Source organism: Microbacterium hanjuni (assembly GCF_043556395.1).
In the GTDB taxonomy this organism is placed as follows: domain Bacteria; phylum Actinomycetota; class Actinomycetes; order Actinomycetales; family Microbacteriaceae; genus Microbacterium.
Window position 1 is genome coordinate 668913 of record NZ_JBIGIK010000001.1, and the last position, 109394, is coordinate 778306.

Annotated in this window: 116 protein-coding genes, 4 tRNA genes and 1 other RNA gene (2 of these 121 cut by a window edge); 35 read left to right on the plus strand and 86 right to left on the minus strand. The window is 69.6% G+C overall.

Annotation, left to right across the window (positions count from 1 at the left end):
- The 7 genes from ACFXP5_RS03420 to ACFXP5_RS03450 all read right to left on the minus strand — a co-directional run.
- A protein-coding gene (locus ACFXP5_RS03420) for a YifB family Mg chelatase-like AAA ATPase (protein ID WP_394543508.1) crosses the window boundary here: on the minus strand, positions 1-1470 show its 5' portion. The gene continues 60 nt to the left of window position 1, outside the view; only the first 1470 of its 1530 coding nucleotides appear in the window; the start codon lies at positions 1468-1470; its stop codon lies off the left edge, out of view.
- Positions 1467-1829: a YraN family protein gene (locus tag ACFXP5_RS03425; protein ID WP_394543509.1), complete on the minus strand. Its 363-nt coding sequence runs from the start codon at positions 1827-1829 to the stop codon at positions 1467-1469. The genes ACFXP5_RS03420 and ACFXP5_RS03425 overlap by 4 nt, the downstream gene beginning before the upstream one ends.
- A 101-nt stretch (positions 1830-1930) precedes the next feature.
- Positions 1931-2254: a DUF2469 family protein gene (locus tag ACFXP5_RS03430; RefSeq protein WP_394526952.1), complete on the minus strand. Its 324-nt coding sequence runs from the start codon at positions 2252-2254 to the stop codon at positions 1931-1933.
- 65 nt (positions 2255-2319) lie between these two features.
- The gene (locus tag ACFXP5_RS03435; RefSeq protein ID WP_394543510.1) at positions 2320-2979 is read right to left on the minus strand and encodes a ribonuclease HII; all 660 of its coding nucleotides are present in this window, start codon (positions 2977-2979) and stop codon (positions 2320-2322) included.
- Positions 2976-3734 carry a signal peptidase I gene (gene lepB, locus ACFXP5_RS03440; protein WP_394543511.1) on the minus strand — a complete coding sequence of 253 codons (759 nt, stop codon included), beginning with the start codon at positions 3732-3734 and terminating at the stop codon, positions 2976-2978. The genes ACFXP5_RS03435 and lepB overlap by 4 nt, the downstream gene beginning before the upstream one ends.
- A 150-nt stretch (positions 3735-3884) precedes the next feature.
- Entirely contained in the window at positions 3885-4235 is a 351-nt protein-coding gene (rplS, locus tag ACFXP5_RS03445) for a 50S ribosomal protein L19 (protein WP_394526957.1), read from the minus strand.
- Positions 4236-4389: 154 nt separating this feature from the next.
- Positions 4390-4881, minus strand: a complete 492-nt coding sequence (locus ACFXP5_RS03450; protein ID WP_394543513.1) for an MFS transporter permease — start codon at positions 4879-4881, stop codon at positions 4390-4392.
- A 106-nt stretch (positions 4882-4987) separates the two neighbouring features.
- On the opposite strand from ACFXP5_RS03450, the gene map reads away from it, so the two are divergent.
- Positions 4988-5770: a type I methionyl aminopeptidase gene (map, locus tag ACFXP5_RS03455; RefSeq protein ID WP_394526961.1), complete on the plus strand. Its 783-nt coding sequence runs from the start codon at positions 4988-4990 to the stop codon at positions 5768-5770.
- A gap of 20 nt (positions 5771-5790) precedes the next feature.
- Here the strand turns inward: map and trmD are convergent, their stop codons facing one another.
- Genes trmD through rpsP form a run of 4 tightly spaced genes read right to left on the minus strand, consistent with a single transcriptional unit; the run spans position 5791 to position 7809 of the window.
- Positions 5791-6498 carry a tRNA (guanosine(37)-N1)-methyltransferase TrmD gene (gene trmD, locus ACFXP5_RS03460; RefSeq protein ID WP_394543514.1) on the minus strand — a complete coding sequence of 236 codons (708 nt, stop codon included), beginning with the start codon at positions 6496-6498 and terminating at the stop codon, positions 5791-5793.
- 1 nt (position 6499) lies between these two features.
- Positions 6500-7162 carry a ribosome maturation factor RimM gene (gene rimM / locus ACFXP5_RS03465; RefSeq protein ID WP_394526966.1) on the minus strand — a complete coding sequence of 221 codons (663 nt, stop codon included), beginning with the start codon at positions 7160-7162 and terminating at the stop codon, positions 6500-6502.
- Complete coding sequence (locus ACFXP5_RS03470; protein ID WP_394526968.1) at positions 7155-7385, minus strand: RNA-binding protein; 231 nt, start codon at positions 7383-7385, stop codon at positions 7155-7157. The genes rimM and ACFXP5_RS03470 overlap by 8 nt, the downstream gene beginning before the upstream one ends.
- Before the next feature lie 4 nt (positions 7386-7389).
- Complete coding sequence (gene rpsP / locus ACFXP5_RS03475; protein ID WP_394526970.1) at positions 7390-7809, minus strand: 30S ribosomal protein S16; 420 nt, start codon at positions 7807-7809, stop codon at positions 7390-7392.
- A 193-nt stretch (positions 7810-8002) separates the two neighbouring features.
- Between rpsP and ACFXP5_RS03480 the strand changes: the two genes are divergently transcribed.
- Both ACFXP5_RS03480 and ACFXP5_RS03485 read left to right on the plus strand, forming a co-directional pair.
- The gene (locus ACFXP5_RS03480) at positions 8003-9163 is read left to right on the plus strand and encodes a glutamate--cysteine ligase (protein ID WP_394543515.1); all 1161 of its coding nucleotides are present in this window, start codon (positions 8003-8005) and stop codon (positions 9161-9163) included.
- Between the two features lie 199 nt (positions 9164-9362).
- Positions 9363-10211, plus strand: coding sequence for an endonuclease domain-containing protein (locus ACFXP5_RS03485; protein ID WP_394543517.1), 849 nt, complete (start codon positions 9363-9365; stop codon positions 10209-10211).
- 100 nt (positions 10212-10311) lie between these two features.
- Here the strand turns inward: ACFXP5_RS03485 and ffh are convergent, their stop codons facing one another.
- Positions 10312-11874, minus strand: a complete 1563-nt coding sequence (gene ffh / locus ACFXP5_RS03490; RefSeq protein WP_394526973.1) for a signal recognition particle protein — start codon at positions 11872-11874, stop codon at positions 10312-10314.
- 33 nt (positions 11875-11907) lie between these two features.
- Complete coding sequence (locus ACFXP5_RS03495; RefSeq protein WP_394543519.1) at positions 11908-12507, minus strand: TetR/AcrR family transcriptional regulator; 600 nt, start codon at positions 12505-12507, stop codon at positions 11908-11910.
- A gap of 84 nt (positions 12508-12591) precedes the next feature.
- On the opposite strand from ACFXP5_RS03495, the gene lipB reads away from it, so the two are divergent.
- Together lipB and lipA are read left to right on the plus strand one after the other, a co-directional pair.
- Positions 12592-13230, plus strand: coding sequence for a lipoyl(octanoyl) transferase LipB (lipB, locus tag ACFXP5_RS03500; RefSeq protein ID WP_394543520.1), 639 nt, complete (start codon positions 12592-12594; stop codon positions 13228-13230).
- Entirely contained in the window at positions 13227-14228 is a 1002-nt protein-coding gene (gene lipA / locus ACFXP5_RS03505) for a lipoyl synthase (protein ID WP_394543521.1), read from the plus strand. Before lipB ends, lipA begins: the two co-directional genes overlap by 4 nt.
- A 65-nt stretch (positions 14229-14293) precedes the next feature.
- Here the strand turns inward: lipA and ACFXP5_RS03510 are convergent, their stop codons facing one another.
- The 4 genes from ACFXP5_RS03510 to smc form a co-directional block, all read right to left on the minus strand.
- On the minus strand, positions 14294-14794 hold the full coding sequence (locus tag ACFXP5_RS03510) for a DUF2004 domain-containing protein (protein WP_394526978.1): 501 nt from the start codon (positions 14792-14794) through the stop codon (positions 14294-14296).
- A gap of 54 nt (positions 14795-14848) precedes the next feature.
- Positions 14849-15721, minus strand: coding sequence for a signal recognition particle-docking protein FtsY (gene ftsY / locus ACFXP5_RS03515; RefSeq protein ID WP_394543522.1), 873 nt, complete (start codon positions 15719-15721; stop codon positions 14849-14851).
- Positions 15722-15762: 41 nt separating this feature from the next.
- On the minus strand, positions 15763-16440 hold the full coding sequence (locus ACFXP5_RS03520) for a hypothetical protein (RefSeq protein WP_394526981.1): 678 nt from the start codon (positions 16438-16440) through the stop codon (positions 15763-15765).
- A 74-nt stretch (positions 16441-16514) separates the two neighbouring features.
- The gene (gene smc, locus ACFXP5_RS03525; RefSeq protein ID WP_394543523.1) at positions 16515-20033 is read right to left on the minus strand and encodes a chromosome segregation protein SMC; all 3519 of its coding nucleotides are present in this window, start codon (positions 20031-20033) and stop codon (positions 16515-16517) included.
- Between the two features lie 437 nt (positions 20034-20470).
- Here smc and ACFXP5_RS03530 point away from each other — a divergent pair, with 437 nt between their 5' ends.
- Together ACFXP5_RS03530 and ACFXP5_RS03535 are read left to right on the plus strand one after the other, a co-directional pair.
- Entirely contained in the window at positions 20471-20737 is a 267-nt protein-coding gene (locus ACFXP5_RS03530; protein WP_394543524.1) for a hypothetical protein, read from the plus strand.
- 70 nt (positions 20738-20807) lie between these two features.
- Complete coding sequence (locus ACFXP5_RS03535) at positions 20808-21893, plus strand: GNAT family N-acetyltransferase (RefSeq protein ID WP_394543525.1); 1086 nt, start codon at positions 20808-20810, stop codon at positions 21891-21893.
- Here the strand turns inward: ACFXP5_RS03535 and mutM are convergent, their stop codons facing one another.
- The 6 genes from mutM to ACFXP5_RS03565 form a co-directional block, all read right to left on the minus strand.
- Complete coding sequence (gene mutM, locus ACFXP5_RS03540) at positions 21894-22799, minus strand: bifunctional DNA-formamidopyrimidine glycosylase/DNA-(apurinic or apyrimidinic site) lyase (protein WP_394543526.1); 906 nt, start codon at positions 22797-22799, stop codon at positions 21894-21896.
- Entirely contained in the window at positions 22792-23484 is a 693-nt protein-coding gene (rnc, locus tag ACFXP5_RS03545; RefSeq protein WP_394526989.1) for a ribonuclease III, read from the minus strand. Before rnc ends, mutM begins: the two co-directional genes overlap by 8 nt.
- Before the next feature lie 17 nt (positions 23485-23501).
- Positions 23502-23711 (minus strand): 50S ribosomal protein L32, encoded by a 210-nt coding sequence (gene rpmF / locus ACFXP5_RS03550; protein ID WP_055965500.1) that lies wholly within the window; start codon positions 23709-23711, stop codon positions 23502-23504.
- A gap of 2 nt (positions 23712-23713) precedes the next feature.
- Positions 23714-24214: a YceD family protein gene (locus tag ACFXP5_RS03555; RefSeq protein WP_394526990.1), complete on the minus strand. Its 501-nt coding sequence runs from the start codon at positions 24212-24214 to the stop codon at positions 23714-23716.
- Between the two features lie 101 nt (positions 24215-24315).
- Positions 24316-24813: a pantetheine-phosphate adenylyltransferase gene (gene coaD / locus ACFXP5_RS03560; protein WP_394526992.1), complete on the minus strand. Its 498-nt coding sequence runs from the start codon at positions 24811-24813 to the stop codon at positions 24316-24318.
- 27 nt (positions 24814-24840) lie between these two features.
- Positions 24841-27009: an ATP-dependent DNA helicase RecG gene (locus ACFXP5_RS03565; RefSeq protein WP_394526993.1), complete on the minus strand. Its 2169-nt coding sequence runs from the start codon at positions 27007-27009 to the stop codon at positions 24841-24843.
- 49 nt (positions 27010-27058) lie between these two features.
- On the opposite strand from ACFXP5_RS03565, the gene rsmD reads away from it, so the two are divergent.
- On the plus strand, positions 27059-27643 hold the full coding sequence (gene rsmD / locus ACFXP5_RS03570) for a 16S rRNA (guanine(966)-N(2))-methyltransferase RsmD (RefSeq protein WP_394543527.1): 585 nt from the start codon (positions 27059-27061) through the stop codon (positions 27641-27643).
- Here the strand turns inward: rsmD and thiL are convergent.
- Positions 27613-28605, minus strand: coding sequence for a thiamine-phosphate kinase (thiL, locus tag ACFXP5_RS03575; RefSeq protein WP_394543528.1), 993 nt, complete (start codon positions 28603-28605; stop codon positions 27613-27615). The genes rsmD and thiL overlap by 31 nt on opposite strands.
- A 56-nt stretch (positions 28606-28661) precedes the next feature.
- On the opposite strand from thiL, the gene ACFXP5_RS03580 reads away from it, so the two are divergent.
- Positions 28662-29150 carry a DUF3515 family protein gene (locus tag ACFXP5_RS03580; protein ID WP_394526999.1) on the plus strand — a complete coding sequence of 163 codons (489 nt, stop codon included), beginning with the start codon at positions 28662-28664 and terminating at the stop codon, positions 29148-29150.
- A gap of 16 nt (positions 29151-29166) precedes the next feature.
- On the opposite strand, the gene ACFXP5_RS03585 is transcribed toward ACFXP5_RS03580, so the two are convergent.
- The 7 genes from ACFXP5_RS03585 to leuC form a co-directional block, all read right to left on the minus strand.
- Positions 29167-29838, minus strand: coding sequence for a hypothetical protein (locus ACFXP5_RS03585; protein WP_394543529.1), 672 nt, complete (start codon positions 29836-29838; stop codon positions 29167-29169).
- A 106-nt stretch (positions 29839-29944) separates the two neighbouring features.
- Positions 29945-31033 carry a D-alanine--D-alanine ligase family protein gene (locus tag ACFXP5_RS03590; RefSeq protein ID WP_394543530.1) on the minus strand — a complete coding sequence of 363 codons (1089 nt, stop codon included), beginning with the start codon at positions 31031-31033 and terminating at the stop codon, positions 29945-29947.
- Positions 30933-32069, minus strand: coding sequence for an NAD(P)H-dependent glycerol-3-phosphate dehydrogenase (locus tag ACFXP5_RS03595; RefSeq protein WP_394527005.1), 1137 nt, complete (start codon positions 32067-32069; stop codon positions 30933-30935). The genes ACFXP5_RS03590 and ACFXP5_RS03595 overlap by 101 nt, the downstream gene beginning before the upstream one ends.
- On the minus strand, positions 32059-32820 hold the full coding sequence (locus ACFXP5_RS03600; protein ID WP_394543532.1) for a lysophospholipid acyltransferase family protein: 762 nt from the start codon (positions 32818-32820) through the stop codon (positions 32059-32061). Before ACFXP5_RS03600 ends, ACFXP5_RS03595 begins: the two co-directional genes overlap by 11 nt.
- A gap of 2 nt (positions 32821-32822) precedes the next feature.
- Positions 32823-34148: a UDP-N-acetylglucosamine 1-carboxyvinyltransferase gene (gene murA, locus ACFXP5_RS03605; protein ID WP_394527568.1), complete on the minus strand. Its 1326-nt coding sequence runs from the start codon at positions 34146-34148 to the stop codon at positions 32823-32825.
- Positions 34149-34251: 103 nt separating this feature from the next.
- Positions 34252-34872, minus strand: coding sequence for a 3-isopropylmalate dehydratase small subunit (gene leuD, locus ACFXP5_RS03610; protein ID WP_394527009.1), 621 nt, complete (start codon positions 34870-34872; stop codon positions 34252-34254).
- A gap of 2 nt (positions 34873-34874) precedes the next feature.
- Entirely contained in the window at positions 34875-36359 is a 1485-nt protein-coding gene (leuC, locus tag ACFXP5_RS03615) for a 3-isopropylmalate dehydratase large subunit (RefSeq protein ID WP_394543533.1), read from the minus strand.
- A gap of 349 nt (positions 36360-36708) precedes the next feature.
- Here leuC and ACFXP5_RS03620 point away from each other — a divergent pair, with 349 nt between their 5' ends.
- The 3 genes from ACFXP5_RS03620 to ACFXP5_RS03630 all read left to right on the plus strand — a co-directional run bounded on the left by ACFXP5_RS03620 (position 36709) and on the right by ACFXP5_RS03630 (position 39764).
- Positions 36709-36981 carry a GlsB/YeaQ/YmgE family stress response membrane protein gene (locus tag ACFXP5_RS03620; protein ID WP_394543534.1) on the plus strand — a complete coding sequence of 91 codons (273 nt, stop codon included), beginning with the start codon at positions 36709-36711 and terminating at the stop codon, positions 36979-36981.
- Positions 36982-37119: 138 nt separating this feature from the next.
- Entirely contained in the window at positions 37120-38454 is a 1335-nt protein-coding gene (locus ACFXP5_RS03625; RefSeq protein ID WP_394543535.1) for an O-acetylhomoserine aminocarboxypropyltransferase/cysteine synthase family protein, read from the plus strand.
- Complete coding sequence (locus ACFXP5_RS03630) at positions 38451-39764, plus strand: LLM class flavin-dependent oxidoreductase (protein ID WP_394543536.1); 1314 nt, start codon at positions 38451-38453, stop codon at positions 39762-39764. Before ACFXP5_RS03625 ends, ACFXP5_RS03630 begins: the two co-directional genes overlap by 4 nt.
- Before the next feature lie 25 nt (positions 39765-39789).
- Here the strand turns inward: ACFXP5_RS03630 and ACFXP5_RS03635 are convergent, their stop codons facing one another.
- Positions 39790-40872: a TerC/Alx family metal homeostasis membrane protein gene (locus ACFXP5_RS03635; protein ID WP_394543538.1), complete on the minus strand. Its 1083-nt coding sequence runs from the start codon at positions 40870-40872 to the stop codon at positions 39790-39792.
- A 93-nt stretch (positions 40873-40965) separates the two neighbouring features.
- On the opposite strand from ACFXP5_RS03635, the gene ACFXP5_RS03640 reads away from it, so the two are divergent.
- The 4 genes from ACFXP5_RS03640 to ACFXP5_RS03655 all read left to right on the plus strand — a co-directional run bounded on the left by ACFXP5_RS03640 (position 40966) and on the right by ACFXP5_RS03655 (position 43556).
- Positions 40966-41457 (plus strand): SRPBCC family protein, encoded by a 492-nt coding sequence (locus ACFXP5_RS03640; protein ID WP_394543539.1) that lies wholly within the window; start codon positions 40966-40968, stop codon positions 41455-41457.
- 97 nt (positions 41458-41554) lie between these two features.
- Positions 41555-42109 (plus strand): RNA polymerase sigma factor, encoded by a 555-nt coding sequence (locus ACFXP5_RS03645; RefSeq protein ID WP_394543540.1) that lies wholly within the window; start codon positions 41555-41557, stop codon positions 42107-42109.
- Positions 42106-43242, plus strand: a complete 1137-nt coding sequence (locus ACFXP5_RS03650) for a DUF4349 domain-containing protein (protein WP_394543541.1) — start codon at positions 42106-42108, stop codon at positions 43240-43242. Before ACFXP5_RS03645 ends, ACFXP5_RS03650 begins: the two co-directional genes overlap by 4 nt.
- Positions 43243-43316: 74 nt before the next feature.
- Positions 43317-43556 carry a hypothetical protein gene (locus tag ACFXP5_RS03655; RefSeq protein ID WP_394527024.1) on the plus strand — a complete coding sequence of 80 codons (240 nt, stop codon included), beginning with the start codon at positions 43317-43319 and terminating at the stop codon, positions 43554-43556.
- Between the two features lie 5 nt (positions 43557-43561).
- Here ACFXP5_RS03655 and ACFXP5_RS03660 read toward each other — a convergent pair whose 3' ends face one another.
- Positions 43562-43957, minus strand: coding sequence for a glucose-6-phosphate dehydrogenase (locus tag ACFXP5_RS03660; RefSeq protein ID WP_394527025.1), 396 nt, complete (start codon positions 43955-43957; stop codon positions 43562-43564).
- A gap of 171 nt (positions 43958-44128) precedes the next feature.
- Between ACFXP5_RS03660 and ACFXP5_RS03665 the strand changes: the two genes are divergently transcribed.
- A complete protein-coding gene (locus ACFXP5_RS03665; RefSeq protein ID WP_394527027.1) occupies positions 44129-44359 on the plus strand; it encodes a hypothetical protein in 231 nt (76 codons plus the stop codon).
- Positions 44360-44411: 52 nt separating this feature from the next.
- Here ACFXP5_RS03665 and ACFXP5_RS03670 read toward each other — a convergent pair.
- A tRNA-Glu gene (locus ACFXP5_RS03670) sits at positions 44412-44487 on the minus strand.
- A gap of 107 nt (positions 44488-44594) precedes the next feature.
- Here ACFXP5_RS03670 and ACFXP5_RS03675 point away from each other — a divergent pair.
- Positions 44595-45233: an MBL fold metallo-hydrolase gene (locus ACFXP5_RS03675; RefSeq protein WP_394543542.1), complete on the plus strand. Its 639-nt coding sequence runs from the start codon at positions 44595-44597 to the stop codon at positions 45231-45233.
- Positions 45234-45304: 71 nt separating this feature from the next.
- Here ACFXP5_RS03675 and ACFXP5_RS03680 read toward each other — a convergent pair whose 3' ends face one another.
- From ACFXP5_RS03680 to ACFXP5_RS03740, 13 genes are all read right to left on the minus strand, one after another.
- The gene (locus ACFXP5_RS03680) at positions 45305-45574 is read right to left on the minus strand and encodes an HPr family phosphocarrier protein (RefSeq protein WP_394527029.1); all 270 of its coding nucleotides are present in this window, start codon (positions 45572-45574) and stop codon (positions 45305-45307) included.
- A gap of 29 nt (positions 45575-45603) precedes the next feature.
- On the minus strand, positions 45604-47643 hold the full coding sequence (locus tag ACFXP5_RS03685) for a PTS fructose transporter subunit IIABC (RefSeq protein ID WP_394543544.1): 2040 nt from the start codon (positions 47641-47643) through the stop codon (positions 45604-45606).
- A gap of 27 nt (positions 47644-47670) precedes the next feature.
- Complete coding sequence (locus tag ACFXP5_RS03690; protein ID WP_394544174.1) at positions 47671-48627, minus strand: 1-phosphofructokinase family hexose kinase; 957 nt, start codon at positions 48625-48627, stop codon at positions 47671-47673.
- The gene (locus ACFXP5_RS03695) at positions 48624-49406 is read right to left on the minus strand and encodes a DeoR/GlpR family DNA-binding transcription regulator (protein WP_394527032.1); all 783 of its coding nucleotides are present in this window, start codon (positions 49404-49406) and stop codon (positions 48624-48626) included. The genes ACFXP5_RS03690 and ACFXP5_RS03695 overlap by 4 nt, the downstream gene beginning before the upstream one ends.
- A gap of 79 nt (positions 49407-49485) precedes the next feature.
- The gene (locus ACFXP5_RS03700; RefSeq protein WP_394543545.1) at positions 49486-50253 is read right to left on the minus strand and encodes a hypothetical protein; all 768 of its coding nucleotides are present in this window, start codon (positions 50251-50253) and stop codon (positions 49486-49488) included.
- A 54-nt stretch (positions 50254-50307) separates the two neighbouring features.
- Positions 50308-51387 carry a fatty acid desaturase family protein gene (locus tag ACFXP5_RS03705; RefSeq protein ID WP_394543546.1) on the minus strand — a complete coding sequence of 360 codons (1080 nt, stop codon included), beginning with the start codon at positions 51385-51387 and terminating at the stop codon, positions 50308-50310.
- A 117-nt stretch (positions 51388-51504) separates the two neighbouring features.
- Positions 51505-51576 (minus strand) — tRNA-Gln (locus ACFXP5_RS03710).
- Between the two features lie 70 nt (positions 51577-51646).
- Positions 51647-53164, minus strand: a complete 1518-nt coding sequence (gene gltX / locus ACFXP5_RS03715) for a glutamate--tRNA ligase (RefSeq protein WP_394543547.1) — start codon at positions 53162-53164, stop codon at positions 51647-51649.
- Between the two features lie 11 nt (positions 53165-53175).
- On the minus strand, positions 53176-54426 hold the full coding sequence (locus ACFXP5_RS03720; protein WP_394543548.1) for an MFS transporter: 1251 nt from the start codon (positions 54424-54426) through the stop codon (positions 53176-53178).
- Positions 54419-55183 carry a fumarylacetoacetate hydrolase family protein gene (locus tag ACFXP5_RS03725; RefSeq protein WP_394543549.1) on the minus strand — a complete coding sequence of 255 codons (765 nt, stop codon included), beginning with the start codon at positions 55181-55183 and terminating at the stop codon, positions 54419-54421. The genes ACFXP5_RS03720 and ACFXP5_RS03725 overlap by 8 nt, the downstream gene beginning before the upstream one ends.
- Positions 55184-55230: 47 nt before the next feature.
- The gene (locus ACFXP5_RS03730; protein ID WP_394543550.1) at positions 55231-56337 is read right to left on the minus strand and encodes a branched-chain amino acid aminotransferase; all 1107 of its coding nucleotides are present in this window, start codon (positions 56335-56337) and stop codon (positions 55231-55233) included.
- A gap of 62 nt (positions 56338-56399) precedes the next feature.
- Positions 56400-57452, minus strand: a complete 1053-nt coding sequence (locus ACFXP5_RS03735; protein ID WP_394543551.1) for a 3-isopropylmalate dehydrogenase — start codon at positions 57450-57452, stop codon at positions 56400-56402.
- Between the two features lie 28 nt (positions 57453-57480).
- A complete protein-coding gene (locus tag ACFXP5_RS03740; RefSeq protein WP_394543553.1) occupies positions 57481-59028 on the minus strand; it encodes an MFS transporter in 1548 nt (515 codons plus the stop codon).
- An 82-nt stretch (positions 59029-59110) separates the two neighbouring features.
- Here ACFXP5_RS03740 and ACFXP5_RS03745 point away from each other — a divergent pair, with 82 nt between their 5' ends.
- On the plus strand, positions 59111-59665 hold the full coding sequence (locus ACFXP5_RS03745; protein WP_394527045.1) for a TetR/AcrR family transcriptional regulator: 555 nt from the start codon (positions 59111-59113) through the stop codon (positions 59663-59665).
- Between the two features lie 52 nt (positions 59666-59717).
- Here the strand turns inward: ACFXP5_RS03745 and serA are convergent, their stop codons facing one another.
- From serA to ACFXP5_RS03795, 10 genes are all read right to left on the minus strand, one after another.
- Entirely contained in the window at positions 59718-61322 is a 1605-nt protein-coding gene (serA, locus tag ACFXP5_RS03750) for a phosphoglycerate dehydrogenase (RefSeq protein ID WP_394527047.1), read from the minus strand.
- Positions 61323-61480: 158 nt separating this feature from the next.
- A complete protein-coding gene (locus ACFXP5_RS03755; RefSeq protein WP_394527049.1) occupies positions 61481-61825 on the minus strand; it encodes a bacitracin resistance protein in 345 nt (114 codons plus the stop codon).
- Positions 61822-62316 carry a DNA polymerase III subunit gamma/tau gene (locus ACFXP5_RS03760; protein WP_394543554.1) on the minus strand — a complete coding sequence of 165 codons (495 nt, stop codon included), beginning with the start codon at positions 62314-62316 and terminating at the stop codon, positions 61822-61824. Before ACFXP5_RS03760 ends, ACFXP5_RS03755 begins: the two co-directional genes overlap by 4 nt.
- Positions 62317-62348: 32 nt before the next feature.
- Positions 62349-62966, minus strand: coding sequence for a cyclodeaminase/cyclohydrolase family protein (locus tag ACFXP5_RS03765; protein ID WP_394543555.1), 618 nt, complete (start codon positions 62964-62966; stop codon positions 62349-62351).
- Positions 62967-63072: 106 nt separating this feature from the next.
- The gene (gene ilvC, locus ACFXP5_RS03770) at positions 63073-64098 is read right to left on the minus strand and encodes a ketol-acid reductoisomerase (protein ID WP_394527052.1); all 1026 of its coding nucleotides are present in this window, start codon (positions 64096-64098) and stop codon (positions 63073-63075) included.
- A gap of 72 nt (positions 64099-64170) precedes the next feature.
- A complete protein-coding gene (gene ilvN, locus ACFXP5_RS03775) occupies positions 64171-64680 on the minus strand; it encodes an acetolactate synthase small subunit (RefSeq protein WP_394527053.1) in 510 nt (169 codons plus the stop codon).
- Positions 64681-64687: 7 nt separating this feature from the next.
- Complete coding sequence (locus tag ACFXP5_RS03780; RefSeq protein ID WP_394527055.1) at positions 64688-66490, minus strand: acetolactate synthase large subunit; 1803 nt, start codon at positions 66488-66490, stop codon at positions 64688-64690.
- Between the two features lie 39 nt (positions 66491-66529).
- On the minus strand, positions 66530-68251 hold the full coding sequence (gene ilvD, locus ACFXP5_RS03785; protein ID WP_394527057.1) for a dihydroxy-acid dehydratase: 1722 nt from the start codon (positions 68249-68251) through the stop codon (positions 66530-66532).
- Between the two features lie 9 nt (positions 68252-68260).
- Positions 68261-69043, minus strand: coding sequence for a trehalose-phosphatase (otsB, locus tag ACFXP5_RS03790; RefSeq protein ID WP_394543556.1), 783 nt, complete (start codon positions 69041-69043; stop codon positions 68261-68263).
- Positions 69040-70458: an alpha,alpha-trehalose-phosphate synthase (UDP-forming) gene (locus tag ACFXP5_RS03795; RefSeq protein WP_394543557.1), complete on the minus strand. Its 1419-nt coding sequence runs from the start codon at positions 70456-70458 to the stop codon at positions 69040-69042. The genes otsB and ACFXP5_RS03795 overlap by 4 nt, the downstream gene beginning before the upstream one ends.
- Before the next feature lie 113 nt (positions 70459-70571).
- Here ACFXP5_RS03795 and ACFXP5_RS03800 point away from each other — a divergent pair, with 113 nt between their 5' ends.
- Positions 70572-70829, plus strand: a complete 258-nt coding sequence (locus tag ACFXP5_RS03800) for a hypothetical protein (RefSeq protein ID WP_394527062.1) — start codon at positions 70572-70574, stop codon at positions 70827-70829.
- 16 nt (positions 70830-70845) lie between these two features.
- Here the strand turns inward: ACFXP5_RS03800 and ACFXP5_RS03805 are convergent, their stop codons facing one another.
- Positions 70846-71970: an FAD binding domain-containing protein gene (locus ACFXP5_RS03805; RefSeq protein ID WP_394543559.1), complete on the minus strand. Its 1125-nt coding sequence runs from the start codon at positions 71968-71970 to the stop codon at positions 70846-70848.
- A gap of 172 nt (positions 71971-72142) precedes the next feature.
- On the opposite strand from ACFXP5_RS03805, the gene ACFXP5_RS03810 reads away from it, so the two are divergent.
- From ACFXP5_RS03810 to ACFXP5_RS03835, 6 genes are all read left to right on the plus strand, one after another.
- Entirely contained in the window at positions 72143-72946 is an 804-nt protein-coding gene (locus ACFXP5_RS03810) for an aquaporin (protein WP_394543560.1), read from the plus strand.
- A gap of 52 nt (positions 72947-72998) precedes the next feature.
- Positions 72999-73442 carry a MarR family winged helix-turn-helix transcriptional regulator gene (locus ACFXP5_RS03815; RefSeq protein WP_394543561.1) on the plus strand — a complete coding sequence of 148 codons (444 nt, stop codon included), beginning with the start codon at positions 72999-73001 and terminating at the stop codon, positions 73440-73442.
- On the plus strand, positions 73439-74665 hold the full coding sequence (locus tag ACFXP5_RS03820; RefSeq protein ID WP_394543562.1) for an MFS transporter: 1227 nt from the start codon (positions 73439-73441) through the stop codon (positions 74663-74665). The genes ACFXP5_RS03815 and ACFXP5_RS03820 overlap by 4 nt, the downstream gene beginning before the upstream one ends.
- A 103-nt stretch (positions 74666-74768) precedes the next feature.
- Positions 74769-75269: a Fur family transcriptional regulator gene (locus tag ACFXP5_RS03825; RefSeq protein WP_394543563.1), complete on the plus strand. Its 501-nt coding sequence runs from the start codon at positions 74769-74771 to the stop codon at positions 75267-75269.
- A complete protein-coding gene (locus tag ACFXP5_RS03830; protein ID WP_394543565.1) occupies positions 75266-76930 on the plus strand; it encodes a catalase in 1665 nt (554 codons plus the stop codon). Before ACFXP5_RS03825 ends, ACFXP5_RS03830 begins: the two co-directional genes overlap by 4 nt.
- A 112-nt stretch (positions 76931-77042) precedes the next feature.
- A complete protein-coding gene (locus ACFXP5_RS03835) occupies positions 77043-78674 on the plus strand; it encodes a Na+/H+ antiporter (protein WP_394543566.1) in 1632 nt (543 codons plus the stop codon).
- Positions 78675-78686: 12 nt separating this feature from the next.
- On the opposite strand, the gene ACFXP5_RS03840 is transcribed toward ACFXP5_RS03835, so the two are convergent.
- Both ACFXP5_RS03840 and ACFXP5_RS03845 read right to left on the minus strand, forming a co-directional pair.
- Positions 78687-79124, minus strand: a complete 438-nt coding sequence (locus ACFXP5_RS03840) for a hypothetical protein (protein ID WP_394543567.1) — start codon at positions 79122-79124, stop codon at positions 78687-78689.
- Positions 79125-79378: 254 nt separating this feature from the next.
- Positions 79379-79451: transfer RNA gene (locus ACFXP5_RS03845), tRNA-Lys, on the minus strand.
- A gap of 100 nt (positions 79452-79551) precedes the next feature.
- On the opposite strand from ACFXP5_RS03845, the gene ACFXP5_RS03850 reads away from it, so the two are divergent.
- Both ACFXP5_RS03850 and ACFXP5_RS03855 read left to right on the plus strand, forming a co-directional pair.
- The gene (locus ACFXP5_RS03850; protein WP_394543568.1) at positions 79552-80382 is read left to right on the plus strand and encodes an inositol monophosphatase family protein; all 831 of its coding nucleotides are present in this window, start codon (positions 79552-79554) and stop codon (positions 80380-80382) included.
- A complete protein-coding gene (locus tag ACFXP5_RS03855; RefSeq protein WP_394527079.1) occupies positions 80379-80951 on the plus strand; it encodes a hypothetical protein in 573 nt (190 codons plus the stop codon). The genes ACFXP5_RS03850 and ACFXP5_RS03855 overlap by 4 nt, the downstream gene beginning before the upstream one ends.
- Before the next feature lie 28 nt (positions 80952-80979).
- On the opposite strand, the gene ACFXP5_RS03860 is transcribed toward ACFXP5_RS03855, so the two are convergent.
- The 3 genes from ACFXP5_RS03860 to ssrA all read right to left on the minus strand — a co-directional run bounded on the left by ACFXP5_RS03860 (position 80980) and on the right by ssrA (position 82735).
- Complete coding sequence (locus ACFXP5_RS03860; RefSeq protein ID WP_394527080.1) at positions 80980-81255, minus strand: hypothetical protein; 276 nt, start codon at positions 81253-81255, stop codon at positions 80980-80982.
- Positions 81256-81294: 39 nt separating this feature from the next.
- Positions 81295-82272: a zinc-binding dehydrogenase gene (locus tag ACFXP5_RS03865; protein WP_394543569.1), complete on the minus strand. Its 978-nt coding sequence runs from the start codon at positions 82270-82272 to the stop codon at positions 81295-81297.
- A 94-nt stretch (positions 82273-82366) separates the two neighbouring features.
- Positions 82367-82735, minus strand: a transfer-messenger RNA (tmRNA) gene (gene ssrA / locus ACFXP5_RS03870).
- A 147-nt stretch (positions 82736-82882) separates the two neighbouring features.
- Between ssrA and ACFXP5_RS03875 the strand changes: the two genes are divergently transcribed.
- Positions 82883-83701: a siderophore-interacting protein gene (locus tag ACFXP5_RS03875; RefSeq protein ID WP_394543571.1), complete on the plus strand. Its 819-nt coding sequence runs from the start codon at positions 82883-82885 to the stop codon at positions 83699-83701.
- Positions 83702-83875: 174 nt separating this feature from the next.
- Positions 83876-84529, plus strand: a complete 654-nt coding sequence (locus ACFXP5_RS03880) for an SIMPL domain-containing protein (protein WP_394543572.1) — start codon at positions 83876-83878, stop codon at positions 84527-84529.
- Between the two features lie 21 nt (positions 84530-84550).
- On the opposite strand, the gene smpB is transcribed toward ACFXP5_RS03880, so the two are convergent.
- From smpB to prfB, 4 genes are all read right to left on the minus strand, one after another.
- Complete coding sequence (gene smpB / locus ACFXP5_RS03885) at positions 84551-85027, minus strand: SsrA-binding protein SmpB (protein WP_394527086.1); 477 nt, start codon at positions 85025-85027, stop codon at positions 84551-84553.
- A gap of 72 nt (positions 85028-85099) precedes the next feature.
- Positions 85100-86014 (minus strand): permease-like cell division protein FtsX, encoded by a 915-nt coding sequence (gene ftsX, locus ACFXP5_RS03890; protein WP_394543573.1) that lies wholly within the window; start codon positions 86012-86014, stop codon positions 85100-85102.
- A complete protein-coding gene (gene ftsE / locus ACFXP5_RS03895) occupies positions 86011-86985 on the minus strand; it encodes a cell division ATP-binding protein FtsE (RefSeq protein ID WP_394543574.1) in 975 nt (324 codons plus the stop codon). Before ftsE ends, ftsX begins: the two co-directional genes overlap by 4 nt.
- Positions 86986-87248: 263 nt before the next feature.
- Positions 87249-88358, minus strand: a complete 1110-nt coding sequence (gene prfB / locus ACFXP5_RS03900; RefSeq protein ID WP_394527091.1) for a peptide chain release factor 2 — start codon at positions 88356-88358, stop codon at positions 87249-87251.
- 70 nt (positions 88359-88428) lie between these two features.
- Here prfB and ACFXP5_RS03905 point away from each other — a divergent pair, with 70 nt between their 5' ends.
- Complete coding sequence (locus tag ACFXP5_RS03905; protein ID WP_394543575.1) at positions 88429-89697, plus strand: MFS transporter; 1269 nt, start codon at positions 88429-88431, stop codon at positions 89695-89697.
- Here the strand turns inward: ACFXP5_RS03905 and ACFXP5_RS03910 are convergent.
- The 15 genes from ACFXP5_RS03910 to ACFXP5_RS03980 form a co-directional block, all read right to left on the minus strand.
- On the minus strand, positions 89694-90626 hold the full coding sequence (locus tag ACFXP5_RS03910; protein ID WP_394543576.1) for a CPBP family intramembrane glutamic endopeptidase: 933 nt from the start codon (positions 90624-90626) through the stop codon (positions 89694-89696). The genes ACFXP5_RS03905 and ACFXP5_RS03910 overlap by 4 nt on opposite strands.
- 9 nt (positions 90627-90635) lie before the next feature.
- Entirely contained in the window at positions 90636-91289 is a 654-nt protein-coding gene (locus ACFXP5_RS03915) for a hypothetical protein (protein WP_394543577.1), read from the minus strand.
- A 255-nt stretch (positions 91290-91544) separates the two neighbouring features.
- Positions 91545-92204, minus strand: a complete 660-nt coding sequence (locus ACFXP5_RS03920) for a response regulator (RefSeq protein ID WP_394543578.1) — start codon at positions 92202-92204, stop codon at positions 91545-91547.
- Positions 92201-93436 carry a sensor histidine kinase gene (locus tag ACFXP5_RS03925; RefSeq protein ID WP_394543579.1) on the minus strand — a complete coding sequence of 412 codons (1236 nt, stop codon included), beginning with the start codon at positions 93434-93436 and terminating at the stop codon, positions 92201-92203. Before ACFXP5_RS03925 ends, ACFXP5_RS03920 begins: the two co-directional genes overlap by 4 nt.
- Before the next feature lie 68 nt (positions 93437-93504).
- A complete protein-coding gene (locus ACFXP5_RS03930; protein WP_394543580.1) occupies positions 93505-94704 on the minus strand; it encodes a serine hydrolase domain-containing protein in 1200 nt (399 codons plus the stop codon).
- Between the two features lie 25 nt (positions 94705-94729).
- Positions 94730-95551: an ABC transporter permease family protein gene (locus ACFXP5_RS03935; RefSeq protein WP_394527104.1), complete on the minus strand. Its 822-nt coding sequence runs from the start codon at positions 95549-95551 to the stop codon at positions 94730-94732.
- Positions 95551-96282, minus strand: coding sequence for an ABC transporter ATP-binding protein (locus ACFXP5_RS03940; protein ID WP_394527106.1), 732 nt, complete (start codon positions 96280-96282; stop codon positions 95551-95553). Before ACFXP5_RS03940 ends, ACFXP5_RS03935 begins: the two co-directional genes overlap by 1 nt.
- 204 nt (positions 96283-96486) lie before the next feature.
- Entirely contained in the window at positions 96487-97347 is an 861-nt protein-coding gene (locus ACFXP5_RS03945; RefSeq protein WP_394543581.1) for an aldo/keto reductase, read from the minus strand.
- A gap of 120 nt (positions 97348-97467) precedes the next feature.
- On the minus strand, positions 97468-97875 hold the full coding sequence (locus ACFXP5_RS03950; RefSeq protein WP_394543582.1) for a pilus assembly protein TadG-related protein: 408 nt from the start codon (positions 97873-97875) through the stop codon (positions 97468-97470).
- 8 nt (positions 97876-97883) lie between these two features.
- Positions 97884-98357 carry a TadE family protein gene (locus ACFXP5_RS03955; protein WP_394543583.1) on the minus strand — a complete coding sequence of 158 codons (474 nt, stop codon included), beginning with the start codon at positions 98355-98357 and terminating at the stop codon, positions 97884-97886.
- A complete protein-coding gene (locus ACFXP5_RS03960) occupies positions 98332-98730 on the minus strand; it encodes a TadE/TadG family type IV pilus assembly protein (RefSeq protein ID WP_394543584.1) in 399 nt (132 codons plus the stop codon). Before ACFXP5_RS03960 ends, ACFXP5_RS03955 begins: the two co-directional genes overlap by 26 nt.
- Before the next feature lies 1 nt (position 98731).
- Complete coding sequence (locus ACFXP5_RS03965) at positions 98732-98923, minus strand: hypothetical protein (protein WP_394527114.1); 192 nt, start codon at positions 98921-98923, stop codon at positions 98732-98734.
- 22 nt (positions 98924-98945) lie between these two features.
- Entirely contained in the window at positions 98946-99863 is a 918-nt protein-coding gene (locus tag ACFXP5_RS03970) for a type II secretion system F family protein (protein WP_394543586.1), read from the minus strand.
- 8 nt (positions 99864-99871) lie between these two features.
- On the minus strand, positions 99872-100729 hold the full coding sequence (locus tag ACFXP5_RS03975) for a type II secretion system F family protein (protein WP_394543587.1): 858 nt from the start codon (positions 100727-100729) through the stop codon (positions 99872-99874).
- On the minus strand, positions 100726-101883 hold the full coding sequence (locus ACFXP5_RS03980; protein WP_394543588.1) for a TadA family conjugal transfer-associated ATPase: 1158 nt from the start codon (positions 101881-101883) through the stop codon (positions 100726-100728). Before ACFXP5_RS03980 ends, ACFXP5_RS03975 begins: the two co-directional genes overlap by 4 nt.
- A 149-nt stretch (positions 101884-102032) precedes the next feature.
- Here ACFXP5_RS03980 and ACFXP5_RS03985 point away from each other — a divergent pair.
- Positions 102033-102114: transfer RNA gene (locus tag ACFXP5_RS03985), tRNA-Leu, on the plus strand.
- Between the two features lie 65 nt (positions 102115-102179).
- Entirely contained in the window at positions 102180-102956 is a 777-nt protein-coding gene (locus ACFXP5_RS03990) for a DedA family protein (protein ID WP_394543589.1), read from the plus strand.
- Between the two features lie 6 nt (positions 102957-102962).
- On the opposite strand, the gene ku is transcribed toward ACFXP5_RS03990, so the two are convergent.
- A complete protein-coding gene (ku, locus tag ACFXP5_RS03995; protein ID WP_394543590.1) occupies positions 102963-103853 on the minus strand; it encodes a non-homologous end joining protein Ku in 891 nt (296 codons plus the stop codon).
- Positions 103854-104216: 363 nt separating this feature from the next.
- On the opposite strand from ku, the gene ACFXP5_RS04000 reads away from it, so the two are divergent.
- On the plus strand, positions 104217-106703 hold the full coding sequence (locus ACFXP5_RS04000; RefSeq protein ID WP_394543591.1) for an ATP-dependent DNA ligase: 2487 nt from the start codon (positions 104217-104219) through the stop codon (positions 106701-106703).
- 6 nt (positions 106704-106709) lie between these two features.
- Here ACFXP5_RS04000 and ACFXP5_RS04005 read toward each other — a convergent pair whose 3' ends face one another.
- The gene (locus tag ACFXP5_RS04005; protein WP_394543592.1) at positions 106710-107627 is read right to left on the minus strand and encodes a cation diffusion facilitator family transporter; all 918 of its coding nucleotides are present in this window, start codon (positions 107625-107627) and stop codon (positions 106710-106712) included.
- Positions 107628-107823: 196 nt separating this feature from the next.
- On the opposite strand from ACFXP5_RS04005, the gene ACFXP5_RS04010 reads away from it, so the two are divergent.
- The gene (locus tag ACFXP5_RS04010) at positions 107824-108918 is read left to right on the plus strand and encodes a tyrosine-type recombinase/integrase (RefSeq protein WP_394543593.1); all 1095 of its coding nucleotides are present in this window, start codon (positions 107824-107826) and stop codon (positions 108916-108918) included.
- Positions 108919-108962: 44 nt separating this feature from the next.
- Here ACFXP5_RS04010 and ACFXP5_RS04015 read toward each other — a convergent pair whose 3' ends face one another.
- Together ACFXP5_RS04015 and ACFXP5_RS04020 are read right to left on the minus strand one after the other, a co-directional pair.
- On the minus strand, positions 108963-109259 hold the full coding sequence (locus ACFXP5_RS04015) for a WXG100 family type VII secretion target (RefSeq protein WP_394543594.1): 297 nt from the start codon (positions 109257-109259) through the stop codon (positions 108963-108965).
- On the minus strand, positions 109244-109394 hold the 3' portion of the coding sequence (locus ACFXP5_RS04020) for a hypothetical protein (protein WP_394543595.1). The gene runs 329 nt beyond the window's last position; the window shows 151 of its 480 coding nt (coding positions 330-480); its start codon lies beyond the right edge, outside the window — the gene reads right to left on this strand; it ends in the stop codon at positions 109244-109246. The genes ACFXP5_RS04015 and ACFXP5_RS04020 overlap by 16 nt, the downstream gene beginning before the upstream one ends.

The window sequence follows — 109394 nt, forward strand, 5'->3', positions numbered from 1 at the left end:
GCCGCGCCCCGCCAGATCGGCGATCGACCAAGCAACGCGCAGAACGCGGTCATAGCTGCGGAGGGTCAGCATGCCGCGATGCAGCGCGGCATCGATCGGGCGGCGCACGACCGGCATCGGTGCTAGCGGCCCCTGTCGCAGCCACGTCCCCGGCACATCGGCGTTGCGGCGCCAGGGCGTGTCGCGGAGGCGCCGCTCCGCGCGCGCCCGGGCTTCGGCGACCCGCTCCCGGGCGACGGCCGTTGTCAGCGCGACGCCGTGCACGGGTTCGTGTTGGGCGACAGCGACGCGGCGCATGGCCAACTCGATGTCGATGCGGTCGAGCAGCGGTCCCGACAGACGGCCCAGGTAGCGCCGGATGGCCTGGGGCGGGCAGACGCAGGTGCCGCCGGGAACACCGTAGTTCCCGCACGGGCACGGATTCGTGGCGACGACCATCTGGAATCGGGCCGGGTAGGCCGCGGTCACCCCGGAGCGGTGGATGACGATCGTGCCCGATTCCAGCGGCTGCCGCAGGGCGTCGAGCGCGCTGCCGGCGAACTCGCCGGCCTCGTCGAGGAAGAGAACCCCTTCGCTGGCGCGGGCGATCGCGCCGGGGCGAACGATCCTGGACCCGCCGCCGACCAGCGCCGCGATGCTCGCGCTGTGGTGCGGAGCCTCGAACGGCGGTACGCGGGTGAGCCGCGTGATCGGCTCGCCCGCCAGCGAGCGCACCGAGGCGACGGCTAGCGCAGCCTCCTCGTCGAGCTCGGGAAGGATGCCGGGGAGGCGACGCGCGAGCATCGTCTTGCCCGCGCCCGGAGGCCCGCTCATCAACAGGTGGTGGCCCCCCGCGGCCGCGACCACCAGCGCGTCGACCGCCTCCCGCTGCCCGATGACCTCCGCCAGTTCGGGTGCCTCCTCATCGGGAGCGGCCGGCCGCCCGAGCTCGACCGGCTCGAGGGGAGGTGCGTCCACGTCGAGTCCGTGCCGGCGCACCACTTCGGCGAGACAGACCGCACCCAGCACTTCCACGCCCTCGACGAGGCGCGCTTCGTCTTCGTTGGCCCGGGGTACGACCACGCGACGGATCCCCGCCCGCGCGGCGGCGGCGACCGCGGGCAGCACCCCGGGAACCGGCCGGAGGCGACCGTCGAGCCCCAGCTCGCCGAGGTGCACAGTGGCTGCGACCCCGGCAGCATCCATCTCTCGATCGGTCGCGAGGGCGGCGACGGCGATCGCGAGGTCGAAACCAGCGCCGTGCTTCGGAAGACTGGCCGGCGACAGGTTGACCGTCAGCCGACGCCGTGGCAGGGCGAGACCGCGGTTGACACAGGCGTTCTGCACGCGCTGTGCAGCCTCGCCGAGAGATTTGTCCGGCAGGCCGATGATGTTGAACTGCGGCGTGCGCTCGGAGAGGTCGGCCTCCACCTCGACGATCGCGCCCTCGAGCCCGTTCAAGGCGACGGACAGGGTGCGCGCCACGCTCACAGCGCGTCTTCCACGTGCTCCAACGCCGCCGTGGCCGGTTCCGCTCCCACGATGGCGATCGCGTCGAGGCGCAACCGCTTTCCTCGCGCTTGCTCGGGGTGCACCGCGATCCACGCGGCGGCGAGTCGCCAGAGCCGCTGGGCCTTGCGCGCGTCGATGGCCTCCAGCGGGTGACCGAACGCGAGCGAGCGACGCGTCTTGACCTCGACGACGGCGAGCGTCGCCCCGCGCACCGCGACGATGTCGACCTCGCCCTGCGGGCACCGCCAGTTGCGGTCGATGATGCGGTAACCGCTCGCCTCGAGGTATGCGACCGCGCGGTCTTCCCCCGCGCGTCCCAGCTCGTCTTTCGCTGCCATGCCCCCATGCTCGGCGGCGCGGGGGCCCCGCTCGGCGTTCTCGCGAAGTCAGCGACGCGAGGTCAGCGAATCACCGCCTGGGGAGGAGAGGATGCGGTGCCTCAGGTGTCGAGCGACAACTCTTCCGGAAGCTGGAAGTCACGGCGCGTCAGCTCTTCGACGTTCACGTCCTTGAACGTGAGCACGCGCACCGACTTCACGAACCGGTCGGCGCGGTAGATGTCCCACACCCAGACGTCGGTCATCGTGATCTCGAAGTAGAAATCGTGCTCGGTGTCGCGGCGCACGACATTCACGTCGTTCGCCAGGTAGAACCGGCGCTCGGTCTCGATCACGTACTGGAACTGCAGGACGACGTCGCGATACTCCCGATACAGGGCGAGTTCGAGTTCGCGGTCGTAATCCTCGAAGACATCGTCATCCATGGTGCTTCCATCCTACGGCGCGCGTCCCCCGCCATCCCCCACCTCGCACGCGGGGCGGCTTCGGCTCAGAACAGGGTGGGTGCGTCGACGATCGACCACGACTGCCGGTGATGCGCGCTCAGGCCGTGCGCCGAGATGGCGTGACGGTGTTCGGGGCTCGCATACCCCTTGTTCCGCGCCCAGTGGTAGGCCGGGGCGTCGTCGTGCAGGCTCGTCATCAGTGCATCGCGGGCGACCTTGGCGATGACGGATGCTGCCGCCGCGCTCGCGCAATCACGGTCGGCCTTGATCACCGGACGCACCAGCAGCCCCTCACCGCCGGCCGGGGTGATGTAGTCGTAGTTGCCGTCCAGGATGACGATCGCGCTTTCGCAGTCGACGCCGTGCGCGCGAAGATCCGCCAGCGCCCGGACGGCGGCGAGGCCCAGCGCGCGCATGATTCCGACCTCGTCGATCTCCTCGGAGCTCGCCCATCCCACCGCGCAGTGCGAGACCCATGCGGCGGCCCGCGCCGCAACGTCGGCTCGTCGTAGCTCGGGCACGAGCTTCGAGTCGCGAAGGCCCACCGGTATCCGCTTGCGCGAGCGCTCGGCATCGATCACCGCAGCGCCCACCGCGACCGGACCCGCCAGCGCGCCGCGGCCCACCTCGTCGCACGAGATGACGAGCGGATGCTGTTTCAGCAGCCGCCTCTCGAGGGTCAGCCGCGGTTCGACGACGGTCATGGCGCGCTCGCCGGAGCGGGCACCCCCGCGAACACCTCGTGGTGGAAGTCGATCAGCCCGAAGCGGTCGAAGGGCCACGTGATGAGGAACGCTCGGCCGACGACGTTGCCGCCGGGGACGAAGCCCTTCCCCGGTTGCTCCTGGTTCCAGCGCGAGTCGCGGGAGTTGTCGCGGTTGTCGCCGAGCACCCAGAACGAGTCGGCCGGCACGACGACGTCGAAGGTACGCGAATCCGGTGCCGTCTTGCCGGGCGGCAGGTTCAGGTACGGCGTCTCGTCGATCGGCACGCCGTTCACGGTGATCTGGCCCAGCGCGTTGCAGCAGACGACATGATCGCCCGCGACACCGACGACGCGCTTGATGAGGTGTTCGTCGCTGTCGGGCGCCGACAGGCCGACGAGGGAGAGCACCCAATCGACGGCCTCGATGACCGGAGCGCGCGGCGGCTGCGGGTCGGGGGGAAGCCAACCCCCGGGATCACGGAAGACGATGACGTCGCCGCGGGAGTATCCCCCGAAATGCGGAGTGATCTCGTCGACCAGAATGCGGTCGTTCTCGAGGAGCGTCTGATTCATCGAGGCGGACGGGATGTAGAACGAGCGCACGAAGAACGTCTTGACGAGGAAGGAGACCAGCAGTGCGACGACGATGATGACGACGACGTCGCGCAGGAAGATGAGCCAGCCGCGGCGCCGGGGGGCCTGCGAGGAGACAGGGGGCCTGTCATCGGCGGACGCGGCCTGCTCACTGCTCATCGGGTTGCCTCACTCGGCTCGCCGCCGATCGGGAACCGCACATCCAAGGGTCGCATATGACAGCGCCGCGACGGTGCAGGCGGTCGGACCAATACGGCGGAAACGACGAACGCCCCGGGCCGGAGCCCAGGGCGTTCGAGGAGAGGCGTCTCAGCGCGCGTCGCGCTTCTCCTTGATCTTGGCCTTCTTGCCGCGGAGGTTGCGGAGGTAGTAGAGCTTCGCACGACGGACGTCACCGCGGGTGACGACCTCGATGTGGTCGATGACGGGGCTGTGCACGGGGAACGTGCGCTCCACGCCGACCTGGAAGCTGATCTTGCGGACGGTGAACGTCTCGCGGACTCCGTCACCGGAGCGGCCGAGCACGATGCCCTGGAACACCTGGACACGCGAGCGCGTGCCTTCGGTGATGTTCACGTGCACCTTGACGGTGTCACCAGGACCGAAAACGGGGATGTCGGTGCGGAGCGAGGCCGCGTCGACAGCGTCGAGGATCTGCATGATCTTCTCTTCCTGCAGCCGCCACAGGTCGACGGCATGATGTAAGGCTAAGGATGGAGTGTGCCCGAGCCGCTTGCGCGGCGTGCTCCCCTGTGGCAGAACCGGTCAGGGCACAAACATCTATTGTGCCACGGATGCACCCGCCCGACAAACCTCAGGCTCGGCCGTCGCGCTCCTCGAGCACGATGACGTCGGCGGGCGCCGCTGGTCGACGAGTCTCGCGTGTCGGGGGGATGTACCCGATGCCGTTCGGGGTGCGAAGCAGAACGCTCGACACCCGCGTCTCGCGCCAGAGCTGGGTGAGCGACAGCCAGAACAGGCCCAACCCGACGGCCGTGGCGGCGAGGAGGGCCGGGGCGAACCAGACCGGGTTGTAGAAACCGGTGGCGATGATCAGCACGTGCCAGACGGTGAAGCCGGCGACGTCCCACCACGACACCGCTCGCTCGACCCGCACCGTGCCGCGGGCGCGCACGAGGAGAGTGAGCGCGATCTCGCCGAGGAACACCGAGGGGATCGCGATGAACAGCACCCAGAGGAAGGCCCAGCCGCCCGCCTGGAAGACGCCCCAGCCGACGAGCAACCAGAGCGGCAAGACGACCGCGGCGGGGAACTGCCAGCGGAAGAAGAGCCTTCGCAACCACATGGCTCGATGCTACGCCGCACCCACTCGGCCGTCTCGGGTATCGCGGCGGCATGAAGCATCCTCTCGGTTTGGGATCCGCGAGAATGGAACGGTAGAGAGGATTTCCATGATCGAACTGCGCACCCCCGTCGAGATCGAGGCTATGAGGCCGGCCGGGCGGTTCGTCGCCGAGACCCTCGCGACCCTTCGCGACGAGACGAAGGTCGGCACGAATCTGCTCGCCATCGATCGCCGCGCCCACGACATGATCCGGCGGGTCGGAGCCACCTCGAGCTACATCGACTACCACCCCTCCTTCGGCGCGAGCCCCTTCGGGAAGGTGATCTGCACCTCCATCAACGACGCCGTGCTGCACGGTCTCCCCCACGATTACGCGCTGCGGGACGGCGATCTCGTCACCCTCGACTTCGCGGTCTCCGTCGACGGCTGGGTGGCCGACTCCGCCGTCTCCTTCATCGTGGGCACGCCGCGCGACGAGGACCTGGCGCTGATCGACACCACCCAGCGGGCCCTCGAAGCAGCCATCGGCGCAGCATCCGTCGGCCGCAAGATCGGCGACATCTCCGCCTCGATCGCCGCCGTCGCGCACGCCGACGGGTACTCCATCAATACGGACTTCGGCGGTCACGGTGTCGGCCGCGAGATGCATGGCGATCCGCACGTCCCCAACGACGGAAAGCCGGGCCGCGGCTATCCGCTGCGGGCCGGCCTCGTCGTCGCTCTCGAGCCGTGGTTCCTCGCTACGACCGACAAGCTGATCACCGACGCCGACGGCTGGACTCTCCGCAGCGCCGACGGCTCGCGCGGCGCGCACGCCGAGCACACGGTCGCGATCACTGATGACGGCCCGATCATCCTCACCGACCGCTCGTTCCTGGGCGTCGACTGACACACGGTTTCAACCGGACGCTATTCGCCCAGGAGATCGGGGCGTCGCGCCCGCGTGCGCTCGATCTGCTGCTCGCGACGCCACGCGGCGATCGCGCCGTGGTTGCCGCTCAGCAGCACCGGCGGCACGTCGCGGCCACGCCAGGCAGCGGGCTTCGTGTACGAGGGGTATTCGAGCAGGCCGTCCTCGTGCGATTCCTCGACGAGGCTGGCGGGGTTGCCGACGACGCCCGGCACGAGGCGCCCGATGGCCTCGATCATCGCCATCGCCGCGACCTCCCCGCCGTTCAGCACGTAGTCGCCGAGGCTGATCAGGCGCACCGAGCCGAGCTCGGCGGCGTAGTCGAAGACACGCTCGTCGATGCCCTCGTAGCGACCGCAGCCGAACACCAGGTGCGGGGCCTCCGCCAACTCCCCTGCGGTCGCTTGGGTGAAGACCTCGCCCGCCGGCGAGGGGAAGATGAAGATCGGATGCTGGCCGCCGCCCGGCGGCGCTTCAGCATCCGTCGCGATCGTCTGGAGCGCCTCGGCCCAGGGCTCGGGCTTCATCACCATGCCGGCGCCGCCCCCGTAGGGGGTGTCATCGACCGTGCGGTGGCGATCGTGCGTGGAATCGCGCAGATCGTGCACACGGATGTCGAGGATGCCGGCGCCGCGGGCCCTGCCCAGCAGCGAGACCTCGAGTGCTTCGAAGAACGCGGGGAAGATCGAGACGACGTCGATGCGCACGTCAGTGCTCCGCGTCGGCGTCCTCGGCCGTGTCATCCTCGGGAGCCGTCTCTGCGGACTCCTCGGACTCCGTCGGGTCGTCGGGCAGCGCCTCGAAGAGCCCGGGCGGAGGAGTCACCACGACGCGCCCTGCGGCCATGTCGACCTCGGGAACGATCGCTTTCACGAAGGGCACGAGCACTTCAGCGTCGGAGTCCCCCGACACGCGGATGACGAGCAGATCCTGCGAGGGGAGGTGGTCCACCCGGATGACGCGCCCGACCACGGTGTCGTCGCGGACGACGTCGAGGCCGACGAGCTGGTGGTCGTACCAGGCGTCATCCTCCGCGGGGGCGGTCTCAGCATCCTCATCGATCCACAGGATGGCGCGAACGAGCTCTTCCGCACCTTCACGATCATCGACGCCCTCGAAGAAGGCGACCGGGTGGGAGTTCATCCACTTGAATTCGCGGACGGTGAGGGGCTTGCCGTGCCACGGGGAGGACTCGGGAACCTGCAGAGTGAACGTCGAGCCCGGGGCGAAACGGCCGTCCGGGTCGTCGGTGTACAGCTCGAGTTTGAGGGCGCCCTTGAGACCGTGCGCCTTCACGAGGCGTCCCACCCGCAGCTGCGTGCGCGCGGGACGGGGGGAATGCGCGCGACCGTCGGCGGACACGTCAGTCATCCGCGACGTCGACACGCACGCGGCGACCGTCGGCGAGAGCGCCGATCACGGTGCGCAGCGCCTTTGCCGTGCGTCCGCCGCGCCCGATCACGCGTCCCCGATCCTCGGGGTGCACGTGAACCTCCAGCACGTCACCGCGAGGTGAGGTGCTGGAGTCGATGCGCACGGCGTCGGGGTGATCGACGATCCCCTTGACGACGTGCTCGAGCGCGGCGGCCAGCAAGGGATTACTCCGAGTCGGACGCCGGAGCGGCGTCGTCGGCGGAAGCCTCGGCAGCGGGAGCCTCGGCAGGCTTGTCGGCCTTCGGCTTGAGGACGGACTTCTTGGCGGCGTCCGCCTCGAAGACCGGCTTGGGCTCGCGCACCTTGAGCGTCGAGGTCGCATTGGCGTCACCCTTGAAGGTGCCCCAGTCGCCCGTGATCTTGAGGATGGCGAGCACCTGCGGCGAGGGCTGAGCGCCCACGCCGAGCCAGTACTGCGCGCGGTCGGAGTCGACCTCGATGAACGAGGGCTCCTCGGTGGGGTGGTACTGACCGATCTCTTCGATCACGCGACCGTCGCGCTTGGTGCGCGAGTCGGCCACGACGATGCGGTAGTAGGGCGCGCGGATCTTGCCGAGGCGCTTGAGTCGGATCTTGACAGCCACGATTCTCCTGAATGTGTGGAAAGCGAACGAACTGGTCGCCTGGAGCGTGGGGTGCACACCCGGCGGAAGCTCAAAGAGTGGACAGGATGCTGGATAGAGGGTCGAGCATCGGGTCCGACCCTCTATTCTGCCAGATGTCGGAGCGTCTCGTGAAACATCGGCCAGATCTGACCCTCATGGAAGACTGTGGGCCATGACGGTGCCGTTCGCCCCCTCCCCCCGTTCTTCGGTCGGGATCGAGTGGGAACTCATGCTGGCCGACCCCGAAACCGGCGATCTCGTGCCCCGCGCACCGGAGATCCTGTCGGCCCTGGAGGAGAGCACGGCGCTCGAGCGCTACACCGTCACGAGCGAGTTGCTGACGAACACGGTCGAGGTGACGAGCGGGATCGGTGACACGGTCGCTGCCGCGGTCGACGACATCGCCGACGCGATCGGCGCGGTGCGGACGCAGACCGATCCCCGGCGCGTCGAGCTGCTGAGTGCGGGCAGTCATCCCTTCGCCCAGTGGTACGACCAGGAGGTCACGGAGAAGACCCGCTACGAGGCGCTGATCGAGCGTACCCAGTGGTGGGGGCGCAACATGATGATCTGGGGTATCCACGTGCATGTCGGTGTGGAGGACGTGAACAAGGTCTTCCCGATCATCGGCGCTCTCACGGGCTACCTCCCCCACCTGCAGGCCTTGGCAGCATCCAGTCCCTTCTGGGCCGGTGATCGCACCGGCTACGCCTCGAACCGCGCGCTGGTGTTCCAGCAGCTGCCGACGGCGGGACTGCCGTGGCCGCTCGATGACTGGGCGCAGTACGAGAGCTACCTCGACGACATGACACGCACCGGGGTGATGGCCGACGCCACCGAGGTGCGCTGGGACATCCGCCCGGCGCCGCGGTGGGGCACGATCGAGGTGCGCGCGTGCGACGGGATGTCGACGCTGCCCGAGCTCGCCGCGGTCGCCGCGCTCGTGCAGGCCCTGGTCGAGCAGTTCTCGCGCGACCTCGACGAGGGGCGCGAACTCCCCCGCATCCAGCCCTGGTACGCCCGCGAGAACAAATGGCGCGCGGCCCGCTACGGCCTCGACGCCGAGGTGATCGTCGATCAGGCGGGTCGCCAGGTACCCGTGGTCGAGCATCTCCGCGAGACGATGGACCGCCTCGCCGACGTCGCGGTCGAGCTCAAATGCGCCCGCGAGTTCGCGGGGCTGGAGACGATCCTCGCGACCGGCGGCAGCTCGGCGCGCCAGCTCGCGGTGGCCGACGGCGCCCACGGCGACCTCCGCGAAGTGGTCCGCCACCTCATCCGGGAGTTCCGGGGCGGTCCGACCCTGCGCGAGCACCTGGCCACGCTGGGCTGATCCCAGCATCCGCTGTCCTCCCTCGCTCTTTCCCAGAACAGGAGTATCGCCCAGTACAGGCCGTTTGCACCGCGAAATGTCCTGATTCCGGCGATCGTCCTGTGGCCGTGGCTCCTCCCCAACCGCCCTAGCGGCCGCAGCCGTCCACCGAAGCTCGTCAGGCGGCGATCCGACGGCCTCGGGACTGAAGAGTGGCGGCATGCGAACCTCCCCGTCGATCGTGGCCTGGCTCGAGCATCGCGACGGAGTTGCGCACTCCACCGACCTGCGCGCGGCGGGTTTCGGCAAAGCCGCCCTGGCGGATGCGGTGCGAAGCGGGAGGGTGGTGCGCACCCGGCGCTCGTGGTTGTGTCTATCCGGCGCCGACCCCCGTCGAGTGGCCGCCGTCTCGCTGGGGGGCCGCGTCACGTGCGTCACCCAGGCCGAGTTGAAGCAGCTCTGGGTGCCGGTGACCGGTCAGCTGCACGTAGCCGTCGACCCGACGGCCTCGAGGTTGCAGCCGGGCGAGGCCGTCCTGCACTGGGGCAGAGGGCCGGCTCCGGTGGGGCGGACTGCCGCCTCGGATCACATCCTGAACGTGCTCTTCCACGTCGCGCGGTGCTTGCCCCTCACTGAGGCGCTCGCCATCTGGGAGTCGGCCATCCGCAAGAAGCACGTCGATGCCGCCGTCCTGTCGCGGGTTGTCTGGCACAGCACCTCAGCGAAAAGGCTCGCGGAGAAGGCGTCCGCCCTCTCCGACTCCGGACTGGAGACGATCTTCGTCGACGGGATGCGCGCCATGGGTGTCGCCGTGCGCCAGCAGGTCTGGATCGATGGCCACCCGGTCGACGGGCTCATCGGCGACCGGCTGGCGGTGCAACTCGACGGCTTCGCCCATCATCGGGCCGCGGACAGGCGGCGAGACATCGAGGCCGACGCGCGACTTCGCCTCCGCGGATACACGGTGCTGCGCTTCGACTATTACCAGCTGCTCTTCGACTGGCCGACCGTGGTGAACCTCATCAGCGCCGCGATAGCGCAGCAACTACACCTTGCCGCGGCGAGATGACCGGCCCCGCAGCTCTCAGAACAGGAGAATCGCCCAGATCAGGCAGTTTGTGCGGCGAATCGTCCTGATCCGGGCGATCGTCCTGATTCGGGCAGCAGGGTCAGCCGCGGCCGAGCAGTTTCTGCAGCTCGGCCATGTCGGCCTCGGTCGGCGCAGCCTTCGGCGCTCCGCCGAGACCGAAGCCCGATCCGGCCGGGGCGGCGGGGGCGGATGCTGCGACACCGGCGTTCTCGGCGGCTCGTTTCGCGGGGTTTCCCGAGCGAGAACCCTTGGCCTTCTGCTGCTTGCCGCGCTTGGAGGAGGCGCCGGGGCGTCCCGCGCCCGGAACCGGACCCATGCCGGGAATGTTGGGCACACCGCCGCGCGCCATCGTCTTCATCATCTTGGCGGCCTGTTCGAAGCGGTTGACGAGCGAGTTGACGTCGGTCACCGTCATGCCGGAACCGCGGGCGATACGCAGGCGGCGCGAACCGTTCAGCACCTTGGGATTGCGCCGCTCCCCCGGCGTCATCGAGCGGATGATCGCCTCGGTGCGATCGAGCTCGCGCTCGTCGAAGTCCTCGAGCTGCTGCTTCATGGAGCCCATACCCGGGAGCATCCCGAGCATCTTCTTCATCGAGCCCATCTTCTTCATCTGCTGCATCTGCTCGAGGAAGTCCTCGAGCGTGAAGTTGTCGGTCGCGAGCTTCTCGGCGACCTTCATCGCCTCTTCCTCGTCGAACGCCGACTGCGCCTGCTCGATGAGCGTCAGGATGTCGCCGAGGTCGAGGATGCGCGAGGCCATGCGATCGGGGTAGAACGGCTCGAGATCGTCGAGGCCCTCTCCCGTGGAGGCGTAGATGATGGGGCGGCCGGTGACGGAGGCCACCGACAGCGCAGCGCCACCGCGCGTGTCGCCGTCGAGCTTGGACAGCACGACGCCGGTGAAATCGACGCCCTCCTGGAAGGCCTTCGCGGTGTTGACCGAGTCCTGACCGATCATCGCGTCGATGACGAAGAGCACCTCGTCGGGGTTCGTCGCCGCCCGGATGTTGGAAGCCTGCTTCATCAGCTCGGCGTCGACGCCGAGGCGGCCGGCCGTGTCGATGATGACCACGTCGTGCTGGTGGCGACGCGCATACTCGACGCCGTCACGGGAGACGCGCACGGGGTCGCCGACGCCGTTGCCGGGTTCGGGAGCGAAGATCGCCGCGCCGGCGCGCTCGGCGACCACCTGCAGCTGGTTCACCGCACTCGGGCGCTGGAGGTCTGCGGCGACGAGAAGCGGGGTGTGCCCGTCCTTCTCGAGCTGACGCGCGAGCTTTCCGGCGAACGTCGTCTTACCCGAGCCCTGGAGGCCAGCGAGCATGATCACGGTCGGCGGGTTCTTGGCGAACTGCAGCCGACGCTGCTGACCACCGAGGATGCTCACGAGCTCCTCGTTCACGATCTGCACGACCTGCTGTGCGGGGTTCAGCGCACGGTTCACCTCGTCGCCCAGCGCCCGCTCGCGGATGGCGGCGGTGAACTCCTTCACGACCGGCAGCGCCACGTCGGCGTCGAGCAGTGCGCGGCGGATCTCCCGCACGGTTCCGTCGACGTCCGCGGGCGTGAGCTTGCCCTTGGTGCGGAGGTTGCGGAAGGTCTCGGTGAGACGATCGGAGAGCGTGCCGAAGGTAGCCATGATCCCTCGAGTTTACGCGCCCGCGACGGCAGGTCAGGAGAGGTGGATGCTGCGGCTCGGCCGCACGGGCGGCACCGCCTCGAGCGCCTGGGCGAGAAGGGATTCCAGCGGCGTGCGACCCGCTCCGGCGTCCGCCCATCGGGCGAGGGCTGCCAGCACCGCCCCGCCATAGGCGGCCGCGACCACGTCGGCGCGAAGATCGTCCACCCCACGCCCGCGAAGGTGGTCCAGGACCGCACCGGCGATCCGGGATCGCCTGACCGACGAGTCCCTCTCGAGTTCATCCGCGAGGCGCATCGTGTCGGCCTGCGCGAGCGCGAGCGCGAGCGTGTCGGGGCGAAGGTCATGCACCAACGTGGCGACCGCGGAGCGGATGGCGACATCGAGGTCGTCGCCGCCGGCGGCGAGAGCGCTGGGAAGCGCGTCTATGCGCTCGTCGAAGCCCGCCCACAGCACGTCACTCTTCGTGGAGAAGTAGTTGAAGAAGCTCGAACGGCTGACGCCGGCGCGCGTCGTGATGTCGGCCACCGAGGTCTCGTCGAACCCCTTCTCGAGGAACAGCTCGGAGGCGGCCTCCGCGAGGGTCTCCCGGGACGAGGCCCGAGGCCGCCCACCCCGTTGCTCTGTCGCCATCTGCTCAGCGTAAGGGGGTCGGCCGACGGGACAACCCGTACCGCAGGTTGTTAGACTGCATCCAACAACCCCGAGGAGCGTCGCATGCTCGAGATCGTCGACGCGGGTCTCGCCCCGCGCTACGTGCCCTACGTCGACGGCTGGCGCCTGCAGCGAAGCATCCACTCGGAGGTCGTCGCCCACGAGCGAGCGGACACGCTCGTGCTGCTGGAGCACGAACCCGTGTACACCGCCGGCACGCGCACCGAGGCCCACGAGCGTCCCGATGACGGCACGCCCGTCATCGACGTCGACCGCGGCGGCAAGATCACCTGGCACGGCCCGGGGCAGCTGGTCGGCTACCCGATCGTGCGGCTGGCCGAGCCCCTCGACGTCGTCGCCCACGTGCGCCGACTCGAGCGTGTGCTCATCGACGCCCTCGCCGCCCACGGCGTCGACGGCGTGCGCGTCGAAGGACGCAGCGGCGTCTGGGTGCACCGCCCCCTGTCCACCGACAAAGTCGCCGCCATCGGTGTGCGGGTCGAGAAAGGCGTCACGATGCACGGATTCGCCGTCAATTGCGACAACACCCTGGCCCCCTTCCAACGGATCGTCCCCTGCGGGATCACCGATGCGGGAGTCACCACGGTCAGCGAGGTGGTGGGCTCCGACGTCTCCCCCGCCGACATCGTCGGCACCGTGCTCGAGGCCTTCCAGGCCGAGTACGCGGGGGTGGCGGCATGAGCGCCGCAGCTCCCGACGGTCGGCGGATGCTGCGCCTCGAGGTGCGCAACGCTCAGACCCCGATCGAACGCAAGCCGGAATGGATCAAGACGAAGGCCCGCATGGGCCCCGAGTACACCGCGCTGCAGCAGCTGGTGAAGACCGAGGACCTGCACACCGTCTGCCAAGAAGCGGGGTGCCCGAACATCTTCGAGTGCTGGGAGGACCGCGAGGCGACCTTCCTCATCGGCGGCTCCCAGTGCACGCGCCGTTGCGACTTCTGCCAGATCGACACCGGCAAGCCGGCCGACTACGACCGGGACGAGCCGCGTCGCGTCGCCGAGAGCGTGAGCCGGATGCAGTTGCGCTACGCGACCGTCACCGGTGTCGCGCGCGATGATCTCCCCGACGAGGGCGCGTGGCTGCACGCCGAGACGGTTCGGCGCATCCACGCCGACAACCCCGGTACCGGAGTCGAGATCCTCGCGACCGACTTCTCCGGCAACCCCCGGCTACTGGGCGAGGTCTTCGACGCCCGTCCCGAGGTGTTCGCGCACAACGTCGAGACGGTGCCGCGCATCTTCAAGCGCATCCGTCCGGCATTCCGCTACGAACGCTCGCTCGACGTGCTGACCCAGGCGCGCGCCGCGGGCCTGATCACCAAGTCGAACCTCATCCTCGGCATGGGCGAAGAACCCGAAGAGGTCGTGCAGGCGCTGCAGGACCTGCGCGACGCCGGAACCGACATCATCACGATCACGCAGTACCTGCGTCCCTCACCGCGCCACCTCCCCGTCGCGCGCTGGGTCAAGCCCGATGAGTTCGTGGCCTTCAAGGAAGAGGCCGAGCGGATCGGCTTCCTCGGCGTGCTGGCCGGGCCCCTCGTTCGCTCCTCCTACCGGGCGGGGCGCCTGTGGGCACAGTCGATGATGTCGATGGGGCGCAGCATCCCGCCGCATCTCGCGCACCTGGCCCGCGACATCGCCTCGGCCGACGAGGGCTTCGCCCAGGCCGTCTGACCCGCTCGCGGGCAGCGCGCGGGCATGCGTCACCGCGCCTCACCGCGCGGAGCGCGGGGTGAAAGTCAGTCGGCGCTGGTGACCGACTGCACGGTGCCGTCGGAGGCGAGATTGACCAGGAGGACGTCGTCGGTCGCCTCCGGGTCGAGGGCGTACTCCAGGACGGCGAAGGGGTCGCTGCCGCCGTGTTCGTCGGCGAGAATCGTCATGCTCATGAGCTGGAGCGAGCGGATCACGTCGATCTGGGTGTCACCGGAGACATCCACGAGCAGGTCGTCGAGTTCTTCGCCGAGGCCCTGCTGCTGCTGGAGGATGTACTCGATCACCTCGCTGGTGCGATCGTCGAGTTCCGCCACCATCGCGTCGCGCGCGGTGCGGTCGATGCCCTCGATCGAGGAGACCATGCCCGCCGCGGCATCGAGCGCGTCCTGCGAGACATCATCCTGATCGGGCGCGGTGAGATCGACGGTGACCGTCTGATCGCCGAATTCCACGTTCTCCGACCAGAAGATCGAACCGTCCGGACCCGACTCGAGGAGTCCGAAGAAGTCGTGTTCGATGGCCATGGCCCTATGAAACCAGTCTCGTGTCGTGCACGGTAGTCGCCGCTCCGCGCGCCATCAGTCGACCAACGACGATGCGAAGACGTGAGGGGTGAAACCGGTGAGGTCGCCGATTCCTTCGCCCTGGCCCAGCAGCTTCACCGGGATGCCGGTGAGCTCCTGTACGGCGAGCACGAACCCCCCGCGGGCGGAACCGTCGAGCTTCGTGATGACGAGGCCTGTGACACCCGCGCTGTCGAGGAACGCCTGCGCTTGACGGAGTCCGTTCTGCCCGGTCGTGGCGTCGAGCACGAGCAGCACCTCGCTGATCGGCGCCTGCTTCTCGATGACGCGCTTGATCTTGCCGAGTTCGTCCATCAGGCCGCCCTTGGTGTGCAGGCGTCCGGCGGTGTCGATGAGCACGATCTCCGTGCCGGTGTCCTTCGCGTAGGTCACGGTCTGAAAGGCGACCGAAGCGGGATCCTGCCCCTCCTGCTGCGGTCGCACGATCGTGGCGCCGCCGCGTTCGGCCCACGTCGCGAGCTGGTCGACGGCGGCGGCGCGGAAGGTGTCGGCGGCACCGACCACCACCGAGCGACCGTAGCGGCCGAGGAACTTCGCGAACTTGCCGATCGTGGTGGTCTTGCCGACACCGTTCACCCCGACGACGAGCACCACCGCGGGCCGCTCGGTCAGTCGGAGGGTCGTGTCGAATTTGGCGAAGTGCTCCTCGAGGGTCTCGCGCAGCATCCGCTGCAGGTCCTTCGGGTCGGTCGTGCGATAGCGCTCGACCTTCGCCTGGAGCTCGCCGATGATGCGCTCGGTGACGTCGGGGCCGAAGTCGGCCGTCAGCAGGGCGGTCTCGAGGTCTTCCCAGGTGGTCTCATCGATCGTGGGCTTGACGAACATGCCGCGCAGTGCGCGACCGAGCGACCAGGAATTCTCCGCCATGCCTCCAGCCTACGGCGATGCACGGCCCCCGCCGCCGTCGGTCAGAGCGGCGCGAGTACCAACGACAGGTAGTCGTCGCGCAACTCGTCGCGGAGGGCCACAGCATCCTGGCCCTGCGGGCACGTGACGCTGACGACATACCCGCCCTGGAACGCGCCGAAACCGCGAGCGGAGACCACGTAGTTCTCGCCGGTCTCGCTGCTCTCGCCCCCGACGGTGCGAACGTCGAAGGTTCCGGCGCCGCCCAGGTTGAGCGGCAGCTGCTCGTCGAGCGCGTACGGCGTGATCTCGGCCGCGGTCGCCTGGAACCAGGCGGCGAGCACGGAGTCCGACAGCGCGGCGTCATCCCCCGCTACCGCGAGGTTGCTGACGTCGCCCTGCCAGAAGGCCACCTCGCACTGGGTGGCCAGGTGGGTGTACGACCAGCCGCCCTCGCCGTTGTCGGCCTGCGCGACGGCGAAGTCGGCGTCGGCGATCATCGCGTCGCCCCATTGGCCGCCGACCGACGGATCGAGGTCGGCACCTGCGGCGAAGGTGAGGTCGGCCGGTACGCCGGCCTCGGCGTCCGCCTCGGTCGTGGCCTCGATCGACGGGGAGCTCGTGGGCTGCTCCGACGGCTCGGCCGCCTCGTCGGGAAGAGCTGCCGGCGAGCACGCGGTGACGGCGACGGTCAGTGCGGCGAGGAAGGACAGAGCGAGAGGCACCCGAGACGAAGACATTCGGCAACCGTAGCCGCGCGCGTCCGTCCGGCCGCGCCGCTGGTCATCGGGCCGGAAAGACGGTAGGGCGCCGGTCACCGGGCGACGCGGTCGCCCACCCGTTGGCCGACGACGGCCGAGACGCCGTCCTGGCGCATCGAGACGCCGTAGAGGGCGTCGGCGATCTCCATCGTGCGCTTCTGGTGGGTGATCACGATCAGCTGGCTGTTCTCGCGCAGGCGTTCGAAGACCCCCAGCAGGCGGCCGAGGTTCGCGTCGTCGAGCGCCGCCTCGACCTCGTCCAGGATGTAGAACGGGCTCGGCCGGGCGGTGAAGATCGCCACGAGGAACGCGACGGCCGCGAGCGAGCGCTCCCCGCCCGACAGCAGCGACAGTCGTTCGATCTTCTTGCCGGCTGGTCGCACCGACACCTCGATGCCGGTGGTCAGCGGCGAGTCGGGATCGGTGAGCGACACGCTGCCGGTGCCACCGGGGAACAGGATCGGGAAGATCTCGCCGAAGGCCACCCGCATGTCCTCGAAGGCGGCCAGGAAGATCGACTGCATCCGCTCGTCCAGCTCGTCGATGATCGTCAGCAGATCGGTGCGCGTCTGGGTGAGGTCGGTGAGCTGCTCGGTGAGGAAGGCGTGGCGCTGTTCGAGCGCCGCGAACTCCTCGAGGGCGAGGGGATTGACCCGCCCGAGTGTCGCGAGCTTGCGCTCGGCGTCCTGCAGTCGGCGACGCTGCTGAGCGCGATCGAACGGGACGGATGCTGCCTCCGCATCGGCGTCGTGCGTAACCGCGTCGTTGGGGACGGCCTGGTCGGGGCCGTACTCCGCGACGAGTATCTCTTCGCTCAGGCCCAGCTCGGACTGCACCCGCTCCAGGAGGCTGTTCGCGTGCAGCCGCTTCTCGTGGATGCGCATCTCGAGGCCGTGCACGCTCTCGGTCACCCCGGCGAGCCGGTCGCGGATCGCCGCTTCCTGGGCGCGGGCCTGAGCGAGCTCCGCGGTGACGGCGGTGCGGGCTGACTCCGCCGCGGCGAGCTCCACCCGCGCCTGACTGACCGAGCGATCGACGGAATCGAGCAGGGGCGGGAGCGCCGCAGCCACGGAAGCCGCGATCTCGCGCTGCGCCCGACGGATCACCGCGCGCCGGGCCGCCTCTTCCGCTGCCGCGCGCTCGCGCTCGCGTTGACGTTCGAGCTGCACGATGCGCGCCTCACCCGCTCGCATCCGTTCGCGCAACGTCTCCACCTCGAGACGCGCGCGCATCTCGGCGTCGCGCGCCGTGTCGAGGTCGGCCAGCATCCCCTCGCGGGACGAGGCATCGAGGATCGGACGCGGCGCCTCGAGGGCCGAGGCCAGCGTCTTCTCGGCGACGCGAGCCGCATCCTCCGCTTCGGTGACCGCCGCTTGCGCCTGGCCGAGGCCGGCCTCGAGCCGGTCGCACTCCGCCACAGCAGCCTCGTGGCGCACTGTCGCGCGGTTCACACGTTCGGCGTGCGAGGCGAGCGCCGCGTCGTGCTCGCGCAGTGCGGACAGCGTCTCGCGCGTGCGCTGACGGGCACGCTGGTGGGTGCCCGTCGCGTCGGCGAGGCCCTCGCGGAGCGAGTCGGCGACGACACCGATCTCGGCGAGTCGTTCGGCGGCGGCGTCGCGTTCGGCGGCGAGCTCGAGGCGTGACCGCCCGGCACCGGAGCCGGCGCGGATCGTGAAGGCGGTCGCCACCTCCCCCGCTCGGGTGACGATGACGACCGGTCGTGCCCCGCCCTCGAGGGCACCGCTTGCGGCTTCGAGGTCGTCGGCGATGAACACGTCGGCGAGGATGCCGAGCACGCCGGCGGGGGCGGTGACGACGTCGCGCGCGGCGGTCAACCCGGGCGGGGTGGGCTCAGGGGTGCGCGACGACGACGCGTCGGCGATCGCGATGTCGACGACGCCGAGGTCGGACGAGCGGGCGACCGACGCCGCCGCGACGGCATCGGCTCGGGTGGCGACCAACAACCCCTCCGCGAGCGGTCCGAGTGCCGCAGCGATCGCCGCTTCGAAACCGGCGGTCACCTTGACGCTGTCGGACACCAGCCCACGAGCACCGGAACCGTCCTGTCCGACGAGTTCCGCCGCAGCATTACGGACGTCGAGCGCTCGGCCCAGGGCGGTGGTCTGGGCCGTGAGCGATTCGACCTCGCGCTCGGCGGCGTGCAACCGCTCGCGCAGGGCCTCGACCTGCGCCTCGGCGTCGACGGCCTCGCGTTGCGCACGCTCGTACGCTCCGGCGTACTCCGCGGCGGAATCCCCGGTGAGGGCGACCGGTTCGAGTTCGGCGAGGGTCGCGGCGGCCTCACTCCGCCGCGCGGTGGCCGCGTCGAGCGCCCGCTGTTGGCGATCGACGGCCGCTCGCACCGCGGCCAGCGCGGAAGCTGCCGCCTCGGCCGATCCGCGCAAGGCCGTCAGGCGCATGTCGTGCTCGGACACCAGGGCGCTCTGAGCGGCGATGTCGGTGTCGAGCGCATCGAGCTCGGCGCGCGCGCGCGTCACGGTGCGACCGGCCGCTGCGGCAGCATCCTGAGCGTCCCCGAGGCCCGCGGACAACTCGTCGATCTCTGCGCGCACCTCGTCGATCGCGGCCGGCGAGACGGTCGTCGCGTAAGCGCTCGGGTCGGCGTCATCGGAGGACAGCAGCGAGAGGCGCTGGCCAGCGAGCGAATACAGCCCGCGGAGACGTTCCTGCACCTGTTCGAGCGCGAACGACACCCCGCGGGCGGCATCGACGGCCTCGGACCGCTGCTGACCCTCCAGCCGCTCGACCTTCGCGTGGATCGTGCTCGCCTGATCCTGCAGCACGAGCCGCTCGGAATGACGCTCCTGCTCGGTGCGGGCGTGCTCGGCGAGTTCGCGACGCATCCCCACCAACTCGTCGGCGTACAGCCGGGCTTTCGCGTCGCGGACGACGGCGGCGATGGATGCTGCTTCCCGGGCGATCTCCGCCTGCCGGCCGAGGGGTTTGAGCTGGCGCCGCAACTCCCCCGCGAGATCGCTCAGGCGCGTGAGGTTGGCCTCCATCGCTTCGAGCTTGCGCAGGGTCTTCTCTTTGCGGCGACGGTGTTTGAGGATGCCCGCAGCCTCCTCGATGAACCCCCGCCGGTCCTCGGCGCTGGCCTGAAGCACGCTGTCGAGACGTCCCTGACCGATGATCACGTGCATCTCGCGCCCGAGCCCCGAGTCGCTCAGCAGCTCCTGCACGTCGAGGAGGCGAGCGGTCTCGCCGTTGATGGCGTACTCGCTCGAACCGGTGCGGAAGAGCGTGCGGCTGATCGTGACCTCGGAGTAGTCGATCGGCAGCGCACCGTCGCTGTTGTCGATCGTGAGCTGCACCTCCGCACGACCGAGCGGCCCGCGGGTCGAGGTACCCGCGAAGATGACGTCCTCCATCTTGCCGCCGCGGAGGGTCTTTGCCCCCTGCTCCCCCATCACCCAGGCGAGCGCGTCGACGACGTTCGATTTGCCCGAGCCGTTCGGACCGACGATGCACGTCACCCCGGGTTCGAGGGCGAAGGTGGTCGGCTGGGCGAACGACTTGAAGCCCTTGAGCGTGACGCTCTTCAGATGCATGGCTTCGCCTTCCGGCCCGGTGGTCAACGCATCACGGTACCGGACCGCCGCTCTCGCGCCCCGACGGCGGGCCGGAGAACCCCGGAGCCGTGCGGACACGCCCGGGGTGCGAGCCAAACTGGGAAAGTGCTTGACGCCGTCAGCGCCCGTCCGCTAGCGTCAGTGATCGCGAACGAAGTCGAGAGGAGGTCACCATGAACATTCAGCCCGCTGTTGCCGAAACTGCGTTTTCCGCCCGAGCTGCGGTGACCCGCTCCTTCTCCGCCACCCCCGCCGCCGCCTGACCGCGCCCGGCATTTCCCCGGCTTCGTGCCGCGCCCGTGCGGGCCTCGGACCTCCGACCCCAACCGGCTTCCCGAAGCTCCTCCTCTGGAGGCTGCTTCCGCTTCCTCGCCGCCCCTCCGGCGGCACGCGATACTGCGCCGAAAGGCATCACCATGAACGACCTGTCCCTCCCCGTACGTTCTCGGGGCCGAACCGAAGAAGAGATCCTCCGCAAGGTCGTCGAACCCGGCGCCCGGGTGTCGCTGTTCGACCGACTCTCCCTGCGTCTGGGCCTCTGGCTGCTGCTGCGGAGCGCTCGACGGATGCGTCGCGTGCGCCTGCACGCCGACCACGCCCGTGCGCTCGAGCAGGCAGCCTCGCTCCAGAACCGGGAGCACGAACAAGCCTGGGCCGCTTTCACGCGTCCCCACTCCCTGTGATCTCCCCGGAGCCGTTCCGCCGCGAGCGGCTCCGGGGAGATCCTCGCCCATCCTCCGAGAGGACACCCCCGTGATCACCGCCCCCACCGACCTGGAGTTCCGCCTCCTCGAGATCCCGGCCGCGCTCGACGCGCCGGATGCGGCCGACTTCGTCGAAATGACGCGCGTGCGCAACCTCATCCGCGCCGAGATCTCCGGTCACGACGACCACAGCTTGACCGCGGCCGAGATCCTGCCGACCTTCGCCCCCGACCCCATGGAGCTGCGGTTCCTCTGGCTCGCCCTGCTCGGATCCGACGTCGTCGGGTTCATCGGCCTGGACGTCCCCCAGGAGCCCGGCTCCCGGGTCGCCTACTGGACCGTCGAACTCCTGCGCTCCGTCTGGAGCCGCGGCATCGGGTCAGCGGCGATGGAACTCGTCGAACGCGTCGCTCGCGAGCACGAACGCACCGTTCTGCAGACGTGGGTCGAGCACCCCGCCGCCGCCGGCGATCGACTCGTGCCGCCGACCGGTTTCGGCAGCATCCCGGTCGACCATGCCGCCCGTTTCCTGCTGCGCCACGGCCACCACCTCGAGCAGGTGATGCGCCACAGCGTGCTGGAACTGATCCCGGCCCCGCCCCGCGTTCCCGAGCTCCTGGAGCAGGCGACCACCGCCGCCGCCGGGTATCGCGTCGTGCAGTGGCAGCTGCCGACGCCGCCGGAGTTCGTCGACGGCTACGGGTGGATGAAGTCGCGCATGATCACCGACGCTCCGGCGGCGGGGATGGAGTACGACGAGGAGGTGTGGGACGCCGCGCGCGTCGCGCGTCACGACGCCACCTTCGTCGACGCCGGTCGCCTGGTGCTGGTGACGGCCGCTCAGCACCTCGACTCCGGCGAGCTGGTGGCGTTCAACGAGCTCATCATCGGCAGCGATCGCACGCGTGTCACCGCCCAGCACGACACGCTGGTGCTCGCGGATCACCGCGGGCACCGACTCGGGATGCTGGTGAAGACGGCCGCCCTCGTTTCGTGGCGCGAGATCGCGCCCGCTTCACCGCGGGTGCGCACGGACAACGCGGAGGAGAACCGCCCGATGCTCGACATCAACGAGACGATCGGCTTCGTGCCCGACTCGTACGAGGGGGCGTGGAAGAAGGTTCTCGCGCCGTGATCAGCGCGGGAGGCGTTGGCAGCGCGGGCAGTAGTGGCTCGAGCGATTCGTGAACGAGACACGCATGATCGGGGTACCGCAGCGGGCGCACGGTTGCCCGGTGCGCCCGTAGGCGTTGAGGGAGTGGGCGAAGTATCCCGCCTGGCCGTTGACGTTCACGTACTGGGCGTCGAAGCTCGTGCCACCCTCCGCCAGCGCTTTGTCGAGCACCGTACGCGCTTCAGCGAGCAGCCGGTTGACGGCGCGCGTCGACAGGTCGCGCGCGGGGATGTCGGGATGCAGGCGCGCGGCCCACAACGCCTCATCGGCGTAGATGTTGCCGACACCGCTGACCACGGTCTGATCGAGCAGCACGCGCTTGATTCCCGACCCCTTGCGCGCGAGCACCCGGCGGAAGGCGTCGTCGCGGAAGGCCGGATCGAGCGGATCCCTCGCGATGTGGGCCACCTGGCGCGGGGTGGCGGCGAGCTCGCTTCCGCGTCCGCCCGCGGCCCCGTCGGCAGTCGGCTCGAGGAGGTCGACGGCGAGCGATCCGAAGGTGCGCTGGTCGGCGAAGACCACCGAGATCTCACCGTGCACGGGATGCTGCAGTTCGATGCGCACCCGCTCGTGCCGCTCCGCGGGTGACCCGGGCGCGCGCAGCAAGAGCTGGCCGCTCATGCCCAGGTGGGCGATGATCGCCTGACCGGTCTCGGCGGCCGGGGCGAGCGGGAGCCACAGGAACTTGCCGCGACGCACCGCAGCATCCACCCTGCGTCCGACGAGTGCTGCTTCGAAGGAGGCGCCGGTGTCGCGATGGCGGGTCAGCGCACGCTCATCGTGCACCTCGACGCCCGTGATGAGCGCGCCGGTCACCGCCGGTTCGAGGCCCGCTCGCACGACCTCGACCTCGGGGAGTTCAGGCACGACCGCCCAGGCCGCGCCACGCCGCGAGGGCCGCCGCCATTTCGGCCTGCTTCTTGCTCGTGCCGTCCCCGTGCGTGGTGATCGCCCCGACCCGGACGGTCGCGGTGAAGCGGCGGTCGTGGTCGGGACCGCTCGCGGCCACCTCGTAGCTGGGCGCCGCGAGCCCTTCCTGAGCGGCGAGCTCCTGGAGGCTCGTTTTGGGATCCATGGCCGCGCCATAGCGTTCGGGGTCGGCCAGGAGCGGCTCCACGAGGCGCAGCACGAGGCCGGTCGCAGCTTCCGGACCGGCGGAGAGGTAGGTGGCGCCGAAGACGGCTTCCATCGTGTCGGCGAGGATCGAATCCTTGTCGCGACCGCCGGTCAGCACCTCGCCTCGGCCGAGGAGCACGTGGTCACCGAGGCCGATGCCGCGGGCGACCTCGGCGAGGGCGACGGTCGACACGACGCTGGCGCGCCGCTTCGCGAGCGAACCCTCGTCGAGATCGGGGTGACCCGTGAACAGCCGCACCGTCACGGCCTGACCCAGCACCGAATCGCCGAGGAACTCGAGGCGTTCGTTGTGCGGGATGTGGCCGTGCTCGTACGCGTACGAGCGATGCGTCAGGGCAAGCGAGAGGAGCTCGGGGTCGATATCGACCCCGAGCTCGTCGATGAGCGCTTGGCGCTCAGGAAGAACGTCGGTCACGGCGCCTGCCGCGGACGTCAGACGTCAGCGACCTTGCGGCCCTTGTACTCGAGGAACAGCTCGGTGCCCTGCGAGTCGGTGACGACCTTGGCCTGGTGGGGACGGCTGTAGACGGTCTTGCCGTTCTCAACCGTGGTGGTCAGCGTGATGGGCGCTGCCTTCCACTGCGCGCGGCGCGAGCGGGTGTTCGAGCGGGAGACCTTCCGCTTCGGGGGGTTACCTGCCATGACTAGCTCTTCTCTGTGTTCTCGACGCCGCGAAGCTGTGCTTCGTCGTCGGGGTCTGGGGTGAATTGCTGGAGCGCAGCCCATCGGGAATCGAGGGGCGTCCGCTCGCTATCGTCGGTGCTCGCGGTCAAACGGTTGCCGGTGTCCGGGTCGAGCCCGAGGCAATCCGGCTGACACACCGGCTGAAACGGAAGCGAGAGAACAATCGCGTCTCTGACGTGACTTTCAAGGTCCACATGATCGTCTTGCACCTCGAAGTCAGCCGCTTCTTCTCCAGGATACGTGAAAAGCTCCTGAAACTCGACTTCGACGGGCGCTTCGATATCGGTCAGGCAGCGTCCGCACACTCCCGTGTAGCGCGTGTCGACCGTCGCGGTGGCGAGGATCCCCTCGTGAACGGACTCGAGCCGGATATCGATCTCGAGCGGTTCGTCCTTCGCGATCGAGACGAGGCCCTCGCCCCATTTCTCGGGGGCGGGGATGTCGAGGGTGAACTCGCGCATCTCCCCCGGTCGGCGAACGATGTCGCGAACGGGGAACGCGAAGGGTCCTGGGCGGCGGCTTCTCACAGGGAGAGAGCTTACCGCCGCTGCAGCGCGGTGGCTCAGTGGCGGGTCGCGCCGGTGTCGAGGAACCGCGCCACCGCGGGCGGCACGAAGGGCGACACGTCGCCGCCGAGCGCCGCCACCTGGCGCACCAGGGAGCTGGAGACGAGCGCGTGCGCGGGATCGGGAAGCAGGAACACCGTCTCGACATGCGCGAGGTGACGGTTGACGATCGCCATGGGCGACTCGTACGACACGTCCACCTGCGAGCGGATGCCTTTCACGAGCACTCCCGCGCCGACGTCGACGGCGTAGTCCACGAGCAGTCCGACGCTCCAGGCCGCGACGATGACGTCGCCCTCGATCCCCGCCTCCACGATCGACTGTTCCAGCAGGGCCTGCCGCTGCGCGATGGGGAGCAGGGCCTCTTTGCCGGGGTTGTGGACGACGAGCACGTGCACCTGGTCGAACAGGGTCGCAGCCCGCCGGATGACGTCGAGATGCCCGAGCGTGGGCGGGTCGAACGATCCCGGTACGACGGCGATCCTGGGGTCCATGCCGCCAGCCTATCGAGCGAGGGCGCGTCAGGAGCGCGCGAGGGCGGCGCGCTCGAACGCGCCGACGCGCCGCTCGATCGCAGCGGCGAGGGCGGGATGCTGCGTCAACGTCGGGTCGTCGGCGAAGACGCGTTCGGCGGCGGCGCGCGCCTCCGTGATGACGTCGGCGTCGGTGACCACCCGCAGGAGCCGCAGCGATGACCGCGCACCCGACTGCACGTCGCCGAGCACGTCGCCCTCGCCGCGCAGCTCGAGGTCGACCTCGGCGAGTTCGAAACCGTCGAGCGTGCGCGCGACCGCGTCGACGCGGGCGCGCGCCGAGGTGCCTGGCGACGCCTCGGTCACGAGCAGGCAGATCCCGGGCACGCTGCCGCGGCCGACCCGGCCGCGCAGCTGATGCAGCTGCGACACGCCGAAGCGATCGGCCTCCAGGATCACCATCGCGGACGCGTTGGGCACGTCGACGCCGACCTCGACCACGGTCGTGGCCACGAGCACGTCGATCTCGCCGCGCGAGAAGGCCTGCATAATGCGGTCCTTCTCGTCCGAGGGCATCTTGCCGTGCAGCATCTCGACCCGCAGCGACTCGTACGCCGGCAACCGGGAGAGTACCTCGGCGACCTGCACCACACCCCAGCGAGTGCGCGCGGCCGTGCCCTCACCGGCCGGCACCGGCTCGTCGGCCGTGTCGTCCTTCTGCGCGGCCTCGGCGTCGATCGCCGGACAGACGACGAACGCCTGCCGGCCGGCGGCGACCTCTTCCGCGACCCGGTCCCACACCCGCGCGAACCACCCGGGCTTCTCGGCCAGGGGGGCGACGAAGGTCTCGATCCCCGCGCGCCCGACGGGCATCGTGCGGATGGTCGACACATCGAGGTCGCCGAACACGGTCATCGCCACGGTTCGGGGAATAGGAGTGGCTGTCAGCACGAGCGTGTGCGGCGTCGTGCCCTTGGCCCGCAGGGCCTCGCGTTGCTCGACACCGAATCGGTGCTGCTCGTCCACCACGACGAGGCCCAGGTCGGCAAAGGTCGTCGAGGCGCTCAGAAGCGCGTGCGTGCCCACCACGATGCGCGATTGACCGGATGCTGCACGCAGCGCCGCCTTCCGACGCTCCGCTGCGGGAAGCTGCCCGGTGAGTAGTGTCGGCATCAGCTCGGGGGCGAGCACCGGACCCAGCATCTTCGCGATCGAGCGGACGTGCTGGGCGGCGAGCACCTCGGTGGGGGCGATGAGGGCCGACTGACCGCCGGACTCCGCGACCTGGAGCATCGCCCGCAGCGCGACGAGGGTCTTCCCCGACCCGACCTCGCCCTGCACGAGGCGGTTCATCGGCCAGTCGCCCACCAGGTCTGCTGCGACCGCGTCGCCCACCGTCACTTGGTCGGGGGTGCGCGCGAAGGGCAGACCCGCGTCGAAAGTGGCGAGGAGGCCCTCCGCCGTCGCCGGACGCTTGGTCGCGGACATCGCGCGCACGAACTGGCGCTGTTGCAGGAGCGCCGACTGCAGGACCAGGGCCTCGTGCATCCGCAGGGTCGCGACGGCCGGGCCGACCTGGTCATCGAAGTCCGGCCGATGGACGCGCTCGAGCGCCGTGCGCGCATCGAGAAGCCCGTGGCGCTCACGCAACTCGGCGGGAAGGGGATCATCGATGTCGTCGAGACCGTCGAGGACGAGCTTGATCGCCTGCTGCACGAGATGACTCGGCACGGTGCTGGTGGCCGGGTAGATGGGGATCGGCAGGTGCGCGTTGGCCTCCGCGCTCATCCGTGCCTCCTCGACGTCTTCGAAGAGCTGATAGTCGGGGTGCGCCAGCTGGGTGGCGCCGCGGTACTCCCCCACCTTGCCGGAGAAGATCCCCCGCCGGCCGGGGTACAGCTCCTTGAGACGCCAGGCCTGATTGAAGAAGGTGAGGCTGAGGTGACCGTCGCCGTCGGTGATGACGACCTCGAGCAGCGAGCCCTTGCGGTTCTGCATACGACGCTCGCCCGCCCGCACCACCTCGGCCACGATCGTGACGGGTTCACCCAGCGGCAGCGAGGCGATCGGGGTCAGCTCGCCTCGACGCGCGTAGCGGCGGGGGTAGTGGTTCAGCAGCTCCCCGACCGTCTTCAGCCCGAACGCCCGATCGAAAGCGGCCGCCGTCTTGCCTCCCAGGGCGCTTTCGAGGCGCGTCGAGAGGGTGAAGCCGGGCATGGGAGAAGTCTAGGCAGGATCGTCGACACCGGGTTTGTAGGGTGGGACGGTGACGCGCATCATCGCCGGCTCGGCCGGGGGAACCACGCTCGACGTCCCGTCCGCGGGTACGCGCCCCACGAGCGACCGCGTGCGGGAGTCGCTCTTCGGCGCCCTCGAGTCCGCAGACCTGCTGGCGGGCGCGCGGGTCGCCGACCTCTTCGCCGGGTCGGGAGCGCTGGGGTTGGAAGCTGCGAGCCGGGGCGCAGCATCCGTCGACCTCATCGAGCACTCCGCGCCCGCCGTCACCCTCATCCGTCGCAACGCCGACCGTGTGACCAAGGCCGGGGGCTTCGCCACGCCGTTGCGCACCCACCGCGCCGCCGTCAACACCTTTCTTCGCGGTGCGGGCGTCGGCGCGTTCGACCTCGTCTTCCTCGATCCGCCCTACGACCTCCCCGACGCCGAACTCACCGAGACGCTCCTCGCCCTCGCGCCCCGGCTCTCCCCCGACGCGACGGTCGTCGTCGAGCGGGCGAAACGGTCGGCGGCACCGGAGTGGGAAGCGGCCCACCTCGCGCCCCTTCGACACCGCGTCTACGGCGACACCGCGATGTGGTGGGGTCAGCCCCGACCCGTGTCCCAGTCGCGATAGGGGTCCCACCCGCCCGATCCGGCGAACGGCGCTCCGTCGACGGTGAGCGGGTCGGCGCCGCGCTCGCGCACGGTCCCGATCGCACGGAATCCTGCGGGAAGCGGCGCCCCGGTCGGGAACGTCGCCAGGAGCGCGTGGTCCTCTCCTCCCCCGAGCGCGCGGGCGGGGTCGGGCCCCAGGGTGGAGGCGTCGAGGTCGAGCGTCACTCCCGACGCGTCGGCGAGGCGCCGCGCATCGAGAGCGAGGCCGTCCGAGACGTCCATCATGGCGGTCGCGCCGCCGTCCGCGGCGAGAGCGCCCGCCGCCACCGGTGGGCGCGGCGCGCGTTGCCGCTCGAGCGCGCGTGCTTCTGCGGGCGCCAGCGCCCCCAGCTCGGCGGGCGACACGGCGCGGGGTACGCCGTCCGCGTCGACGAATCGGTGGAAGAGCACCTCGAGCCCCAGCGCGGCGACGCCCAGATCGCCCAGGACCGCGACGGTGTCGCCGGGGTGCGCGCCGGAACGTCGCACGGGAGCACGACCGTCGAGCGAGCCGAGCGCCGTGACGGCGATCGTGAGGGTGTCCGACACGGTCAGGTCCCCGCCCTCGACCGCGCAGCCGGGGGCGAGCTCGGCGCACGCCGCGGCCAGTCCGTCGGCCAGGCCGTCGACGAACGAGACGGGCGTGTCGTCCGGCATCGCGAGAGCCACCAGCAGGGCCGTCGGGCGGGCGCCCATCGCCGCGACGTCGGCCAGGTTGACGGCCGCTGACTTCCAGCCGAGGTCGAACGGACTCGACCAGGCGAGGCGGAAGTCGGGTCCGTGAACGAGCGTGTCCGTGGTCGCGACGACGCGACCGTCGGGAGCTGCCAGGACGGCGGCGTCATCGCCCGGGCCGACGAGCGCCGACGACGCCGGGAGGCGGTCGAGGATGCGCCGGAGGATCTGTCCCTCGCTCAGTTCGCCGATCGTCTGTTCGCCCACCGCTCCACGCTATCGCGGCCGCATCGCCGACCCGCGGAGCGGGTTAGCCTGGAAGGGTGATCCTCCCGCGCCGCCTCCTCGCCGCGGGTACCGTCCTCGCCGCGATCCTGTCGCTCTCCGCCTGCGCGGGAACGGTGGCGATGCAGCCCGGCCCCGCGGCCGACGACCCCGCGTGCGCCGCCGTCTCGGTGCGCCTCCCCGACACGATCGCCGGCCAGGCACGCCGGTGGACCGACGCGCAGGCGACGGCGGCCTGGGGTGATCCCGCATCGGTGCTGCTGACGTGCGGCGTGCGGGTGCCCGGGCCCAGCGAGCTCACCTGCCAGAGCGTCGACGGGGTCGACTGGCTCGTGGACGAGTCGGAAGCACCGAAGTACTACACCTTCACGACGTTCGGCCGTACCCCCGCGGTCGAGGTCTACATCGACTACGACGTGGTCGGTAGCGCCGACACGCTCAGGGCGATCTCCTCGATGCTGGCCGTGCAACTCGCCCCGACCGGCAGCGTCTGCACCGCGCGCCCCGGCAGCGAAGAGATCGAGTGACCCGGGAGCCTCGCGGCTACTGACCCAGACCCACGCGGTCGACTCTGCGGTGGTACCGCATGCCGGCCAGTCCACCGAGCAGCGCTCCGAGAAGCGTCACGACGGCGGCTCCGAGGGCGGTCAGGATGCCGGTCGTCGTCGCGGTCTCGGGGGTCACCGGAATGCGGGGGAAGCCGCCCAGGGTTTCCAGGATGTCCCACTGGCTCCCGGCGACAGCGGTGACGATGGCCACGATCACGGCGATCAGTACCGCCCACAACCAGACGGCGAGTCCCTGCTTGAGTCCGCTGAAACGCGCCATCCGCCCGGCGACGTAACCGCCCGCGAAGTAGGCGATCAGCAGTACGGCCCCGAGCACGACCGCAGCGATGATGCCGACCGTGCCGGCGTTGTCGGCTGCGGCGTCCGTCGCCTCCTCGACACTCGCCCCCTGATTCGCTCCGATCGCGGCGCCGACGGCCGCGATCACGGCGGTCAAGAGCACCGTGAGGCCCATGGCGCTCAGCCAACCGAAGAAGGCCGCACCGAACTGGAACCCGCTGAAGCGGGCTTTCTCGCGGGCGACGACGTCCTGCCGCAGCGTGTGATCCGTCTCGCGCGGCGTCGTGACGCCCGCCGGGCCGACGGTCGCGTCGGGGTCCGCTCGCACGGGGCGTGGGTCGGAAGAAGGCGGGGTCGCAGTGCTCATGGCCGCACGGTAGGCGCGCCCCGGCGCCGGCGTCGTCGGGGTTGCCGTCGGACGGCGGCGGTCCTATCCTCCTGCGTCCTCACCCGGAGAGGACGGATGCTGGAGCTCAGGCAGCGCGCTCGCGCACCTGTTCGATCAGGTCGGTGATGAGGTCCTCGTACGACATCCCGGAGGCGATCCAGCACTTGGGGAACATCGAGATCGGGGTGAAGCCCGGCATGGTGTTCAGCTCGTTGACCACCGGGCCCTCGGCGCCGAGGAAGAAGTCCACACGGGCAAGCCCTCGACCGTCGACCGCCTCGAAAGCGCGCACGGCGGCATCCTGCACGGCGATGATCTGCGCGGGATCCATGTCGGCCGGGCAGATGACGTCGACACCGTCGCCGCCGAGGTACTTGCCCTCGAAGTCGTAGAACTCGCGCGTGGTGAGCACGATCTCGCCGGGCAGGGAGACGCGCGTCGCACCGTCCTTGCGAGCACCGAGCACGCCGACCTCGATCTCGCGCCCCACGACGGCCTGCTCGACGAGCACCTTGTCGTCTTCGGCGAACGCGAGGTCGAGCGCTGCGGCCAGCTCGTCCACCCCGTGCACCTTCGACACCCCCACCGATGAACCGGCGCGCGCGGGTTTGACGAACCACGGCAGCGTGAGCCCGGAAGCACGTTCGGCGATCGCCGCAGCATCCCCCGTCCATTCCGAGCTCCGCACGGTCACCCAGGGCGCCACCGCGATGCCGGCAGCCTGCAGCACCACCTTCATGAAGTGCTTGTCCATGCACAGCGCGGAATCGAGCACCGAACCGCCGGCGTAGGGCAGGTCGAGCGTGTCCAGGAAACCCTGCACGGTGCCGTCTTCGCCGTGCGTGCCGTGCAGGATCGGCAGCACCACGTCGATCGTTCCGAGATCCCGCTCGGTGCCGTCGGCGTCGCGCACGACGAGGGTGCGATCGCCGCTGTACGGCCAGACGATGCGGGTACCGTTGTCGGTCACCTCGGGCAGGCTCTCGGTGTCGAGGGCGAACTTGTCGGGATCGTCGTCTTCGAGCACGAAGACGCCGTCGCGCGTGATGCCCACCGGGATCACGCGGTAGCGGTCACGATCGATCGCGCGCAGTACCCCGCCCGCCGTGACGGAGCTGATCGAATGCTCGCTGGAGCGCCCCCCAAAGAGCACCACCACCGCTGTCTGGTCCATGCTGCGTCCTCTCGCCCTTCGGCTTGTCGTCGTCGGTCGTCAGGTGGGGCGCGATGTCGCGCGGGTTCATGGTGCCGTCCAGCACGCGTTTGACCTGCGAGACGATCGGCATCTCCACGCCCACCTGCTTCGCGAGCTGCAGCACCGGCGCCACGGACGACAACCCTTCCGCGGTCTGCTGCATCTGCTTCACCACGTCGGCGAGACTGAGCCCCTGGCCGAGCAGACGACCCGCGGTGTTGTTGCGACTCAGCGGCGACTGGCACGTGGCGATCAGGTCGCCGAGACCCGCGAGACCCTGCAGGGTCTCGGGTTGCGCACCCTGCGCGACGGCGAAATCGGTCATCTCGACGAGTCCCCGCGTGATGATGGATGCTTTCGTGTTCTCGCCGTAACCGACCCCGTCGACGATGCCGATCGCCACCGCGATGAGGTTCTTGAGGACACCGCCGAACTCGGTTCCGATGACGTCGGTGTTCACGAACGACCGGAAATACCGGTTGCGGGCACGGCGGGCGACGGCTTCGGCCGTCAGCTCGCTCACCGAGGAGATGACGGCGGCCGTGGGCTGTTCCCGAGCGATCTCGAGGGCGAGGTTCGGACCCGAGGCGACGGCGATGCGCTGCGGGTCGCACTGCAACTCCTGGGCGATGACCTCGCTCATCCGCAGGCCGGTGCGCTTCTCGACGCCCTTCATGAGCGACACGATCGGCACGTCGGTTCCGGCCACCAGCGGCCGGATGGCCTTGAGGTTCTCCCGCAACGCTTGACTCGGCACGGAGAGGTAGATCTGCAGCGCGCCGTCGATGGCCTCGGACAGGTGCGAGGTGGCGTGCACGTCACGGGGCAGATTGATGCCCGCCAGGTACTGGCTGTTGCGGTGCGCCTCGTTGATCTCCTGCGCGATCTCGGGCCGGCGCGCCCACATCGTCACGGAGGCGCCGCCGTCGGCGAGGATCTTGCCGAAGGTGGTCCCCCAGCTGCCCGCACCCACCACGGCGACGCGCGGCAGCGCAGCATCCGTCCTACGACTCAAGGCGACCCGTCTCGTTCTGGCCGTGCGCGGAAGGATTCCACCGCTCGGTCGGCGGGGTTCCTTCGCGCAGGGTCGTCAGCAGCTCGGTGATGCGCACCATGATCACGTCGGTCGCTTGGGCGAGGGCCGCAGGCTGCGGAGCACTGCCGCGGAATGCCGACAGATCGACCGGGTCGCCGATGACGACGCGCACGCGCCTGCGCAGCGGCCACAGCCGGATCTTGCCGTAGCGAGGCATGATGTCCTGCACTCCCCAGTGCGCCATCGGGATGATCGGGATGTCTTCGGTGAGCACGAGGCGGGCGGCACCCGTCTTCCCGCGCATCGGCCAGAGTTCGGGGTCGCGGGTCAGCGTGCCCTCGGGGTAGACGACGACGCCGCTTCCTTCTTCGACGAGCCGGGCCGATCCGCGGATCGTGTCGCGCGCTGCCGCAGCCGACGAGCTGCGGGCCACGGGCACCATCCCCGTGACGCTCAACGCCCAGCCGAGCACCGGAACTCGGAACAGGCTCTCCTTCGCCATGAACCGCGGAAAACGGCCGAGCCGCCACACGACGACGGCCACCACGAGGGGGTCGAAGTTCGAGTAGTGGTTCGGGGCGAGCACGAACGGTCCGGTCTCGGGAAGCTTCTCCGAGCCCTCGACCTCGATCTTGGCGAAGATGCGCGTGAACGGCTCGACGATTCCGGCCAGCGGCCAGAAGATGCTGGGCTTGGACCTCTCGGGAGTGACGCGGTGCGCGGGCGACACGACTATCCGATGACGTCGAAGTCGGCGCCGAGGGTGTCGAGCTTCGCGAAGAGCTTCTCGTACCCACGGCGCAGGATGCCGACGTTGCGCACCGTGGACTCCCCCTCCGCCGCGAGCGCGGCGATGAGGTAGCTGTACCCACCGCGGAGGTCGGGCACCACGACATCGGCGCCGTGGAGCGGCGTCGGGCCGTTGATGACGGCAGCCTGTTCCAACGCCCGGCGGGGCACGCGGCGTCCGGTGGACTCGATGCCGTTCGGGTGCACGACGATGTCGGCGCCCATCAGATTGAGCGCCTCGGTGAAGCCGAGGCGGTTCTCGTACACCGTCTCGTGCACGACCGACTCGCCGTGCGCCTGGGTCAGGGCGACCACGAGCGGCTGCTGCCAGTCGGTCATGAACCCCGGGTGCACGTCGGTCTCGACCACGACCGGGCGCAGGTCTCCACCGCGGCGGAAACGGATGCCGTCCTCGTGGACGTCGAAGGATCCGCCGACCTTGCGGAAGACATTGAGGAAGGTCAGCATCTCCTGCTGGCGGGCTCCCCCGACGAAGATGTCGCCGTCGGTCGCGAGGGCGGCTGCGGCCCACGACGCGGCCTCGTTGCGGTCGAAGATGCAGCGGTGATCGTAACCGGTGAGCTCGTCGACGCCCTCGATCAGGATCACGCGGTTGGGCTCGTAGGAGATGATCGCGCCCATCTTCTGCAGCACCGCGATCAGATCCATGATCTCCGGCTCGATGGCGGCGTTCCGAAGCTCGGTGACCCCGCGGGCGCGCACCGCGGTCAGCAGCACTTGCTCGGTGGCACCGACGCTCGGGTACGGCAGCTCGATGTTCGCGCCGTGGAGGCCGTCGGGGGCGGTGATTCGGATGCCCTCATAGGACTTGTCGACCACCGCGCCGAACGCGCGCAGCGCGTCCATGTGGAAGTTGATCGGACGGTCGCCGATCCGGCATCCGCCCAGGTCGGGGATGAGCGCCTCGCCGAGGAGGTGAAGGAGCGGTCCGCAGAACAGGATCGGGATGCGGGAGGCTCCGGCGTAGGCATCGATCTGCTCGAAGTTGGCCGACACCGCCCCGCTCGGGTCGAAGATCAGCTCGCCCGGTTCGACACCGTCCGTCACGCGCACGCCGTGCACCTCGAGGAGCGAACGCACCACGCCCACGTCGCTGATGTCGGGCACGTCGCGCAGGACGCTGGTGGTCTTGCCGAGCAGCACGGCCACCATCGCCTTGGTGGCGAGGTTCTTCGCGCCCTTCACCTCGACACGACCGGTCAATGGCCGCCCGCCCCGGATCAGGAGGGTCTCGCCCTCTTCGCCCATCGGGGGCGCGGCCGTCTCGGTGGTCGTGGGACTGCTCATGGGTGGAACCTCACTTGGATGGACGAGGGGGCGGGGAGAGCGACCCGGATGGGGTCTCTCTGGCTTACGGAACGGGGAGCGTTCGCGGCCGCCATGCCTCGCGACGAGCCTCGAACTGCGCGATCTTTTCTTCGTTGCGCAGCGTGAGCCCGATGTCGTCGAGCCCTTCGAGAAGCCGCCACCTAGTGTAATCGTCGATGTCGAACGAGACCTGGAGGCGATGCCCTGAGCTTGCGGAAGGGTCGCCGATGCTCGCGCGCCGCTCGCGCAGATCCACCGTCACCTCGGCGCCGGGCTGCGCCTCGAGCGCGGCCCAGATCCGTTCGATGTCGGCTTCGCTCACGACACCCGCGACGAGTCCCTGCTTGCCGGCGTTCCCCCGGAAGATGTCGGCGAATCGAGGGCTCAGCACGGCCCGGAAGCCGTAGTCGCGCAGCGCCCACACGGCGTGCTCGCGGCTGGACCCGGTGCCGAAGTCGGGTCCGGCGACCAGCACCGACGCGCCCGCATAGCGGGGTTCGTTCAGCACGAAGGTCGGATCCTGGCGCCAGTTGGCGAACAGCGCATCTTCGAAGCCGGTCTTGGTGACCCGCTTGAGGTAGACCGCGGGAATGATCTGGTCGGTGTCGACGGCCGAGCGTTTGAGGGGCACGGCGATACCGGTGTGCGTGGTGAAAGCATCCATGATCAGACCTGCGCTCCCGTCGAGGTGGTGGCCGAAGCGTCGATGAGCGGTTCCAGATCGCTGGGACTCGACAGGGTCCCGCGCACCGCGGTCGCCGCGGCGACGAGCGGCGAGACGAGGTGGGTGCGCCCGCCCTTGCCCTGGCGGCCCTCGAAGTTGCGGTTCGACGTCGACGCGCACCGTTCGCCGGGGGCGAGCTGGTCGGGGTTCATGCCGAGGCACATCGAGCAGCCCGCGAAGCGCCACTCGGCACCGAAGTCGAGGAAGACCTTGTCGAGGCCTTCGGCCTCGGCCTCCAGCCGCACGCGCGCCGATCCCGGTACCACCATGACGCGGACGCCCTCCGCTTTCCGGCGGCCCCGGATGACCGACGCGAAAGCGCGCAGATCCTCGATGCGGCTGTTGGTGCACGAGCCCATGAAGACGGCGTCGACGGGAACCTCGCGCAGGGGCGTACCCGGCACCAGATCCATGTACTCGATCGCCCGCTCGGCGGCGGCGCGCTCGTTCGGGTCGGTGAACTGCTCGGGAGAGGGCACGACGTCGCTCAGCGACACCCCCTGTCCCGGGTTGGTTCCCCAGGTGACGAACGGCTCCAACGCGTCCGCGTCGAGGAACACCTCGGCGTCGTAGACCGCGCCCTCATCGCTCGGCAGCGTGCGCCAGTAGGCGACGGCGTCGTCCCAGTCCTGACCCCGAGGGGCGTGATCGCGGCCCTGCACATACGCGAAGGTCGTCTCATCGGGCGCGACCATGCCCGCGCGCGCGCCGGCTTCGATCGACATGTTGCACATCGTCATGCGCCCCTCCATGGAGAGGGCGCGGATGGCGCTGCCGCGGAACTCGAGCACGTAGCCCTGGCCGCCGTTGGTGCCGATCTTGGCGATCACGGCGAGGATGATGTCCTTCGCCGTGACCCCGGGCTTGAGCCGGCCTTCGACGGTGATGGCCATCGTCTTGAACGGCTTGAGCGGAAGCGTCTGCGTGGCGAGCACGTGCTCCACCTCGCTGGTGCCGATACCGAACGCCATCGCGCCGAAGGCGCCGTGCGTCGAGGTGTGGGAGTCGCCGCACACCACGGTGATCCCCGGCATGGTGAGGCCGAGCTGAGGGCCGACGACGTGCACGATCCCCTGCTCGGCGTCACCGAGCGAATGCAGGCGCACGCCGAACTCCACGGCGTTGCGGCGGAGGGTCTCGATCTGGGTGCGGCTGGTCAGGTCGGCGATCGGTTTGTCGATGTCGAGGGTCGGGGTGTTGTGATCCTCGGTCGCGATCGTCAGATCGAGCCGGCGCACCGGCCGCCCCTCGGCGCGCAGTCCGTCGAAGGCCTGCGGGCTCGTCACTTCGTGGACGAGGTGGAGGTCGATGTAGATGAGATCCGGTTCGCCGTTCTCACCCTTCGTCACGAGGTGGTCGTCCCAGACCTTCTCGGCGAGGGTGCGTGGACGATCCGGAACGAAGATGTCGGGGGAAGTCGTGCTCATGGGTTCTGCCGTCTCCTCGGGTGGTGGATGGGGCCCGCGACGAACTCCGCGACGAGAGAGGCCTAGGAAAACGAGGTCTCGTCGCGGCCGCTAAGGAGAAGACGAGCGATCCGCACGGCGTCACGATACCACCCGCGTCGCCCGGGCGATCGGTGGTGCCACGCCCTCGCGCCCGCGAGTACCCGGGCAGTGGGCGCGATGTCAACCACCCCCGCACAGGGAACGCCCAGCTTCTAGCGTGGGGAGGTCGCGCGCACACAGCGGGACCGGCGTCCACTGGTGACCACCACCTCGCCGGTCGACCTCACCACCATGAGGGAGCGCGCGGACATCCCGAAAGGACAACACCATGGGCTTCCTCGGATTCCTTCTCCTCGGCCTGATCGCCGGTGCGATCGCCAAACTCATCCTCCCCGGCAAGCAGGGTGGCGGCTGGCTCATCACGCTGCTGCTCGGCGTCGTCGGCGCGCTGCTCGGCGGCTTCCTCGGCGGCCTGCTGTTCAACGCCAACCTGGAGGAGTTCTTCTCCATCCAGACGTGGCTGCTCGCGATCGGCGGGTCGATCATCGTCCTGCTGATCTACGGCTTCGTCGTGAACCGCGGCAGCAAGGCTCGCAGCTAAGCTGCGAGCCGCCCGCTCGGCGGGCACCGAGAGAGCCGTCCCGTTCCGGGGCGGCTCTCTCGTCGTTGCCTGGTGGGGCGCCGTAACACGGCGCCCCACGTTTTCGCCTGCGCGGCGCTGTCATGCCAGCCTGATCCGGTGACGACCGATTCCCGAGGTTTCTCGACCAGACAACTGCACGTCGCCAGCACGACCGCCGGCGCCGAGCCACGAGCTCTGCCCATCTACCTCACCGCCGGATTCCGCTTCTCCGACCTCGACGAATCGGCCGAGCACTTCGGTACCGGCGCCGGCTTCGGCTACTCCCGCACCGGCAATCCCACGGTCGATGCCGTCGAGCGTCGACTCGCCTCGCTCGAGGGCGGGGATCAAGCCGTCCTCGTATCGAGCGGCCAGGCCGCCGTCGTGGTCGCCCTGCTCGCCGTCGCGGGCGCCGGCGACCACATCGTGGTCGCGACGCAGATCTACGAGGGGACGCGCGGCCTGATCACCCACAATCTCGAGCGGATGGGCATCACGAGCACCTTCGTCGATGCGACCGACCTCTCCGCCTGGCGCTCCGCCGTCCGCCCGAACACCCGGGCCTTCTTCGCCGAGACCCTCTCCAACGCCCGCAACGACGTGCTCGACGTCGCGGGCGTCGCCGATGTCGGCGCCGCCCACGGCGTCCCCCTCATCGTGGACAGCACCTTCACGACGCCCTATCTGCTGCGCCCGCTCGAACACGGCGCGGCGATCGTGGTGCACTCCGCCAGCAAGTTCCTCGCCGGACAGGGCGCCGTCCTCGGCGGAGTCGTCGTCGACGACGGACGTTTCGACGCCACCCGTGACGGTCACCTCTTCCCTCACCTCACCGAGCCCGACCGCCTGGGCGGAGCGAGCTACGCCGAGAGATACGGCCACCGGGCGCGCGGGCAGTACATCCGGGAGAGCGTCGCCCCTCGCCTGGGCCCGACGCCGTCCCCCCTCAACGCCTTCTTCATCGGCCAGGGCATCGAGACGCTCAGCCTGCGCGTGGAGCGCCAGAGCGCGAATGCCCTCACGATCGCGCGTTGGCTCGCCGCCCGCCCCGAGGTCACCCGCGTCGACTACGCCGGCCTGGAGACGCATCCTCATCATGACCTCGCGCGGCGCTACCTCCCCCGCGGATCGGGGTCGGTGTTCACCTTCACCCTCGCCGGCGGGCGAGAGGCCGCGCGTCACGTCGTGGAATCGCTGGGGGTCATCACGCACATGACGCACCTCGGTGATGTGCGTTCGCTCATCCTCCACCCCGAGAGCACCAGCCACGCCGGACGTACCGAGGCCGAGCGCGCCGAGGCCGGAGTGGCGCCCGGCACGCTGCGCCTGTCAGTGGGCATCGAAGACGTGGACGACCTCCTCGCCGACCTCGCGCACGCGTTCGACACCCTTCCGGTGCACGTCGCGACCGTTCCGGAGCGCCCCGCGACGGCGGAGTCGGTGATCGCATGAGCAAGCTCCAGCACTTCGGGTGGTTCCTCGCCCGGGGCTTCGGCCCCCACGGCTGGGGGCACCCGTACCTCGACTGGAACTACCGGTGGACCCGCCCCGACCTCTACCAGGACGCCGCCCGCACGCTCGAGCAGGCCGGGTTCGACCTCGTCATCATCGAGGACGCTCCCTCGCTCGGTAATGCGGACACGATCGACCTGCGCGTCCGTCACGCGTTCGGCGGCCCCAAGCACGATCCGCTGCTGCTCGCGCCGTACCTGTTCGCCGCCACCCGGCATCTGGGCATCGCGCCGACGGTGAACCCGGCAGCGTACCTCCCGTACACGGCAGCCCGTCAGTTCGCGTCCTTGCAGCATCTCAGCGGCCACCGCCTGGGTCTGAACGTCGTCACCGACACCGGCAGTGCTCGGCACTTCTCCGGAGCGCCACAGCTCGGCCACGACGCGGCGTACGACCGCGCGGAGGAGTGGCTCGGCGGTATCCGCGACCTGTGGCGCAGCTGGGACGAGGGCGCCCTGATCGAGGACGCGGCCGGGGGCCGGTACGCCGACGGCTCACGGCTGCGCGCCACGCAACACCGCGGGGAGTACTTCTCCTTCGACGGGCCTCTGAACGCGGTCCCCTTCGAACAGGGCGAACCCGCGATCGTCTCGCCCGGTGGCTCCGGACGCGGGCTCGCCTTCGCCGGCACGAATTCGGACGTGCAGCTGGCCCTCGCTCCGCTCGACGAGGCGAGCATCCGTGCCTATCGCGGCCGTATCCACGACGCCGCGCGGGCGGCCGGACGTCGGGCCGAGGACGTCAAGGTGCTCTTCGCGATCCAGCCCGTGATCGTCTCCTCCTCCGAAGAGGCCGACCGTCTCGTCGCGGCGTCGGCTCACCCCGACGAGGCCGCCCTCACTCTCATCGCGCAGCGCCAGTCGAGCGACCTCGAAACCGACCTCACGGCGTTGGATCTCGACCGGCCCCTCGACCGCGGCATCTTCGGAGACCACGTCTCCGAAGGCAGCATCCGCCGTCTGATCGGCAAGCACGATGACTCCACGCCGCTCCGCAGGATCCTGGCGGCTCACGCCCAGCTCGGCCGACTGTCCGACGGCAGCGGGTTCGTGGGCACGGCGGCCGAGTTCGCCGACCGCATCGAAGAACTCGGCGAATGGGGCAACGACGGCGTGCTGCTGTGGGGAGACCTGCACCCCGTCACGGTGCACCGCATGCTCGACGAGCTCGTGCCGATCCTGCGTCGTCGCGGCATCCTGCGCGCCGAGTACGTCGACGGCGGACTGAAGGCGAACCTCGGCGCGTTCTGAAAACGACGGCGACGGATGCTGCGCTTCAGCGCGGGGCGTCTCCGGAGGCCGGCGGCTGCTCGAGCGGAGCAGGCGTCTCCTCGTCGACGGCGACCGCGCCCGAGGCATCCGTCGTCGTGTCGGCCTTCTTCTCTCGGGCCGAGGCGAAAAGGCTTGCGGCCGTCGCCACGGCCATGGACAGCACGATCACCGCGAGCGACACCATCGTGGAGATCTCCGGGATCCACTCGATGTGCTCGCCGCCGTTGATGAAGGGCAGCTCGTTGACGTGCAGCGCGTGGAAGATGAGCTTCACACCGATGAACGCGAGGATGAACGCGATCCCGTAGTGCAGATAGCGCAGGCGGTCCAGCAGGTCCCCCAGGAGGAAGTAGAGCTGGCGCAGCCCCATCAGGGCGAAGATGTTCGCGGTGAAGACGATGAAGGCGCTCTGCGTGATGCCGAAGATCGCGGGAATGGAGTCGATCGCGAACAGCAGATCCGTGACCCCGATCGCGCAGAACACGATGATCATCGGGGTGAAGATCTTCTTGCCGTTCACGACGGTGCGGATCTTCGAGCCGTCGTAGTGGTCGCTGATGTCGATCGAGCGCCGCAGCATCCTCACGATGAAGTTCTCGCGCTTCGCGTCGTCGCCGTGACCTTCATCACCGGGGAAGGCCTGGCGGATCGCGGTGTAGACGAGGAAGGCACCGAACACGAAGAAGATCGGGCTGAAGTTCTCGATGACGGCGGCGCCGACCAGGATGAACGCGCCGCGCAGCACGAGCGCGATGATGATGCCCACCATCAGCACCTCCTGCTGATACCGCCGCGGCACCGAGAATTGCGACATGATCAGCACGAAGACGAACAGGTTGTCGATCGACAGGCTGTACTCCGTCAGCCATCCCGCGACGAACTGACCGGCGAACTCGCCCCCCGCGACGATGTACATGATGCCCGCGAAGATCAGCGCCAGCACGACGTAGAAGACCACCCACAGCGTCGATTCACGCGTGGACGGGATGTGCGGTCGCTTGAGGATCAGCAGCAGGTCGCCGAGCAGGATGAGTGTCAGCACGACGAGCGAACCGATCTCGAAGGCCAGCGGTAGTTCGAGTTCCATGGTGGCCCTTCCGAAGGTCGGGTCAGTCTACCGGTGCGGCTCCGTCTGCCGCAGTGCCGCCCCTTCGCCGTCGGCGCATGCCACGATGAACTCGTGCCCGTCGTCGAGTCCCGCTGCATCGTCGACGTCGACGTCGATGTCGCCTTCGCGGTCTCTCAGACCACCGGTGAGATCCGCAAGCGATGGGACCCCTTCATCCGGCGGCAGTACTTCGTCGGCGGTGCGACGGCGCCCGCGAAAGGCGTCCGCACCTTCACGGTGCAGCGCTTCGGCTTCCGAATGGAGAGCGAGTACGTCTCCTACCGTCCGCCGTCCAACGTCGGGATGAAGATGACGAGGGGCTCGTGGTTCTTCGAGCGGATGGGCGGCGGCTGGCGGTTCAGCGCCGTCGAGGGCTCGCCCTCCCAGACGCTGGCGGTGTGGCGGTACAACTTCACGTGCAAGCCCCGATGGCTGGCACCGCTCGCCGAGCGCATCGGCACCGTCGTGCTGCAGCGCGACATCGACCGCCGGATCCGGGGATTCGCCCGCGGCTGCGCCGATCCGGTCGTGCTGGCAGCGGTGGGGGCCGGCCGCGCGAGCTGACCGGCGGAGGTTTCTTGAGACGATCGGGGCCCGCGCGACACCTCCGGGGTGAGAGACACTTCACCGACACGTCGAAGGGGCGGGGGGACGAGCGCAGATGGCACAAGCGATTGACGACACCGACCTGGTCGCCCGCGCGGCCGGCGGTTCGGACGGCGCGTTCCGCGCGCTGTATCGGGCGTACGCCCGTCCCGTGTACTGGATCGCTCACCGCCTGGTCGGCAATACCGCCGATGCCGAGGACGTGACCCAGGAGACGTTCGTCACCGCGTGGCGGAAGCTGCCCGGCATGCGCCTCGAGGGCACGTCGGCGCTCCCCTGGCTCGCGACGATCTGCCGCCTGCAGGCGGCGAACCGACTGCGCAGCCGTCAGCGCGACCGCGCACGGACGACGGAGATCCCCGGCGACATCGTCGACACGGTCGACGTCGAGAAGCAGGTGATCGACACGGCCACGGTCGAGGCGATCCTCCGCGAGGTGTCGACGCTCAGCGAGCTGGATCGGGAGATCTTCCGCCTCTGCGCGGCCGAGGGGTACGGCTACCAAGCCGCCGCCGATCACCTCGGCGTCACCACGGGGGTCGTTCGCAACCGTCTCTCCCGCATCCGCACGCACGTGCGCACCGCTGTCACCGAGACGGAGAGATCATGACCGCCGCATCCGCCGACGACCAGGCACCGCAGGACCTGCCGCCGCTCTCGGACGAGCGGCTCGCGGCCATAGAGTCGGCCGTCTTCGGCCGGATCGCCGACGAGCGGGGTCGACACCGCCCACGTCGGAGCCGCTGGTGGCTCGGCGGTGCTGCCGCAGCCGCGGTGGTCGTGGTCGCCGCCATCATCGCGCCCGGAGTGATGTCGAGCCTCTCGGTCGGTGGATCGGCAGGCTCCCTTTCCGAGAGCGCGCCGGACCAGCCCGCTGTCGGGACGGACTCGGGGATGCGGGGGGCAGCGGAGCCGCTCACCGGATCGGGCGATCAAGCAGCGCCGGGGACCGCAGAGGGCTCGGTAACGAACGCAGCGAACGGGTCACGCGAGATCGTGACGACCGCGAACGCCACGCTCATCGTCGCCGACGCGGCGGAGGCTGCCCGGGACATCACCGCCGATGCCGAGGCGCGCGGCGGCTACGTCGAGTCGCTCAACATCGACGCTCTCGCCGGCGAGACATCGGAGCGAACCGACGCGGGGTCCGACACCTCGATGGCGACAGACCCGTCGACGCCCGGAGCCGGGTGGATCACGGTGCGCCTGCCCTCGGATGCCCTCGACGACGCGATCGACGCGCTGGGATCCGTCGGTGAGGTCACCTCCTCGAGCATCGGTCGCCAAGACGTGACCGACCAGACCATCGATCTGCGGGCCCGCGTGGCCGCCTCCGAGGCATCCGTCGAACGTCTCACCCAGCTCATCGGCCAGGCCGAGTCGGTGGCCGACCTGATCGCGGCGGAATCCGCGCTGTCCGAGCGTCAGGCGGCGCTCGAATCCGACCGTCAGCAGCTCGAGGGACTGGAGGACGAGGTGGCGCTGTCGACCTTGTCCGTGCAGCTGAGTCCTCGGACGATGACCGTGCAGGCCGACCCCGCGGGGTTCGGTGACGGACTCGCCGCGGGCTGGAACGGTCTCATCGCGACGCTGAACGGTGTCGTCGTGGCGCTCGGTTTCCTGCTGCCGTGGCTGGTGATCGTCGGGGCGGTGACCCTCATCGTCCGCGGCGTCCTTCGACTGGTCCGCGGTGCGCGCACGCGCCGCGATGTCCCGGAGACCGCCGACGACTCTTCCGTCTGACGTGGTTCGAAGGGCGCGAACGGTGCGGTGTCAACCCTCGCGGTGCTGTCGGTGGCCGCTCGTAACGTCGGGGCATGACTTCAGAGGACACCACGGGCCTGGCGGAGGGCGAAGCCGTCCGCAAGGACCGCTCCTACAGCCCCGCCAGCGAGAGCGAGACCGAGCAGAAGCAGGACCAGACGGCCCTGCCCGACACGATCGACGATGACATCGACGCCGACGACGTGCAGGTGGCCCCCGGAACCGGCGGCCCCGACGATGTCGGCGAGATCGAGGTCGACGCGGACGACCTCAACCTGCCCTGGCGGGACTGAGGGGGCTAAGCAGCCGACCAGCCGCAGATCCCGCACTCCCCCGTGGCCGACACTTCCACGAAGCAGTTCGGGCACGTCTCCCGCTGCTTCTCGACGACCGGCGTCCGGCGCGGCGGCGGCACCGAGCGTTTGCGCGGAGCGAGCCGGGCCGCCCTGATCTCCGCATCCGTGCGGATCGCCTTCGCGGCGGGCCGGTGCTCTTCGCAATAGAAGCGCACGAAACCGCCATGGTCGTTCGGATGACGATGCTTCACCGCCCACAGCTCCGAGCGATCACGGAGCGCGGAAGCGCCTCCGCATCCGGAGCAACGGGCCGGCTCCCCGGGGGCGACGTCGGCGACGACCAAGGGGGTGTCGAAGGGGATTGCATCGCGCCAATCGGCTGACGAAACGATCTTCATCAGAGACCCCTCACTGTTTGCGAACGACCGTGCCGAGCACGCCGTCCTTCTTCGAGGCTAGTCGCTCCCGAGCGACTCGTCTGCGCTAGGTGGCGGTGAACGAAGGGTCAACCCCGTGCGAGGCGCTGTCCACGGGGCGTACGTTCACTATTCCGACGAAGGAGAGCCCTCATGAGCAACCTCAATACGCGAGACGCGGACGACGCCCGGGCGGACGACGCACCCCCCACGGACGCCTTCACCGACGAGGTCAAGGCCGACACGGTGACCGAAGGAGTGAAGGCCGACGCCTCGAGCAACGAGGACGAAGTCGATGCCGGTGGCGCCGGCACCGACGACGGTCCCGAGACGCTCAGCGACGAACCCGGCGATGTGGCCGTCGTCGACGAGTCCGCCGGCTGAAACAGCGCGACGAAATGAGAAAAGCCCGTCCGACGGACGGGCTTTTCTCGTTTGGTGACCCCAGCGGGATTCGAACCCGCGTTACCGCCGTGAGAGGGCGGCGTACTAGGCCGCTATACGATGGGGCCGTTGCGACAACCGTTCGATTATGCCATGGCCCGGGGTACCCCGCCAAATCGACGGGAGCGCGGCGGGCCCGGTTGCCCAGCAGCCGCGGGGCGGGTTGACTCGGATCATGCGAGTCACCAAGTACGAACACGCCGCCCTCCGCATCGACGAAGCCGGCAGGGCACTCATCATCGACCCGGGCAGTTTCACGAGCCCGCTCGACGATCTGCAGAACGTCGTCGGGGTCGTGCTGACGCATGAGCATCCCGATCACTGGACGCCTCAGCACCTCGACCGCCTCCGCAAGAGCGTGCCGAACGTGCCCATCTACGCACCCGAGGGCGTGGCGAAAGCCGCCCCCGGCTACGACATCATCGTGGTGCACCCCGGTGACACCGTGACCCTCGAACCGTTCACGCTCGAATTCTTCGGCGGCACCCACGCCGTCATCCATGAATCGATCCCCGTCGTCGACAACGTCGGTGTGCTGGTGAACGACGAGTTCTATTACCCGGGTGATTCCTACACCGTGCCGAAGGGGCGCGACGTCGCGCTGCTGGCAGCGCCCATCGGCGCGCCGTGGCTCAAGATCGGCGAGGCCATGGACTTCGTCCTCGCCGTAAAGCCCCGACAGGCGTTCGGCACGCATGACATGACGGTCTCGCAGGTCGGTCGCGACATGGGTCGCGCGCGACTCACGTGGGCCACCGAGCAGAACGGCGGCGCTTTCCTCTCCCTCGATCCGGGCGACTCCACCGACATCTGAGCCCGCGACGAAAACAACGGATGCTGCGAAGCCGACCCGGCTCCGCAGCATCCGTTGTTCGATCTGCCGTGTTACTGCGCGTCGAGGTCGGTCTCGAGCAGGGTGACGAGTTCGTCGAGCACCTGGTCGGCTCCGTCGCCCTCGGCCTTGAGGGTGACGACGGTGCCCTTGGCCGCGCCCAGGCCCATCAGCGACAGGATGCTGCCGGCGTTGAGGTCGGCGCCGCCGTCGACCGCGATCGTGACGGGAACCTTCTTCTCCTGGACGGCCTGCACGAACAGCTTGGCGGGGCGCGCGTGGAGTCCGGAGCTGCTGGCGATGGTGGCCTGGCGTTCTGCCATAGTGATTCCTTCCGATGGGTGTGTATCGATCATGCCGGAACGGCGGCGTTCAGCGGCGCCTCGGCCTCTTCGAGCTCCTTACGACCCACGAGCCGTTTGAGCGCGATCACGATCAGGGCACTGACGACCGTGCCGGCCGCGATGGAGATCGCGAATCCCCAGACCGGATTGATCGCGAAGAAGACGAAGACCCCACCGTGCGGCGCGTAGGACTGCACCGCGAACAGCATGCTCAGAGCGCCGGTCACGGCTCCTCCCGCCATCGAGGCGGGGATGACGCGCAGCGGGTCGGCGGCGGCGAAGGGGATGGCTCCTTCGCTGATGAACGAGGCGCCCAGCAACCACGCGGCAACGCCGTTCTCCCGCTCGACGGGCGTGAACAAGCGGCGGGCGAGCAGGGTGGATGCGAGGGCCATCGCGAGGGGCGGCACCATTCCGGCGCTCATCACCGCGGCCATGATCAGGTACGGCGCGGAATTGTCGCTGGTCGCTGCGGCAAGGCCGGCGGTCGCGAAGGCGTAGGCCACCTTGTTGACCGGGCCGCCGAGGTCGAAGCACATCATCAGCCCGAGGATGATTCCGAGCAGCACCGCTCCCACCCCGCTCTGCGACATCGACGTGAGCCAGTCGGTGAGCACCGTCATGAGGGCGGCGATCGGACGTCCGAGGAAGAGGATCAGCAATCCGGAGGCGAAGATCGATCCCAGGAGCGGGATGATCACGACGGGCATGAGACCGCGCAACCAGCGGGGCACCGCGAGCTGTCCGAGCCACCAGGCGATGAAGCCGGCGAGCAGTCCGCCGACGATTCCGCCGATGAAGCCGGCGTTCATCAGTACGGCCACGGCGCCCGCCACGAAACCGGGGGCGATACCGGGGCGATCGGCGATCGCGAAGGCGATGTAGCCGGCGAGGGCGGCGACGAGGAAGCTCATCGACGTCGAACCGATCATGAACGCCACGGAGCCGAGGTACTGTCCCAGCGGCCCGATCGGCGAGGTGATCCCCTCGGTCGGGAGGTCCCACAGCGAATTCTGGGTGATGACGTTCGCGGCGTTGGCGGTCACCTCGAAGCCGCCGAGAAGGAATCCGAGGGCGATCAGCAGACCGCCGCCCGCGACGAAGGGGATCATGTAGCTCACCCCGGTCAGCAGGATGCGCTGGATGCGCGCGCCCCATGACACGGGAGCGGCGCCGGAACCCGCGCCGGCCGCCTGGGCGGTGCCCGACACCCGCGTGGCGTTCGGGTCGTGAGATGCGGCGATGGCCTCGGCGATCAGCTGCTTGGGTTGCTCGATGCCGCGTTTGACGCCGGAGCGCACGACGGGCTTGCCGGCGAAGCGCTGCTGTTCACGCACGTCCACGTCGACGGCGAAGATCACCGCGTCGGCGTCGTCGATCACGTTCTGCGGAAGTGCTTTGTACCCGCTCGAACCCTGGGGCTCCACCACGAGGTCGACGCCTTCCTCCTGACCGGCGAGGGTGAGCGCGTCGGCGGCCATGAAGGTGTGGGCGATACCGGTGGCGCACGCCGTCACCGCGACGATCCGCGGGCGGTGCGTGTCGGAGCTCGCAGCCGCCGCCGGCGCGGGCGCGGGCTCGACCGGAGCGGGCGCGGTGGGCTCGATCGCCTCGGTGATGATGCCGACCGCCTCGACCGGCGTCGTGGCCGCCCGCAGGCTCGCCATGAAGTCCGGCCGCATGAGGCTGCGCGCGAGTTGCGACAGCACGGCGAGGTGCGCCTCGTCGGCGCCCGCGGGGGCGGCGATGAGGAAGACGATGTCGGCCGGACCGTCGGGGGCGCCGAAGTCGACCCCCGGAGTGAGGCGGGCGAAGGCGAGTGTCGGCTCGGTGACCGAGGCGCTGCGCGCGTGCGGGATGCCGATACCGCCGGGCAGGCCGGTTTCATCCTTGAGTTCGCGCGCCCAGGCGTCGTCGAACAGCTCGCCGGCATCGCGGGCGCGGCCGGACGCGACGACGCGTTCGGCGAGGGCTCGGATGACGTCGGCTTTGTCGTCCCCGAGCGAGACGTCGAGCGAGACGAGCTCGGGAGTGATGATGCGGGACATGTCGGTGACCTCCGTGGTCAGGGTGGATCAGGTCGAGGGAAGGTACGGCGCGACCGAGATCGCGTCGGGGGGAAGATCGTCGGGCGTCGGCGCTTGCGAGCCGGGAAGGGATGCTGCCGCCGCACCGTAGGCGACGGCGTTGGCAAGGCATTCGGCGGGCGAACGACCCTGGGTCTGAGCGATGAGGTAGCCGGCGAGCGAGCTGTCTCCGGCACCCACGGTGCTGGCGACGGCCACGCGGGGCGCAGCCGCCCGCAGCACGCCCTCCGCGCTCACGAGCAGTGCACCGGCCGCGCCCAGTGTGACCAGGGCGCTGGAGGCCTTGTCGGGCACGAGCGTGCGCGCGCGCTCGGCTGCGGCAGAGGCGGCGTCCTCGTCGGCGTCGGGAGTGTCGCCGCACAGATCCGCGAGCTCCTCGTCATTCGGCTTGATGAGATCGACGTGCGCTTCGTCGACCACGGAACGCAGGGCCTCACCGGCCGCGTCAACCGCAATGCGGGGCGCCGCGCTCCCCCACTTCTCCCGCACGGCGGAGACGATGTCGGTATAGAAGCGCGCCGGAGCCCCGGGCGGCAGCGAACCTGCCAACACGAGCCACTGCGCCCGATCACAGGCGGAAACGACCGCTGCGATCATCGCCCGAGCCCGGTCAGCGTCCAGCACGGGCCCGGGCAGATTGATCTTGGTGGTCACGCCGCTCGGATCGGTCACGGTGAGATTGGCGCGCACCCGGCCCGCCGCGGGGACGGCCCGGACCGCGAGGGGCGTCCGAGCCAGCAGCGCTCGGAACGGGTCGTGCTCGTCGACGGGAACGACGGCGAGCACCGGCACTCCCGCCGCGTCGATCGCTCGAGCCACGTTGACTCCTTTGCCGCCGGCGTCCTCCCGGCTGGCGTCGGCGCGCTGCACCTCACCTACCTGCAGGGGCGACTCCAACTCGACCGCCCGGTCGATGGACGGGTTCGCGGTGAAGGTGACGATCATGCGAGCCACAGCTCCGCCCCGGCGTCGCTGAGCGACGTCGTCAACGCGCTGGGCGGGGCAGCGTCCGCCACGAGCACGTCGACGTCCGACAGCCCCGCGAAGCGCACCAGCAGCTCCGCACCGAACTTCTCCGCGTCGGCGACGACGATCACGCGGCGCGCGGCGGAGATGATGGCGGCTTTGACCGCGGCCTCATCCGGATCGGGAGTGCTCAACCCGAACGCGCCGCTCACCCCGTTCGTGCCGATGAACGCGACATCGGGGCGGAGCGTGCGGATCGTGCCGACCGTCTCGGCCCCGACCGCCGCAGCCGTCAGTCCGCGCACGCGGCCACCGATCACGGTGAGACCGAGGTCGGTCCCGGCCAGGCCGTGCGCGATCGTCATCGAGTGCGTGACCACCTCGGCCGTCGCACCCGAGCGGAGGAGATGGGCGGGGAGGGCTGCGGCCACGGCCGCCGTGGTCGTTCCCGCGTCGAGGTAGATCGATCCGTGGAAGCCCGGCTCGAGGGCGTCCAGCGCCCGCACCCCGATCGCCCGCTTCGCATCGCCGTGGCGCAACAGTCGCTCGGCGACGGGAGTCTCGACGGTGCTGCTGCGCCCCGCCGCGACCGCGCCGCCGTGCACGCGCCGCAGCATCCCGTCCTCTTCCAGGAGGGCGAGGTCCCGACGCACGGTCTCGGTGGTGACGGCGAAGCGGGAGGCGAGATCGACGACACTCACGCGGCCCTCCTCACGCAGCAGGTGCGTGATGAGCTCGTGTCGCTCCGTTGCGTACATCGTGGTCCTCCTCGACGGATTCCCAAACGATACAACACAAACACAGAATTAACCACACCCCCGCTCTGGGGGCCGCGCATCACAGATCGGAGTCGGCCGCTCGCTCCCAGACCTGGACGTGGTCACCCTCGAGCACGAATCGCACCACGCTGCCGGTGGGGAGATCTCCCGCGATCCCTTCCGGCATGCCCTCCCACACCGTCAGGTCCACCGTCGGATCGAGGCCTCGCGGCGTGCAACTGAGGCCGACCGTGCCGTACTCGCCCGCCTCCACCACGAGGCAGCGCTGTCCGACGTCGGTGCGCGAGGCCCACAGCGTCAGGGAGCGGTGCGGCTCGAACTGCTGGATGTCGTCGAGGTCGATCCCGTAGGAGCGGAGGAACCCCGCCTGCGACGATCCCCGGCCGGTCGCCGGATCGGTCGCCACCACGGAGAGAGTCAGATCGGATGCGGGCGCCACGCCGCGCGCCACCCCCCACACGCCGGCGAGCAGCACCACGACGGCCACGACGGCCACCGCGACGACCCGCCCGCGACGAGGACGGGGAGGCGCCTTCTCGTCGCCCGCCGTCCCGGGCGTGCCGTCTGTCACCTGCTCCTCGGTCCAGGCACCGTCGGCGGTGAGGTGAGCGGATGCTTCGGGAACGAGGGCGACCGCCGCCCCGGGATCAGCCGGCTCAGTCGTCTGCTCGGCACGCGCCGGCGGGAGGTCGGCGTGCGCTGTCGTCTCGAGCTGCTGGAGACGGTGGATGTCGGCGCCGTCGAGCCCGCCATCAGGACCGTACGCCCGCGCCCGCAGCTGCTCGAGCTCGCGACTCTCGTCGGGCGTCAGCATCGGCGCGTCCATGTCCCCATTATGGAACTCCAGGGAGGAGGTGGCTCCGCCCCGGGGGGTTCGGGATCAGTCTCCGGCGACGATCGCGAGACGCTGTTCGACGAGCGGGCACGCGAAGACGTCGCGCTCCCCCAGTCCGACCCGATTGATGTAGCGCACGACGATCGCGTAGGAGGAGAACAGCCCGACCGCCGTGTACGGCACGCCCTGTTCGCGGCAGTAGGCGGCGATGATGGGGGCCGCGCGGCGCAGGTGAGGTCGTGGCATCGACGGGAACAGGTGGTGCTCGATCTGGTAGTTCAGCCCGCCCAGCAGCACATCCACGAAGCGGCCCCCGCGCACGTTGCGGCTCATCATGACCTGGCGGCGGAGGAAGTCGAGCGTCATCCCGCGCGGCACGATGGGCATGCCTTTGTGATTGGGGGCAAACGAGATGCCCATGTAGAACCCGAAGAGCCCCAACTGCACGGCGAGGAACGCGAAGGCGATGCCGGGCGACAGCACCAGGAACACCAGCACAAGGAAGCCGAGCAGCCGCACGGTAAGGAAGGCGACCTCCACCCACCGCCGCGCCAGGCGCTCCGACCGCGCCACGCGGCTGATGCCGGATGCGTGCAGGGATATGCCCTCCAGCAACAGGATCGGGAAGAACAGCAGGCCCTGGTGCGCCTGGACCCAGCCGAGTGCGCCCGCGCGTCGCCGGGTCGCCGCGTCTGCGGTGACGGCGATGACGGGCAGCTCGATGTCGGGGTCCGACCCCGTCTTGTTGGGGTTGGCGTGGTGGCGTGTGTGCTTGTGCTGCCACCAGCCGTAGCTCATCCCGACGAGCAGATCGCCGACGATGAGGCTGACCCAGTCGTTCCACTTGCCGGAGGCGAAGATCTGCCGGTGGGCGGCGTCGTGGCCGAGGAACGCGATCTGCGTGAAGACCACGGCGAGGACGGCAGCGGTGATCAGCTGCCACCACGTGTCGCCGATGACGACGAAGGCGACCAGGCACGCCGCCAGCACCACGGGCGCCAGGATGAGCTTCGTCCAGTAGTAGCCGTAGCGGCGCCGCAGCAGTCCGCTGTCGCGCACGCGCTGCGCCAACTCGGCGAAGTCGCTCGCGGCGCGCAGCCTTCCGTGGGGATGGGGGGTGGTCATGGCCGGAAGCTACGTCTGCTCCGCGGCGCCGCCGCGCCGGTTGACAAAATCGAGGACTCTTGCAGCGAAGCTCGCCCAGAAGCAGAAAAACCCCCGCTGAGCGGGGGTTTTCTCAAGCTGGGGTACCTGGACTCGAACCAAGAACAACGGTACCAGAAACCGTCGTGTTGCCAATTACACCATACCCCACCGGACTCCAGCCGAAGCCGTGCCGACGATCCAGTCTAGACGACGCCGGCGGCCTCGCCAAACCAGGCACCTACTCCGCGAGGTGGGTGACCAACGCTCCGAGGCGACGGATCGACTCCTTCTTGCCCAGCAACTCCATCGATTCGAACAGCGGCGGAGACACCCGCCGGCCCGTGAGGGCGACGCGCGGCGGCCCGTAGGCGACGCGGGGCTTGAGGCCGAGTTCGTCGACGAGCGCGCGCGAGAGCGCTTCCTGCACGGCCGCTGCGGTGAACTCCGCCTCGGGCACGAGTTCGAGCGCCTCGACCGAACCGACGAGCACCTCGGCGGCGTTCGCGGGGAGACCCTTGAGAGCATCGGCGTCGTAGGAGATCTCGTCGGTGAAGAGGAAGCCCAGCATGCCCGGGACATCACCGAGCAGCTGAACGCGCTCTTGGACGAGCGGCGCGGCGGCGGCGATGATCGCGGTCTGGGCGGGCGTCGGGATGGCCTCGACGAGACCAGCCTGCGCGAGGTAGGGCACGATCCGTTCGGCGAAGTCCGCAGCATCCAGCAGTCGGATGTGGTCGCCGTTGATCGACTCGGCCTTCTTCTGATCGAAGCGGGCGGGGTTCGGGTTCACGTCGGCGATGTCGAAAGCGGCGATCATCTCGTCGAGGGAGAAGACGTCGCGATCGGGGGCGAGCGACCACCCGAGCAGGGACAGGTAGTTGAGGAGCCCCTCGTGGACGAAGCCCTTCTCGCGCTGCAGGAAGAGATCGGCCTTCGGATCGCGTTTCGACAGCTTCTTGTTGCCCTCCTCGCCGAGGACGAGCGGCATGTGCCCGAAGCGGGGCACGAAGTCGGTGACGCCCGCGTCGATCAGGGCGCGGTACAACGAGAGCTGTCGAGCGGTCGACGGCATGAGGTCTTCACCGCGGATGACGTGGGTGATCCCCATGAGGGCGTCATCGACCGGGTTGACGAACGTGTAGAGCGGCACTCCCCCGGCCCGGACGATCACGAAGTCGGGGAACGACCCGGCGGGGAAGGTGACCTCGCCGCGGATGAGGTCGACGTAGGTGAGGTCCTCATCGGGAACGCGCAGGCGCCAGGCCGGTTCCCGGCCCTCGGCCCGGAACGCCGCCTTCTGCTCCTCGGTGAGGTCGCGGTCGAAGTTGTCGTAGCCCAGCTGCTTCGCGCGGCCGTTGACCGCGTTGCGCTCGTCGATCTCGTCCGCGGTGGAGTAGCTCTCGTAGACCACGCCCGCGGCCACGAGCTTCGCAAGCACCTTGCGGTAGATCTCGTGTCGCTCGGACTGTCGGTACGGACCGTTCGGGCCGCCCACCTCGACGCCCTCGTCCCAGTCGATCCGCAGCCAGCGCAGAGCGTCCAGCAGCTGCTGATAGCTCTCTTCGCTGTCGCGGGCAGCATCCGTATCCTCGATACGGAAGACGAGCTTGCCGCCGTTGTGGCGCGCATATGCCCAGTTGAACAGCGCCGTGCGGATCAAGCCGACGTGCGGCGTACCCGTCGGGCTGGGGCAGAAGCGGACGCGAACGTCGACGCCCGAGGCGGTCGTGGTGCGGGGATCCGGCGTAGAAGACATCACCGCTCAGTTTAGGTGGCGGATGCCGGCGCCGAAGCTGTGCGCCCCGTCCAGGCGATCGGCACGAGGGCGACGGTCGCTGCGACGACCAGGAGAGCCGCCAAGGCCAGACCGGCGTAGCCGATCGCGCCGAGGAGGAGACCGGCCGTGATCGCCCCGGACGCGCCCACGATGCTCATCGCGAAGTCGCTGAAGCCCTGTCGACGGGTGCGCAACCGCTCGGCCGACGATTCCGTCAGCAGGGCGGAGCCGGCCACGGTCGTGGCGCTCCAACCGAGGCCGAGCAGCACGAGGCCGACCGTCACCGCCGTCATGTCGTCGGCACCGGCTGAGGCGACTAAGAGTGCGGTGACCAGGAGAGCTTGACCGAGCAGGATCGTCGGCGCCCGTCCGAAGCGGTCGGCGAGGAGGCCGAAGACCGGCGAGAGCGCGAACATCCCCGCGACGTGCAGGCTCAGGGTCAGCCCGACTACCGAGAGCGTCGCACCGTGGTGCAGCAGGTGCACGGGCGTCATCGCCATCACCGACACCATCACGACGTGCGCCGCCGCGACGGCGAAGATCGCATAGCGCGCCCGGGCGGGCCGGTCGGGATGCTCGATCGTGTCGACGGAGGGGTCGGATGCCGCATCGGTGGAGAGGCGTTGCGCGAGGAGCAGCGGGTCGGGGCGGAGCGCCACGAGGTACAGCGCGATCGCCAGGAGTTGTCCGACCACGGTGAACACGTACGGCCCGGTCAGGGGCGGCATCCCCCACGCGGCGCCCAACGCCTCGCCCGGCCCCGCGAGGTTCGGACCGGCCACCGCGCCGATCGTCGTCGCCCAGACCACGAGCGACAGCGACCGCCCGCGCGTGGCGTCCGTCGCGAGGTCGGCGGCGGCGAAGCGCGACTGGAGATTCGCCGCCTGCCCCGCGCCGATCAACGCGAGGGCCAGCAACAGCAGGGGGAAGATCCGCGCCCCGGTCGCGACGATCAGCAGCACCACGCCCGCGAGGGCGACCGTCATGCCGGTCGCGAGCGAGATCGCCCTTCCGCGTCGGCGCGCGAGGGCGGCGAGCGGCAGCGCGACCAGCGCGGTGCCGAAGGTGACCGCCGCGGTGGCGAGCCCGGCGAAGGCGTCGTCGCCCGAGACGTCGGCTGCGATCACCGCGCCCAGCGAGAGGGTGGCGCCGAAGGCGATGCCGCCGAGGACCTGCCCGATCGCGAGCACGAGCACGGTGCGTCGCTGCACCCGAGCGAGATCGAGCGGCGTGTCAGGCATCCCGTGCGGCGTTGCGGAGCACCCCGAGACCCGTGATCTCGACGTCGATGATGTCGCCAGCGACGAAGGGCCCGACCCCGGCCGGGGTGCCGGTGAGGATCACATCACCCGGCAGCAGGGTGAACGCCGCCGAGGCGTACGCGATGATGTCGGGGATCGAGTGGATCATGGTGGAGACGGGCGCCTGCTGCACGATGTCGCCGTTCAGGCGCGTCGTGAGCACCGCGGACGCCGCGTCGAAATCCGTCTCGATCGCCGGTCCCAGCGGGCAGAAGGTGTCGAAGCCCTTCGCGCGGGCCCACTGTCCGTCGCTCTTCTGCAGGTCGCGGGCCGTCACGTCGTTTCCGATCGTGTAGCCGAAGACGTAGTCGAGCGCACGTTCGGCCGGCACGTTCTTCGCGATCCGGCCGATGACCACGGCGAGTTCGCCCTCGTAGTCGGTGCGGTCGGACTGCGGCGGACGCACGATCGCATCGCCGGGGCCGACCACCGACGTGTTGGGCTTCAAGAACAGCAACGGCTCGGCGGGGGCCTCCCCGCCCATCTCGGCGGCGTGATCGGCGTAGTTCTTGCCGACGCAGACGACCTTCGAGCGCGGGATGACGGGCGCCAGCAGCGCGACGTCACCGAGCGGCACGCGCTCTCCGGTCGTGTCGAAACCGGCGAACATCGGGTCCCCGGCGAGCACGACGAGCTCGCCGTCGTCGACGATGCCGTAGCGGATGGCGTCCTGGTAGCTGAAGCGTGCGATTCTCACCCGTTCACCCTACCCAGCCCGCCTCGCCCACGCTCTGGGACGCCGGGTCAGGCGTCCAGGCGCAGCAACCAGCCGTGCTTGTCTTCGGCGCGACCGTACTGGATGTCGGTGAGCTCCTGGCGGAGTTCGAGCGCCAGGGTTCCGGTCGGCTGCTCGTCGAGGAAGTCCCGACCCTTGAGCATGCCGATCGGCGTCACGACCGCGGCCGTGCCGCAGGCGAACACCTCGGCGATGTCGCCCGAGGCGACGCCCTGGCGCCACTCATCGAGCGACACGGCACGGCCTTCGACCTTGTGCCCGCGGTCGATCGCCAGCTGCAGGATCGAGTCGCGCGTGATGCCTTCGAGGATGGACTCGGACTGCGGGGTGACGATCGTGCCGTCCTTGTAGACGAAGACGATGTTCATGCCGCCGAGTTCTTCCACGTTGCGGTGCTCGTCGAGGAACACGACCTGGTCGCACTCGTGCTCGTAGGCCTCCGACTGCGGCAGCAGGCTGGCGGCGTAGTTGCCGCCGGTCTTGGCCGCACCGGTGCCGCCCTTGCCCGCGCGGGCGTAGTCCTCGCTCAGCCAGATGGACACAGGCTTCACGCCGCCCTTGAAGTAGGCGCCGGCAGGACTCGCGATGACGTAGTAGTTGACCTTGTGCGCGGGCCGCACGCCGAGGAACGCCTCTTTCGCGAACATGAACGGCCGCAGGTACAGGCTCTGGTCATCACCGGACGGCACCCACGCGGCGTCGACCTTGATGATCTCGCGCAGAGACTGTATGAAGTAGGGCGCGGGAAGCTCGGGCAGCGCCAGTCGACGGGCGCTGCGCTGCAGACGCCGGGCGTTCTGGTCGGGACGGAAGGTGTGGATCGAGCCGTCCTTGTGCCGGTAGGCCTTGATCCCCTCGAAGACCTCTTGGCCGTAGTGCAGCACGGCGGCGGCCGGGTCGAGCGCGATCGGGCCGTAGGGCGAAACCCGCGGCCGGTGCCACCCGCCGCCGACCGACCAGCAGATGTCCACCATGTGATCGGTGAAGGCGGCGCCGAAGCCGGGGTTGGCCAGGATCGCATCGCGATCGGCCGGGCTCTTGGCGGCGAGGTTGCGGTTGACGGTGAACTCGAGCGGGTCGAGTCCGGTGTCGGGGTCGGTGTCGATGAGTGTCATGTCTCGTCTTTCGTGCCGGGCCACCGCGGCGGCGCTGTGCGGGCGACGCCCGCTTGCCCAGGTTACGCCTGGAGGCGGGCGGCGATCGCGTCGCCGATCTCGGTGGTGGTGCGGGGAGAGCCGTCACGGGCGGCAATGTCGTCCTCGGTCGCGCGTGTGACGCGGTGTGATTCGTCGTGCAGCCCGAGATGATCGAGCAGGAGCGCGACGGAGAGGATCGCTGCCGTGGGATCGGCCTTCTGCTGTCCCGCGATGTCGGGCGCCGATCCGTGCACGGGCTCGAACATCGAGGGGAATGCGCCGTCGGGATTGATGTTGCCCGAGGCTGCGAGGCCGATGCCACCGGTGACGGCGCCGGCCAAGTCGGTCAGGATGTCGCCGAAGAGGTTGTCGGTGACGATCACGTCGAAGCGGCCCGGGTTCGTGACCAGGAAGATCGTTGCCGCGTCGACGTGCAGGTAGTCTACGGCGACGCCGGGATGCTCGGCGGCCACGGCGTCGACGACCCTCTTCCAGAGCCCCCCGGAATGCACGAGCACGTTGGTCTTGTGCACGAGCGTCACCTTCTTCCGACGCTTCTCGGCGAGGTCGAACGCGAAGCGGGCGACACGCTCGGCCCCGAACGCAGTGTTGACCGAGGTCTCATTGGCGATCTCGTGCGGTGTGCCGACGCGGATCGCCCCGCCGTTGCCGACGTACGGGCCCTCGGTGCCTTCGCGCACGACGACGAAGTCGACGTCTCCCGGGTCCGCCAGCGGGCTCGGCGCGCCGGGGTAGAGCTTCGACGGACGGAGGTTTACGTAGTGATCAAGCGCGAAACGCAGGCGCAGCAGCAGTCCGCGTTCGATGTTCGCGTCCTTCAGCCGCGGGTCGCCCGGCTCCCCTCCGACCGCGCCGAGCAGGATGACGTCGTTCGCCGTGATCGCGGCGAGATCATCGTCGGTCAGCGTGTCGCCGGTCTCGAGGTAGCGTCCGGCGCCGAGGGCGAAGCGCGTGCTGTCGAAGGTGACGTCGCTCGCCGAGGTTGCGACCGCGAGCACCTTCTCGGCTTCGGCGATCACTTCGGGGCCGATGCCGTCCCCGGGTATGACAGCCAGCTTGACGACACGCGACATGGTGCTCCTCCGGGGCGAGCCGTACCCCTCACGCAGGGCGTCGGGAGGACGGGACGGCTTTGGACCCCTTCAGCGTAGTGGCCGCGACCACGGCGGCCACGACGATCAGCGCCGCACCGATCATGGCCGTCAGGGCGACGCCCGAGTCGAAGGCGTGGGCCGCGGCGTCGCGCAGAGCGGACGCCAGCGCGGGGTCGAGCCCGTCCGCCGCGGCCATCGCCCCGGCGAGGGTCTCGCGAGAAGCATCCGCCGCCCCCTCGGGGACACCGGCGGGGATCACCAGCTGCGCCCGATAAGCGGCCGTAAGGATTCCGCCGAGGATCGCCGTGCCGAGCACGGCGCCGAGCTCGTAGGCGGTCTCGGACACGGCGCTCGCCGCGCCCGCCTTCTCGGCGGGGGCGCTGGCGAGGATGAGCTCGTTGCTGACGGTCTCGGCCGCTCCGATCCCGAGGCCCAGGGCGGCGAACGCGACGATGAGCAGGCCGAGGTCGCTCGTCGAGACCGCGACGAGGGCGTAGCCCAGCACGGAGAACGCCATCGCGACGGGCACGATGATGCGCGGCGGGTAGCGCTTCGCGACCGGCACGATCAGCAGGCCCGACGCGATCATGGCCAAGAGCCCGGGTACGAGCGCGAAGCCCGCCTCCATCGGACTCAGCCCGACGATGAGCTGCAGGTGCTGTGCGACGAAGTAGAGGAAGCCCACCAGCCCGACCACGCTGAGCAGGTTCACCACGATCGCACCACTGAAGGTGCCGCGGCGGAACAGCGTCATGTCGAGCATGGGGGTCGGCAGCCGACGCTGACGACGCACGAAGAGCCAGCCGAAGCCGACGCCGACGGCGAAGAGCACCGGGATCGTGGGAACGACACCCTCCACGGCGAGTTCCTTGATGCCGTAGACGATCGGGATCATGGTGCCGAGGGAGAGCAGGATGCTGAGGACGTCGAAGCGACCGGGGTGCGGGTCACGGCTCTCGGGAACGAGGATGGGCGCGAGTACCAGCAGCGGGATGAGTACCGGGACCGAGAGCAGGAAGACCGAGCCCCACGCGAAGTGTTCGAGCAGGAAACCGCCGACGATGGGCCCGAGGGCTGAACCCGCGGAGAACCCGGCGGCCCAGATCGCGATCGCGATGCGGCGCTGATCGCGGTTGGCGAAGATCGTGCGCAACAGCGACAGCGTGGACGGCATGAGCATGGCGCCGAAGACGCCCATGCCCGCGCGTGCTGCGATGAGCAGCACAGCGGTGGGGGCGAAGGCCGCGAGCACGGAGACGATTCCGAAGCCGGTCGCCCCGATGAGCAGCATCCGTCGGCGACCGAAGCGATCGCCGAGGGTGCCCATCGTGACCAGCAGGGCGGCGAGCACGAGCGCATAGGAGTCGACGATCCACAGCTGCTCGATGCTGGTCGGCGCGAGATCGGACGAGATCGCGGGCAGCGCGAAGCTCAGCACCGTGTTGTCGACGGAGACCAGGATCACGGGCAGCATCAGCACCGCGAGGGCGAGCCAGCCGCGCCACGAGACGCGCGGGGTGGTGACTGTCGAGGTGGGTTGGGTCATTGTCAGCATGGGTGTTGCATTTCCGTTTCTTAACCGTCTAGCCGGTATAGTATCAGAGGAAGTCGACCCCTGCCTGGATACGATCGGAATCATGAGCCGCCCACCCCGTGCCCGCGAGAGCGTTCTCGACGCCTTCGCCCACATCCTCGTGGACGACGGCGAACGCGCTGCGACCATGGACGCCACCGCACGCGTCGCGGGCGTATCGAAGGGTGGGCTGCTGTACCACTTCGGTTCGAAGGACGCCCTCGAGGCCGGCCTCATCGAACGGATGGAGCTGCTGGCGCTCGAGGACATCGAGGAGATCAAACGCTCCCCCGACGGCCCGGTGGCCGCGTTCATGCGCACCTCGATCCACACCGGTTCGGTGCTGGATCAGTCGATCGTGGCCGTGTCGCGCCTCGCCCAGAACGGCAACGTCGCTGCCGCGGAGGCGCTCCGGCGGGTGCGGGTGCTGTGGGAAGAGGCGCTGCGGCCCCAGGCGCGCGACGAGACCGCGCTGCAGCTGATCATGCTCGTGAGCGACGGTCTCTACTTCAACAACGCCCTCACCGGCTCGGTTCCGGCCCCGCACCTCGATGCCGACGCGCTCGAAGCCCTCATCCGGCTGGTCGAAGCATCCGCCACCCGTCGGGGCCCGGCCTGAGCCCCGACGCAGCGCCCCTCCCCTTCCCCCGCGAATTCGCGGGGGAACCGGGTCAGGCCTCGGTGATCTCGATCTGGCGGAAGAGGCTCGCGTCGATCTCGGCGCGGATCTGCTCGACGAGCTCCTCCGACGCCGGGGAGTCGACCGTGAGTACCGACAGCGCTTGGCCACCCGCTTCGCGGCGGGCGATCTGCATGCCCGCGATGTTGATCCCGGCCTCGCCGAACCGCTTGCCGTAGACCGCGACGATGCCCGGACGGTCGGTGTACAGCATCACGAGGTGGTGCTGCTCGATGGGGATCTCGACCGCGTAGCCGTTGATCTCGACGAGCTTCTCGATCTGCTTGGTGCCGGTGAGGGTGCCTGACACCGACAGCTGCGAACCGTCGGCCAGGGCGCCGTTCAGGGTGATGACGTTGCGATACTCGTCGCTCACGTCGTCGACGAGCAGGCGCACGTCGACGCCGCGCTGCTCGGCCAGCAGCGGCGCGTTGACGTACGACACCGTCTCGCTGACGATGTTGGTGAACACGCCCTTGAGCGCGGCCAGCTTCAGCACGCTCACGTCGTACTCGCTCAGCTCGCCGTGCACCTCGACGTCGAGGCTGGTCAGCGGGCTGTGCGCGATCGCGGCGAAGATCTGACCCAGCTTCTCGACGAGCGGGATGCCAGGGCGGACGTAGGGGTCGATGACCCCTCCCGCCACGTTGACCGCGTCGGGCACGAGCTCGCCACCGAGGGCGAGGCGCACGGAGCGGGCGACCGAGACGCCCGCCTTCTCCTGCGCCTCCTCCGTGCTGGCGCCCAGGTGCGGGGTGACGATCACGGTAGGAAGATCCAGCAGACGCTGCGCGGTGCTGCCCTCGGCGGGCGGCTCGCTCGTGAAGACATCGAGACCGGCTCCCGCGATCTCGCCCGTCGTGAGCGCGGTGTAGAGGGCGTCCTCGTCGATCAGACCGCCGCGGGCGACGTTGACCACGAACGCGGTGGGCTTCATGCGTGCGAGCTGGGCGGTGCCGATCATGCCCGTGGTCTCGGGCGTCTTCGGCATGTGGATGGTGACGAAGTCGCTCTGTTCCAGCAGCTCGTCGAGGGTCACGAGGTGCACGCCCAGCTGCTGCGCGCGTGCGCTCGTGACATAGGGGTCGTAGGCGACGACGCGCATGTCGAAGCCCTGCAGGCGAGCGGCGATCAGGGCGCCGATGCGCCCGAGTCCGATGATGCCGACCGTCTTCTCGAACAGCTCGGTGCCGGTGAACGAGCTGCGCTTCCACGCCCCGCTCGACAGCGAGGCGTGCGCGGCCGGAATGCGGCGGGCGAGGCTCAGGATGTGACCGACGGTGAGTTCGGCCGCGGAGATGATGTTCGACGTCGGCGCGTTCACGACCATGACGCCCGCCGTGGTCGCGGCCTTGATGTCGACGTTGTCGAGGCCGACACCGGCACGCGCGACGACCTTCAGCGCGGGAGCGGCAGCGATCGCCTCGGCGTCGACCTTCGTCGCCGAACGGACGAGGATCGCATTCGCCTCGGGGATCGCCGCGAGCAGCGCCGCGCGATCGGACCCGTCGACGTGCCTCACCTCGAAGTCGGGCCCGAGCGCATCGATCGTGGCGGGGGAGAGTTCTTCGGCGATGAGGACGACGGGTTTCGTCACAGAGAGATCCTTCGGCAAGACGCGGGGCAGGGGATGCTGCGGTGCCCTGGTCGGTGCGGAACGTCGACCGGGCGCGGGCATCGCCAGCTTATCGCGGCGTCGCGCGGCTCCTCGATCGTGTGACGCCCGATGCCGCGACGGACCGAGCGACCCGCCGCTCAGCCCCCGTAGAGGGAGAAGGAGACGACGCCGTAGGCGACGATGTTCACCCAGAAGACCGCCGACAGGGCGAGTCCGGTGAGCATCACCAGCGCGAACTCCCCCGGCCTGCGCCGGTGTCCGACAGCGAATGCGGCACCGAACGCGAGCAGCGGGAAGACGACGGCGGCGAGGTGTACGAACCACCCGTAGGTGTTGAGCCCCAGGGGGCCCGTGGCTTGACGCACCAGGAGATCGACGGCGTTCCACACGATGAACGCGTAGAACAGTCCCATTCCCCCGGCGATCGTGACCGTGACCCAGACAGGCAGGGGCCGCCGGGTGGGCACAGCATCCGACGTCATACCAGCGCCCCCGTGAACAGGAACGGCCACGGCACGAGCAGCACGATGCCGGCGATCAGCCAGACGAAACGCACCCAGGTGGTCGACCGTCGTGTCAGAGCGAGGGTCGTGACGAACCACACGACCGGTGCCGCGGTGGCGGCGATGGTCGCACTGGTGAGCATGACGGTCGAGACCGGCAGGCCGCCCACCGCCTGCAACCGGAGCCCAGCGATGAACCATCCGATCGCGAAGAAGAGGTAGGCGCCGGCGATCAGGCCCAACAGGACGAGCGCGACGTTGCCGAGACCCGCAGGTTCGTCGTCGTCGCCGGCGTCCTCCCCGACCACGGCCGGCGCGGCCGGCTCCGGCTCGTCCGCGACGATCGGCTCCGAGTCGGCGGCCCGCTGTCCGCGAGCAGCTCGCCCACGCGGGGCCGCGTCCACGCCGACATCGAGCGTCGGATCGTCGTCGCCGTCCCAGCTCAGGGCGTCGTCGTCTCGCCCGGTCATCACGAGAGCGAGTGTACGTCGCGGGGCACCCCTCACTCCAACGGGAGCGTCGCCAAGAGCTGTTCGACGGAACTCCGGGATGCCTGGAGGCGGTCGGCTTCGACCGTGAGCTCGTCGATGTCGTCGGACGCGTCGTGGAACGAGGAGTGCTTCCGCGCGAGGGCGAGGTTCGAGCGCAGGTTGATCAGGGCCGCACCCAGCGCTGCGCGCAGCGCCTCGGCCGCGATACCCGTATCGGCCACGACGTGCAGGTTGCCCACGGCGGCGATGACGGTCAGCTCGTGGGAGAGGGCGATGCCGATCGCGCCCAGCCGGGCGGACGAGCGGGCACCCGCGATAGCGCGCGCCCGGACACGGCCGCCGCGCTCCGGACCGTGGGACGCGAGCGCCTCCCCCAGTGCGACGGAGGCGATCCCGTCGGCGCGCCCGGCTTCGAGCGAGCGCTCCCGCAGCGCGGCGAGCCGCTCTCCGCTCGCCTGGGCTTCGGCGTTCTCCGGCGTGTAGGCGCTGACCATGTGCAGCAGCGCGGCCGAGAGACCGAGCATCACTCCCGCGGCCGAGCCTCCCCCCGGGGCGCCGTGCGCCTCGGACAGGCGGACGAGCCACGCGTCGAGGCCGAGGGAGAGCGGGATATCGGAATCGGCCGGCATGCGGCCACTGTAGCGGCGCTGCCGGGGGGCCGTGAACGGACGAAGCCCCGGCCGTCGAGCGGCCGGGGCTTCGTTCGCCCGGCCGCCGTGCGGCCGGGGCTGGGCGTCAGCGCGCGGCCGAGCCCTCGACGTAGTCGCTGTCGGACTGCTTCCAGGCGAAGAGCGAGCGCAGTTCCTTGCCGGTGGCCTCGATCGGGTGACCGGCGGCCTTCTCACGGAGGGCGAGGAACTCGGGGGCGCCGGCGTCCTGGTCGTCGATGAAGCGCTGCGCGAACGCGCCCGACTGGATGTCGGCGAGCACCGCCTGCATGTTCTCCTTGACGTGGGGGTCGATGACCCGCGGGCCCGAGACGTAGTCGCCGTACTCGGCCGTGTCGGAGATCGACCAGCGCTGCTTGGCGATGCCGCCCTCCCACATGAGGTCGACGATGAGCTTCAGCTCGTGGAGCACCTCGAAGTAGGCGATCTCGGGCTGGTAGCCGGCCTCGGTCAGCGTCTCGAAGCCGTACTGCACCATCTGCGACACACCGCCGCAGAGCACCGCCTGCTCGCCGAAGAGGTCGGTCTCGGTCTCTTCCGTGAAGGTCGTCTTGATGACACCGGCGCGCGTTCCGCCGATGGCCTTGGCGTACGCCTTCGCGACGTCCCAGGCCTGGCCGGACGCGTCGCGCTCGACGGCGATGATGTCGGGGATGCCGCGGCCGGCGACGAACTCGCGGCGCACCGTGTGGCCGGGGGCCTTCGGGGCGACGAGGATCACGTCGACGCCCTCGGGGGCGTCGATGTAGCCGAAGCGGATGTTGAAGCCGTGGGCGAAGGCCAGCGTCTTGCCGGGGGTCAGCTTGTCCTTGATCGACTCGGTGAAGATCGAGCGCTGGTGCTGGTCGGGAGCCAGGATCATGATCAGGTCGGCCCACTCAGTGGCGTCGGCGACCGACTTGACCTCGAACCCGTCCTCCTGCGCCTTCGCAGCGGACTTCGAGCCGTCCTTGAGGGCGATGACGACCTCGACACCGGAGTCGCGCAGGTTCTGCGCGTGGGCGTGGCCCTGCGAGCCGTAGCCGACGATCGCGACCTTCTTGCCCTGGATGAGCGACAGGTCGGCGTCGTCGTCGTAGAAGATCTCTGCCATTTTGGGTGTTTCTCCTTGTTTGAGGAATCGGTCGCTGAGCGAGCGCCAGCGAGACGAAGCGGGGTGGGGAAGTCAGCCGCGCAGGACGCGCTCGGTGATGCTCTTGCCGCCGCGGCCGATGGCGAGCAGGCCGGACTGCGCCTGCTCCTTGATGCCGAACGGCTCGAGCGCGCGCAAGAACGCCTCCACCTTGCCGTGGTCGCCGGTGATCTCCGCGACGACGGCATCGGGGGCGTAGTCGACGACCGAGGCGCGGAAGAGGTTGACGACCTCCAGCACGTTCGATCGATTCGCATTATCGGCCTTGACCTTGACGAGCATGTGCTCGCGCTGCACGGAGGCGGACGGATCGAGCTCGACGATCTTGATGACGTTGATCAGCTTGTTCAGCTGCTTGGTCACCTGCTCGAGCGGAAGCCCTTCGACATCGACGACGACCGTGATGCGCGAGAGCCCCGGCACCTCGGTCACCCCCACGGCGAGGGATTCGATGTTGAAGCCGCGACGGGCGAACAGACCGGCGACGCGGGTCAGCAGACCCGGTTTGTCCTCGACGAGGAGGCTCAGTACGTGAATCGACATGGCGGCCTCAGTCATCCTCGGAGAAGGCGGGAGCGTGATCGCGGGCGTACTGCACGTAGCTGTTGCTGACGCCCTGCGGCACCATCGGCCACACCATCGCGTCGGCGCTCACCACGAAGTCGATCACCACGGGGCGATCGTTGGTCTCGAGCGCCAGCTTGATCGCGGCGTCCACCTCGTCCTCGCGCTCGACCCGGATCGCCAGGCAGCCGTACGCCTCCGCGAGCTTGACGAAGTCCGGGATGCGGGCGGTGCCGTGCCCGGTGTTGAGGTCGGTGTTGGAGTGGCGGCCGTTGTAGAACAGCGTCTGCCACTGCCGCACCATGCCCAGGGACGAATTGTTGATGATCGCGACCTTGATCGGGATGTTGTTGATCGAGCAGGTCGCGAGTTCCTGGTTGGTCATCTGGAAGCATCCGTCACCGTCGATGGCCCACACGACGCGATCGGGCTCGGCCACCTTCGCGCCCATGGCGGCGGGCACCGAGTAGCCCATCGTGCCTGCACCGCCCGAGTTGAGCCACGAGTTGGGGCGCTCGTACTTGATGAACTGCGCCGACCACATCTGGTGCTGACCGACACCGGAGGCGAAGATCCCCTCGGGTCCGGTCAGCTCGCCGATCCGCTGGATCACGTACTGCGGAGCGAGCAGGCCGTCGGTCGGCTGGGAGTAGCCGAGCGGGAACTCCGCACGCAGGCCGTCGAGGTAGGACCACCACTCCTCGGTGTCGGGCTTGCCCGAGCCGATGGCGGCGCGGAAGGCCGACTCGAGGTCGACGAGCACGTCCTTGAGATCGCCCACGATCGGCACGTCGGCGGTGCGGATCTTGGAGATCTCGGCAGGATCGATGTCGACGTGCACGACCTTGGCGGTGGGGGCGAACAGCGCCGCCTTCCCCGTGACGCGGTCGTCGAAGCGAGCGCCGAGGGAGACGAGCAGGTCGGACTCCTGCAGCGCGAGCACGGCGGGCACCGTGCCGTGCATGCCCGGCATGCCGAGCTGCTGCGGGTGCGAATCCGGGAACGCGCCGCGGGCCATCAGGGTCGTGACCACCGGGGCGCCGGTGGCTTCGGCCAGAGCCAGGAGTTCCTGGGCGGCACGGGCGCGGATGACGCCGCCGCCGACGTACAGCACCGGCTTCTTGGCGGTCGCGAGAAGCTGAGCGGCGGCCTGGATCTGCTTGCCGTGCGCCTTGGTCACCGGCCGGTAGCCGGGGAGGTCGATCTTGGGCGGCCAGATGAACGGCGCCTCGGCCTGCTGGGCGTCCTTGGTGATGTCCACGAGCACGGGACCCGGCCGACCGGTGCCCGCGATCTCGAACGCCGAGGCGATCGCACCGGGGATGTCGGCGGCGTCCTTGACGAGGATGGAGTGCTTGGTGATGGGCATCGTGATGCCCACGATGTCGGCCTCTTGGAACGCGTCGGTCCCCATCAGGGTGGAGAACACCTGGCCGGTGATGCAGACGATCGGCACCGAGTCCATGTAGGCGTCGGCGATGGCCGTGACGAGGTTGGTCGCCCCGGGTCCGGACGTCGCGATCGCGACACCGGTGCGACCGGATGCTGACGCGTACCCTTCGGCGGCGTGACCGGCTCCCTGTTCGTGGCGCACCAGGATGTGACGGATCTCGGAGGTGTCCATGAGGGGGTCGTAGACGGGCAGGATCGCGCCGCCGGGCAGACCAAAGACGTCGGTGACACCGAGCAGTTCGAGCGAGCGGACGACCGCTTGAGCGCCCGTCAGGATGGGCGCTGCGGCAGCGCGAGCGGGAGGCCGGGGGACGGCGGGGGCGATGTCGATGGACATGGTGCTGCTCCTCAGAGGAGGGTGGAAATGCGGGGCCGATCAGCCGGTGACAGCGCCGCGAGCGGCGGACTGCACGAGCTTGGAGTATTTGGCCAGGACGCCACGGGTATAGCGCGGGGGAAGCGGCTCCCAGCCGGAACGGCGGGAGGTGAGCTCTGCGTCGTCGACGAGTAGGTCGAGAGTGCGAGCCGCGATATCGACCCGTATCAGATCACCATCGCGCACGAAGGCGATAGGACCTGCGTCCACCGCTTCGGGTGCTATGTGGCCGATGCACAGGCCGGTTGTGCCGCCTGAGAATCGTCCGTCGGTCAACAGTAGTACATCCTTGCCGAGGCCCGCCCCCTTGATGGCGGCGGTGATCGCGAGCATCTCGCGCATGCCTGGACCACCCTTCGGACCCTCGTAGCGGATCACCACGACGTCGCCGGCGTTGATGTCTCCGGCCTCGAGCGCGTCCATGGCGGCGCGCTCGCGCTCGAACACCCGGGCCGGACCCTCGAAGGTGTCGGCGTCGAAGCCGGCCGACTTGACGACCGCGCCCTCGGGGGCGATCGAGCCGTGCAGGATCGTGATCCCACCGCTCGCGTGGATCGGGTTGTCGAAGGTGTGGATAACCGTGCCGTCGATGGGCTCGGGGTCGAGTTCGCGCAGGTTCTCGGCGAGCGTCTTACCGGTCACCGTGAGGGCGTCGCCGTGCAGCAGTCCCTCGTCGAGCATCGCCTTCATGATCACGGGGATGCCGCCGTGCCGGTCGACGTCGTTCATGACGTACTTGCCGAACGGCTTCATGTCGGCGACGTGCGGCACCTTGTCGCCGATGCGGTTGAAGTCGTGCAGCGACAGCTCGACCTCCGCTTCGTTCGCGATGGCGAGGAGGTGGAGGACGACGTTGGTCGAACCGCCCAGCGCCATGGCCAGGGCGATCGCGTTCTCGAACGCCTCTTTCGTGAGGATGTCGCGGGTCGTGATGCCCAGGCGCAGCAGGTTCACCACGGCCTCGCCCGACCGGTGCGCGAAGTAGTCGCGGCGGCGGTCGGCGGCGGGCGGTGCGGCGGAGCCGGGGAGGCTCAGGCCCAGGGCCTCAGCGACGGATGCCATCGTGTTGGCCGTGTACATGCCGCCGCAGGCACCTTCGCCGGGGGCGATGGCGCATTCGATCCGCTTGAGGTCGGCCTCGCTCATCTTGCCCGCGAGGCACGCACCGACGGCCTCGAAGGAGTCGATGATCGTGACGTCCTTCTCGGTGCCGTCGCTGAGCTTGACCCACCCGGGTGCGATCGATCCGGCGTAGAGGAACACGCTCGACAGGTCGAGGCGGGCGCTGGCCATCAGCATCCCCGGGATGGATTTGTCGCATCCGGCGAGCAGCACCGAGCCGTCGAGGCGTTCGGCCATCATGACCGTTTCGACGGAGTCGGCGATGACCTCGCGCGACACGAGCGAGAAGTGCATGCCCTCGTGGCCCATCGAGATGCCGTCGGACACGGAGATGGTGCCGAACTGCAGCGGGTATCCCCCGCCGCCGTGCACACCCTCTTTCGCCCCCTGCGCCAAGCGGTCGAGGCTCAGGTTGCAGGGCGTGATCTCGTTCCAGCTCGACGCGATGCCGATCTGCGGCTTATCCCAATCGGCGTCACCCATCCCCACGGCGCGGAGCATGCCGCGCGACGTGGTGGCCTCGATGCCGTCAGTGACGACGCGGCTGCGAGGTTTGATGTCGGGCGCTGAGGTCTCGGTGGAGTTGGCGGGTCGGGACATGCTCGAAGTCTATTCCGGGCGCGACGCTCGCAGCCGCGCCAGCTCGCCGAGCGCTTCGGCGAACGCCGGGATGTCGGGCAGCGACACGGTCGCCGCGGTCTCGTTGGTGCCGATGTGCACGCCGAGATCACCGGGGAGCAGGGAGCGCAACGCGTCTTCGTCGGTCACGTCGTCGCCGGCGAAGAGCACGGCGGTGGCGCCCGTCTGCTCGCGGAGCCGAGCGACGGCGGTGTCCTTGCCCTCGTGTCGGAACGCGAACTCGACGATGTTCTGTCCGATCCGGCGGCGCCAGTCCGGCGCCTCGGACGCCATGATCGCGTCGACGGCGGCGTTCGCCGCGGCGGCGGCGTCGACGTCTTTCACCAGGCGCGTGTGTACGGCGAATCCGAACGTCTTGGGCTCGATCCAGACGCCCGGGTATCCCGCGACGGCGGACTGAGCCTCCCCGAACAGGCGGTCGCGCAGGGCGTCGTCCGCCGACTCGTCGGCCGGCTCGATGACGCCCTCCCCCGGCCGCCAGAACTCCGCGCCGTGAGAGCCGGCGAGCAGCAGCAGCGAATCGTCGTCGTGCTCGGCGATGATTCGCAGATCGCCGAGGCTGCGCCCCGACACGAGGGCGACCGTCGTGGCCGGGAGCGCCGCGAGGGCGTCGATCGCGGCGCGGGCCGTCGACAGCATCCGCGCCTTCATGGGGTCGTCGTCGTGGGGCGAGACCGTTCCGTCGAAGTCGAGGGCGACCAGCAGCACGGGGGTCGCTGCGAGCTCGACCAGCGCATCATCGAGGGTGCTCATGCGGTCACCGCCGCACCGCGTTCGTGGAAGACCGCGAGCGCGTCGAGGAAGTCCCGCGACCAGTCCTCGACGTCGTGCTCGCGCACCCGTCGCCGGAGGGCACGCATCCGTCGCCCTTGCTCGGCGGGGGGCATCTCGACCGCGCGCATGATCGCATCCTTCAGTCCGTCGATGTCGTGCGGGTTGATGAGGATCGCGCTGCCGAGTTCATCGGCCGCGCCGGCGAACTCGCTGAGCACGAGAGCGCCGCGGTTGTCGACGCGGGCCGCGACGTACTCCTTCGCGACGAGGTTCATCCCGTCGCGAAGGGCGGTGACGAGCATCACGTCGGCGGCGAGGAACAGGGCGACCATCTCCTCCCGCGGGTAGGCCTGGTGCAGATACCGCACGGCCGTGTGACCCATCGTGTCGTAGTCGCCGTTGACCCGCCCGACCGCCAGTTCGATCTCATCGCGGAGCTTCATGTAGGTGGCGACCCGCTCGCGACTGGGGCTGGCGACCTGCACGAGCGTCGCGTCGTCCACCGAGAGGCGACCGTCCTCGAGCAGCTCTTGGAACGCCTTGATGCGGTGGCGGATGCCCTTCGTGTAATCCAGACGGTCCACCCCGAGGAGGATCGTCTTGGGGTTGCCGAGGCTCTCGCGGATCTCCACGGCCCGGGCCTGGATGTCGGGGCGCTGAGCGAGTTCGATGTACGACTCCGCGTCGATCGAGATCGGGAAGGCCTTCGCGAGCGCGGTGCGGGTGGTGCCGTCGGCGGTGGGGACGGAGATGCCGGATGCTTTGGTCTCGTAGCGCAGCTGTCGGCGCACCGCGCGGGCGAAGTTGCCCGCATCCGCGACACGCTGGAAGCCGATCACATCCGCACCCAGAAGCCCCTCGAGCACCTGCTTGCGCCACGGGAGCTGCGAGTACAGCCCGTAAGCGGGGAAGGGGATGTGGTGGAAATACCCGATGGTCAGATCGGGCCGCGCGTCACGCAGCATCTTCGGCACGAGCTGCAGCTGGTAGTCCTGCACCCAGACGATCGCGTTCTCGGCGGCAGCGCCGGCCGCGGCCTCGGCGAAGCGTCGGTTCACCTTGACGTACGAGTCCCACCACACGCGGCGGTACCGCGGGGCGGCGATGACGTCGTGATAGAGCGGCCAGATGGTGTCGTTGGCGAAGCCCTCGTAGTAGTTCTCCACGTCGTCGGCGGTGAGCATGACGGGGACGAGGTGCGTGCCCTCGAAATCGAACGGGTCCAGCTGCACATCGGGCTGACCCGGCCACCCCACCCAGGCCCCCTCGGCCTTGCGCATGACCGGCTCGAGAGCAGTCACGAGACCACCCGGGGAGCGTCTCCACTCGTCGGAGTCCCCCGCCCGGTCGACGGGGAGGCGGTTCGCCACGACGACGAAATCAGCTTTAGACACAGGGGCTCCTCGGTGGGGGTTTTCTCAGGCTAACAGCGGGCGTCCGCGGTGTCCGGGGCGGTGCATGTCAAGCCGGGGTTCGCTACCCTGCCCGCGCAGGTAACGTGTGATCCATGCGCAAGTACCTCTTCGGCACCGGTCTGATCAGTGCCATCACGAGTGGCCTCACCCTCATCCGCAGCCTGCGCAGCAATGAGCCGTTCAGCTGGCGTCAGGCGCTGGCCTGGGCGAGCTGGGGCATCACGCTGGCACTGGCGATCGGCTCGGTCGTCGACACCCGGCGGGCGTCCCGCGGCAAGACGATCGCCGGCGACTCCCCGCTGTCGCGCGGCGAGCAGAAGCGCTTGTTGAAGCAGCGCGTCTCGCGCTGATCGCTTCACGCCCAGGTCAGAGCGGCAGGGATTCCCCCAGCTGCCTGCCGTAGGCGGCGATCGCACGGGCGACCGGCAGCCGGGTCTGGTCGTACCGGGCCAGCGCCTCGTCGACCGGGAGCGCATCGAGCAGGTCGGCGAGCGTCATCGCATCCCCCGCTGCTTTCGCGGCGCCCATCGCCGTGTGCGGGCGCACCACGGCCGCGGCGTCGCCGAGCAGGGCGACGCGGCCGCGGACCATCCGCGGGGGCACGTAGTCGAAGATGGCCTGCAAGAACGGGTCGGGCTCCGCGGCGACGGCCTCGGCGAACGCCGGCGGCAGTTCCGCCTCGGCCGCCGCGACCAGATCGGCGCGTTCGGCGGTGGGCAGGTCTCCGGGGGCGAGCGACACGCCGCCCGGCGGTCGGCGGGCCTTCGTCATGATCGACTCCAGGCCATCCGGGGTCAGCGAGCGGTACCAGACCCAGTTGTATCGTCGGAGTCCCCGCTCGATCTCTCCCCCGGCGCCGGGCACCAGGTAGCCGAGCATGTGCGCGTGCGGCGCGGTGAAGAAGGCGAACCGATCGAGCAGCACGCGCGCGGCCAGCGGTGGCAGGTCTTTCTCGGGGACGAGTCCGCGCCAGGTCACGTAGCCGACATAGGTGTTCGAGTGCTGGCGGGGAGCGACCGCGGATCGCGTGACGGAGCCCAGGCCGTCGGCGCCGATGATCGCGTCGAACTCGAGCGTGCGTCCGGTGTGCAGCTGCACGGCCGCGCGGTCGGCGTCCGTGGCTGAGACACCCAGCGCCGCGTGGTCGAGCAGGTAGCGGTCGCCCGGGATCTGCGACCGGAACGCCTCGTACAGCGTGTCCCACGACAGTTGCGTTTGCGGGGTCGGGTCGCGGAACACCACGTCGCCGCGGCGGTTGAGCGTGATCCGCTCGCGGGCGACGACCCCCTCGCTCGCGGCGGCGCGCAGACCGGTGCGATCCAGGATGTCGAACAGCTCCTGCTGCGCGACGAGGCCGGCGCCGCGACGCCCGAGCCCGGTTCGAGAGCGCTCGAGCACCGTCACGGAGTGCCCCGCCTGGGTCAGCAGAACGGCAGCGAACAGTCCACCGATCGATCCCCCGATGATTCCGATTTCCAGCCGCTGCGCCATGCGTTTCATCCTCTCCCTGGCACCTCGAACGCTAACGACCGCGAGCGCCGCGGCCCATCGACGGATGTCGAGCAGCTCGCGACGGTTGTCGAAGGCGTCGCGGCGAGCGCGCGGTTAGCGTCGTCACCATCGCACTCGGTGCGTTCCCGTCGTCCTCACCCCAGGAGCAACCGTGCACGCCACCACATCGACCGCGCCCTCCTCCACGACCATGGCTGCCCGCCTGGGCGCCGAGGCACTCGGCACCTTCTCCCTGGTCTTCGGTGTCATCGGTGCAGCTCTCTTCGCGGCCGGGTTCCAGGACGGCACGGGGGGCTTGAACATCGGCTTCCTGGGTGTTGCGCTCGCGCTCGGGCTCACCGTCGTCGGGGGCGCTTATGCCTGGGGTCCGATCTCCGGCGGTCATTTCAACCCCGCGGTCACCATCGGTATCGCCGTCGCCGGTCGCTTCTCGTGGCGGCTCGTCGCGCCGTACATCGTGGCCCAGATCGTCGGTGGGCTTGCGGCATCGTCCCTTCTGGCGGCGATCGCCGCCGGGGGCCCTGCGGGCTTCTTCGACACGGCCCGCCACGGAGGTTTCGCGTCGACCGGGTGGGGGGCGCTCTCCCCCGGCGGATTCTCGCTCGGCAGCGCCTTCCTCGTGGAGGTCATCACGACCGCTGTCTTCGTCGGCGTCATCCTCAGCGTGACCGGCCCTCGCGGGATCGCCGCCACCGCCCCCCTGGCGATCGGTCTGACCCTCACGCTGATGGCGCTCATCGCGATCCCGATCTCGAACGGCTCGTTCAACCCCGCACGCTCCATCGCGACCGCGGTGTGGGGTGGCGGCGAGGCCCTCGGGCAGCTGTGGATGTCCCTCCTCGCCCCGACGCTCGGCGGGGTCGTCGCCGGCGGCATCGCCCTGCTGATCACCCGCAGCCGTCCGCGCGTCGAAGACGCCCCCGCGCCCGCCCTCGGCGCGAAGGCCGGCGCCTAGCATCCGATCTCCTTTGCATACCCTTGGTATATACCGGGGCTATGCTTAGAGCGTGACCCACGCAGAAGACATCGGGCGGCTGATCATCGCCGCCAACGCCCTGACCCGGATGGCGGCGCTCACCGCCGACACCGAGACCCCCGCCGCGCAGTGGCGCACGCTCAAGCTGTTGCGCGATCACGGTGCGCTGCGGGTGGGCGAACTCGCCACGATCAGCCGCGTGTCCCAACCCGGCATGACGCGTCTCATCGGTCAGATGCATGCCGCCGGGCTGGTGGAGAGGTCGGCGGATGCTGCCGACTCGCGCGCGATCGTCGTGTCGGCGACGGCGTCCGGCGAGCGCGCGCTGGACGACTGGCTCGCGCAACTGCAGGACGCCCTGCTGCCGTTCTTCGCCGACCTCGACGAAGCGGACTGGGAGGCCGTGCAGCGCACCGCCGACCTCCTCGCCCGAAAGACCACGGTGGCATCGGTCGGAACGGCGGTCGCTCGATGAGCGCCGCTTCGGGTGTCAGCGTCTGGCGTCAGCCGGCCCAGGTGTGGGCCGTCGCCTTCGCCTGCGTGGTGGCGTTCATGGGAATCGGCCTCGTCGATCCGATCCTGCCCGCCATCGCGGAATCGCTGCAGGCCAGTCCCGTGGAGACCGAACTGCTGTTCACGAGCTACCTCCTCGTGACCGGACTCGCGATGCTCGTCACGAGCTGGGTGTCCAGTCGCATCGGCGCGAAGCGCACGTTGCTGGTCGGACTCGCCCTGATCGTCGTCTTCGCGCTGCTCTGCGCACTGAGCGGCAGCGTCGACGCCGTGATCGGCTTCCGCGCCGGGTGGGGCCTCGGCAACGCGCTCTTCATCTCGACCGCTCTGGCCACGATCGTCGGTTCGGCCAGCGGCGGCAGCGGTGCCGCGATCATCCTGTACGAGGCAGCGCTCGGTCTCGGCATCGCGATCGGCCCGCTCCTGGGCGGCCTGCTCGGCGAGGTCAGCTGGCGCGGACCGTTCTTCGGCGTGGTGGCGCTCATGGCGCTCGCCTTCGTCGCCGTGCTGGTGCTGTTGCGGGGGCCGGAGCCCGAGCGCGCCCCCGTGGCTCTCTCCGCACCCTTCCGGGCTCTGACGCACCCGGCTCTCGCCGTGCTCGCCGTCACGGCGCTGTTCTACAACATCGGCTTCTTCGTGCTGCTCGCGTTCTCGCCCTTCCCCCTCGGGTTCGGCGCGATGGGCATCGGATTCACGTTCTTCGGATGGGGCGTGGCGCTCGCCGTGACGAGCGTCTGGGTCGCGCCGCTGCTGCTGCGCGCCGTCCGACGCACCACCGCGATGCTCGTGGTGCTCCCGCTTCTGGCCGTCGACCTGATCGTGGCGGCGCTGGTCGTCGCGACCCCGGCCGCCCTGGTCGCCTGCATCATCGTCGGCGGCCTGCTGCTGGGCCTCATGAACACGATCCTCACCGAGTCGGTCATGGAAGCCACCGACCTGCCGCGCTCGGTCGCCAGCTCCGCCTACTCGGCCGTGCGGTTCCTCGGCGGCGCAGCCGCTCCCCCGCTGGCCGCCCTGCTGTGGCACGCCTACGGCGCCGGAGTGCCGTACCTCTGTGCTGCAGCATCCGTTCTCCTCGCCGCGCTCACGCTGCTCATCGGTCGCCGCGCTCTCGCACGCATCGACCGTCACGAGGCGGACACCGCCGAAGAGGGCGCCGCCGTGCTCGTGGGCGACGCCGGCTGAGAGCGCGCTGGGGCGCAGCGACAGCTCGGATGCGACGGACCGAATACGACGACGCGCCGCCCGTTATCTTGACTCATTCCAGATAACGGGCGACGCTGTACCCATGGCTCCCCCCGAAACCGCGTCCGGCTCAGCCGATGCGGACATGCGGGAGATGCTGCGGGCTCGAGGCCTGCGCGTCACGACGCCGCGTCTCGCGGTACTGGACGCCATCCGCGTCGCTCCCCACAGCGAAGCGACGCGCATCGCCGAGCTCGTGCGCGGCGGCGGCCTCACGGTGTCGACGCAGGCCGTCTACGACGTACTGCACGCCTGCACCAGCGCCGGGCTGTTGCGCGCCGTCGAGCCTGCCGGTTCCCCCGCGCGCTACGAACTGCGCGTGGGCGACAACCACCACCACCTCGTATGCCGCTCCTGCGGGGCGGTCACCGACGTCGAATGCACCCACGGCGCCGCCCCCTGCCTGCAGCCGGGCGACGCGGCCGGTTTCGTGATCGACGAGGCCGAGATCACCTTCTGGGGCCTGTGCCCCGAATGCCAGCGCCTCGACGCAGCATCCCCCATACCCCCCGAAACCGACACGAGAGAAAGGGACATCCCATGACAGACGTCTCCCACCAGCCTCCCGCCCCGGGCGAAGAAGAGCGCCCCACCCTGACCAACCGTCAGGGTCACCCCGTCTACGACAACCAGAACTCCCGCACCGTCGGTGCCCGTGGCCCCGGCACCCTCGAGAACTATCAGCTGCTCGAGAAGATCAGCCACTTCGACCGCGAGCGCATCCCCGAGCGCGTCGTGCACGCCCGCGGCGCCGTCGCCTTCGGCCACTTCGAGGCGACCGGTCAGTGGGGTGACGAGCCCATCGCGAAGTACACCCGCGCGAAGCTGTTCAACACCCCCGGCAAGAAGACCGACCTCGCGATCCGCTTCTCCACCGTCATCGGCGGGCGCGATTCGTCCGAGGCCGCCCGCGACCCCCGTGGCTTCGCGGTGAAGTTCTACACCGAGGACGGCAACTGGGACCTCGTGGGCAACAACCTCGCGGTGTTCTTCATCCGCGACGCGATCAAGTTCCCCGACGTCATCCACTCCCTCAAGCCCGACCCGATCACCTTCCGCCAGGAGCCGGCGCGGATCTTCGACTTCATGTCGCAGACCCCCGAATCGATGCACATGCTGGTGAACCTCTTCAGCCCGCGCGGCCTCCCCGCCAACTACCGCACCATGCAGGGCTTCGGGGTGAACACCTACAAGTGGGTGAACGCCGACGGTGAGACCCAGCTGGTCAAGTACCACTGGATCCCGCGTGCCGGAGTCAAGAGCCTCACCGAGAAGGATGCTGCCAACATCCAGGCGGGCGACCTCGGCCACGCCTCGAAGGACCTGTACGAGAGCATCGAGGCGGGCGAATACCCGCAGTGGGACCTCTACGTGCAGCTGATGAGCGACGACGAGCACCCCGAGCTCGACTTCGACCCGCTCGACGACACCAAGGTCTGGCCCGAGAACGTGTTCGAGCCGAAGCTCGTCGGTACCATGACGCTGACGAGCAACGTCTCCGACCACCACAACCAGAACGAGCAGATCGCGTTCGGTACCGGCGTACTCGTGGACGGCCTGGATTTCTCCGACGACAAGATGCTCGTCGGGCGCACGTTCTCGTACTCCGACACCCAGCGCTACCGCGTCGGCCCGAACTACCTGCAGCTGCCGGTGAACAGCGCCAAGAACGCGCGCGTCGCCACCAACCAGCGCGGCGGCCAGATGTCGTACGGCGTCGATCTCGGTGAGGGCCAGAACCCCCACGTCAACTACGAGCCCTCGATCACGGGCGGCCTCCGCGAGGCTCAGGCTCCCACCCACGACGAGCAGGGACCCGAGATCACCGGCCGTCTGACGCGCAAGCGCATCCCGCGGACGAACGATTACACGCAGGCAGGACAGCGCTACCAGCTGATGGAGCAATGGGAGAAGGACGACCTGGTCGCCAACTTCATCGACCTCATCGGTCAAGCGGTGCCCGAGGTGCAGCAGCGCATGGTGTGGCACTTCCTCATGGTCGACGACGAGCTCGGCGCGCGCGTCGGTGAAGGCCTGGGCATCGCCGCGGCGGACGTCAAGGACCTCCCGCCGCTGCAGACCCAGACGCTCGACGAGGACGAACTCGCGCGCCTCGCGAACCTCGGCAACAACGGCCCGCGCGACGTCACCGGTCTGATCATGACCTCCCTCGTCCCGAACGAGCACGTGGTCATCGAGCGCTGATCCCGCCCGATCGCACGAAAGCCCGGCTCCCGCAATCGCGGGGGCCGGGCTTTCGGTATCGCGGTACAGTCCCCCCAGCCTCCAACGCGCGGGGCATTCCCGAGGAGAGACCATGCTCGCTCTAGAAGTCGTCGTCGTCCTGGCGGCCGCGATCCTGGTGTCCACGCTGCTCGCCCAGCGGTTGCGTATCGCCCCACCGATCCTGCTCCTCGCGTGCGGCGCCCTGCTCGGCTTCGTGCCGGCGCTCGCTCAGGTACAGCTGCCTCCCGAAGCGGTGCTACTGGTGTTCCTGCCCGCTCTGCTCTATTGGGAGAGCATCACCACGTCGCTGCGCGAGATCCGCAGCAACCTCCGCGGCGTCGCGCTGATGAGCACCCTCCTCGTGTTCGCGACAGCGGCGGCCGTCGCCTCGATCGCGCACCTGTTCGGCGTGCCCTGGGGGCCCGCCTGGGTGCTGGGCGCCGCCGTCGCGCCCACCGACGCGACCGCGGTGGGCGCGCTGACCCGCTCGCTCCCCCGCAGCGATGTCACGAGCCTTCGGGCCGAGAGCCTCGTCAACGACGGCTCCGCGCTCGTGCTCTACGGCATCGCGGTGTCGGCGACCGTCGGGGAGATGCAGGTCGGTGCTCTGAGCATCGGCGGATCGCTGGTGCTCTCCTACGGCGGCGGCTTCCTCGCCGGCTGTCTCGTCGCCGCGATAGCGGTGTGGGCACGCCCCCGCTTGAAGAACGCGATGATCGAGAACGTCGCCATCCTGCTGACCCCGTTCACGGCGTTCCTTCTGGCCGAACTCATCCACGCCTCCGGCGTCCTGGCCGTCGTCACGGCAGGACTGATCATGAGTCAGGCCGGTCCGCGCGTCGGAAAGGCCGCCGCGCGACAGCAGACGGAGTCGTTCTGGTCGCTCGCGACGTTCCTGCTGAACGGTTCGCTCTTCGTCTTGGTGGGCATTCAACTGCAGGGGGTCGTTCAAGACCTCACCGGCGCATCCCTGGGTCTCGGACTCGCGCTCGTCGCGGTCGTGTCCGTCTGCCTGGTGGTGGTGCGACTGGCCTTCCTGTTCATCACGGCCTACACGATCCGGGCTCTCGACCGCCGGCCGTCCCAGCGGCGACGACGGATGAGCAATCGTTCCCGGGTCGTGAGCGGACTGGCCGGCTTCCGCGGGGCCGTCTCGCTGGCTGCCGCGCTGGCGGTTCCGGCGACGATGACCGACGGAACGCCCTTCCCCGACCGTTCCCTGATCATCTTCGTCACAGCCGGGGTGATCGTGGTGACCATCGTCGGCCAAGGACTCACCCTGCCCGCCGTCGTCCGCTGGGCGAAGCTGCCCAAGGACACCTCGGTCAGTGAAGAGCGGCTGTTCGCCGAGACCACCTTCTACAAGGCGGCCCTCGCGGATCTGCCCGAGATCGCCCGCCGCCTGGGCACCGACGCGGAGGTCACCGAGCGGTTGCGCACGGAATACGAGGAGCATCTCGAAGAATTGGATGCGGAGACCCGAGCGTTCGAGAAGGACGATCGCCCCGACGCCCCGGGCGACACCTCGAAGAACGCCGAGCCGGCAGCGGTGCGGCGTCGGCGCCAGATGGTCGAGCTGCGCCTCGCCCTCCTGCGTCACAAACGCGCGACCATGATCGAACTGCGCGACGAGAAGCGCATCGACGACATCGTGCTGCGGCAGCTGCAGGACCGGCTCGACATCGAAGAGGTGCGCCTCACCGGCCGAGCCCCCGTGGAGTGATGCGGCCCGGTGTCAGGAGGCCGGCCACTCCCCGTAGTGCTCGATCATCTGCTCCTGCGGAACCGAGAGGAACGTCTTGCCGACCGACACATCGTCGAGCCCGAGCTCGGCCACGGCGTCGGTCATATCGAGCACGGGCGGGTACTGACCGCTGGGTACCGGATGCGCCCCGTCTGCGAACGACACCGACACGGCCGACGGCTCATAGACGTCGAACGACCACGCGGCCGCCAGCGTGCGATCGAGGAGGTCGGCGAGATCGCCCGCGGCGACTTCGTCGACGGATGCTGAGATCGTCAGCGATCTGCTCGTAGGAAGCCCGTCGAAGGCGCCGTCGACGGAAACGTCTTGGACCCCCGGCAACGCCGAGACCGTCTCGCTCAACTCCTCGAACCCGGGATCTGCCGCAGGTGACAGCGTGCACCCCGCGAGCAGGACGACCAGCGTCACCGTCGCGACTCCCGCGACGGATCGAAACCTTGCGTGACTCGGCATCCTCGGCCCTCCCCGCCGCTTATCGTCGCAGGGATTCACCCGTGTGAGCGGCGCCGCGCGGAAACCGCCACGGCGAATCCACAGGTTCTCGCTCCACTCCATGGTCTGATGCTGCATCCCGGTGTTGACTGACGCAGCGAGGCATGGATTCGCGCACCGCGGGCATGAAAAAGCCCCGGTAGATGGCGAGATCTACCAGGGCTAATCCGTGCACCCCCTCGGACTTGAACCGAGAACCCACTGATTAAGAGTCAGTTGCTCTGCCGATTGAGCTAGAGGTGCGTGGAACGCCAGGGTGGAGCCCGGCGAACCGAGGGTCCACGTTACCATCCCTGACGCGCCCTCGCCAATCGAGGCCAGGGGCCGCACTATCCTTGAACCCGTGCCATCCCCCTCGGTCTCCGACACTTCCTCCGCCGACGATCTCGCCTTCGCCCTCCGCCTCGCGGATGCCGCGGATGCGGTGTCGATGGCATCCTTCGACACTGCCGATCTCGACGTGCAGGTGAAGGCCGACGCCTCTTTCGTCACCGCCGCCGATCTCGCCACCGAACGGGCGATCCGAGCCCTTCTCGAGGCCGAGAGACCCGCGGACGGCGTCTTCGGCGAGGAGTTCGGCGTCTCGGGCACCGCGAGTCGCCGGTGGATCATCGACCCGATCGACGGCACCTCGAACTACCTCAAGGGGGTGCCCGTCTGGGCGACCCTCATCGCGCTCGCCGTGGACGGCGTACCGACCGTCGGCGTCGTCAGCCAACCCTCGCTCGGCCGCCGCTGGTGGGCCCGGCTGGGGGGTGGCGCGTGGACCAACTCCCCCGGAGGCGCTGACCGCCGCATCCATGTCTCCGGAGTCGACCTCGTCGAGAAGGCGAGTGTCAGCTTCCAGAGCATCGAGCAGTGGGATGCTGCAGGGCATCTGCCCGCTCTCCTGCGTCTCTCGCGTGCCGTGTGGCGCGACCGCGGTTACGGAGATGCCCTCCCCTACATGTGGCTCGCCGAAGGGCGTCTGGAGTTCGTCGCGGAGTTCGACGTGAAGGAGTACGACCTGGCCGCCCTGGTGCCGATCGTGAAGGAGGCCGGCGGACGCTTCACCTCGTTCGACGGCGACGAATCGATCTCGGAGCGCTCCTCGCTCGCGACGAACGGGGTGCTGCACGACAGCTTCCTCGAGCTGCTCCACGCCGACGCCGACGCCGAAGAGGCCACCTCATGAGCCCCGTTCCCCGCCGCGCCCTCGCCGCCGTCCTCGCGCTTTCGGCCCTCGCCGTCGTCGCCGGGTGCGCGGCGCCCCCGGCTGCCGCGCCGACCCCGTCGGCGAGTACAGCCGAGCCGCTTCCCGTGGTCACACCGACCGTCGAGCCGAGCCCCTCGGCGACGCCCGTCGGCGACGCGACCTGCGAATCGATCCTCCCGGCCGACACCGTCGCCGACTTCGAGGGCATCGGGTGGACGGCCAAGGAAGAGCCGTTCCACGTGGGCGACACCCAGCTCATCGACGGGTTGCAGTGCACCTGGGGCGACTTCGCGGTGGCCACCGACCACGTGCAGATCTTCGGGTGGGCGCCGATCACCGACGCCCAGGCCACGACCGCCCAGCAGGAGCTTCTGTCGACCGGCTGGCGGCGCGAAGACAGCGAGGACGGCGTGTACATCACCGAGAGCCTCGACACCGCGATCGCCCCCGTCGACGGGTACGGCATCACCTACCTGTTCCAGGACGGTTCGGTGACCGTGGCCGACACGAAGCAGGGTCTGCTGCTGGTCGAACCGCCGCAGAGCTGAGCGACGCCTCAGGCGGGGGCGGCGCTGCTCAGCGGAACGGGTTGACCGCGTCCGCTCCGTCGGCGTCGGCGAGACCGGCCGCATGCCCCTGGTCCCAGGCGTCACCACGGCCCTCGAGCTCGCGCGACAGCGCGTCGGTGTCGAGGATGCGTTTCGCGAGGCGCACCCAGTCTCCCCAGTGCGCCGATACGGTGTCGGACCCGGACCCGGGCGCGGACGCCGAGACCTCCCATTGCTCGGGGGCGTCGGCGGGCCGCAGCACGAGCGCTGCCGTGCTGAGGGTGGCTCTCCGGGGATCAGGCATGGGTTCGGCTCCTGGGGTCGGGGAATCGGTGCGGTCGGCTCAGAAGCGCAGCAGCACCTTGCCGGTGCGCCCCGGCACGTCGCTGGCCGCTGCGGCCGCACGGGCGTCGTCGATCGGGAAGACCGCTTCGACCGGGAGCACGACATCGCCCGAGCCGATGCGCTGCACGAGTTCGCCCAGCAGCTCCCCACGCCGCGCGGGATCCATGGTCTGGCTCACCCGGCTGCCCCAGAACCCCTTGACCGTGGCCTCCTTGAAGATGAGGTCGCCCGAGGAGAGCTGCAGGGTCGGGGAGCCCATCGCGCCGAAGGAGACCAGCGTGCCGCCCTCGCCCAGCAGCGAGAGCAGCTCTCCGGCCGCTTCGCCGCCGACGGAATCCACCGCCGCCCGCGGGTTCGCGTCACCGAGGATCGCCGCCGCGCGTTCGCGCCAGTCCGCGCTCTCGGTCGAGACGATGTCGCCGATGCCGACCGCGGCCAGCTCGTCGACGCCCGCGTCTCGGCGCACGAGGCCGAGCACGTGCACCCCGCGGGCGGCGGCGAAGCGGGCGACGAGTTTGCCGACCGCGCCGTTGGCGGTGTTCTGCACGATCCAGTCGCCGGGCTTCACGTCGAGGTAATCGAGCAGGCTGAGAGCGCTGAACGGCATCGAGACGAGCTGCGCGGCCGTCTCGTCGCTCACCGCGTCGGGAACAGGGAGCAGCCCCGCTGCCGGGGCCACGAAGTATTCCGCCCACGCACCGAACGTGCCTCCCGTGGCGACGCGCTGGCCGACGCGGAGGGTGTCCACACCCTCGCCGAGCGCGTCGACGACGCCGACCGCTTCGGTACCGGCGGCGGCGGGAAGGTCGGGCTTGAAGCCGTACGTCCCGCGGATCGTCCAGAGGTCGTGGTTGTGGATGGGCGAGAGCACCGTGCGCACCCGCACCTGGCCGGGGCCGGGTTCGGGCAGCGGACGCTCGGTGACCTCGAGCACCTCGGAGGCCTCGCCGAAGCTGGAGTGGGTGAGTGCGCGCATGCTGCGCTCCTTCCGTCGGGGAAACGAAGAAGGACCCAGCCGCCGCGACCTGCGCGGCACTGAGCCCCTCTTCTCTGACAACGGTGACAACGGTTGGTGGAGATGGGGGGAATCGAACCCCCGTCCATCACTGGGAAAGTGCGGTTTCTCCGGGCGCAGTCTGTAGAGGCGTTCTGCTCGGCTCCGACTTTTGTCACAGACACCTAAGTCGACGAGCCCAGCCTGAAAAAGTCCCGTGCGACGCTCAGGCGACGTCGCACAGCAAGACCCCTAAATGACGCCAGGATCCGTGGCGGGATCACACACGGTCTGACGGACTATCGGGCTCGCTTACGCAGCGAGAGCGAAGTCAGTGCGATTGGTTTCGGCACTTATAGTTTTGCAAGGAGCGTTAACGAGATAACCCTGCATCCTCGGCCCGCTTCACGCAGAGACACCAGCGATGTCGAAACCGATCATCCCCGTGGTCCTCGTGCGAGGGGCCGTTGTCACCCTGTGGAATTGTCAACTCGGGCCGGAAAGGCTCGAGCGTTACAGCGTACAACGGATGCTGACGCCTCGCCATTCCCGGAGCGGAGCCCGGGTGCACCCGCCGACCTAGGCTGTCGGTGTGCCCTCACCTCGACGCTCCCCCGCCGCTCAGATCACGCTCCAGGTTCTGGGAACGCAGTGGCTCACTCCCGGCCTCGTGCGGGTGACGCTCGGCGGCGACACCTTCGAGGACTACCCCGACCGCGTCGAGACCGACAAGTACGCGAAGCTCTACTTCCCCCCGGCGGGCAGCGCGCTGCGACCGCCGTTCGATCTGGCGGCTCTGCGCGACAGCATCCCCTTCAAAGACCTGCCGACGGTGCGGACGTACACGCTGCGCCGGGTCGACGCCGCCCGGCGTGTGATCGACATCGACTTCGTCGTGCACGGCGATGTCGGGATCGCGGGGCCGTGGGCGGCGTCGGCGCAGCCCGGTGACACGCTCACCCTCTCCGCGCCCGGCGGCGGGTTCACGCCCGCCGCCGACGCCGACCACCTGCTGCTGATCGGCGACGAATCCGCCCTCCCCGCGATCGCCGCGGCGTTGGAGGCCCTGCCCGCCGGCCTCCCCACCACCGCCGTCCTCGAGACGCGCTCGCCCGAGCACCGCGTCGAGCTGCCCGTGTCGGCCGCCCGGGTCACCTGGATCGACGAGGAGCACGACGCTCCCGGCACGCGCCTGGTCGAAGCCGTGGGCGCCCTGGCGTGGCCCGCCGGGGTGGTGCAGGTCTTCGCGCACGGTGAACGCGGCGCCATGAAGGCGCTGCGCCCACTGCTCGCCGAGCGCGGTGTCGAGCGCTCCCACCTCTCGTTGTCGGCCTACTGGGCCGCGGGACGCACCGAAGACGCCTTCCAGGCCGAGAAGCGGCTGCCCGTCGGGCAGATCTTCCCCGGCTAAGCCCGGCCTCACCCCGGGCGAGCGGCCTCACCGGGGTCGGCTGTGGTCGGCCGACTTCACCCCGGTCGGAGAATCGCGCCATCGTCGGAGGGAACGCGCCACATCCTCCGACAATGGAGCGATTCTCCGACGCTGGTGCGCGCCCGGGGCGAGCTCGCGCCATAGTCTGTCCGCATGAGCGACGTCGTCATCACGGTGCGGGGCGAACACGAACGGCGCGTGTCGCCCGAGCGGGCGATCGTGCAGCTGTCGGTGCGCGCGGACGGACCCGAGCGCGGACCTGTCGTCGAGCGCGTGAACGCCGCCGCGGCCCCGATCCGCGAGGGTCTCGAGGCTCACGAACGCTCGGGCGAGGTGGCCGACTGGTCGAGCGGGCGCGTCTCGGTCTGGTCGGAGCGGCCCTGGAACAACGAGGGCCTGCAGCTCGCGCCGGTGCACCACGCCTCGATCGAGGTGGTCGTCACCTTCGTCGACTTCGCCGCCCTGTCGTGGTGGCTGGGCGAGACCGCCGAGGTCGCCGAGGTGCAGATCAACGGCGTCGAGTGGGCGCTCACCCCCGCGACCCGTGCCACGGCCGAGCGCGAGACCGCCGCGGACGCCGTCCGCACGGCCGTCACGCGCGCCGAGGCCTATGCCGAGGCGCTCGGCCTCGACTCGGTCACCCCGATCGAGATCGCCGACGTCGGGCTGCTCGCTCCGGGAGCGGAGCACGCTTCCGCCCCGCGCATGATGCGGATGGTGGCCGACGCGTCGGCACCGGCCATCGCCGTGCAGCCGGCCGACATCGTGGTCACGGCCGCCGTCGAGGCGCGCTTCCGCGCGTCGTAGCCGGTTCCGAAGGCGGCGAGCTCAGTCGCCGAGGCGGTTCTTCGAACGCATGGCCCGCTCGGCCTCGCGCTTGTCCTCGCGCTCGCGGATCGTCTGGCGCTTCTCGAACTCGCGCTTACCCTTCGCCACCGCGATCTCGACCTTCGCGCGGCCGTCGAGGAAGTAGAGCTTGAGCGGTACCAGGGTGTAGCCGCCCGCCGAGATGGCGTGGGAGAGCTTGATGATCTCTTCCTTGTGCAGCAGCAGCTTGCGGGTGCGCTTCGCCGCGTGGTTCGTCCAGTGCCCCTGCGAGTACTCGGGGATGTTCACGGCGTCGAGGTAGGCCTCGCCCCCGTCGATGTAGGCGTAGCCGTCGCTCAGGTTCGCGCGGCCCTGCCGCAGCGACTTGACCTCGGTGCCGGTGAGCACGATGCCCGCCTCGTAGGTCTTCTCGATCGCGTACTCGTGGCGCGCGCGACGGTTCGTCGCGACCACCTTCTCGCCTTGTTCACGAGGCATGACCCACCTCCTCGGCTTGAATCGGGCTCACGCAGCCCTTCAGTCTACAGCCGCCGAGGCGGTGCGCTCGATCTAGGTGCGCAGCCAGCGGCGGATCGCGAAGCCGGCCGACAGTGCTGCCAGCACCACGCCGACGATCACGATGACCGGGATCACGATGGCGAGGTCGGCCGGACCCACCCAGGCCGTCACGAAGGTCACCCGGCCGCGAAGGTACTGTTCGACACCGAACTCCACGATCGCCCAGATCGCCGCGCTCGCCAGCGCCGATCCGATGAGCGCCGCCAGCACCCCCTCGAGGACGAACGGGGTCTGGATGAACCGATTGGATGCTCCCACCAACCGCATGATTCCGATCTCGCGCCTTCGCGCGAAGGCCGAAAGGCGGATCGTGGTCGCAATGAGCAGCACCGCGGCGATGAGCATGAGAGCGGCGACGCCGATGGCGACGTAGGTGGCGATCGTGAGCGCGTCGAACAGCGGCTCGAGGTATTGCAGCTGGTCGGCCACCTCCTCCACCCCGTCCATCCCGGCGAAGCGCTCGGAGATGACGTCGGACTGGGTCTGGTCGACGAGGTTGATCGAGAACGTCGCGTTCACCTGATCGGGCATGAGGATGTCGGCGTACTCCGCGCCCAGCTGCGCCACGGCCTTGTCGAAGGCCTGCTGGTTGTCATCGAACGTGTAGTCGCGGATGAGCGGCGACAGCGCCGGATCCTGCAGCGCCGCCGTGACCGCGTCGATCTGCTCCTGGGTGGCGAGGCCGTTGGCGCAGGTGCCCGTGTCGGAGACCGAGGAGCACATGTAGACCGCGACCTGTGCCCGGTCGGCCCAGAAGTCCTGCATCTTGCCGATCTGCATCTGCATGAGCATCGCCGCACCGACGAACGTCAGCGACACGAACGTGACGAGCACGACCGAGATCACCATCGAAGCATTGCGGCGGAGACCGGTGAAAGCCTCGCCGAGGATGAGACCGAGCCTCATGAGGTGGGACCCACTTCGTCGTCACGCCGTCCGCCGAGACCCAGGCGGTCCGCCAGCCCGAGCTCATCGATGTCTCCGGGCGCAGCTGCTGCGGCCGGCTCTTCTGCCAGCACCGGCGCCATGGCGGCTTCTGCCGCCGGGGCGAGCTGCTCCGCCGCGTCGCCGAGCGTCTCGGCGACGGTCGGCGACACCTGCGCGACCTCGCGCTGCACCTCGAGCACCGCGGTGAGCGCGGCCACGGCCGCCGCTCCCCGCTCGACCTCGGGAGCGAGTCGGGGAAGGCCCGACGTGTCGCCATACCCGCCGTGGCGCTCGTCGCGCACCATCTCGCCGTTCTGCAGCTCGATCACCCGGCGCTGCATCTGATCGACGAAACCGGCCTCGTGCGTCGCCATTACGACGGTCGTGCCACCGGCGTTGATGCGGGCGAGCAGCTGCATGATGTCGATCGAGGTGGCGGGGTCGAGGTTTCCGGTGGGCTCGTCGGCGAGCAGCACCTGGGGCCGGTTGACGAGGGCGCGAGCGATCGCGACGCGCTGCTGCTCTCCGCCGGACAGCTCGTGCGGCAGCCGCTTCTCCTTGCCCGCGAGCCCCACGAGAGCGAGCGCTTCGGGCACCGCCTGCGAGATGAACCCGCGAGACGCTCCGGTGACCTGCAGCGTGAAGGCCACGTTCTGGAACACAGTCTTGGTGGGAAGCAGGCGGAAGTCCTGGAAGACCGCCCCCACGTGACGTCGGAAATAGGGCACCTTGCGGTTGGACAGCGTGCGGAGGTCTCGCCCGAGCACCACCACCCGGCCCTTGCTCGGCGTCTCTTCGCGGAGGATCAGGCGCAGGCAAGAAGACTTGCCCGAACCGGACTGTCCGACGAGGAAGACGAACTCCCCGCGTTGCACCTCGAAGTCGACCTCGTGGAGGGCGGGTTTGGAGGTGCCGCGATACCGCTTACTGACATTCTCGAACCGGATCATGGCGCAAGAAGCCTAAGCGGCGAGCGTCGCGGCACCCGGCGTGACGCGCCCGGTGCACAGCATCCGTTCTCTTCCGACGCCCTGTTGCTGAGTGAGCGCAGCGAGACGCCCCCGGTCGCTGAGCGAGCGCAGCGAGACGAAGCGTGGATGCTGTCGGCCGCTCTCTGCCCTTCGTCTCGTCGCTGCGCTCCTCGCTCAGGGCGCGATGCCTCCGCCCGGTGCCGCGCCCGCTGAGCGAGCGCAGCGAGACGAAGCGGGGTTGCTCAGTCCTCGATCTTGCGCTTGCGCCACCGGATGCCGGCAGCGATGAGACCGTCGAGATCGCCGTCGAACACGGAGGCGGGGTTTCCGACCTCGTAGCCGGTGCGGAGGTCCTTCACGAGCTGCTGGCCGTAGAGGAAGTACGAGCGCATCTGGTCGCCCCAGCTCGCCGTGATCGTGCCGGCGAGCTCCTTCTTCTTGGCGGCTTCCTCTTCGCGCTGGAGCAGCATGAGGCGCGTCTGCAGCACGCGCATCGCGGCGGCGCGGTTCTGGATCTGCGACTTCTCGTTCTGCATCGACACGACCAGACCCGTGGGGAGGTGGGTGATGCGCACGGCGGAGTCGGTGGTGTTGACCGACTGGCCACCCGGACCGGAGGAGCGGAACACATCGACGCGGATGTCGCCCTCGGGAACCTCCACCTCGACGGCCTCCTCCATCACGGGGATGACCTCGACGGCGGCGAAGCTCGTCTGACGCTTGTCGGCCGAGCCGAAGGGGCTGATGCGCGCGAGGCGGTGGGTACCCGCCTCGACGCTCAGGGTGCCGAAGGCGTAGGGGAAATCGACCTCGAACGTGGCCGACTTGATGCCAGCGCCCTCCGCGAACGAGGTGTCCATCAGCTTCACGGGATACTTGTGACGCTCGGCCCAGCGCAGGTACATGCGCAGCAGCATCTCGGCGAAGTCGGTGGCGTCATCGCCGCCGGCGCCGGAACGGATCGTCACGACGGCTCCGCGCGGGTCGTACTCGCCGTCCAGGAGCGTCTGCACCTCGAGCGCGTTGATGACCTGAGACAGGTCGGCGAGCTCCTTGCGAGCCTCCGCACCGACCTCTTCGTCTTCGGCCTCGAGCGCGAGTTCGACCAGCACCTCGAGGTCGTCGAGGCGTGCGTCGACCTCGGTGATGCGCTTGAGTTCCGACTGGCGGTGGCTCAGCGCGCTCGTGACCTTCTGCGCCTTCTCCACGTCATCCCAGAGGTCAGGTGCGCCGGCCTCCTCGCTGAGGCGGGCGATGTCGGCGTTGAGGGTGTCAACGTCGACCACGGCGCGGATGTCAGCGAAGGTGGAGCGGAGCGCCTGGATGTCGGCGGCGAGATCGAGTTCAAGCATGACTGTTCAGCCTACCGCGGAGTGGGCCACCGGCCGCCACGGAGCGGGTCGCAGGTATGTTGGACAGGACATGGCCGACGATTCCCCGAGGCGCATCCTCGCCCGGTTCGCGCCCATGATCTACGGGCCCACTCTGCTCTTCGCTCTCGGCGAGGGCGCGGTCATCCCCCTCATCCCGATCATCGCCTCGCAGTTGGGCGCCGACATCGCCCTGGCGGCTCTCGTCACCTCCGCGCTCGTCGTGGGCCAGCTGTGCGGCAACATCCCCGCCGGGTGGGCCGTCGCCCGCTTCGGGGAGCGGCTCACGATGGGCGTGGCCGGATGCATCGCGGTCGCGGGGCTCGCCGGGCTGCTGATCGCCCCCAATCTCGCGCTGTTCGCGGCGGCCGTGTTCCTCATCGGCTTCTGCGCCGCCGCCTTCGGGCTCGCGCGGCACTCCTTCATGACCACGCGCGTACCGCTGTCGTTCCGCGCCCGCGCACTGTCACTGCTGGGGGGCACCTTCCGCCTCGGCATGTTCGTGGGCCCGTTCATCGCGGCGGGTCTGTTGGCGGTCTTCGGCGACGAGCACGCGGCCATCTGGTTCTTCGGCTTCTGCCTCATCGGCTCGATCCTGCTGGTCTTCCTGGGTCCTGATCCCGAGCGGGCGGTCGCGGCGCAGTTGCGAGCGGATGCTGCCGACACCGACGACATCGAAGACACCGGCGAACCCGTCACGGGCTCCATACCGACCGTGGAGCGCGTCGGCGTCTTCCGGACGATGTGGCAGTACCGGGGAGTGCTCAGCCGCCTCGGCCTGGCGGCAGCATCCCTGTCGGCCCTCCGCGCGGCCCGCCAGGTCGTCCTGCCGCTCTGGGGCGTCTCGATCGGTCTCGACGCTCCCACGATCGCCCTCGTCGTCGGACTGTCGGGGGCGATCGACTTCGCGCTGTTCTACGCGAGCGGCCAGGTGATGGATCGCTTCGGCCGCCTCTGGGCGGCGCTGCCCGCGATGGTGCTCATGGCAGCGGGCTTCGTCGCGTTGTCGTTGACGCACGACCTCGTCGATGCGAGCCTCTGGTACGCGATCTGCGGCGCGGTGCTCGGCCTGGGCAACGGCTTGTCGAGCGGCATCCTGCTCACCCTCGGCGCCGACGTCGCCCCGACCACCGACCCCGCCCCCTTCCTCGGCTCGTGGCGCACCCTCACCGACGCGGGCGGCGCTGTCGCCCCGTTGCTCATCTCGGCGATCTCGGTGCTCTCCCTGCCGATCGCGACGGCCTCGATGGGCATCGTCGGCGTGCTCGGTGCCCTCGGCTTCATCCGGTGGGTGCCGCGATTCGTGCCGCGGAAGCGCTAAGCGACGATCTCGACCACCGGCGTCACGAGCGCAAGCCTCACCCGCCGCGCGAGCCACGACAGGATCGCGATGACGACCGCGAGCATCAGGATCGGCAGCAGCAGCACCGGGCTGCCCACGCCTGCCGAACGGTCGAATCCGGCGTCCATCTCCCCCGCCATGGCCGCCACAGCGAGGAGGAACACGTTGTTCACCGTGTGGATGGCGATGCCGCTCTCCACTCCCCCGCTCCGCTGCGCGAGTACCGACAGTCCGGCTCCGAAGAGGAAGTAGTACGCGATCAGCCACGGGTCCGCGGCGAAGTGCGCGGCTGAGAAGACGGTCGCGCTCACCACCGTTCCCACCACCAGCGCCCCTCGGGGTGACCGCACCCAGGAACCTGCCGCACGCTGGATGACGCCGCGGAACAAGAACTCCTCCGCCGCGGCCTGCAGCGGAGTCGTCAGCACGATCACGACCAAGAACGCGAGGAGGGTCGGCGATTCCGTCACTCGGAACGCGGGATCGAGGAAACTCGACGCCGCGAACACGAGGTAGAACGGCGCGGCGATCAGCGTCGAGACCGCCAGCCAGCGCCATCGGAAACCGGGGCGCACCGACGGGAAGAAAGACACCCGGACGCCACTGACGTAACGATGCGCCACGATCGCCACCGCGCCCGCCGCGGCGAGGCTGAGGTTCGTCGCTAGGAGGAGGCCCGGGGTGACGGCGACGATGCCCCGGGTGAGGGCCTCCGGGTCCTGCGTTCCGAGCACGAGCTCGACCACGGTGGCGACCAGGCTCCCCACGGTGGTGATCACGAGCACCGCGGCGACCACCACCACGATGCTGAACGCCCCCTTCCACCACCGCGACGCCGGCGTGCGGTAGCTCGAGCTGAACGGCAGCCCGGGGCGCGGGCGGAGCGTGTCGAGAACGTGTTCGAGCATGATCGAGGGCTAGTACGACGAGGGGTGAGCGTCGAGGTGTTCGCGGTAGAGGTCCTGCAGATCGGCCGAACAGTCGACGTAGCGGCGATCACCCGCTCGCTCCACGAGGACCACATCGTTCACGATGACCTCGCAGCTGATCTCCTGAGGGCCGAGGTTGCTCTGCGCGATCACGGCTTGCAGCTGGAAGCTGTTGAACTCCGCCATGAACGACGTCTCGAACTCGTCGGTGGCGTCGACGTCGGTGATGGTGGTCGCGGAATCGCCGTCCGCGGGCGGTTGCGTGTACGACACCGAGAAGTCCCCCTCGGCCTGCACGCGCAGTTCCACCTGCAGCTCTTCCCGCGCCGGTCCGGCGTCGATGCCGCCGATCCATCCCCCGAGCGCAGCCACCGCGATGACCGCGGGCAGCACGAAGGCGAGGGCGGCGACCAGCACGACCGGTGTGGCGAAAAGAGGCGTGCGCCCCGCGCGCCGCGCGGCGACGATCGCGAGCACAAGGGCGACGACACCGAGCAGCAGGCCGGGGATCCACAGGCGCAACCAGAACACACCGAGGATCGAGAGCAGGATCGCGGCTCCCGCGAGCACCCACGCCGCACGAGCCAACCCCGCATTCGGGCGAGCGGACGTGCCCGAAGCGGGCTGGTCGGCCTGTGTCATGGTGTCCCTTCGACGCGGGAGTCAGCGTACCTGCGCGGGGTGTCAGCGCAGCACCGTGCGACTGGTCGCCGTCGCGCTGAGGGTGCGCACGCTACAGGCCCGCGACGCGGGAGATCGCCTGCTCGAACAACTGGGCCGGCGCCGGGCCCGCGAGCGCCCGGATCACGACCACCAGCCCAGGTTGATGCACACACAGCCCGCTCGAGATCGGTCCGAGAATCTGCGACGAACAGAGGCAGGCCGCTGAGCGCCGCGTCAGCCGGCGTCGACGATACCCGCGCGGATGCCCCACAACACGGCCTGCAAGCGGTCGCGTGCGCCGGTCTTCTGCAGAAGGCCCGCGAGGTGGTACTTCACCGTCGTGGGTTCTACGAAGAGCTGATGGGCGATCTCGGCGTTCGACAGCCCCCGCGCGAGCATCCGGAGCACTTCCAGCTCGCGGTCGGTGAGCGGCGAGCTGGGCGTGGGCGGAGCCTGCGCCGGTTCGCGTCGCCGCTCGCCGAATTCGTGCAGGATGCGTCGCGTGAGGCGTTGGTCGAGGGTTCCCTCCCCCGCGGCGACCGACCTCACGGCCGCGAGGAGGGTCGCCTCGTCGGCACCCTTGAGCAAGAACCCGGCCGCACCCGCTTCGAGCGCGGCGAAGACATCGGCGTCGACGTCGAAGGTCGTCAGGATCAAGACGTCGACGTCGAGCGACGGGTCTGACGTGATCGCTCTCGTCGCGGCGATGCCGTCGGTACCGGGCATGCGGATGTCCATGCAGACGACATCGGGATGCAGCTCGCGGGCGAGGCGCACGGCGTCGGCACCGTCGATCGCTTCGCCGACCACCTCGAAGTCGTCTTCGGCGCCGAGGATCACGGCGAGGCCCGCCCTGACGACGGCCTGGTCGTCGGCGATGAGGATGCGGATCACGTGTCGCTCCGTCCGTCGGTGGGAATCGTGAGCCGGTTCAGCCACCCGCCGTCGGGCGTCGGCGCCGCCACGAGGTCGGCTCCGATCAACGCGGCGCGCTCCGCCATGCCCGACAGGCCGAACCCTTGGCGCGATCGTGCGCCGCCTCGCGCGGGCTGATCGGGGCCGGGCTCGTTCGCGACCGTGAGCTCGACAGCATCCGCCCCGAACCGTACGCTCACCCGGCAAACGGCGCCCGATGCGTGTCGAGCGGCGTTGGCGAGCGACTCCTGAACCATGCGGTAGGCGGCGGTCTCGGCGAGGGGTCCGAGCGCCCGCGCCTCACCGACGACGTTGAACTCGATGTGTTGGCCCCGCTCCCGAGCCGCCTCGACGAGGGCCGCAACGCCCGCAATGGCCGGTGTGGGGCTCGGACCACCCGGGGATTGCGGGTCGTCGTCGTTGCGGAGCAACCCGACCGTTCGACGCAGGTCGGCGAGGGTCGTGCGGGCTTCGTCCTGCACGGTCTGCATCATCGCGCGGGCGCGCTCGGGATCGTTGCGCGTCAGCGCGGTCGCCGCCTGGGCGCTGACGATGATGCCCGAAAGGTGGTGGCCGGCGATGTCGTGAAGCTCGCGCGCGAGGGCTGTGCGCTCGGCGTGCAGCTCGCGGAGCGCGCGGTCGCGCTGTTCGTTCTCTGCCATCCGCGCCTGATCCCGCAGGGCGTCGGCGAGGCGACCGCGACCCCGGACGTAATCGGCCACCCCGGCCGGCACCGCGTACAGCAGCACGATGCGCGTCACCGCCGTGAAGATCAGCACGACCGGCGCCTCGGCCGACCCCGCGGCCATCGCGACGCCGCCGACGAGGGTGGTCGCCGCGGCGCCCGCACCGAGCGCGATCCACGTCGCCCGCCCGGGCTCGTGACGCGCCATCGCGTAGGAAGCGAAAAGTACGCCCAACGCGCCGATGCCCAGTTCGCCGGCCGTCGTCGCGAGGATCACGAGGTCGAGGAACACGACCGCACCGAACACGATCAGCGGGCTGCGCAGTCGCATCAGCAAGGCGACGGCCTGGAGGACGACCAATCCGGCGTGCACCAACGGCGAAACGTCGCCGGGCACCGAGTGGGGAACCTCTTGGACCCAGAAGTCGATGCCGATGTAGCCGACCGCGCCCGCAAGCACCAGCAGAGGCGGAAGCGCCGACCGAAGGCGATCGGCGAGCGCCGTCGGTCGCGCCGAAGAAGACATGGGGCGAGTCAACCACGCCGGATGCCGACCCCCGTGGGAGTCGGCATCCGGTGTGAGCGGTGTGTCGGTTACGCGTCGCACAGCGTCTCGTCGAGCGCGTCGGCGACCATCTTGTAGTACGCGAGCAGGTTCTCTTCGTCTTCTTGCGAGACGATGGCCCACGGCAGTGAGGTCACGGCGATCGTGACGGCGGTGCCGTCAGGACCGACCGCGTTGCGCGTCTGAGTTCCGGGGATGTCTCCGCCGTGGCCCCAGGCCAGTCCTCCGCAGCTCAGCGGGTGGCTCTGCAGACCCAGACCGTACGCTGCTTCGGGCCACAGCTCGTCGCCTGCAGGCACGCTGCGCTGCATCTCGGCGACGCTCGCCTCGTCGAGGAGCTCCCCGCCCAGCACGGCCTTCATGAAGCTGTTGAGCTCACTCGGAGTCGAGACCATCGCGCCTGCCGACCACGCGAACGAGGTGTCCATCTCGGAGATGTCGCGCAGGTCGCCCGGACTGTCGGCGTGGTAGCCGATCGGGTGCTCGCCCCGAAGCTCACGCTCTCCCGGTGCAGGGAAGTACGTGTGCTCGAGACCGAGCGGCTGCACGATGCGCTCGTCGATCTGCTGGGCCAGCGCGCGGTCGGTGACGGCCTCGACCATCAGGCCGAGCACGAGGTAATTCGTGTTGCTGTACTCCCATCGCTCCCCCGGCGCGAACGCGGCAGGCCGCGTGAGGGCGACATCGAGCATGTCGCGCGGAGAGATGTACAGCTCCTGCGCGCCGAACGCGTCGGCGGCGATCTGGTCGGCGTACTCGGGAAGCCCCGTCACCTGCTGCAAGAGCTGGTGCACGGTGATGCGCGTGCCGTCGATGCCGTCGCCGACGATGAGGCCCGGCAGGTAGGTGTCGATCGGGGCGTCGAGGTCGACGCGCCCTTCTTCGACGAGCTGCATCACCACGGTGGAGACGAACATCTTCGTGTTGCTGGCGATCCGCACCTCACCGTCGACGGGGGGCTTCTCGCCGGTCTCGATGTTGCCCTCCCCCACGGTGACGTTGACGACGTTTCCCTCGGGATCGGTCACCGACGCGAGCACTCCCGGGTAGCCGGCATCGACCAGGGCCTGCAGTCTCGTCTCGAGAGGGCTCGCGGTGGCGGGCTGGTCGGCCGTGCGGAAGAGGGCACCGGCGGTGACGGCACCGGCGACCAGCACAGCGGCGGCTGAGATGCCGATCACGGTGCGCACGGGGCGGCGCTGGGTGGGAGGGGTGATGGTGTCAGTCATGGTCTCGTTCCTTTTCGGGGGGGGGTCAGATGTCGCGCCGGGCGAGGGCGACGGATGCTGCCGCCAAGGCCGCGACCGTGAGTGCGGCGAGGGCGACCAGGGCAACCACGGGGTTCAGCACCGCAGAGCCGCCGTGGATGACGTTCTGAGCGAGAGCGACGGGGAGGAACTGGGTCCAGAGCGGTGACGTGCCGCTGACCAACTGGGTCGTGGCGGCCACGATCGGTTCGACGAACAGGATCGCGATCATGGTCAGTACCCCGGCGAGCTGGGTGCGCACCAGAATGCCGACGGCCAGGCCTATGAGCGCGAGGCCCGCGATGGCGAATACCCCGCGACCGAGAGTCGCGACGACGTCGCCGATGGCGGCCGTGAACGGTGTCCCCGTCACGGCGAGAGTGCCGAGCAGGGTGATGAGAGCAGCGACCGCCATCACGGCACCGACGATCAGGCCGATGAGGCCGACCGCACCGGCTTTGCCGAGGACGATGCGACCGCGACGCGGCGAGGCGAGGACTGCGCCCACGATGCCGCCGTAACGGTCGTCGCTCGTGCCGGCGAGGACGCCGAGCAGCACGATCGCAATGAGCGCGACTCCGATCGAGCTGCTCCCCATCGACGCACCGAGGGGGTTGAGGGTGTCGAGCTGGGATGCGGCCGACGTGAGGTCGAGGATCGGGAAGTCCGAGCCGAGGGCCTCGGCGCCCGGGCCGATGTCGCCCCGCGCCAAGGCAGGGAGCACCGTCACGAAAGTCAGCTGCGTGAGGATCAGGCCGATCACAGCGACGGCCGCGGCGACCTTCGTTGCTGTGGTGGTGGTGAGGGCGATGAGTTCTGCGCGGAACATCAGCGCACCCCCGTCGTTCCGGTGACCTGGAGGTAGTAGCCCTCGAGGTCTCCGCTGGCGGCGGCGTGCACTTCGTCCATCGTGGCGCTGGCGACGACCCGGCCGTCGGCGATCACCACCACGTCGTCTGCGATGTCCTGGACATCGGAGAGGAGATGCGACGAGAGCAGCACCGTGCCGCCGCCGTCGGCGAAGGAGCGCAGGCGGCGTCGGAGCCACTGCATGCCCGCGGGGTCGAGCCCGTTCGACGGTTCGTCGAGCACGAGCACCTGCGGTTCGCCCAGAAGAGCGGCCGCGATGGCGATGCGCTGCTTCATGCCGAGCGAATACCCGCCGGCGCGGCGGTCGGCGTCGGCGGTCATGTTCACCTCGGCGAGCACGGCGTCGACTCGTTCGTCGGAGACGCCGGTGCGGGCGGCGGCGATGCGCAGGTGCTGGCGCCCGGTACGGGCCGGGTGCAGACCGCCCGCGTCGAGCACGGCCCCGACCGAGCGTGCGGGCTGGTCGAGGTCACGGTAGGGCGCTCCGAAGACGAGCGCCTGGCCCGCGTCGGCGGCGGCGAGGCCGAGGAGCAGGCGGATGGTCGTGGTCTTCCCTGCACCGTTGGGTCCGAGAAGACCCACGACGCGTCCGGGAGCGATCGTGAAGGTGACGTCATCGACGCGTGGGCGGCCGCGGAAGGTCTTCCGCAACCCACGCGCTTCGAGGGGCGGGGAGGTTGAAATGTTCATGTCTTCAGCCTCGTCACGGCGGCCCCGCAGCACCCCCCTCCGCGGCACAGTGTGCGCCTAGCCGAAAGGTCAGTGCTGGTTCACCGTGGTCACCCGCCGGCGTCACGGGCCGCAGTGCGAGTGGTCGACTCGTCCGGGTCACGACGTGCAACGGCCCCGCAGCATCCGTTCAGAGGATGCCGCGGGGCCGCACTGCGCGACGTGTCAGGACGCCATGAGCGCTTCGAGCTCTTCGGTCGTCAGCTCGATGTCGGCGGCGAGGACGGAGTCCTCGATGCTCGTCGGGCGCGAGGCGCCGGGGATCGGGATGACGCTCGGCGAGAGCGCGAGCTCCCACGCGAGCGTGATCTGCTGGGGGCTGACGCCCCGGGCATCGGCGACGAGCTGGAACGCCTCGTGCTCGCCACCGAGCTCGCCTGCCTTCTTGATGCCGCCGAGCGGCGACCACGGAAGGAAGGCGAGGCCGAGCGATGCGGTGTGCTCGAGCTCCGACAGGCTCGAGCGGAACGCGGGCGAGAACTGGTTCTGCACCGACACCAGCCGACCACCGAGGATCTCGTTCGCGAGGTTGATCTGCGCGACGTCGGCATTCGAGATGCCTGCCATCTGAATGAGGCCCTCGTCGAGCAGGTCGCGGATCGCGCCGATCGAGTCGGCGTAATCCACCTGGGGGTCGGGGCGGTGGAACTGATAGAGGCCGATCGCGTCGACGCCGAGCCGGCGGGCCGAGGCCTTGGCCGCTTCCTTCAGGTACTCGGGGCGGCCGTTCAGCGTCCAGCTGCCGTCACCGGGCCGGAGGTGTCCGCCCTTCGTCGCCACGAGGACGCCCGACGTGTCGCCGGAGTAGCTGCGGAGCGCCTCGGCGATCAGTTCTTCGTTGTGTCCGACTTCGGCCGCCTCGAGCTGGTAGGCGTCGGCCGTGTCGATCAGGGTCACTCCCGCGTCGAGCGCGGCGTGAACCGTGTCGATGGAGCGCTTGCGCTCCGGGCGACCTTCGATCGACATGGGCATTCCGCCCAGGCCGATCGCCGATACGCTGCGGTCGCCGATTTTTCGCTGCTTCATGGGGGTCCTTTCCGGGGGTGCGTTTCCAGGCTATGTACCGGCGCACCGGGTGAGGGCGGTGGTGGCGATGACAGCCGCAAAGGTGTAGGAGTACCCGTTCCGATCAGGGGTGCCCGAGTCTCACCCCACGAGGGCCGTCCGGCTGGTCGCGGTCGAGCTGAGCGGCACCCCGTCGGGAACGAACAGCGATGCGATCGGCGGGTGCCACACTCCCGAGACGGTCACCCGTGCCGAAACCCCGTCGGGTGTCGACGCCGACGAGAGGGTGACGTCCTCCCCCACGACCTCGACGATCTCTGCTGCCTGCGCCCGGACCTGACCGTCGGTGAGCTGAGCGAGCGCTCCGCCGTCGGCCACCGTCAGGGTGAAGCCGTCCGCACCCGCCAGGGCGGCAGCATCCGCCACGCTGTCGAGGTGCTTCTGCGCGAGATACAGGCTGGTCGCGTTGGCACACACGAACACGAGCGAAAGGGCGAGCACCGCGTAACCGAGGGTCAGCAGCATCACGCTCCCCTCGTCCTTCAGCATCCGTCGTCTCATTCCGCTCCCCAGAAGCGCGACACCTTCTGCACCGCCGTCGCCTCGACCGGGATCCGGGCCAGGTGATCGAGCCCGAGGATCGGCGGCACGAGCGGCAGAGCGACATCGGTGCGCACGGTGACCACGACCGTCGCCCCCGCCTGCGGGCAGCCCGACGTCATTCCGGTGCAGGTCACCTCCACCGCGGAGGCTCCCGGGTCGAAGTCGTACTCGGCCGCGACAGCCGCCATCACCTGCTGGGCACGGAGGTCGGCGTCGGCCGCGTCTTCGGATGCCGCGACCGCGCGGGCGATGTGGCGCGCGCCCGACTCCGCGCCCAGCGCCTGGTGCTGCACTGCTCCCAGCGTGATGACGAGGTACACGATGGGCACGAGCAGGATGAGTCCGACGAAGATGAATTCGATCGCGGCCGAGCCCGCATCGTCGAGGGCTCGGCCGGACCGGTCATTCGAACGACTCCACTGGGGCATGGGCGTTCACCTCCATCGCGCGGGGCGCTCCGAGCAGGCCGATGAGCGGCAGCGTCGCCCGCACCGTCACCCGCACCGAGGGGACCCCCGCCTCGGTCGTCTCGACGATCGAGACGTCTTCGGCGTACGACTCCGACACCGCTCGCCCGACCATCTCGCGGGTGCGCGCGACGCCCTCCTCGAGGCTCGTGTCCGCGAGCGCCGCGTGGAACGCCCCCTCCACCGCCGCGTCGTGCACGACGTTGCGCACGTAGATCGCGAGCGCGAGCTGCAGCACCGCGAAGGTCAGCAGTGTCAGCAATCCGCCGACGAGCACGAACTCGACCGGGCTCGAGCCGGTGTCATCGCTCAGCGCGCGGCGGAGGGTGCGCACGCTACAGGCCCGCGACGCGGGAGATCGCCTGCTCGAACAACTGGGCCAACGCAGGGCCCGCGAGCGCCCAGATCACGACCACCAGCCCCGCGGTCATCAGCGTGATCAGTACCCAGCCAGGCACATCACCGCGCTCGTCCTCGAGCGCCTCTCCCCACGCGGTGCGCAGTCGGCGTCCTCGCGACTCCGTCATGTCTCCTCCTTCTTCTGGCCGGTCATCCGATTCCGAGCCGGAGTAGGAACACCCCGGGAAAAACAGCGAACAGCACGCTCAGCGGCAGGATCAGGAACACCAGGGGCAGGAGCATCAGGATCTCCTTGCGCCCGGCCTGTTCGATCAGGGTGCGCTTGGCGTCTTCGCGCGCGTCGCTGGCCTGCGCCTGCAGCACGAGCGCGAGCGGTGCGCCGCGGTCGAGCGCCGCCACCACCTGGTCGACCGAGCGAGAGACGGCGGGGATCTGCACGCGCCGGCTCATCGCCGTCAGCGCGTCGGGAAGGGGTGACCCGGTGCCCACGGCGAGCACCACGGTGCGGATCTCTCCGGTGAGCTCTCCCGAGCCGAGTTCGCCGACCCGGCGCAGCGAGTCGAGGATGCCCTCCCCCGCGGCGAGGCAGAGCGCGAGGAAGTCGAGCACCGTCGGCAGCTCCTCCTCCACCCGGCGAGCGCGAGCACGCGCCGCTGCACTCAACCGCGCGTCGAAGAGGACGGCGGCGGCGACCGCGGCGATCGGCGGGAGCAGTGCCGCTACAGGCGTGAAGGCGCCCACCACCGCCAGTGCCACCAGCACGAGCCCTCCCGCCGCGAGTCCGGCAAGACCCCAAAGCAATTGACGCGAGCGGAACGCCGCAGCATCCCTCCCCCATCCGGCCCGATCGAGGCGACGCTGCAGGGCATCGGCGCCCCCGAACAGGCGCGCGGCGGCGGTGAGCACCTCGCGGGCCACGTCGCGCATGCCCGAGACCGGGGACAGCACCGGCCCCAGGCCCTGCGGGTCGATCACGTCGCGGATGTACGGGGCGATCCGCCGCGAGAGCGACGGCGCGCTGACCCGCGGTGCGAGCGAGAGCAGGAGGCACACGCCGAGGCCGAACGCGCAGCCGATGACGACGGCGAACGCGGATTCGGTCAGCATCCCCGGCGTCACCCGAACCACCGCCGGGGTTCGGGGAGGCGGCCGATCCGCAGCATCACGCGAAAGGCCACGACCGACAGCACGGCCCCGGCCAGGATCAGCCCCACGCCCTCGGGGCTGCTGTAGGCGCGGGCGCCTTCCGGGCGCAGAGCCAGGAGCGTGAGGATGACCCACGGGGCGACCACCCCGAGCACGGCCGCTCCCCGCGTCCACGACTGCCGGGCCTCCACCTCGCCGCGCAGCGTCGCGTCGGCCCGAACGGATCCGGCGAGCGCTCGCAGCACGGTGGTGAGCTCGGTGCCCCCGACCTGGCGGGCCATGCGCAGGGTCTCGATGATGCGGTCGGCGACCGGATCGGACAGCGCGGTCTTGAGGCGGAGAGCGCTGGAATCGAAATGACCGGATGCTCGGATGTCCCGCCCGAACGCGGCGAAAGCCGGGCGGAGCGGCGGTGGCGCGGATGCGGCGAGACTCGCCACCGAGTCGGGGAGCGACATCCCCGCGCGCACCGAGGCGATCAACAGGTCGCAGACATCGGGCCACAGCCCTCGCCGGGAGCGCAGCAGTCGGGTGCGGCGGGCGCGCAGCCACCCGATGGGCGTCGCCGCGGCGGCCACCGCCGCTATCGCTGCGAGGATCGGCACACCCGTGGCGAGCCAGGTGACCGACGCTGCCACGATCGCGCAGACCAGCGACAGCACGATGACCACCCGCGGCCGAACGCTCGCGAAACCCGCGGCCGCGAGGAGCCGGACGAGCGGACCGTCGGGCGCCCCGCGCGGGCGGGTGAACCCCTCCGGCCAGAGCCAGGGCGACACCACCAGCAGCACCCCAGCCGCCAACACCGCTCCGAGCACCACCGTCATCGTCTGCCCGCCCGGTACAGAACGCGCACCTCGGCCGCGTCCCCGAGCAGACGCCCGGTGGGGGTGACGATCTCGGCGACGCGTCGTCGACCGCTGTCGTCGCGCACGCAATGGGCGACGAGGTCGACTGACCGTGCGACCGCGGACAGCACGAAGGCGGCGTCGATGTTGCGTCCGGCCAGGAGCGGCAGCGCGGCGAGTTTCGCGAGGGCCTCCGCCGCGGAGTTCGCGTGGATCGTCGCCGCGCCCGGAACCCCGGTGTTCAACGCGAGCAGCAGGTCGAGGGCTTCGGCGTCACGCACCTCCCCCACGACGAGTCGGTCGGGCCGCATGCGCAACGCCTCTTTCACCAGCCGCCGCAGCGACACCTCCCCGGTGCCCTCGAGGCTCGGCTGGCGACCTTGCATCGCGACCACGTCGGCGGCGTCGATCGCGAGTTCGAACGTCTCCTCGACCGTGATGATCCGCTGGCCGGGTGCCGCCGCCGAGACGAGCGCCGCGAGGAGGGTGGTCTTTCCCGCGTGCGTCGCTCCGGAAACGAGGATGCTGCGCCCCCCGCGCATTCCGTTGGTCAGCAGCGTTGCTGCCTCCGGCGCGAGCGAGCCGCTCTGCACGAGACGCTCGACATCGCGGAACGAGGGAAGGAACTTCCGCACGTTCACGGCCCAGTGGCGGCGGGTGATGTCGGGGATCACGACGTGAAGCCTGCTGCCGTCCGGAAGGGAGGCGTCCACGAACGGCTGTGAGAGGTCCACCCGACGGCCGCTCGAATGCAGCATCCGTTCGACCAGGTCGCGCACGATGGCGTCCGTGAGCACCAGCGGCACCCGTTCGGCCGCCCCGCCTCGCGAGACGAAGACCCGATCGGGGGCGTTCAGCCAGACCTCCTCGACCGTTGGATCGTCGAGGTAGGGCTGGAGAGGGCCGTACCCGGTGACCTGGGCGAGCACGTCGCGCACGCACCCGGCCTCATCATCGACGGGTGCGAGACCGCGGGCGAGGGCGTAGTCGTTGTGCTTGCGTACCTCGCTGTAGGCCACCCGCTTCGCGTGGTCGGGGTCGCGGGCGACGTCGGCCTGCTCGACGCGCAGACGCTCCCGCACGCGCTCCACCACGGCCGCGGTGGCGGACGTGGGTGCGGCGGCGAGACTCACGCGAGCATCTTCGCAACACCCGCGGCGGCGTGCGTCGCGTTGTCCACAGCCCGAGTCGGCAGCATCCGCTCCTACGCCCGGTGACCCCTGTTGTCCACCCCGTTTCTTCCAGGTAGCCGACCACCCGCTCACCTAGACTGATCGCACCAGCGGGAGTGGTGAAATCGGCAGACACGCAGGATTTAGGTTCCTGTGCCTTCGGGCGTGTGGGTTCAAGTCCCACCTTCCGCACGGGGTCTGCCGACACCGCTTCTGAGGACCACCGCTTCCACCTTCAACTGACCATTGAGAGTTCCGTGATTCAGCACTCCGCGCTCATCCCCTGGCTCGACCCCGAGACGATCATCGCGGCGGCCGGCCCCTGGGCCCTGCTCGTGGTCTGCCTCATCATCTTCGCCGAGACCGGTCTGCTGATCGGCTTCCTGCTGCCGGGCGACACCCTGCTCGTCATCGCCGGACTGCTCTCGCACCCGAGCGCCGCCGCGCCGAACGGCGTGTTCGGGCTCAACGTGTGGGTGGTGGCCCTGCTGATCGGGCTCGCGGCCTTCGTCGGCGGCGAGGTCGGGTACCTCATCGGCCACAAGGCCGGCCCCGCGATCTTCGAGCGCAAAGAATCCGGCATCTTCAGCGTGAAGAACGTCGAGCGCACCAACGCGTTCTTCGAGCGCTTCGGCGCCCTCACCGTGATCCTGGCCCGCTTCGTGCCGGTCGTCCGCACCTTCGCGCCGATCGCGGCCGGCGTCGGCCACATGAACAAGTGGAAGTACACCCTCTACAACCTGGTCGGTGCCCTGCTCTGGGGCTTCGGGCTGACGGTGTTCGGCTACGGGATCGGACTCATCCCGCCGATCCGCGACTTCGTGACCGAGTACATCGACGTCATCCTGCTCGCCGCCGTCGCCGGGACCGTGCTCTTCGTCGGCTTCCACTACTTCCGCGAGCGCGCCCACGCCAAGAAGGCGCCGCACGGTGGTTCGCCCGAGACCGACAAGGCCGAGGCCGCGGCGCTCGTGCTCGACGAGGACGTGCTCGAGAACGGCCGGCCCGCCGACGGCGAGACCCCGAAGGCCTGACCGGCCTCAGGAGGCCTTCGCGGTCTTCTTCGCGGCCGGCTTCTTCGTAGCGGGCTTCTTCGCGGCCGGCTCCTTGGCGGGTTCGGTCTGAGCATCCGTCCCCTCGCGGGCCGCACGGCTGCGCTCGACGCTCGCACGCAGCGCCTCCATGAGGTCGATGACCTCGCCGCCCTCGGCCGCTTCCTCCTGCTCGCCGAAGGTGGCGGCGGTGTCGACGGCGTCGCCCTGCTCGAGCTTCGCCTCGATGAGCGTGCGCAGCTCGGCCTGGTAGTCGTCGGTGAACTCCTCCGGATCGAAGTCCTTCGAGAAGCTCTCGACGAGGGATGCTGACATCTCGAGCTCCTTCGCCGAGATCCGCACGCTCTCATCGAGAGCGGGGAACGCGGCCTCGCGCACCTCGTCGGCCCAGAGCAGGGTCTGCAGCACGAGCACCTCGCCGCGCACGCGCAGCGCCGCGAGTCGCGTCTTCTGGCGCAGCGAGAACCGCACGATCGCGATGCGGTCGCTCTGCTCGAGGGTCTTTCGCAGCAGCACGTAGGCCTTGGGTGAGGTCGAGTCGGGCTCGAGGTAGTAGGCACGGTCGAACGTCAGCGGGTCGACCTGCTCGGTCGGCACGAACTCGACGACGTCGATCTCGCGGCTCTTCTCCGACGGCAGGGAGTCGAAGTCGGCCTTGGTCAGCACGACCGTCTGCTCGCCGTCGTCGAAGGCCTTGTCGATATCGGGGAACGGCACGACCTCGCCGTCGATCTCGCAGATCCGCTGGTAACGGATGCGCCCGCCGTCCTTGTTGTGCACCTGATGCAACGAGACGTCGTGGTCTTCGGTCGCGGAGTACACCTTGACCGGAACGTTCACGAGCCCGAACGTCAGCGCGCCCTTCCATATCGCCCTCATAGACCCAGTGAACAGCAGCCACACCCGTCACGGCTATCCCCTTGCGCGCGCGGTGCCGTGTTCGTCCGGGCGGCTCGCCTCCCGCACGACTTCGGAACATCCCGTCCACGGACGCGCACAACTTCGGAACACCCCCACCACGGACGCGCACAACTTCGGAGGAACCCGTCGGTCTGCCGCATCCGAGCCGTCCCCGGCCGGCCCGCCGGGCAGAACCTCCGACGTTGTGCGGGGCGCGGGCGGGTGGTCGGGCAGAACCTCCGAAGTTGTGCGGGGCGCGGGCGGGCGGTCGGGCAGAACCTCCGAAGTTGTGCCCGGGCGCGGGACGGAGAGGGGCGGATGCTGGCGCACTACCGTGGTGACATGGCCGGAGGCGAGCAGACGGTGCGCATCGACGGCCGCCGCCTGCGCATCACCAACCTCGACAAGGTGCTCTACCCCGAGACGGGCACGACCAAGGGCGAGGTGATCGACTACTACAGCCGCATCGCGCCTGTGCTGATCCCGCACGTCACCGGGCGCCCGGTCACCCGCAAGCGATGGCCCGACGGCGTGGGCACCGAAAAGCACCCGGGCATGTCGTTCTTCGCGAAAGACCTCGAACCCGGCGCACCCTCGTGGATCCTCCGGCGTCCTATCGACCACTCCACGGGCGCGAAGGACTATCCCCTCGTCACCGAGCGCGCCACCCTCGTCTACCTCGCCCAGGTCGCCAGCCTCGAACTGCATGTGCCGCAGTGGCGCTTCACCGCCGATGGCGCGCGCGGTCCGGCCGACCGGCTCGTGCTCGATCTCGACCCCGGCCCGGGCATCGGCCTGGCCGAGTGCGCCGAGGTGGCGCGGTGGGCACGGGCGATCCTCAGCGACATGGGGATGGACGCCCTCCCCGTCACGAGCGGCAGCAAAGGCATCCACCTCTACGCGCCGCTCACGGGCGAGCAATCGAGCGAGGCCATCACCTTCTTCGCGAAGGAACTCGCCCGCGCGATCGAGGCCGATCACCCCGACCTCGTCGTGAGCCAGATGGCCAAGGCGGTGCGCCCGGGGCGCGTGTTCATCGACTGGAGCCAGAACAACGGCGCCAAGACCACGATCGCCCCCTACTCGCTGCGCGGTCGGCTGCTTCCCACCGTGGCCGCGCCCCGCACGTGGGAAGAGCTCGACGACCCCGACCTCCGCCACCTGCTGTTCGGGGAGGTGCTGGAGCGGGCGGCCACGATCGGCGATCCGCTCGACGCGCTCGGCTTCCACGCCGGCGCGCGCCACGCCGATTCCGGACCATTGAGCGAGTACATCGCGATGCGCTCCGCCGGGAAGACTCCCGAGCCGGTACCGCAGAACCCGCTGGGCGCGACAGCATCCGAGGGTCTCCCGCGCTTCGTCATCCAGGAGCATCACGCCTCCCGGCTGCACTGGGACCTCCGGCTCGAGCGCGACGGGGTGCTGGCGAGTTGGGCGGTGCCCAAGGGCATCCCCTCCTCGAGCGGGCGCAACACCCTCGCGGTGCAGACCGAGGACCATCCGATGCAGTACGCGGAGTTCTCGGGCACGATCCCCACCGGCGAGTACGGCGCCGGCACCATGACCATCTGGGACGAGGGCCGCTACGAGCTGGAGAAGTGGCGTGACGACGAGATCATCTTCACCCTCGACGGTCGCCCCGGCGGCGCGCTCGGGCGCGTGCGGCTCGTGCTCATCCGCACCGACGGTTCGGGGCCGAAGTCGACCTGGCTGCTGCATCGGATGAAGACGGATGCTGCCGGCCGCCCCCAGCGCGAGGGTCAGCCCGTCGTGCCGCTCGACGAGGTCACGCCCGACCGGGACGTGCCCGACGAAGACGGCGCGGACCACTCCGCGCCACCCCCGACGGCGTCGGAGCTCGCGCCGATGCTCGCCACCTCCGCGACCCCCGGCATGGCCGCCGAAGCCGCCCGTCGCTGGCAGATCGACGGGCACCCGTGGGTGGAGATGAAGTGGGACGGAGTGCGCGCGATCGGCATCTGGGACGGTTCGCGGATGCTGCTGCGCGCCCGCAGTGGCAACGACATCACGGCGAAGTACCCCGAGCTGTCGGGCGTCGACCTCCGCCTCGGCCCGGAGCCGGCCGTCGTGGACGGCGAGATCGTCGCGCTCGATGAGACCGGCCGGCCGAGCTTCCCGCTGCTGCAGGCCCGCATGAACCTCGCCAAGCCGCGCGAGATCGCCCGCGAGGCGCCGCGTACCCCGGTGAAGCTCTACCTCTTCGACGTGCTCGCGCACGCCGTCCGCGATCTGGGCGACCTGCCGCTCGACGAACGCCGCAGCATCCTCGAGTCCTTGGTCGCCGAGGTCCCCCCGGTCGTGGTGCTGCCGCCGGTCTTCGACGACCTGGACGCCGCGCTCGACACCTCGGCGCGCTTCGGCCTCGAGGGCGTGATGGTGAAGGATCCGCGATCGCGCTACCGGCGCGGGGTGCGCTCCGACGAGTGGCTCAAGGTCAAACTCACCCACGTGCAGGAGGTCGTGATCGGCGGCATCCGCCCCGGCAAGGGCGGGCGGCGCGGCTCGATCGGCTCGCTGCTGGTGGGCGTTCCCGGCGCCGACGGGCTGGCGTACGCGGGCCGGGTGGGGTCGGGGTTCAGCGAATCCACCCTGCGCCATCTCGAGTCGGTGCTGACGCCGCTGCGCACCGACGAGGTGCCGTTCGTCGACGTTCCCCGAGCGGATGCCTCCGACGCCCTCTGGGTGCGCCCGCAGCTCGTCGGTGAGGTCGAGTTCGCGGAGTTCACTCCCGGCGGCATCCTGCGGCAGGCTCGGTGGCGGGGCCTCCGCCCCGACAAGAACCCCGCCGAGGTCGTGCGCGAGTCCTGAGTCAGCTCAGGCGTGACGCGCGTCGTCGTGCTCGACGTGCCCCGCGGGCTCGAGCTGGAACGTGGAGTGCTCGACGTCGAAGTGCTGCGCGAGACAGTTCTGCAGACGGGCGAGGATGCCGGCGGCCTCGCCGGTGTCGAGGTCGCCGTCCGCGACGACGACGTGCGCGCTCATCACCGGGGCGCCGCGGGTGAGTTGCCAGACGTGCACGTCATGCACGTCGACCACTCCGGGCGTGGAGAGGATGTGCTCGCGGATCTCTTGCACGTGGGTGCCGCTGGGGGCCCCCTCGCTGAGCACCGAGGCCACTTCGCGCAGCAGCCCGAACGCGCGCGGCACGATGAGGGCGGCAATGAGGAGGGACGCGACCGCGTCGGCCTGCACCCACCCGGTGGCGAGGATGACGATGGCCGCGACGATGACCGCGGCGGAGCCCAGTAGGTCTCCCAGCACCTCGAGGTAGGCGCCGCGCACGTTGATGCTCCGACGCTGGGCCGCACTCAGCAGCCACATGGCCACCGCGTTCGCGACGAGACCGACGGCGGCGACCCCGAGCATCAGCCCACCCGCGACCTCGGCCTGGGCGGGCTCCATCAGTCGGCGGACGCCCTCCACCGCGATGCCCGTGGCGAGCACGAGCAGGATGACGCCGTTGACGAGGGCGCCGAAGACCTCGGCGCGCTGGTAGCCGAATGTGCGGCGGTCGTTCGCCGGCCGGGCCGCGACCGCGCCCGCGATGAGAGCGATGACGAGGGCTGCAGCATCCGTGAACATGTGCACGGCGTCGGCCAGCAGCGCGAGCGACCCGGAAAGGATCGCTCCGACGATCTGCACGAGCATGACGACGCTCGTGATGCCGAGCGAGAGCGCGAGCAGCCGACGGTTGCTCGCGCCGCGAATCCCTCCGCCGGCGTGATCATGCATGATGCCAGGCTACGACTGCCTACGCCTCAGCGGGCGTGATCGCTCCAGTCGGGAACGATCACGATTCTCACTACTCCAGTCGGGAGTAGGGCACGCAGTCGCTTGTGGCCAGCCGTGTCCAAAGTTGCTCCACTTCCAGAGGGTTTATGACCCGTCCTCCTGCCGCGTATCACGACCAACAGGACGGGGAATCAAAGTGGAGAAAGCAGTTCGCCTCGCCAGCGGGAACTGGCGTCAGCGCGTCACCGACCCACATACGGGCAAGCGTCACAGCGTCACAGCACCGGGACCGACAGACCGGAAGGTTAAGAAGGCAGCGGCACTGAAGCTGGCAGAGCTGGTCGCAGAGCAGGGCATGAAGAAGAAGAAGAAGAAGGAGATCGAGGCCACCCGCACCCGGTTCGATCTCTTCGCTGAGGCCCACCTGGCTACACGACGACCGGGAGAGCCGGGCGGCTACAAGATCTCCTCTTATCGGAAGCGCCTGGGCCACGTGGCGACGCTCAACAGCACCTTCGGGGACCAGTTCATCGAGGAGATCACCCCGAACCAGATCCGCGATTGGTGGAACGCGCACAGCTCGACCCCGGCGCAACGGCACACCCTCTACTGGTGGATGCACCAAGTCTTTGAGGTAGCCCTGGACGACGAGCTGATCCAGCGCAATCCCTGCCGCATCAGAAACGCCAGCGACAACGGGGCGAAGGACCGCCCGACCTTCGAGGACGACGACGTCGAGAAGATTCACGCCGCCGCCGAGTCGCAGCAGATGAAGGCCATGATCGCCGTCCTTCGAGGGACCGCACTCCGGATCGGTGAGCTGGTGGCACTTGACTGGGAAGACCTCGATCTCCTGGAATCCAAGATCCCGGTAACCAAGCACTGGACGCCGTTCGGCATCCTGCCGGGGACGAAGACCGGCGAGAAGCACACCCGTACCATCGCGATGCCCAGGTGGGTCCAGGACGCCCTGGAGAGCCTCCTGGAGGGTACGGACGGTGAGGGGCCGATCTTCCGTCACAGCCGCAATGGTCGCCTGTCGGTGGATGGCGCTGAAAGGCGATTCGAGGTCATCCGCGAGAAGGCCGGACTCCCCGAGATGCACCTTCACGATCTCCGACACACGGCGTTGACGGCGTACGCCCGCCAGCCGGAGGTGACCCTCAAAGACTTGATGGAGTTCGGGGGTCACCTGTCTGTGGCTGTGGCCATGCGGTACCAGCACGCATCCAAGGAGCGCGCCGAGAAGCACGCCGCCACCTCCATGGTCCCGTTCTGGGTGAAGGCATGACCTCAGCCAAGAGCCTCCATGACGACGACCTGAGCCTCAACCAACTAGGACCAGATTGTCAGTGCGCTGGCCTCGACTTGTCTCAGGGTCGATCCCGCGATGGCAGCGCCTTCGTCTGCTTCCCGCAGGAGGTGATGCATGGCCTTCAGTGCGGCTGACCACTCGACTTGCGCTGAGTCATATGCCTCGTGCGCTGCGCCGTCCCATCCGCCGCGCAGTTTCTCGACCGCGTCATCCAGTGCGTCGAGTTCCGTCCCCAGAGCGTCAGTCGCGGCGTGCAGGCTGGAGAGGAGCTGCTCGTGCCGACCACTGTCGAACGAAAGCGTCACGGCTTCGGCCAAGTGAGGTCGAATTCTCGCAAGACGTACTTGCCTGGGACCGTTTGAGTCTCGAAGTAGCGAAGGAGAATTTCTCCGGCTTCGTCGGCCTGAAAGACCTCGTCGGGATACACCCACACGGAGTGCGCGCCGCCTTGA

What these genes read in the sequence shown, in the direction of transcription:
- ACFXP5_RS03425 (WP_394543509.1), bottom strand. Translation starts at nt 1,829, where the DNA reads ATGGCAGCGAAAGACGAGCTGGGACGCGCGGGGGAAGACCGCGCGGTC.
- ACFXP5_RS03430 (WP_394526952.1), bottom strand. Translation starts at nt 2,254, where the DNA reads ATGGATGACGATGTCTTCGAGGATTACGACCGCGAACTCGAACTCGCC.
- ACFXP5_RS03435 (WP_394543510.1), bottom strand. Translation starts at nt 2,979, where the DNA reads ATGACCGTCGTCGAACCGCGGCTGACCCTCGAGAGGCGGCTGCTGAAA.
- lepB (WP_394543511.1), bottom strand. Translation starts at nt 3,734, where the DNA reads ATGAGCAGTGAGCAGGCCGCGTCCGCCGATGACAGGCCCCCTGTCTCC.
- rplS (WP_394526957.1), bottom strand. Translation starts at nt 4,235, where the DNA reads ATGCAGATCCTCGACGCTGTCGACGCGGCCTCGCTCCGCACCGACATC.
- ACFXP5_RS03450 (WP_394543513.1), bottom strand. Translation starts at nt 4,881, where the DNA reads ATGTGGTTGCGAAGGCTCTTCTTCCGCTGGCAGTTCCCCGCCGCGGTC.
- map (WP_394526961.1), top strand. Translation starts at nt 4,988, where the DNA reads ATGATCGAACTGCGCACCCCCGTCGAGATCGAGGCTATGAGGCCGGCC.
- rimM (WP_394526966.1), bottom strand. Translation starts at nt 7,162, where the DNA reads ATGACTGACGTGTCCGCCGACGGTCGCGCGCATTCCCCCCGTCCCGCG.
- ACFXP5_RS03480 (WP_394543515.1), top strand. Translation starts at nt 8,003, where the DNA reads ATGACGGTGCCGTTCGCCCCCTCCCCCCGTTCTTCGGTCGGGATCGAG.
- ACFXP5_RS03485 (WP_394543517.1), top strand. Translation starts at nt 9,363, where the DNA reads ATGCGAACCTCCCCGTCGATCGTGGCCTGGCTCGAGCATCGCGACGGA.
- ffh (WP_394526973.1), bottom strand. Translation starts at nt 11,874, where the DNA reads ATGGCTACCTTCGGCACGCTCTCCGATCGTCTCACCGAGACCTTCCGC.
- ACFXP5_RS03495 (WP_394543519.1), bottom strand. Translation starts at nt 12,507, where the DNA reads ATGGCGACAGAGCAACGGGGTGGGCGGCCTCGGGCCTCGTCCCGGGAG.
- lipB (WP_394543520.1), top strand. Translation starts at nt 12,592, where the DNA reads ATGCTCGAGATCGTCGACGCGGGTCTCGCCCCGCGCTACGTGCCCTAC.
- lipA (WP_394543521.1), top strand. Translation starts at nt 13,227, where the DNA reads ATGAGCGCCGCAGCTCCCGACGGTCGGCGGATGCTGCGCCTCGAGGTG.
- ACFXP5_RS03510 (WP_394526978.1), bottom strand. Translation starts at nt 14,794, where the DNA reads ATGGCCATCGAACACGACTTCTTCGGACTCCTCGAGTCGGGTCCGGAC.
- ftsY (WP_394543522.1), bottom strand. Translation starts at nt 15,721, where the DNA reads ATGGCGGAGAATTCCTGGTCGCTCGGTCGCGCACTGCGCGGCATGTTC.
- ACFXP5_RS03520 (WP_394526981.1), bottom strand. Translation starts at nt 16,440, where the DNA reads ATGTCTTCGTCTCGGGTGCCTCTCGCTCTGTCCTTCCTCGCCGCACTG.
- smc (WP_394543523.1), bottom strand. Translation starts at nt 20,033, where the DNA reads ATGCATCTGAAGAGCGTCACGCTCAAGGGCTTCAAGTCGTTCGCCCAG.
- ACFXP5_RS03530 (WP_394543524.1), top strand. Translation starts at nt 20,471, where the DNA reads ATGAACGACCTGTCCCTCCCCGTACGTTCTCGGGGCCGAACCGAAGAA.
- rpmF (WP_055965500.1), bottom strand. Translation starts at nt 23,711, where the DNA reads ATGGCAGGTAACCCCCCGAAGCGGAAGGTCTCCCGCTCGAACACCCGC.
- ACFXP5_RS03555 (WP_394526990.1), bottom strand. Translation starts at nt 24,214, where the DNA reads ATGCGCGAGTTCACCCTCGACATCCCCGCCCCCGAGAAATGGGGCGAG.
- coaD (WP_394526992.1), bottom strand. Translation starts at nt 24,813, where the DNA reads ATGGACCCCAGGATCGCCGTCGTACCGGGATCGTTCGACCCGCCCACG.
- ACFXP5_RS03565 (WP_394526993.1), bottom strand. Translation starts at nt 27,009, where the DNA reads ATGCCCGGCTTCACCCTCTCGACGCGCCTCGAAAGCGCCCTGGGAGGC.
- ACFXP5_RS03585 (WP_394543529.1), bottom strand. Translation starts at nt 29,838, where the DNA reads ATGAGCACTGCGACCCCGCCTTCTTCCGACCCACGCCCCGTGCGAGCG.
- ACFXP5_RS03590 (WP_394543530.1), bottom strand. Translation starts at nt 31,033, where the DNA reads ATGGACCAGACAGCGGTGGTGGTGCTCTTTGGGGGGCGCTCCAGCGAG.
- murA (WP_394527568.1), bottom strand. Translation starts at nt 34,148, where the DNA reads ATGGGCGAAGAGGGCGAGACCCTCCTGATCCGGGGCGGGCGGCCATTG.
- leuD (WP_394527009.1), bottom strand. Translation starts at nt 34,872, where the DNA reads ATGGATGCTTTCACCACGCACACCGGTATCGCCGTGCCCCTCAAACGC.
- leuC (WP_394543533.1), bottom strand. Translation starts at nt 36,359, where the DNA reads ATGAGCACGACTTCCCCCGACATCTTCGTTCCGGATCGTCCACGCACC.
- ACFXP5_RS03620 (WP_394543534.1), top strand. Translation starts at nt 36,709, where the DNA reads ATGGGCTTCCTCGGATTCCTTCTCCTCGGCCTGATCGCCGGTGCGATC.
- ACFXP5_RS03630 (WP_394543536.1), top strand. Translation starts at nt 38,451, where the DNA reads ATGAGCAAGCTCCAGCACTTCGGGTGGTTCCTCGCCCGGGGCTTCGGC.
- ACFXP5_RS03635 (WP_394543538.1), bottom strand. Translation starts at nt 40,872, where the DNA reads ATGGAACTCGAACTACCGCTGGCCTTCGAGATCGGTTCGCTCGTCGTG.
- ACFXP5_RS03645 (WP_394543540.1), top strand. Translation starts at nt 41,555, where the DNA reads ATGGCACAAGCGATTGACGACACCGACCTGGTCGCCCGCGCGGCCGGC.
- ACFXP5_RS03650 (WP_394543541.1), top strand. Translation starts at nt 42,106, where the DNA reads ATGACCGCCGCATCCGCCGACGACCAGGCACCGCAGGACCTGCCGCCG.
- ACFXP5_RS03655 (WP_394527024.1), top strand. Translation starts at nt 43,317, where the DNA reads ATGACTTCAGAGGACACCACGGGCCTGGCGGAGGGCGAAGCCGTCCGC.
- ACFXP5_RS03660 (WP_394527025.1), bottom strand. Translation starts at nt 43,957, where the DNA reads ATGAAGATCGTTTCGTCAGCCGATTGGCGCGATGCAATCCCCTTCGAC.
- ACFXP5_RS03665 (WP_394527027.1), top strand. Translation starts at nt 44,129, where the DNA reads ATGAGCAACCTCAATACGCGAGACGCGGACGACGCCCGGGCGGACGAC.
- ACFXP5_RS03675 (WP_394543542.1), top strand. Translation starts at nt 44,595, where the DNA reads ATGCGAGTCACCAAGTACGAACACGCCGCCCTCCGCATCGACGAAGCC.
- ACFXP5_RS03680 (WP_394527029.1), bottom strand. Translation starts at nt 45,574, where the DNA reads ATGGCAGAACGCCAGGCCACCATCGCCAGCAGCTCCGGACTCCACGCG.
- ACFXP5_RS03685 (WP_394543544.1), bottom strand. Translation starts at nt 47,643, where the DNA reads ATGTCCCGCATCATCACTCCCGAGCTCGTCTCGCTCGACGTCTCGCTC.
- ACFXP5_RS03690 (WP_394544174.1), bottom strand. Translation starts at nt 48,627, where the DNA reads ATGATCGTCACCTTCACCGCGAACCCGTCCATCGACCGGGCGGTCGAG.
- ACFXP5_RS03695 (WP_394527032.1), bottom strand. Translation starts at nt 49,406, where the DNA reads ATGTACGCAACGGAGCGACACGAGCTCATCACGCACCTGCTGCGTGAG.
- ACFXP5_RS03700 (WP_394543545.1), bottom strand. Translation starts at nt 50,253, where the DNA reads ATGGACGCGCCGATGCTGACGCCCGACGAGAGTCGCGAGCTCGAGCAG.
- ACFXP5_RS03705 (WP_394543546.1), bottom strand. Translation starts at nt 51,387, where the DNA reads ATGACCACCCCCCATCCCCACGGAAGGCTGCGCGCCGCGAGCGACTTC.
- gltX (WP_394543547.1), bottom strand. Translation starts at nt 53,164, where the DNA reads ATGTCTTCTACGCCGGATCCCCGCACCACGACCGCCTCGGGCGTCGAC.
- ACFXP5_RS03720 (WP_394543548.1), bottom strand. Translation starts at nt 54,426, where the DNA reads ATGCCTGACACGCCGCTCGATCTCGCTCGGGTGCAGCGACGCACCGTG.
- ACFXP5_RS03730 (WP_394543550.1), bottom strand. Translation starts at nt 56,337, where the DNA reads ATGACACTCATCGACACCGACCCCGACACCGGACTCGACCCGCTCGAG.
- ACFXP5_RS03735 (WP_394543551.1), bottom strand. Translation starts at nt 57,452, where the DNA reads ATGTCGCGTGTCGTCAAGCTGGCTGTCATACCCGGGGACGGCATCGGC.
- ACFXP5_RS03740 (WP_394543553.1), bottom strand. Translation starts at nt 59,028, where the DNA reads ATGCTGACAATGACCCAACCCACCTCGACAGTCACCACCCCGCGCGTC.
- ACFXP5_RS03745 (WP_394527045.1), top strand. Translation starts at nt 59,111, where the DNA reads ATGAGCCGCCCACCCCGTGCCCGCGAGAGCGTTCTCGACGCCTTCGCC.
- ACFXP5_RS03755 (WP_394527049.1), bottom strand. Translation starts at nt 61,825, where the DNA reads ATGACGTCGGATGCTGTGCCCACCCGGCGGCCCCTGCCTGTCTGGGTC.
- ACFXP5_RS03760 (WP_394543554.1), bottom strand. Translation starts at nt 62,316, where the DNA reads ATGACCGGGCGAGACGACGACGCCCTGAGCTGGGACGGCGACGACGAT.
- ACFXP5_RS03765 (WP_394543555.1), bottom strand. Translation starts at nt 62,966, where the DNA reads ATGCCGGCCGATTCCGATATCCCGCTCTCCCTCGGCCTCGACGCGTGG.
- ilvC (WP_394527052.1), bottom strand. Translation starts at nt 64,098, where the DNA reads ATGGCAGAGATCTTCTACGACGACGACGCCGACCTGTCGCTCATCCAG.
- ilvN (WP_394527053.1), bottom strand. Translation starts at nt 64,680, where the DNA reads ATGTCGATTCACGTACTGAGCCTCCTCGTCGAGGACAAACCGGGTCTG.
- ACFXP5_RS03780 (WP_394527055.1), bottom strand. Translation starts at nt 66,490, where the DNA reads ATGTCCATCGACATCGCCCCCGCCGTCCCCCGGCCTCCCGCTCGCGCT.
- ilvD (WP_394527057.1), bottom strand. Translation starts at nt 68,251, where the DNA reads ATGTCCCGACCCGCCAACTCCACCGAGACCTCAGCGCCCGACATCAAA.
- otsB (WP_394543556.1), bottom strand. Translation starts at nt 69,043, where the DNA reads ATGAGCACCCTCGATGATGCGCTGGTCGAGCTCGCAGCGACCCCCGTG.
- ACFXP5_RS03800 (WP_394527062.1), top strand. Translation starts at nt 70,572, where the DNA reads ATGCGCAAGTACCTCTTCGGCACCGGTCTGATCAGTGCCATCACGAGT.
- ACFXP5_RS03805 (WP_394543559.1), bottom strand. Translation starts at nt 71,970, where the DNA reads ATGGCGCAGCGGCTGGAAATCGGAATCATCGGGGGATCGATCGGTGGA.
- ACFXP5_RS03820 (WP_394543562.1), top strand. Translation starts at nt 73,439, where the DNA reads ATGAGCGCCGCTTCGGGTGTCAGCGTCTGGCGTCAGCCGGCCCAGGTG.
- ACFXP5_RS03825 (WP_394543563.1), top strand. Translation starts at nt 74,769, where the DNA reads ATGGCTCCCCCCGAAACCGCGTCCGGCTCAGCCGATGCGGACATGCGG.
- ACFXP5_RS03830 (WP_394543565.1), top strand. Translation starts at nt 75,266, where the DNA reads ATGACAGACGTCTCCCACCAGCCTCCCGCCCCGGGCGAAGAAGAGCGC.
- ACFXP5_RS03835 (WP_394543566.1), top strand. Translation starts at nt 77,043, where the DNA reads ATGCTCGCTCTAGAAGTCGTCGTCGTCCTGGCGGCCGCGATCCTGGTG.
- ACFXP5_RS03855 (WP_394527079.1), top strand. Translation starts at nt 80,379, where the DNA reads ATGAGCCCCGTTCCCCGCCGCGCCCTCGCCGCCGTCCTCGCGCTTTCG.
- ACFXP5_RS03860 (WP_394527080.1), bottom strand. Translation starts at nt 81,255, where the DNA reads ATGCCTGATCCCCGGAGAGCCACCCTCAGCACGGCAGCGCTCGTGCTG.
- ACFXP5_RS03865 (WP_394543569.1), bottom strand. Translation starts at nt 82,272, where the DNA reads ATGCGCGCACTCACCCACTCCAGCTTCGGCGAGGCCTCCGAGGTGCTC.
- ACFXP5_RS03880 (WP_394543572.1), top strand. Translation starts at nt 83,876, where the DNA reads ATGAGCGACGTCGTCATCACGGTGCGGGGCGAACACGAACGGCGCGTG.
- smpB (WP_394527086.1), bottom strand. Translation starts at nt 85,027, where the DNA reads ATGCCTCGTGAACAAGGCGAGAAGGTGGTCGCGACGAACCGTCGCGCG.
- ftsX (WP_394543573.1), bottom strand. Translation starts at nt 86,014, where the DNA reads ATGAGGCTCGGTCTCATCCTCGGCGAGGCTTTCACCGGTCTCCGCCGC.
- ftsE (WP_394543574.1), bottom strand. Translation starts at nt 86,985, where the DNA reads ATGATCCGGTTCGAGAATGTCAGTAAGCGGTATCGCGGCACCTCCAAA.
- prfB (WP_394527091.1), bottom strand. Translation starts at nt 88,358, where the DNA reads ATGCTTGAACTCGATCTCGCCGCCGACATCCAGGCGCTCCGCTCCACC.
- ACFXP5_RS03905 (WP_394543575.1), top strand. Translation starts at nt 88,429, where the DNA reads ATGGCCGACGATTCCCCGAGGCGCATCCTCGCCCGGTTCGCGCCCATG.
- ACFXP5_RS03910 (WP_394543576.1), bottom strand. Translation starts at nt 90,626, where the DNA reads ATGCTCGAACACGTTCTCGACACGCTCCGCCCGCGCCCCGGGCTGCCG.
- ACFXP5_RS03915 (WP_394543577.1), bottom strand. Translation starts at nt 91,289, where the DNA reads ATGACACAGGCCGACCAGCCCGCTTCGGGCACGTCCGCTCGCCCGAAT.
- ACFXP5_RS03925 (WP_394543579.1), bottom strand. Translation starts at nt 93,436, where the DNA reads ATGTCTTCTTCGGCGCGACCGACGGCGCTCGCCGATCGCCTTCGGTCG.
- ACFXP5_RS03930 (WP_394543580.1), bottom strand. Translation starts at nt 94,704, where the DNA reads ATGACTGACACCATCACCCCTCCCACCCAGCGCCGCCCCGTGCGCACC.
- ACFXP5_RS03935 (WP_394527104.1), bottom strand. Translation starts at nt 95,551, where the DNA reads ATGTTCCGCGCAGAACTCATCGCCCTCACCACCACCACAGCAACGAAG.
- ACFXP5_RS03940 (WP_394527106.1), bottom strand. Translation starts at nt 96,282, where the DNA reads ATGAACATTTCAACCTCCCCGCCCCTCGAAGCGCGTGGGTTGCGGAAG.
- ACFXP5_RS03945 (WP_394543581.1), bottom strand. Translation starts at nt 97,347, where the DNA reads ATGAAGCAGCGAAAAATCGGCGACCGCAGCGTATCGGCGATCGGCCTG.
- ACFXP5_RS03950 (WP_394543582.1), bottom strand. Translation starts at nt 97,875, where the DNA reads ATGCTGAAGGACGAGGGGAGCGTGATGCTGCTGACCCTCGGTTACGCG.
- ACFXP5_RS03955 (WP_394543583.1), bottom strand. Translation starts at nt 98,357, where the DNA reads ATGCCCCAGTGGAGTCGTTCGAATGACCGGTCCGGCCGAGCCCTCGAC.
- ACFXP5_RS03965 (WP_394527114.1), bottom strand. Translation starts at nt 98,923, where the DNA reads ATGACGGAGTCGCGAGGACGCCGACTGCGCACCGCGTGGGGAGAGGCG.
- ACFXP5_RS03970 (WP_394543586.1), bottom strand. Translation starts at nt 99,863, where the DNA reads ATGCTGACCGAATCCGCGTTCGCCGTCGTCATCGGCTGCGCGTTCGGC.
- ACFXP5_RS03975 (WP_394543587.1), bottom strand. Translation starts at nt 100,729, where the DNA reads ATGACGGTGGTGCTCGGAGCGGTGTTGGCGGCTGGGGTGCTGCTGGTG.
- ku (WP_394543590.1), bottom strand. Translation starts at nt 103,853, where the DNA reads ATGAGGGCGATATGGAAGGGCGCGCTGACGTTCGGGCTCGTGAACGTT.
- ACFXP5_RS04000 (WP_394543591.1), top strand. Translation starts at nt 104,217, where the DNA reads ATGGCCGGAGGCGAGCAGACGGTGCGCATCGACGGCCGCCGCCTGCGC.
- ACFXP5_RS04005 (WP_394543592.1), bottom strand. Translation starts at nt 107,627, where the DNA reads ATGCATGATCACGCCGGCGGAGGGATTCGCGGCGCGAGCAACCGTCGG.